81 protein-coding genes and 2 pseudogenes (1 of these 83 cut by a window edge) are annotated in these 83,012 nt (G+C 65.7%); 49 read left to right on the top strand and 34 right to left on the bottom strand.

The window, feature by feature from the left end; translation table 11 throughout:
• The 10 genes from CP958_RS25220 to CP958_RS25265 all read left to right on the top strand — a co-directional run.
• Positions 1–57, top strand: the final stretch of a protein-coding gene (locus tag CP958_RS25220) for an AMP-binding protein (RefSeq protein ID WP_170959112.1). Its footprint begins 1,569 nt before the window's first position; 57 of the gene's 1,626 nt are visible here — the last part of the coding sequence; its start codon lies off the left edge, out of view; the stop codon is at positions 55–57.
• A complete protein-coding gene (locus CP958_RS25225; RefSeq protein WP_096704903.1) occupies positions 57–1,715 on the top strand; it encodes a glycosyltransferase family 2 protein in 1,659 nt (552 codons plus the stop codon). The genes CP958_RS25220 and CP958_RS25225 overlap by 1 nt, the downstream gene beginning before the upstream one ends.
• Positions 1,712–2,122 carry an acyl-CoA thioesterase gene (locus tag CP958_RS25230; protein ID WP_096704904.1) on the top strand — a complete coding sequence of 137 codons (411 nt, stop codon included), beginning with the start codon at positions 1,712–1,714 and terminating at the stop codon, positions 2,120–2,122. Before CP958_RS25225 ends, CP958_RS25230 begins: the two co-directional genes overlap by 4 nt.
• Positions 2,119–2,688 (top strand): LolA-related protein, encoded by a 570-nt coding sequence (locus tag CP958_RS25235; protein ID WP_096704905.1) that lies wholly within the window; start codon positions 2,119–2,121, stop codon positions 2,686–2,688. Before CP958_RS25230 ends, CP958_RS25235 begins: the two co-directional genes overlap by 4 nt.
• The gene (locus CP958_RS26595; RefSeq protein ID WP_096704906.1) at positions 2,685–4,946 is read left to right on the top strand and encodes an MMPL family transporter; all 2,262 of its coding nucleotides are present in this window, start codon (positions 2,685–2,687) and stop codon (positions 4,944–4,946) included. Before CP958_RS25235 ends, CP958_RS26595 begins: the two co-directional genes overlap by 4 nt.
• A 90-nt stretch (positions 4,947–5,036) precedes the next feature.
• Entirely contained in the window at positions 5,037–5,582 is a 546-nt protein-coding gene (locus CP958_RS25245; RefSeq protein WP_170959113.1) for a DUF3261 domain-containing protein, read from the top strand.
• Positions 5,579–6,754, top strand: coding sequence for a beta-ketoacyl-ACP synthase (locus CP958_RS25250; protein ID WP_096704908.1), 1,176 nt, complete (start codon positions 5,579–5,581; stop codon positions 6,752–6,754). The genes CP958_RS25245 and CP958_RS25250 overlap by 4 nt, the downstream gene beginning before the upstream one ends.
• Positions 6,751–7,194 carry a hotdog family protein gene (locus CP958_RS25255; RefSeq protein ID WP_096704909.1) on the top strand — a complete coding sequence of 148 codons (444 nt, stop codon included), beginning with the start codon at positions 6,751–6,753 and terminating at the stop codon, positions 7,192–7,194. Before CP958_RS25250 ends, CP958_RS25255 begins: the two co-directional genes overlap by 4 nt.
• Positions 7,191–7,910 carry a 3-ketoacyl-ACP reductase FabG2 gene (locus CP958_RS25260; protein WP_096704910.1) on the top strand — a complete coding sequence of 240 codons (720 nt, stop codon included), beginning with the start codon at positions 7,191–7,193 and terminating at the stop codon, positions 7,908–7,910. Before CP958_RS25255 ends, CP958_RS25260 begins: the two co-directional genes overlap by 4 nt.
• The gene (locus CP958_RS25265; RefSeq protein ID WP_096704911.1) at positions 7,910–9,139 is read left to right on the top strand and encodes a beta-ketoacyl-ACP synthase; all 1,230 of its coding nucleotides are present in this window, start codon (positions 7,910–7,912) and stop codon (positions 9,137–9,139) included. The genes CP958_RS25260 and CP958_RS25265 overlap by 1 nt, the downstream gene beginning before the upstream one ends.
• On the opposite strand, the gene CP958_RS25270 is transcribed toward CP958_RS25265, so the two are convergent.
• The 5 genes from CP958_RS25270 to CP958_RS27235 form a co-directional block, all read right to left on the bottom strand.
• Positions 9,136–10,323, bottom strand: a complete 1,188-nt coding sequence (locus CP958_RS25270; RefSeq protein WP_096704912.1) for a hypothetical protein — start codon at positions 10,321–10,323, stop codon at positions 9,136–9,138. The two genes, CP958_RS25265 and CP958_RS25270, sit on opposite strands and share 4 nt — an antisense overlap.
• A gap of 5 nt (positions 10,324–10,328) precedes the next feature.
• Positions 10,329–11,483: an HD domain-containing phosphohydrolase gene (locus CP958_RS25275; RefSeq protein ID WP_096704913.1), complete on the bottom strand. Its 1,155-nt coding sequence runs from the start codon at positions 11,481–11,483 to the stop codon at positions 10,329–10,331.
• Positions 11,483–12,694, bottom strand: a complete 1,212-nt coding sequence (locus CP958_RS25280) for a response regulator (RefSeq protein WP_096705053.1) — start codon at positions 12,692–12,694, stop codon at positions 11,483–11,485. The genes CP958_RS25275 and CP958_RS25280 overlap by 1 nt, the downstream gene beginning before the upstream one ends.
• A 5-nt stretch (positions 12,695–12,699) precedes the next feature.
• Positions 12,700–15,765: a PAS domain S-box protein gene (locus CP958_RS25285; protein WP_096704914.1), complete on the bottom strand. Its 3,066-nt coding sequence runs from the start codon at positions 15,763–15,765 to the stop codon at positions 12,700–12,702.
• A 205-nt stretch (positions 15,766–15,970) separates the two neighbouring features.
• The gene (locus CP958_RS27235; protein ID WP_096704915.1) at positions 15,971–19,531 is read right to left on the bottom strand and encodes a PAS-domain containing protein; all 3,561 of its coding nucleotides are present in this window, start codon (positions 19,529–19,531) and stop codon (positions 15,971–15,973) included.
• Between the two features lie 394 nt (positions 19,532–19,925).
• On the opposite strand from CP958_RS27235, the gene CP958_RS25295 reads away from it, so the two are divergent.
• The 16 genes from CP958_RS25295 (at position 19,926) to CP958_RS25370 (ending at position 39,144) form a co-directional block, all read left to right on the top strand.
• Positions 19,926–22,838, top strand: a complete 2,913-nt coding sequence (locus tag CP958_RS25295) for an ATP-binding protein (protein ID WP_242443141.1) — start codon at positions 19,926–19,928, stop codon at positions 22,836–22,838.
• A gap of 50 nt (positions 22,839–22,888) precedes the next feature.
• Positions 22,889–25,363, top strand: coding sequence for an EAL domain-containing protein (locus CP958_RS25300; RefSeq protein ID WP_096704917.1), 2,475 nt, complete (start codon positions 22,889–22,891; stop codon positions 25,361–25,363).
• A gap of 139 nt (positions 25,364–25,502) precedes the next feature.
• Entirely contained in the window at positions 25,503–26,954 is a 1,452-nt protein-coding gene (atpD, locus tag CP958_RS25305; protein ID WP_096704918.1) for a F0F1 ATP synthase subunit beta, read from the top strand.
• Positions 26,951–27,373, top strand: coding sequence for a F0F1 ATP synthase subunit epsilon (locus CP958_RS25310; protein ID WP_096704919.1), 423 nt, complete (start codon positions 26,951–26,953; stop codon positions 27,371–27,373). Before atpD ends, CP958_RS25310 begins: the two co-directional genes overlap by 4 nt.
• Positions 27,370–27,657 (top strand): AtpZ/AtpI family protein, encoded by a 288-nt coding sequence (locus tag CP958_RS25315; protein WP_096704920.1) that lies wholly within the window; start codon positions 27,370–27,372, stop codon positions 27,655–27,657. Before CP958_RS25310 ends, CP958_RS25315 begins: the two co-directional genes overlap by 4 nt.
• Positions 27,654–27,929: an ATP synthase subunit I gene (locus tag CP958_RS25320; RefSeq protein WP_170959114.1), complete on the top strand. Its 276-nt coding sequence runs from the start codon at positions 27,654–27,656 to the stop codon at positions 27,927–27,929. Before CP958_RS25315 ends, CP958_RS25320 begins: the two co-directional genes overlap by 4 nt.
• Positions 27,926–28,579: a F0F1 ATP synthase subunit A gene (gene atpB, locus CP958_RS25325; RefSeq protein WP_096704922.1), complete on the top strand. Its 654-nt coding sequence runs from the start codon at positions 27,926–27,928 to the stop codon at positions 28,577–28,579. The genes CP958_RS25320 and atpB overlap by 4 nt, the downstream gene beginning before the upstream one ends.
• Positions 28,580–28,593: 14 nt before the next feature.
• Positions 28,594–28,839, top strand: a complete 246-nt coding sequence (locus CP958_RS25330) for a F0F1 ATP synthase subunit C (protein WP_096704923.1) — start codon at positions 28,594–28,596, stop codon at positions 28,837–28,839.
• 4 nt (positions 28,840–28,843) lie between these two features.
• Positions 28,844–29,557, top strand: coding sequence for a hypothetical protein (locus tag CP958_RS26705; RefSeq protein WP_096704924.1), 714 nt, complete (start codon positions 28,844–28,846; stop codon positions 29,555–29,557).
• The gene (locus tag CP958_RS25340; RefSeq protein WP_096704925.1) at positions 29,541–31,058 is read left to right on the top strand and encodes a F0F1 ATP synthase subunit alpha; all 1,518 of its coding nucleotides are present in this window, start codon (positions 29,541–29,543) and stop codon (positions 31,056–31,058) included. Before CP958_RS26705 ends, CP958_RS25340 begins: the two co-directional genes overlap by 17 nt.
• 2 nt (positions 31,059–31,060) lie before the next feature.
• A complete protein-coding gene (locus CP958_RS25345) occupies positions 31,061–31,912 on the top strand; it encodes a FoF1 ATP synthase subunit gamma (protein WP_096704926.1) in 852 nt (283 codons plus the stop codon).
• The gene (locus CP958_RS25350) at positions 31,909–32,247 is read left to right on the top strand and encodes an ATPase inhibitor subunit zeta (protein ID WP_096704927.1); all 339 of its coding nucleotides are present in this window, start codon (positions 31,909–31,911) and stop codon (positions 32,245–32,247) included. The genes CP958_RS25345 and CP958_RS25350 overlap by 4 nt, the downstream gene beginning before the upstream one ends.
• A 77-nt stretch (positions 32,248–32,324) precedes the next feature.
• Complete coding sequence (locus CP958_RS25355; protein ID WP_096704928.1) at positions 32,325–32,825, top strand: rubrerythrin family protein; 501 nt, start codon at positions 32,325–32,327, stop codon at positions 32,823–32,825.
• Positions 32,826–32,945: 120 nt separating this feature from the next.
• Positions 32,946–34,751 (top strand): O-acetylhomoserine aminocarboxypropyltransferase, encoded by a 1,806-nt coding sequence (locus CP958_RS25360; RefSeq protein ID WP_096704929.1) that lies wholly within the window; start codon positions 32,946–32,948, stop codon positions 34,749–34,751.
• Between the two features lie 149 nt (positions 34,752–34,900).
• Positions 34,901–36,034 (top strand): efflux RND transporter periplasmic adaptor subunit, encoded by a 1,134-nt coding sequence (locus CP958_RS25365; protein WP_096704930.1) that lies wholly within the window; start codon positions 34,901–34,903, stop codon positions 36,032–36,034.
• Positions 36,031–39,144 (top strand): multidrug efflux RND transporter permease subunit, encoded by a 3,114-nt coding sequence (locus CP958_RS25370; RefSeq protein WP_096704931.1) that lies wholly within the window; start codon positions 36,031–36,033, stop codon positions 39,142–39,144. Before CP958_RS25365 ends, CP958_RS25370 begins: the two co-directional genes overlap by 4 nt.
• A gap of 11 nt (positions 39,145–39,155) precedes the next feature.
• On the opposite strand, the gene CP958_RS25375 is transcribed toward CP958_RS25370, so the two are convergent.
• Positions 39,156–39,335 (bottom strand): hypothetical protein, encoded by a 180-nt coding sequence (locus tag CP958_RS25375; protein WP_096704932.1) that lies wholly within the window; start codon positions 39,333–39,335, stop codon positions 39,156–39,158.
• A gap of 164 nt (positions 39,336–39,499) precedes the next feature.
• Between CP958_RS25375 and CP958_RS25380 the strand changes: the two genes are divergently transcribed.
• Complete coding sequence (locus CP958_RS25380; protein ID WP_096704933.1) at positions 39,500–39,703, top strand: hypothetical protein; 204 nt, start codon at positions 39,500–39,502, stop codon at positions 39,701–39,703.
• A gap of 63 nt (positions 39,704–39,766) precedes the next feature.
• Here the strand turns inward: CP958_RS25380 and CP958_RS25385 are convergent, their stop codons facing one another.
• The 4 genes from CP958_RS25385 to cysE are packed head-to-tail and all read right to left on the bottom strand — an operon-like array spanning position 39,767 to position 43,597.
• Positions 39,767–41,401: a family 2A encapsulin nanocompartment cargo protein cysteine desulfurase gene (locus CP958_RS25385; RefSeq protein ID WP_096704934.1), complete on the bottom strand. Its 1,635-nt coding sequence runs from the start codon at positions 41,399–41,401 to the stop codon at positions 39,767–39,769.
• The gene (locus CP958_RS25390) at positions 41,398–42,351 is read right to left on the bottom strand and encodes a family 2A encapsulin nanocompartment shell protein (RefSeq protein WP_096704935.1); all 954 of its coding nucleotides are present in this window, start codon (positions 42,349–42,351) and stop codon (positions 41,398–41,400) included. The genes CP958_RS25385 and CP958_RS25390 overlap by 4 nt, the downstream gene beginning before the upstream one ends.
• 23 nt (positions 42,352–42,374) lie before the next feature.
• Entirely contained in the window at positions 42,375–42,710 is a 336-nt protein-coding gene (locus tag CP958_RS25395; RefSeq protein ID WP_096704936.1) for a DUF2325 domain-containing protein, read from the bottom strand.
• A 17-nt stretch (positions 42,711–42,727) separates the two neighbouring features.
• Positions 42,728–43,597 carry a serine O-acetyltransferase gene (gene cysE, locus CP958_RS25400; RefSeq protein WP_096704937.1) on the bottom strand — a complete coding sequence of 290 codons (870 nt, stop codon included), beginning with the start codon at positions 43,595–43,597 and terminating at the stop codon, positions 42,728–42,730.
• 233 nt (positions 43,598–43,830) lie between these two features.
• Between cysE and CP958_RS25405 the strand changes: the two genes are divergently transcribed.
• The 8 genes from CP958_RS25405 to CP958_RS25440 all read left to right on the top strand — a co-directional run bounded on the left by CP958_RS25405 (position 43,831) and on the right by CP958_RS25440 (position 52,787).
• Entirely contained in the window at positions 43,831–44,700 is an 870-nt protein-coding gene (locus CP958_RS25405) for an EAL domain-containing protein (RefSeq protein WP_096704938.1), read from the top strand.
• A gap of 320 nt (positions 44,701–45,020) precedes the next feature.
• A complete protein-coding gene (locus CP958_RS25410) occupies positions 45,021–47,057 on the top strand; it encodes a TonB-dependent receptor (RefSeq protein WP_170959115.1) in 2,037 nt (678 codons plus the stop codon).
• 9 nt (positions 47,058–47,066) lie between these two features.
• On the top strand, positions 47,067–47,876 hold the full coding sequence (locus CP958_RS25415; RefSeq protein ID WP_096704940.1) for a TonB family protein: 810 nt from the start codon (positions 47,067–47,069) through the stop codon (positions 47,874–47,876).
• A gap of 19 nt (positions 47,877–47,895) precedes the next feature.
• A complete protein-coding gene (locus CP958_RS25420) occupies positions 47,896–49,167 on the top strand; it encodes an extracellular solute-binding protein (protein WP_096704941.1) in 1,272 nt (423 codons plus the stop codon).
• Positions 49,164–50,507 carry a di-heme oxidoredictase family protein gene (locus tag CP958_RS25425; protein ID WP_096704942.1) on the top strand — a complete coding sequence of 448 codons (1,344 nt, stop codon included), beginning with the start codon at positions 49,164–49,166 and terminating at the stop codon, positions 50,505–50,507. Before CP958_RS25420 ends, CP958_RS25425 begins: the two co-directional genes overlap by 4 nt.
• A gap of 18 nt (positions 50,508–50,525) precedes the next feature.
• Positions 50,526–51,530 carry a putative sulfate exporter family transporter gene (locus CP958_RS25430; protein WP_096704943.1) on the top strand — a complete coding sequence of 335 codons (1,005 nt, stop codon included), beginning with the start codon at positions 50,526–50,528 and terminating at the stop codon, positions 51,528–51,530.
• A gap of 101 nt (positions 51,531–51,631) precedes the next feature.
• Positions 51,632–52,060 carry a LysR family transcriptional regulator gene (locus tag CP958_RS25435; RefSeq protein ID WP_096704944.1) on the top strand — a complete coding sequence of 143 codons (429 nt, stop codon included), beginning with the start codon at positions 51,632–51,634 and terminating at the stop codon, positions 52,058–52,060.
• A gap of 64 nt (positions 52,061–52,124) precedes the next feature.
• Positions 52,125–52,787: a nitrogen fixation protein NifQ gene (locus CP958_RS25440; protein WP_096704945.1), complete on the top strand. Its 663-nt coding sequence runs from the start codon at positions 52,125–52,127 to the stop codon at positions 52,785–52,787.
• Positions 52,788–52,928: 141 nt separating this feature from the next.
• Here the strand turns inward: CP958_RS25440 and CP958_RS25445 are convergent, their stop codons facing one another.
• The 5 genes from CP958_RS25445 to modA are packed head-to-tail and all read right to left on the bottom strand — an operon-like array spanning position 52,929 to position 56,000.
• Positions 52,929–53,411, bottom strand: coding sequence for a GNAT family N-acetyltransferase (locus CP958_RS25445; RefSeq protein ID WP_096704946.1), 483 nt, complete (start codon positions 53,409–53,411; stop codon positions 52,929–52,931).
• The gene (modD, locus tag CP958_RS25450; RefSeq protein ID WP_096704947.1) at positions 53,408–54,253 is read right to left on the bottom strand and encodes a ModD protein; all 846 of its coding nucleotides are present in this window, start codon (positions 54,251–54,253) and stop codon (positions 53,408–53,410) included. Before modD ends, CP958_RS25445 begins: the two co-directional genes overlap by 4 nt.
• On the bottom strand, positions 54,250–54,810 hold the full coding sequence (locus CP958_RS25455; protein ID WP_096704948.1) for a nitrogen fixation protein NifQ: 561 nt from the start codon (positions 54,808–54,810) through the stop codon (positions 54,250–54,252). The genes modD and CP958_RS25455 overlap by 4 nt, the downstream gene beginning before the upstream one ends.
• A gap of 14 nt (positions 54,811–54,824) precedes the next feature.
• Positions 54,825–55,211 (bottom strand): NifB/NifX family molybdenum-iron cluster-binding protein, encoded by a 387-nt coding sequence (locus tag CP958_RS25460; protein ID WP_096704949.1) that lies wholly within the window; start codon positions 55,209–55,211, stop codon positions 54,825–54,827.
• Positions 55,212–55,229: 18 nt separating this feature from the next.
• The gene (gene modA / locus CP958_RS25465; RefSeq protein WP_096704950.1) at positions 55,230–56,000 is read right to left on the bottom strand and encodes a molybdate ABC transporter substrate-binding protein; all 771 of its coding nucleotides are present in this window, start codon (positions 55,998–56,000) and stop codon (positions 55,230–55,232) included.
• 367 nt (positions 56,001–56,367) lie between these two features.
• Between modA and CP958_RS25470 the strand changes: the two genes are divergently transcribed.
• From CP958_RS25470 to CP958_RS25480, 3 genes are all read left to right on the top strand, one after another.
• Positions 56,368–56,571, top strand: a complete 204-nt coding sequence (locus tag CP958_RS25470; RefSeq protein WP_096704951.1) for a TOBE domain-containing protein — start codon at positions 56,368–56,370, stop codon at positions 56,569–56,571.
• Positions 56,572–56,683: 112 nt separating this feature from the next.
• Positions 56,684–57,478: a TOBE domain-containing protein gene (locus tag CP958_RS25475; protein WP_096704952.1), complete on the top strand. Its 795-nt coding sequence runs from the start codon at positions 56,684–56,686 to the stop codon at positions 57,476–57,478.
• A gap of 83 nt (positions 57,479–57,561) precedes the next feature.
• Positions 57,562–58,110, top strand: coding sequence for a DUF2478 domain-containing protein (locus tag CP958_RS25480; protein ID WP_096704953.1), 549 nt, complete (start codon positions 57,562–57,564; stop codon positions 58,108–58,110).
• 31 nt (positions 58,111–58,141) lie between these two features.
• Here the strand turns inward: CP958_RS25480 and CP958_RS25485 are convergent, their stop codons facing one another.
• From CP958_RS25485 to CP958_RS25500, 4 genes are all read right to left on the bottom strand, one after another.
• Entirely contained in the window at positions 58,142–59,044 is a 903-nt protein-coding gene (locus CP958_RS25485; protein ID WP_096704954.1) for a flagellin, read from the bottom strand.
• A gap of 2 nt (positions 59,045–59,046) precedes the next feature.
• The gene (locus CP958_RS25490; RefSeq protein ID WP_096704955.1) at positions 59,047–59,205 is read right to left on the bottom strand and encodes a flagellar basal body rod C-terminal domain-containing protein; all 159 of its coding nucleotides are present in this window, start codon (positions 59,203–59,205) and stop codon (positions 59,047–59,049) included.
• Positions 59,189–59,770, bottom strand: a complete 582-nt coding sequence (locus tag CP958_RS25495) for a hypothetical protein (protein WP_096704956.1) — start codon at positions 59,768–59,770, stop codon at positions 59,189–59,191. The genes CP958_RS25490 and CP958_RS25495 overlap by 17 nt, the downstream gene beginning before the upstream one ends.
• 368 nt (positions 59,771–60,138) lie before the next feature.
• Entirely contained in the window at positions 60,139–60,336 is a 198-nt protein-coding gene (locus tag CP958_RS25500; protein WP_096704957.1) for a hypothetical protein, read from the bottom strand.
• Between the two features lie 579 nt (positions 60,337–60,915).
• On the opposite strand from CP958_RS25500, the pseudogene CP958_RS25505 reads away from it, so the two are divergent.
• Positions 60,916–61,679 (top strand): annotated as a pseudogene (locus CP958_RS25505) (IS5 family transposase).
• Positions 61,680–61,691: 12 nt separating this feature from the next.
• Here CP958_RS25505 and CP958_RS25510 read toward each other — a convergent pair.
• The 7 genes and pseudogenes from CP958_RS25510 to CP958_RS25545 all read right to left on the bottom strand — a co-directional run bounded on the left by CP958_RS25510 (position 61,692) and on the right by CP958_RS25545 (position 69,872).
• Positions 61,692–63,647 (bottom strand): caspase family protein, encoded by a 1,956-nt coding sequence (locus tag CP958_RS25510; protein WP_170959116.1) that lies wholly within the window; start codon positions 63,645–63,647, stop codon positions 61,692–61,694.
• Positions 63,648–64,065: 418 nt separating this feature from the next.
• The gene (locus CP958_RS26170; RefSeq protein WP_141400643.1) at positions 64,066–64,446 is read right to left on the bottom strand and encodes a hypothetical protein; all 381 of its coding nucleotides are present in this window, start codon (positions 64,444–64,446) and stop codon (positions 64,066–64,068) included.
• A gap of 731 nt (positions 64,447–65,177) precedes the next feature.
• A pseudogene (locus CP958_RS27245) lies at positions 65,178–65,393 on the bottom strand (IS1380 family transposase); the annotation flags it as partial.
• Positions 65,394–65,604: 211 nt separating this feature from the next.
• Positions 65,605–66,213 (bottom strand): hypothetical protein, encoded by a 609-nt coding sequence (locus CP958_RS25530; RefSeq protein ID WP_096705054.1) that lies wholly within the window; start codon positions 66,211–66,213, stop codon positions 65,605–65,607.
• 94 nt (positions 66,214–66,307) lie between these two features.
• Entirely contained in the window at positions 66,308–67,510 is a 1,203-nt protein-coding gene (locus CP958_RS25535) for a tetratricopeptide repeat protein (protein ID WP_096704962.1), read from the bottom strand.
• Entirely contained in the window at positions 67,507–68,316 is an 810-nt protein-coding gene (locus CP958_RS25540; protein WP_242443143.1) for a DUF4384 domain-containing protein, read from the bottom strand. The genes CP958_RS25535 and CP958_RS25540 overlap by 4 nt, the downstream gene beginning before the upstream one ends.
• 8 nt (positions 68,317–68,324) lie before the next feature.
• Positions 68,325–69,872, bottom strand: a complete 1,548-nt coding sequence (locus CP958_RS25545; RefSeq protein ID WP_096704964.1) for a serine protease — start codon at positions 69,870–69,872, stop codon at positions 68,325–68,327.
• Between the two features lie 215 nt (positions 69,873–70,087).
• Here CP958_RS25545 and CP958_RS25550 point away from each other — a divergent pair, with 215 nt between their 5' ends.
• The 7 genes from CP958_RS25550 to CP958_RS25570 all read left to right on the top strand — a co-directional run bounded on the left by CP958_RS25550 (position 70,088) and on the right by CP958_RS25570 (position 75,928).
• Complete coding sequence (locus tag CP958_RS25550) at positions 70,088–70,336, top strand: hypothetical protein (protein ID WP_096704965.1); 249 nt, start codon at positions 70,088–70,090, stop codon at positions 70,334–70,336.
• 85 nt (positions 70,337–70,421) lie between these two features.
• The gene (locus tag CP958_RS25555; protein ID WP_096704966.1) at positions 70,422–71,192 is read left to right on the top strand and encodes a formylglycine-generating enzyme family protein; all 771 of its coding nucleotides are present in this window, start codon (positions 70,422–70,424) and stop codon (positions 71,190–71,192) included.
• Between the two features lie 475 nt (positions 71,193–71,667).
• Entirely contained in the window at positions 71,668–73,518 is a 1,851-nt protein-coding gene (locus tag CP958_RS25560; protein ID WP_170959117.1) for a caspase family protein, read from the top strand.
• Positions 73,519–73,540: 22 nt separating this feature from the next.
• Positions 73,541–73,897 (top strand): hypothetical protein, encoded by a 357-nt coding sequence (locus CP958_RS26175; protein WP_141400644.1) that lies wholly within the window; start codon positions 73,541–73,543, stop codon positions 73,895–73,897.
• Between the two features lie 77 nt (positions 73,898–73,974).
• Entirely contained in the window at positions 73,975–74,253 is a 279-nt protein-coding gene (locus CP958_RS25565) for a hypothetical protein (protein WP_096704968.1), read from the top strand.
• A gap of 425 nt (positions 74,254–74,678) precedes the next feature.
• Positions 74,679–75,242, top strand: a complete 564-nt coding sequence (locus CP958_RS26180; protein ID WP_141400645.1) for a hypothetical protein — start codon at positions 74,679–74,681, stop codon at positions 75,240–75,242.
• A gap of 56 nt (positions 75,243–75,298) precedes the next feature.
• The gene (locus CP958_RS25570) at positions 75,299–75,928 is read left to right on the top strand and encodes a hypothetical protein (protein ID WP_096704969.1); all 630 of its coding nucleotides are present in this window, start codon (positions 75,299–75,301) and stop codon (positions 75,926–75,928) included.
• A 159-nt stretch (positions 75,929–76,087) separates the two neighbouring features.
• Here the strand turns inward: CP958_RS25570 and CP958_RS25575 are convergent, their stop codons facing one another.
• The 4 genes from CP958_RS25575 to CP958_RS25590 all read right to left on the bottom strand — a co-directional run bounded on the left by CP958_RS25575 (position 76,088) and on the right by CP958_RS25590 (position 79,942).
• Entirely contained in the window at positions 76,088–76,687 is a 600-nt protein-coding gene (locus CP958_RS25575; RefSeq protein ID WP_096704970.1) for a hypothetical protein, read from the bottom strand.
• A gap of 2 nt (positions 76,688–76,689) precedes the next feature.
• Positions 76,690–77,127: a structural protein gene (locus tag CP958_RS25580; RefSeq protein ID WP_096705055.1), complete on the bottom strand. Its 438-nt coding sequence runs from the start codon at positions 77,125–77,127 to the stop codon at positions 76,690–76,692.
• Between the two features lie 62 nt (positions 77,128–77,189).
• Complete coding sequence (locus tag CP958_RS25585) at positions 77,190–79,517, bottom strand: host specificity factor TipJ family phage tail protein (protein ID WP_096704971.1); 2,328 nt, start codon at positions 79,515–79,517, stop codon at positions 77,190–77,192.
• A complete protein-coding gene (locus CP958_RS25590; RefSeq protein WP_096704972.1) occupies positions 79,514–79,942 on the bottom strand; it encodes an NlpC/P60 family protein in 429 nt (142 codons plus the stop codon). The genes CP958_RS25585 and CP958_RS25590 overlap by 4 nt, the downstream gene beginning before the upstream one ends.
• A 41-nt stretch (positions 79,943–79,983) precedes the next feature.
• On the opposite strand from CP958_RS25590, the gene CP958_RS25595 reads away from it, so the two are divergent.
• Positions 79,984–80,232 (top strand): type II toxin-antitoxin system Phd/YefM family antitoxin, encoded by a 249-nt coding sequence (locus CP958_RS25595; protein WP_096704973.1) that lies wholly within the window; start codon positions 79,984–79,986, stop codon positions 80,230–80,232.
• The gene (locus CP958_RS25600; RefSeq protein WP_096703357.1) at positions 80,229–80,642 is read left to right on the top strand and encodes a type II toxin-antitoxin system VapC family toxin; all 414 of its coding nucleotides are present in this window, start codon (positions 80,229–80,231) and stop codon (positions 80,640–80,642) included. Before CP958_RS25595 ends, CP958_RS25600 begins: the two co-directional genes overlap by 4 nt.
• A 6-nt stretch (positions 80,643–80,648) precedes the next feature.
• On the opposite strand, the gene CP958_RS25605 is transcribed toward CP958_RS25600, so the two are convergent.
• From CP958_RS25605 to CP958_RS25620, 4 genes are read right to left on the bottom strand one after another with little or no spacing between them, the layout of a single operon-like run.
• The gene (locus CP958_RS25605) at positions 80,649–81,179 is read right to left on the bottom strand and encodes a DUF1833 family protein (RefSeq protein ID WP_096704974.1); all 531 of its coding nucleotides are present in this window, start codon (positions 81,177–81,179) and stop codon (positions 80,649–80,651) included.
• Positions 81,172–81,522: a hypothetical protein gene (locus CP958_RS25610; protein WP_096704975.1), complete on the bottom strand. Its 351-nt coding sequence runs from the start codon at positions 81,520–81,522 to the stop codon at positions 81,172–81,174. The genes CP958_RS25605 and CP958_RS25610 overlap by 8 nt, the downstream gene beginning before the upstream one ends.
• Positions 81,523–81,551: 29 nt before the next feature.
• Positions 81,552–81,989, bottom strand: a complete 438-nt coding sequence (locus CP958_RS25615) for a hypothetical protein (protein ID WP_096704976.1) — start codon at positions 81,987–81,989, stop codon at positions 81,552–81,554.
• A 2-nt stretch (positions 81,990–81,991) separates the two neighbouring features.
• Positions 81,992–82,489 (bottom strand): hypothetical protein, encoded by a 498-nt coding sequence (locus CP958_RS25620; protein WP_242443145.1) that lies wholly within the window; start codon positions 82,487–82,489, stop codon positions 81,992–81,994.
• 15 nt (positions 82,490–82,504) lie between these two features.
• Between CP958_RS25620 and CP958_RS27250 the strand changes: the two genes are divergently transcribed.
• Positions 82,505–83,012: transposase (locus CP958_RS27250; RefSeq protein WP_242443147.1), on the top strand; the 508-nt coding region annotated here is incomplete at its 3' end.

The raw sequence follows: 83,012 nt of genomic DNA on the forward strand, positions 1-83,012 counted from the left end.
GCCTTCGAATACCGGCGGGGTGACGATGTCTGCTCGTCGGGAACGGTGTACCTGTGATGAAGGTCTGCGCCATCGTTCCCAGCCACAACCACTGGACCGCCCTGCCCGGCGTGGTCGGGCGGCTGCGGGATTTCGGCCTGCCGGTCTTCATCGTCGACGACGGCAGCGCCGAGCCGGCGCGATCGGCCATCGCCGCCTTGCATGCCCCCGGCGACGGCGTGACCGTCGCCCGCCGCCCGGCCAACGGCGGCAAGGGGGCGGCCGTGCTGGACGGCTTTCGCCTCGCGGCGGCGGCGGGGTTCAGCCATGCGGTGCAGGTGGACGCCGACGGCCAGCACGATCTCGCCGCCCTGCCGCGCCTGCTGGCGGCGGCCGAGGCCCAGCCGGGAGCGGTGGTGAGCGGCAAGCCCCTCTATGACGCCAGCATTCCCCCGGGGCGTAGGATCGGCCGTTGGATCACCCATCTCTGGGTCTTCGTCGAGACCCTGAGCTTTCGCATCGGCGACAGCATGTGCGGCTTTCGCGTCTATCCCCTGGAGCCCTGTCTGGCCCTGGCCGGGTCCGAGACCATCGGGCGCGGCATGGATTTCGACACCGAGATCATGGTGCGGCTGTTCTGGCGTGGTGTTCCTCCGGTTATGGTGCCGGTGCGGGTGACCTATCCCGAGGGCAATACCTCCAATTTCCGCATGCTGGCCGACAATGTCCGCATCAGCCGTATGCACACCCGTCTGGTGCTGAACCTGCTGTGGCGGTTGCCCGAAATTCTGCGCCACCGGCCGCCGGGCGGCGGGCGGCATTGGGCGCAACTGGCCGAGCGCGGCGGCGCCTGGGGACTGGCCTTCGTCGCCGGGGCCTACCGCCTGCTGGGGCGGCGCGGCTGCGCCTGGGTGATGACTCCCATCGTGCTCTATTTCTTCCTGACCGGAACCGAGCAGCGCCGGGCGTCGCGGGCCTATCTCGGCCGGGTGCTGAACCGTCCGCCGACCCTGGCCGAGGGCTTTCGCCATTTCATGGATTTCGCCGGCCGCGCCCTGGATGCCTTCGCCGCCTGGAGCCGGGCCATTCCGCCCCGGATGCTGGAGGCCGACGGTTTCGTCGCCCGGGCCGCCGCCGATCCGCGCGGCGCCCTGCTGGTGGTCAGCCACCACGGCAACGCCGAGCTATCCCATGCCCTGATGGACCCGGCCCTGCGGCGGCGGCTGACCGTGCTGGTCCATACCCGCCACGCCGAGAACTACAACCGTCTGCTGGAGGCCCATCGCGGCGAGGCGGCGGCCCGCATGCTTCAGGTCACCGAGATCGGTCCCGACACCGCCATCTTGCTGCGCGAGCGCATCGAGGCGGGCGAGTGGATCGCCATGGCGGGCGACCGGGTGCCGGTCCTGTCCCGGGGCCGGGTGTGCCGGGCGCCCTTCCTGGGCGAGGCGGCGGAGTTCTCGCAAGGCCCGTGGCTGCTGGCCGCCCTGCTGGACTGTCCCGTTTATCTGCTGTTCTGCCGTCGCAAGGACGATGGCGGCTGGACTTTGGCCCTGGAGCCCTTCGCCGACCGTGTCGATCTGCCGCGCGGCCGGCGCCGGGACGCCATCACCGAACACGTCCGGCGCTATGCGTCCCGCCTGGAGCGGGAATGCCGGGCGGCACCCTTCCAGTGGTACAACTTCTTTGATTTCTGGCCCCCGGAACTTGGGGACAAGGGGGAGAAAGCCCGATGATTTCCGCCGAAATCACCCTGACGGCGCAGTTCTATGACCTGGACCCCATGCAGGTGGTCTGGCACGGCAATTATCCCCGTTTCCTGGAGGAGGCGCGCTGCGCCCTGCTGGACCGCATCGGCTATAACTACCCCCAGATGGAGGAGTCGGGCTACATCTGGCCCATCGTCGACCTGCGGCTGAAATACGTGCGGCCCATCCGGTTCGCCCAGCGTATCCGGGTGGTGGCGCAACTGACCGAGTACGAGAACCGGCTGCGCATCGAGTACCGCATTCTCGACGCGGACAGCGGCGAGGTGCTGACCAAGGCCACCACCACCCAACTGGCGGTGGAGGCCGGCTCGGGCGAGTTGTGCCTGGAATCGCCGGCCATTCTCCTCGACAAGGTGCGGAAGGTGTTGCCGTGAGCCGCCTGATCGCCCTGGTCCTGCTGCTGTTCGCCTGCCCGGCCCTGGCCGAGACCGCCATGCTGAAGGATGGCGACGTGCTGCGCGGCCGCTTCGTGCAGGAGCGTCATATGCAGGGCTTCGCCGCTCCCTTGCGCTCCGAGGGCAGCTTCCTGGTGGCGCCGGGGCGCGGCCTGATCTGGCGGGCCGAGACGCCCTTCGCCATCACCACGGTGGTCACCCCGGCCGGGCTGGTGCAAAGCGTCGACGGCGCCGAGACCACCCGCCTGTCCACCGCCCGGCTGCCGTTTCTGGCCCGGCTCTACGACATGATGGCCGCCGCCCTGGCCGGTGACTGGCGGGCGCTGGACGGCACCTTCGCCATCACGCGCGAGGCGGAGCGTATCCGGCTGCAGCCGCTCCGGCCCGACGATCCCCATGTTCCCGCCATCGCCGCGAGGCTGGGCCGCTTCGTCGAGGAGGTGGAGATCACCAAGCCGGGCGGCGACATGGATCGTCTGGTCTTCACCCGGCAGGAGATCAACGCCCGCCCGCTGGACGCCGCCGAGTCGGCGCTGCTCAAGTGAGGAAAGTTCTCGCCCTGCTGTGGCTGGCCCTGGTGCTGGCCGCCGTCGTCCATGTGGCGAGTCTGTCCCTTCACGGCCTGCCGCGCGAGACGGACATCATGGCCCTGTTGCCGCGCGAGGAGCGCGAGCCGGAGATTCAGGCCGCCAAGGACCGGGTGGCCCGCTCGCTGTCGGGGCGGGTGGTGGTCATGGTCGGCCATGCCGAGCGGGACAAGGCCCGTTCCGCCGCCCAGGACCTGCGGCGGGCCTTGGTGGAGGCGGGGCTGGTGCGGCCCGAGGGCGATGTACCCGACGAGGCGGCGGTCAAGCGGCTGGGCGCCGCCTATTTCGTCCACCGGGCGGGCCTGCTGGCCGAGGGCGACCGCCGGAAGCTGCTGCACGGCGAGGGCGAGGGGCTGGTCAAGCGGGCGCTGTCGCAGATCTACGGCTTCGGCGGAGCGGTGGACTCGCGCCTGCTGGCCCGCGATCCCTTCTTGCTGTTCCCCGCCTTCCTGGGCAGCCTGCCCACCCCGGCCAACCGCATGAGCATGGACGAGGGGCTGCCCACGGTCGTGGAGGGCGGCACCACCTGGGTGCTGCAAAGCCTCCGCATCACCGGCGAGGCCTTCGACCTGGATTTCCAGAAGCGCTTTGTCGCCGCCTTCGAATCCGCCCAGGCGCGGGCGCCCGAGGGAACCCGCATCCTGCGCCTGGGCGCCGTGTTCTTCGCCCAGGCCGGGGCCGAGCAGGCCATGGGCGAATCGGCGCGCATCGGGCTGCTCTCCCTGGCCGGGACGGTGCTGCTGGTGGTGCTGACCTTCCGCTCGCTCCGCCCGCTGCTGCTGTCGCTGGCGGCCATCGGCGCCGGATTGGCCACCGCGCTGTCCGTGTGCCTTTTCCTGTTCGGCTCGCTGCATGTGGCGGCCCAGATGTTCGGCGCCGCCCTGATCGGTATCGCCGTGGATTACGCCCTGCTGTATTTCGGCCAGATATTCACGCCGCGCACCGATCCGGCCCGGCGGCTCGCCCATGTGCTGCCCGGCATCGCCCTGGGGGCGGCCACCACCATCATCGGCTATGGCGCCCTGGCGTTCTCGCCGTTTCCCGGATTGCATCAGGTGGCGGTGTTCTCGGGCGTCGGGCTGGCCGGCTCGTTCCTGTCGGTGGTGCTGTGGTTCCCGTTGCTCGACCGCGCGCCCGCCGCCCGGCTGAATCCGCGGCTGGCGGCCGCGGCCAACCGGCTGTGGCGGTTCTGGGACGAGGCGGGACATGGCCGGGCGCGTCGGCTGGTTTTGGCGGCTCTGGCCCTGGTGGGAGCCTTCGGGCTGTCCCGGCTGCAGGTGGACGACGACATGCGGCGCCAGCAGGGGCTGTCGCCGGTTCTGGCGGCGGAGCAGGCGGAGATTCAGCGTCTGGCCGGTTTCGGTCAGGCCGGGCGCTTCTTCCTGGTGCAGGGCGGCGACGAGCAGCAGGTGCTGGAGCGGGAAGAGGCCCTGGACGAGCGTCTGGCCGGGTTGAGCGGCTGGCAGGCGGCGGCGCGTTTCGTGCCCTCCGCCGAACGTCAGGCCGACAACGCCGCCTTGGCCGAGCGGGCGCTTTACGCCCCCCATCTTGCCGCCTACCGCGCCGGGTTGGGCATGGCTGAGCCGGCGGAGCGGGATGCGCCCGCCCGGCCGCTGTCCCTGGCCCATATCCGGGCCACGGGCGGCCTGCCGTTCCTCGACGCCCTGGTGCTGGACGAGCGGCTGCATGTGGCGATGGTGGACGGTGACGCGCCATCCGCCGCCCTGCGCGCCGCCGCCCAGGGGCTGGACGGCGTGCGCTTCGTCGATCCCACCGGCGATCTCAATCTGCTGCTGCAAAGCTATCGCCACCGCGCTTTGATGCTGGTGGCGGCCTCGACCCTGCTGATGGTGCCGTTGCTGGCCTGGCGCTATGGGGCCAAGGGGGCGGTGCGGGTGATGCTGCCGGCGGCGGGGGCGGTGTTGCTGACTCCGCCGCTGCTGGCCCTGGCCGGTATCGGCTTCTCGTTCTTCGCCGCCATGGCCCTGGTGCTGGTGCTGTCCATCGGCACCGATTACGCCGTGTTCTGCGCCGAGGACGACCGGCGCGATCCGGTGACCCTGGTGTCGGTCAGTCTCGCCATGGTCACCACCTTGCTGTCCTTCGGCCTGCTGGCGGCGAGCGAGGTGGCGGCGGTGCGGGCCTTCGGCGCCACCATGCTGGTGGGAGTGGCGCTGGCCTTCCTGCTGTCGCCGTCGGTGGCGCGGCGGGAATGATCTGCATCCATTGATTTTGTTCAGGCGGCGGCATACAAAACCAGCGGCCGTCATTCCATGATGACGGCCCTTTTTTTCGGACCCCTGTCGATGCGCGCAGCCGTTCTCCTCCTTACCCTCGTCCTCGCCGCCTGCGCCACCGTGCCGCCCGCGTCCGATCAGGTATTGGTAGCGCCGGGCGTCACCCTGGCCCTGCCGGCGCCGGGCGAGCTTGGCCGCCGCGAGGACGCGGTGCAACTGGTGACGGCCCGGCGCGACGGCGAGACGTTCGTATTCGAGTGCCGCCTGTCGGTGGATGGCGAGCGCCTGCTGCTGGCCGGCAGCGATTCCATGGGGCGGCGGGCCATGACCGTGACCTGGAGCCGCGACGGCATCGTGGTGGAGCGGGCCGACTGGCTGCCCGAAACCCTGAAGCCGGAGAATGTCCTGGCCGACATCGTGCTGCTGTACTGGCCGGAGGAGGCGGTGCGGCGGGGCTTGAGCGGCGCGCCCCTGATCCAGACGCCCCAGGGGCGGAGTGTCGGCGATTCCATTGCCGTCTCGTGGCGGGGCGATCCCTGGAACGGTCTGTCCCGGCTGGTCAATCGTCCGTGGGGCTACGAGATCGAGGTCCGCTCGGCCAGGGTGGCGCCGTGAGCCGCCTTTATCTCCCCGCCATGGCGGTCGCCTCCTGCCTCGGCATGGGCAAGGACGCCACCATGGGACCGTTGCTGGCCGGTTCGCGCCGGGGCCTGCGCCATGTGGACGGGTTTCCGGTGCCGCTGGGGGCGCTGCCCGAGGAAATTCCGCCGCTGCCCGCCGCCCTGGGCCGTTGGGAGTGCCGCAACAACCGGCTGCTCGCCGTCCTGGCCGCCGAGGTGGCCGACGAGATCGCCCAGGCGATCCGCCGTTTCGGAGCTCACCGTATCGCCGTGGTGATCGGTACCAGTACCTCGGGCATCGCCGAGGGCGAGGCGGCTTTCGCCCGGCATGCCCGCACGGGCGAATGGCCCGAGGGCTTTGACTACCGGCAGCAGGAGACCGGGAGCGGCGCCCTGTTTCTGGCCGATCTGCTGGGGCTGTCCGGCCCCGCCTATGTGGTGGCCACCGCCTGCTCTTCCGGCGCCAAGGCCCTGGCCTCGGCGCGGCGGCTGATCCGGGCCGGTCTGGCCGACGCGGCCATCGTGGGCGGTGCCGATACCCTCTGCCGCCTGACCGTCACCGGGTTCGGGGCGCTGGAAGCGCTGTCGCCCGGTCCGTGCAATCCGTTCTCCGCCAACCGGGCCGGCATCACCATCGGCGAGGGCGGCGGGCTGTTCCTGCTGAGCCCCGATCCGGCCAAGATCGAGCTGGCCGGGCTGGGCGAGACCTCCGACGCCCACCACGTCAGCGCGCCCGATCCCGAAGGCGCCGGGGCCTTGGCCGCCATGGGCGCCGCCCTGGCCGATGCCGGGCTGTCACCGGCCGGGATCGGCTACGTCAATCTGCATGGCACCGGCACGGCGCTCAACGATTCCATGGAGGCCAAGGCGGTGGCGGCCCTGTTCCCCCAGGGCGTGCCGTGCTCGTCGACCAAAGCCATGACCGGCCATACCCTGGGGGCCGCCGGAGCGGTGGAGGCGGCCTTTCTGTGGCTGATGCTGTCGCTCCGCTGGAACCCGGACGGCCGCCTGCCGCCTCATCTGTGGGACGGCGTGGCCGATCCCTTGTTGCCGCGCCTCGATCTGGCGGGAGAGGGGCACCGGCTGTCGCGGCCGGCGGCCCTGTCCAACTCCTTTGCCTTCGGCGGCAGCAATTGCTGTCTGGCCTTTCGCCGGGGGATGCCATGAGCGCCGGCCTCTGGCCCATCGGGGAATTGCTTCCCCACGCCCGGCCCATGCTGCTGCTGGACGAAGCGCTGTCCTATGATGCCGAGGGCGCCGTGGCGGCGGTGACCATTCGTCCCGACCATCCGTTCGCCGGGCCGGACGGCGTGCCGGCCCATGTGGGTATCGAATTCATGGCCCAGACCTGCGGCGTGTGGGCGGGAGCCGAAGCCCGGCGCGAGGGTGGCGCCGTACGGCTGGGCTTCCTGCTGGGAACCCGGCGCTACAGGGCGGCCCGGCCGTTCTTCCGGTTCGGCGAGCGGCTGGAAATCACCGCCCGGCTGGTGTTCCGCGACCAGGGCATGGGGGTGTTCGACTGCCGCATCGGCGGTGCAGGGGGGGAAATGCTGGCCGAGGCGCAACTGAGCGTCTACCAGCCGGAGGATGTTGGGGGGAATTCATGAGGGCAAGAACCATTCTCGTCACCGGGGCGGGGCGCGGCATCGGCCGGGCCATTGCGCTGAAACTGGCGGCCGACGGCTTTGGGGTGGTGGTTCACTACCATTCCGACGAGGCGGCGGCGCAGGCCACCCTGGACACCATGGGCGGCGCCGGGCGGCTGATCCGCTTCGACACCGCCGACCGTGACGGCTGCCGCGCGGCGCTGGAGGCCGACATGGAGGCCAACGGCCCCTATTGGGGGGCGGTGCTCAACGCCGGCATTGCCCGCGACACTGCCTTTCCAGCCATGGAGGACGAGGATTGGGACAAGGTGCTGGGAACCAATCTGGACGGCTTCTACAACGTGCTGCGGCCGCTGGTCATGCCCATGGTCTCGGCCCGCAAGGGCGGGCGGATCGTGACCCTGTCCTCGGTCTCGGGGTTGGTGGGCAATAGGGGACAGGTCAATTACTCGGCGGCCAAGGCCGGTATCATCGGCGCCACCAAGGCCCTGGCCCTGGAACTGGCCAAGCGTTCCATCACCGTCAATTGCGTGGCACCCGGCCTGATCGAGACGGGGATGATCGCCGGGGTTCCCCTGGACGAGGCCATGAAACTGATCCCCATGCGCCGGCTGGGGCAGCCCGAGGAGGTGGCGGCCGTGGTCGGCTTCCTGTGTTCCGAGGCGGCGGGCTACATCACCCGGCAGGTGATTTCGGTGAATGGGGGCATGGTGTGATGCGCAGGGTGGCTGTTACCGGCATGGGCGGCATCACCGCCCTGGGACACGACTGGCCCACCATCAGCGCCGCCTTGCGCGATGGGCGCACCGCCATCCGCGCCATGAGCCCGGACTGGGACCGCTTCGAGGGGGTCAATACCCGCCTGGCGGCCCCGGTCCTCGACTTCGACCTTCCCGATCATTGGCCGCGCAAGAAGACCCGCACCATGGGGCGGGTCGCCCGCATGGCGGTGGCGGCCAGCGAGACGGCGCTGGCCGATTCCGGCCTGCTGAACGACCCGGTGTTGACCGGCGGACGGGCGGGAGCGGCCTTCGGCTCGTCGTTCGGCAGCCCGGATTCGGTGCTGGGCTTCTACGAACTGAAGATGAGCGGCAAGTCGAGGAACCTCAACGCCACCACCTATATCCAGATGATGAGCCACACCGCCTTGGTGAATATCGGCCTGTTCTTCGGCCTGACCGGGCGGATGATCCCCACCTCCAACGCCTGCGCCTCGGCCAGTCAGGCCATCGGCTTCGCCGCCGAGGCCATCCGCTGGGGCAAGGCCGATGTCATGGTGGCCGGCGGGGCCGAGGAACTGGACATCACCGACGCGGCGGTGTTCGACACCCTGTTCGCCACCTCGACCCGCAACGACACCCCCCATCTCAGCCCGCGGCCGTTCGACGTGGACCGCGACGGCCTGGTGATCGGCGAGGGGGCGGGCGCCCTGATCCTCGAGGATTACGACCGGGCCAGGGCGCGCGGCGCCACCATTCACGCCGAGGTGGCGGGGTTCGGCACCAATGCCGACGGCAATCACGTCACCCAGCCGCAGCCCGGGACCATGGAGCAGGCCCTGCGGCTGGCGCTGGAAGACGCCGGCATCGACGCCGGGGCCATCGGCGTGGTCAACGGCCACGGTACCGCCACCGAGGGCGGCGACATCGCCGAGGCGGCGGCCACCGCGGCGGTGTTCGGGCCGCGCGTGCCGGTCCATTCGCTGAAAAGCTATTTCGGGCATTCCCTGGGGGCCTGCGGCGCCATCGAGGCGTGGCTGGGCATCGAGATGATGCGGGAGGGCTGGTGCTGCCATACCGCCAATCTGGACAAGGTGGACCCGCGCTGCGCCGAGCTGGACTACATCCAGGGCATGCCGCGCCGCATCGACGCGGAATACCTGATGAGCAACAATTTCGCCTTCGGCGGCGTCAACGCCTCGCTGATCCTGCGCCGGGGGAGTTAGGGCAGGGTGGTATCCAGGATCAGTTCGCCGTCCATGTAGTCGATGTCCAGCTTCAGGCAGAGTTCGGCCTGGAACTTGGTGGAGATGCCGTGGATATGGCATTTCATGTTGGCGGCCTTCACCCGGCTGGCGAACTTGCCGATCTTCTGGATGGCGGCATCATCGTCCAGGCTCCGGATATCGGTGCCGATGGAGATGGCGTTGGTGCCCGAGAACGGGGACAGGGTGGCGAAGTCCATGTCCAGGGTGATGGCGATGAACTTGGCATAGGGGCGCAGCCACTGCATGTACTCGGCGATGCGGTTCGAGGGGGTTCCCTCGTCGATGCCGTGGATGTCGAAGATCACCCGCTCCTTGCGGTTGGCCAGCAGGCCGTGGCAGATCTTGAGATACATCTCGCGATATTTCTTCGACGACAGCGTGACGCGGTGAACGGGAAGCAGGACGATCATCTGGCGGTCCGTCGCCTCCTTCAGCCGCTTGGCGCCGTATTCGACGGCCAGCGCATCCAGTTCGGCGAAGAGCAGGGGATCGGCCTCGGCCGGCAGGACGTCGTAGCCGTAATGGCCGACCTCGTCCTCGTCCACCCGCGACGCCAGGCAGGCCCAGGCCGAGGTGGACATGGTGCCCAGGGACAGGACCGGGGACAGGGTGGTGTGGACGTCGCTGATCTTGAATTCGACGATGCTGGAATCCGCCTCGCCCATGATCCGTTCGATGTTGCTGATATGCTCGGCCGGATCGATGCTGGCGAGCGGGGCGATCTTGCCCCGATGGGGGCCGTGGCTGTCGTCCGTGTCGGCGTTGAGGTGAATGATGGCGACCAGTTGCTTGGCGATGCCCTTGCCGGTCAGCCGCGACGAGATCTCGGAACTGATGTCTTCCATCAGCTTGTCGAAGTCGCCGGCCTCGCGGCCGCTGGACATGATGATGTACGAGAACTCGTCGGCGGCGGAATAGACGTCGCCATCGGACAGGAAGCTTTTCAGGGTGGCGGCCACCAGCCCGTGCACCTTGGCCGAAACCCTGGGCCAGTCATGGCCGAAATGCTTGCGGGCGGGGTCGAGCGCCAGGAAGCTCAGCCTGCGGCCCTCGTGGGCCTTGGTGGCGCCGAGCAGTTCATGCAGCCGCCAGGCCAGACCACAGGCAACCGGTTTGGTGTCGTCGGTGTTTGCCGCGCTCATTTCCGTCAAATCCTGACCTTGATGGGTTCAGCGAAGGTGAATATCCGCCGCAGATTGTGCAGACGCTCGATCTGGGCGCCGCTCAACTGGGTGTTGGCGGCGAGGATCAGGTGGCCGTTGGCCAGCTTGACGTCGGACAGCACCACCTGCCCGGTGCGCAGCGAGGCCAGCGGCACCTCCATGGAGGTGGACGGCATCAGGTCGACCACCCGTTCCAGGCAAGTCTTCACCTTGGGCAGCAGGACGGGGTCGTATTGCGAGCGGCGGCGTTCAAGGACGGCGAAGGCCGCCTTGGTCAGCGGTCCGCCCTCGGTCGCCTCGGCCAGATCCTTGAGAATCTTCAGCAGGCGGGCATCCAGCGGAATATCGTTGCCGACCGGTCCGTCGGCGGGGAAGCCGCTGCCGTCGAAGCCGCGATCCTGCAGGTAGACGATCTCCGAGACCTTGGCCAGCCGCGGGATATGGGCGATCAGGTTGCGCGCCGCTTCCGGGTTGCGTTCGAACAGCGACTTTTCCAGGTCGGTCAGGGCTTCGCCCGCCCGCTTCTTGGTGATCAGCTCGGGCGGAATGGCCACCTGGCCGACCGGCACCAGGGTGGCGGCGATTTCCAGCTGCCAGCGCTGGGGCATCTTGAATTCGGTGGTCAGCAGCCGTACCCATTCCCGCAGCCGGGTGGCCAGACCGGCGACCACCGCGTCGTTCATGGAGGCGATATCCACCAGGACCTTGATGGCGCCGGTCAGGGTCTTTTCCAGCAACTCCTTTTCCGCCGTCACCAGCCGGTACTGCTCGCAGGCGGCCTCGAGCCCCTCGCGCAATTGCTCGACCGGATAGGGCTTGGTGTAGAAGCGGAAGATGTTGCCCTGGTTGATGGCCTCGATGGCGGTCTGCTGGTCGGCGTTGCCGGTCAGCATGATCCTGACGGTATCGGGAGCCAGTTCCCTGATCCGCTTCAGGGTCTCGATGCCGTCCATCCCCGGCATGCGCATGTCGCACAGGGCGACGGCGAAGGGGGTTTGGGCCGCCATGGCCGTCTGGACCTCGTTCAGCGCCTCGCCGCCGCCCTGGGCGGTGGTGACGTCGAAGGTGTCGCTGAGTTGGCGGCGCAGGCCCGACAGCAGGTGGTGGTCGTCATCGATGACCAGGATACGTTCCGGCATTACTTGTTCCCCCCGGAAATCTGGAGTGCCAGTTCGCGCCAGCGCGAAATCTGGCCGTCCTTGCGTGCTTCGACAATATAGGCCATGTCCAGGCTGTTTTTGATTTGAATGTCCGCCGGAAACGTTGACGGCAAGGGTGGTCCGAGGGCAATGGCGGCGTGCAGGGCCGTCAGTATGGCGTTGTCATGGCCGAGGCTGCGGGAGGGAGTGCCGGCGAAGGCCACCGCTTCCACCAACGGCGGGCTGAATCCCCATAATCCGAGCAAATAGGCGCCGACCAGGGCGTGATTGGCCCCGAACGCCTGCTCCTCGGCCTGATAGAGGGACAATCCGGCCGTGGGCTGGGACAGTATCCGCTCATAGGCCTCAGGATAGGCGTCCAGCAGGACGAGAATGCCGATCCGCGACAGCATGGCGGCGCAATGGGAGGCCTTGGCGGTGGTCTGATCGGCCCCCATGGAACCGGCGATGGCCTCGGCCAGATTGGCGGTGGTCAGGCAATAGCCGGTCAAGGACTCGAGCAGGGGGGCGACGGAGGGGCTGCCGGAGAACTGGCGGAATATGCCGATCTGCAGAACCAGGGCCTGGATGGTCTCCAGCCCGATGGTACGGACCGCCTGCAAGGTGGTGGTGACGGGGCTCGACACGGAGAAGTAGGCGGAATTGGTCAGCCGCAGCAATTCGGCCGTCATGGCCACGTCCCGGTCGATGAGAGTGGCGATGGATTTGGCCGAGCATTGCGGCGAACGCAGTTCCTCGTCCACCTTGAAGACCACGTCCGGCAGACTCGGCAGGTTGCTCAGTCCGGCCAGCACCGCCCGCAGCGAAGGGGTCGACAGCAGGCGTTTCAGGGCGATGGGCCGCGAGATGGCGCCGTGCAGGGTTTCGGCGTCGCACGGCTTGGCCAGGTAGATATGGGCCGGCCCCACCGTGCGCAGGATCGATTCCACGTCGGCATAGCCGGACAGGATGACCCGGATGGTCTCCGGGTGGCGCTGACGCACGATTCCCAGGAATTCGGCGCCGTCCATGCTGGGCATGCGCATGTCGGAGACGACCACGTCGAAGGCGGCCTCCTGCTGCATCAGGGCCAGGGCCTCCGCTCCGGAGGAACAGAACGTCATGTCCCATTCCTCGCCCATGCTCATCATGGAGCGGCGCAGGCCCCGGAGGATGTGGGCCTCGTCATCGACAAACAGAACGCGCAGCATATCCGTCATTCCTTGGTCCCCGCTTCGCCGGTCCCGCCGATGGGAAGGCGAACGATGAAGGCGGCGCCCCCGCCGTCGTTGTCGGCAACGTCCATGCTGCCGCCATGCTTGGCCACCACCACGTCGCGGCAGATGGCCAGACCCTGTCCGGTCCCCTTGCCCACCTCCTTGGTGGTGAAGAACGGGTCGAAGATGCGTTCCCGGATGGCTTCGGGGACGCCGGTGCCGCTGTCGGCGACGATGATCTCCACGTGATCATCGTGATGCGAGGTGGAAATGGTGATCCGCCCCGGCAGGGGCTTGCCCGAGGTTTCGATGGCGTGCGCGGCATTGACGATCAGGTTGAGGAATACCTGATTCAATTCTCCGGCGTGGCAGAGGACCGGAGGCAGCGAGGTGTCGAAGTGCCGCTCCACCTCGGCGGCATGCTTCCAGACGTTGCGCGACACGGTCAGGGTGCTGTCGAGCGCCCGGTTCATGTCGGTCATGGTCTTGGTGCTGGTGCCGGGATGGGAGAATTCCTTCATGGACAGCACGATGCGGGCGATCTGGGCGACGCCGTCCAGGGATTCGCTCACCGCCGACGGGACCTCGGCCAGCAGGAACGGAATCTTGGCCTGGGAGATGGCGGCGTTGAATTTGTCGACGGATTCGCCCATGGCCGGGTGCGCCACGGCGCTGGCCGCCAGTTCCCGTCCCGCCGACACCGCCGTCGCCAGCTTGCCCAGGGCGTTGTCGAGGAAGCGGAGATTGTCGCCCACATACTGGATGGGCGTGTTGATCTCGTGGGCGATGCCGGCGGCCAACTGGCCGACGCTGGCCAGCCGCGAGGCCTGGACCGCCTCGCGTTGCGCCTTCTTCAGCGTCTCGATGTTGCGGAAGGAGATGATCACGGAGCGCTTGTCCTCGTCCTCGCCCAGGGGCGAGCAGGCATAGGCCACCGACAGAGCCTTGCCCGACGCGGTGACGAAGACGGCATCGTCGTCGCGGAAGGTGGCGTTTTCCTGAATGACGTGGCGGAATGGCGAATCGCCGAAGCCGACATCCGCCGTCGGCATCCTGACCCGCAGCAAAATCTCGAGGGGATAGCCCTCGATATCGCCGCTGCTGTCGTCGCATTCCAGCAATTGCTTGGCCGACGGGTTGGCGAAGGAGATGTAGCCCTCGCGATCGACCACCAGCACGCCCTCGAACAGGCTGTCGGTAATGCCCTTGAGCCGCTCGCGCGAGCCGCGCAGGGCGGTCTCGGTGTGGGCGCGGATATCGATCTCGCGCTGCAGTTCCCTGGTCCGCTCGGCGACCAGATGGGCCAGTTCGCGCTGCTGTTCCTCGAGGCTGCGCTCGAATTGCAGGCGCAGGGTGGCGTCGCGGAAGACCAGCACCGCCCCCGAGGGCTCCTCGTTCTCGATGATCGGCGCGACGAAGTAGTCCACCGGGATGACGCGGTTGTCCGAGTCGCGAAAGACCTCGCCGCTGATCTGGCCGGGAATACCGCTCAGGTAAGCCTCGACTACCGGTGACGCCGCGGCGGGGCAGGGGCCTTCGCAGCGGAGTGGATCGGGATGGACCAGGCAATGGAAGCACTGGCCTACCATCTCCACCGAATTGCGGCCGATGATTTCGCCGGCCATGCGGTTGGCGAAGGTGACCCGGCCGCAGGAATCGAGGCCGACAATGCCCTCGCCGGCCGAGTCCAGGATCAACTCGTAGCGCCGCCGCAGTTTGTCCAGATCCTCCTCGCGGCGCTTCAGGCGGGTGATGTCGGTGCGCACCGCCACCACGCCGCCCTCGCGGGTCGGACATTCCCGGCTCTGCACCCAGCGCCCACCGGAAAGCTTGACGATGAAGGAATGGCCGTCGGCGTTGCGGAAGCGCGCCATGCGGCCGACCAGCCATTCCTCGAAATCCTGGTTGCCGATATCGAAGAAGCTGCGCTCGTTGCCGTTGCGCAGCACGTCCTCGAAGGCGATGCCGGGAAACAGGAATTCGTGGGAGCCGTCCAGGGTATCGGCATAAGCCTGGTTGCAGATCACCAGCTTCTCGTCCTCGTCGTAGACCGCGATGGCGTCGGTGATGCTGTCGATAGCGTCGCGAAGCTGTTCGCGGGCCTGGATCGCCCGTTCCACCGCACTGGCTTCGCGGGTGATGTCGGCGCCGACGCCGCGATAACCGGTGAAGCTGCCGTCGGTCGAGAACATGGGGATGGCGCTAAGGCGGATGACCTTGGCATCCTTGCCGTCGGGCGGGCCGACGGTGAAGACCAGATCGCGGAAGCTGGCATGAGCCCGCAGATCGTTCCAATGGGCGGCGGCCCGTTCGGGCTGATCGTCCAGGCCGATCTCGAACCAGGTGTGCCCCAGGATGGCGGCCGGCTTGACCCCCAGGACGCTGCCGATGCGTTCCGAGACGAAGGTCAGCCGATATTCGGCGTCGCTCTCCCAGAACCAGTCCGAGGCCGAGCCGGCCAGATCGCGGAAGCGGCTTTCGCTTTCCCGCAGTTCCATTTCGGCTTGCCGGCGCAGGGTGATGTCGCGGATGACACCGATGAACTGGCGGTGCCCGCCGGTGGTGACTTCGCCGATGGCGATCTCGGTGGGGAAGATTTCACCGGTCTTGCGCTTGCCCAGCAGTTCGCGCCCGCCCTTGCCCAGGATGCGGGTCCGGCTGTGGCTGTCGGCTTCCGACAGGAATGAATCGTGGACCGAGGCCAGATCGCTGGGCATCAGGAAGGAGATGTTGCGCCCGATGGCTTCGTCGGCGCGGTAGCCGAAGATATTTTCGGCGACCCGGTTGAAGCCTTCGATATGTCCCCGGGCGTCGATGACGATCACCGCCTCGCCCACGTTGTCCATCAGCAGGTTGAAGCGCTGTTCGGCTTCCTCCGCCACCCGGCGGCTCATCTCGTCGACTTCTTCCTGCATGACGTCGAGGGCGCGGTCCTTCAGCCGGCGCTCCCGCTCGGTCTCTTCATAGGCCCGGTCGACCATATCGATGAGACGCGTCAAATCCACCGTACCGTCGGGAGATCCTTCGGCGGCCTTGCGGAGTTGACGGGCCAGCAGCTTGTGCATTCAAGCTCCAAGGAAGTCGCGTGTCCCGGATTTTCACCGGTAAGCATACGTCAATAGGGTTGTGCGTCCATAGACGGTTTCTCTATTGGATCACCTCCCCATCGGCAAGAATGGCGGGGTGTACCGGGGAAGTGTAGCGGTCGAGCGAAAAACGGAATTCAGGGGCTGTGTATCGATTATGTAAATGAGGTTTCGCCTTTCCCGGCTAGTCGGGAAGGGGAATCCTGACGGTGAACATTGTTCCTTGTCCGGCTTCACTTTCGACGAGCAGGCTGCCGCCGTGCTTTATCACCACGACGTCGCGGCAGATGGCCAACCCCTGACCTGTTCCCTTGCCGACTTCCTTGGTGGTGAAGAACGGGTCGAAGATTCGCTCGCGAATGGCCTCGGGAATTCCGGTGCCGTTGTCCGCGACCGAGATTTCCACCGCTCCGTCGCGGACCCTGGTGGTCACGGCGATGCGGCCGGGCAGGGGTTTGCCCGACGCCTCGATGGCCTGGGCGGCGTTGACGATCAGGTTCAGGAACACCTGGTTAAGCTCGCTGGCGAAGCACGGCAGCGACGGCAAATCGGGGGCGAGGGCGGTCTCGACGGTGGCGAACTGCTTCCAGACATTGTGGGAGACGGTCAGCGTGCTTTCGATGGCGCGATTGATGTCGGTGACCACCTTCTCGGTGGTGCCCGGATGGGAAAATTCCTTCATGGACAGGACGATCTTGGCGATCTGCGCCACCCCGTCGAGGGTCTCCTGGACGGCGACCGGCGTCTCGCTCAGCAGGAACGGCAGCTTGACGGCGGCGACCTGGGCCTCGAAGCGGCCGGCCGGCTCCGACGGGCCGGTGGCCGCCGCCAGTTCCTGGCCCGCCTCGGCCAGGGTGATCAGCTTGGCCATGGCGCCGCGAATGAAATTCAGATTATCGCCGATGTATTGGATGGGCGTGTTGATCTCGTGGGCGATGCCGGCCGCCAGCTGGCCGACGCTGGCCAGACGGGAGGCCTGAAGAGCCTCGCGCTGGGCGGCCTTCAGCGCGGCGATGTCGCGGAAGGAGACGATCACCGAGCGCTGGCCGCCCTCGTTGGCGAGGGGGGCGCAGGCATAGGCCACCTCCAGGGCGGTTCCCGTCGCCGTGACGAATACGGCATCGTCGTCGAGGAACGGCGTATCATCCGCCAGCAGCCGCCCAAGCGGCGAGTTGGTGAACGCCATCTCTCCGTTCCGGCCCCGGATGCGCATCACGCTGTCGAGGGGATAGCCTTCGACGTCGCCGGCCTCTTCCCCTATTCCCAGCAATTTCCTGGCCGATGGGTTGATGAAGGCGATCAACCCCTCGGTATTGACCACCAGGACGCCCTCGAACAGGCTGTCGGTGATCCCCTTCAGACGCTCGCGCGATCGCCGCAGCGCCGTTTCGGTCAGGGTCCGGACCCTGACTTCCTTGGACAATTCGTGGGTCCGGGCCTCGACCCGGTCCTCCAACTCGTCATAGGCCCGGCGCAGTTCCAATTCGGCCCGATGCCGGCGGGTGACGTCGGTGTAGGTGGTGACGTAGCCCCCATTGGGCAGCGGCTTGCCCCGGACTTCCAGCACAATCCCGTCCAGGTGCTCGCGCTCGTCGTGGAACGGCAGTCCCTTGTGCAGCCAGGCCAGCCGGGACGCGACCAGTTCCTCGGGGTCGCCGGGACCGTATCCGCCGTGCAGGGCGTTCTGGCGCATGATCTCCGCCAGGGGGGTGCCGTGCGCCACCATGCCGTCGGGAAGAGCCAGCAGTTCCACGAAGCGGCTGTTCCACGCCACCAGCCGGAGATCGGTATCGACCACGGTGACGCCCTGGCCCAGATGGTCGAGGGCATCGGCGAGAATCACCCGTCCCGTTTCGATGGCGGCCGAGGCGTCCTTGAGCATGCCGCGCATGTGGGCCGGATCGATGCCTTCACCGTCGAAGGCGCCGGCGACCACGATCTTGGCCGAGGCATTGCCGATGGTGCCGGCCAGGAGCTTTTCCGCCAGCCCGACGAAGGGATGCGCCGGAGTGGCTTCGGGCGGCAATGGGGTGTCGTGGGCGGAAACATAATCGGCGAAGGCCTGCCTGCTGCGCTCCTCGCCGATGAACCGTCCGACCAGATCTTGAAGGGAGGAGGCGGGAATGGTCAGGGACGACGGTTGCCCGGCTTGCCGGTTTTCCGACGCTCGCCCGGCATCCACCGCCATGCCGATCAGATAGCCCCCGATATTGACCGCCAGGCTCCAGAACAGGGAGTGGGAAATCTCGTTCACCCCGCCGAGGCCGAACAGGGCGCGGGGGATGAGGAGGGGGATTCCGAACAGGCCCCTGTCCAGGAACTCCCGCCCCAGCCAGCCCGATTCGGCGAAGGACGGGAACAGCAGCGTATAGCCCCACATCGCAAAGCCGGCGACCAGCCCCCACAGCGCGCCAAGCCGGCTGGGCCGCGGCAGATACAGCCCGCCCAGCAGGGCCGGGGCGAATTGGGCGGCGGCCACGAAGGAAATCAGCCCCATGCCCACCAGGGTCCGCGAATCCCCGATGGCACGAACATACACATAGGCCAGCATCAGCACCGCGACGATGGAGACCCGGCGGATGGCTTTGATCATGGGGACCGGGTCCCGTTCCGCCGCCATCAGCCGATGCAGGATCAGGGGCATGACCAGATCGTTGGAAATCATGGTCGACAGGGCGGTGACCTCGATCAGCACCATGGCGGTGGCGGCGGACAGGCCGCCGATGAAGACCAGCAGCGCCAGCCACGGCTGCTGTGCCGCGATGGGCAGGGTCAGCACGAAGGTGTCGGCGGGAACCTGCAGATCCCCCAGCACCAGAATGCCCGCCATGGCGATGGGCAGGACGAACAGGTTGATCGCCGCCAGATACAGGGGAAAAATCCAGCCGGCCGAGCGCAGATGGCGCGGGTTGTTGTTCTCGACGACCAGAACCTGGAACTGGCGCGGCAGGCAGACGATCGCCGCCGTCGACGCCAGCACCACCGCCCACCAGTCCAGGCTGCTCAGGGAGGGCAGCAGGTTCGGCAGGGAAGCCGCCCGGGTGCCGGCGGCCTGCGACAGCAGGTCGCCCCATCCATGGAACATTCCCCAGACGACGAAGCCCCCCGCCGCCAGGAAGGCCAGCAGCTTGATCGCCGATTCCAGCACGACCACCGTGACCAGCCCCCGGTGCTGCTCCGTGGCGTCGATGCGGCGGGTTCCGAATGCCACGCAGAAGACGGCCAGGACGAGCGCGATGTGGACCGTCGGGTCCTGCCATACCGGCGGCGGCGCATGCCTGGCGAGGCCGTCCAGGCTGGGATAGTGCTCCAAAATCCGCAGGCTGGTGCCGATGGCCTTCAACTGCAGCGAGATGTAGGGGAGGATGCCGATCACCGCGATGACGGTGACCAGCCGGGCCAGAATGCGGCTGTTGCCATGGCGGGCCGAGATCAGGTCGGCGATGGAGGTGGAGTGGTGAGCCTTCGCCGTCCGGATGATCCGGGCGAGAACGGGCCGGCCGAACACGAACAGCAGGGCCGGCCCCAGATAGACCGCCAGAAACCCCCCGCCGTCGGTGGCGGCCCGGCCGACGCTGCCGTAAAAGGTCCACGAGGTGCAATAGACGGCCAGGGAAAGGGCGTAGATCACGCCGCCGAACCGTTCCGAACCCGCCGGAGCGGCCCGCTTTTCGACCGCCATGGCGAAGCCGAACAGCGTCGCGAAGGAGATGAGGACCGCCAGCAGGATCAGAAGACCGCTCATCCCAGGCTCCTTGAGCGTCCGAAGGAGACAGCATAAATCGGCAGGAGGCCTGATGGCGGAAAATATCTTGTCGCCAGGGGCGGTTCTTTGGTCGGGATGCGCACGTTATGGTATGTTGTATGTGAGTGCCGTCAATCCCTAAGGGTTATACCCTATGGCCGGGGCGTTGTCCATCCTAAAGGCGTGTTAATTATATATCCAATGACCTATTCACCCTATAGGCCAAGGCTTATAGGTAGAATTTTAGATGCGCTTTGTCCTTCTCTGTTGCGGCGCGGTGGAGTCATGATACGAAAGTTCGGGGGAATGAGTTGGGGTTCAAGGTTGTCGTAACTCCGTCTGGAGGCCTGCAATGGTGGTGCAATCCACACCTCCGCCAGGGTCTTGCGAGGGCTTGCCTGCCGTAACGGCTCCGGATTTCCGCGCTCTTTTCGAAGCGGCGCCCGGGCTGTACCTGATTCTCGACCCCTATTTGCGGATCGTGGCGGTCAGCGATGCCTATACCCGGGCGACCAAGACTCTCCGCCAGGAGATTCTCGGCCGTCGGATCTTCGACATTTTTCCCGACAATCCGGACGATGCCGCCGCCGACGGGGTCCGCAACCTGAAGGCTTCGCTGGAACGGGTGCTGGCCACCCGGACCGCCGATACCATGGCTATCCAGAAATACGATATCCGTAAACCCGAGGACGAGGGCGGGGGGTTCGAAACCCGCTACTGGAGCCCGATCAATACGCCGGTTCTGCTGCCGGACGGTTCCCTGGGCCACATCATCCACCGGGTGGAGGACGTGACCGACTTCATCGTGCTTCAGCAGCGCGAGATGGAGCAGGCCCGGGTCGCCGAACACCTGCGGGAACATACCGGGCGGATGGAGGCCGAGGTCTATGCCCGTGCCCGCGAGGTGGCGGACATCAACTTCAGGCTCAAGCAGGCCAACGGGGAGTTGGAGCGGCTGTACGAGAAGACGCGGGAGCTGGACGACCTCAAATCCCAGTTCTTCGCCAATGTCAGCCACGAACTGCGCACGCCGCTGACCCTGATCCTCGGAGTGACCGAACGGCGGCATGCCGACCCGGCCCTCGCCGAGGCGGAGCGGCGTGACCTGGGGGTTATCGGCCGTAACGCCCGGCTGCTCTATCGCCATGTGAACAATCTGCTCGACATTTCCAAGCTGGAGGCGGGGCGGATGGTGCTCCGCCATGCCCAGGTGGACCTGGCCCGCGAGGTTCGCCTGATCGCCTCGCATTTCGATTCCCTGGCCGAGGGGCGGCACATCCGCTACGGGGTGCGGGGGGTAAGCCAATTGCCGGCCCAGGTCGATCAGGAGATGGTCGAGCGCATCCTGCTCAATCTTCTGGCCAACGCTTTCCGCCACACTCCGGATGGCGGCGCCATCACGGTGTCGCTGAAGGAACGGGACGGCATGGCCGTCATGGAGGTCGAGGACAGCGGCCCCGGCATTCCCGTCGCCGAGCGCGAGGTGATCTTCGAGCGGTTCCGCCAGGGAAGCCGCCGGTCGGGCGGTACCGGCCTGGGGCTGGCCATCGTCAGGGAGTTCTGCGCCCTGCACGGCGGAAATGTGACGGTGGCGGAGGCTCCCGGTGGCGGAGCGCTGTTTTCCGTCGCCCTGCCCTGTCTTGCCCCGGCCGGGGCGGAGGTGGCGACGGTGGCGTCGACCTATTTCTCCACCGCCAAGGACTTCGCCCGGGACCTGGACGGCGGCGAGGCGGCTGCACCCGCCCAGGGACCGTCCGGAGGGGCTCTGGTCCTGGTGGTCGAGGACAATGCCGACATGAGGACCTTCGTGGCCGAGGCGCTGGCCTCCCGCTACCGGGTCGAGGTGGCCTTCGACGGGCGGGACGGGTTGGAGAAGGCCATGGCCCTCAACCCGGACCTGATCATCTGCGACGTGATGATGCCCCGGATGAGCGGCGACGAGATGGTTGCCGCCCTGCGCGGCGATTCCCGCATGGACGACGTTCCCATCATCATGCTGACCGCCAAGGCCGATGACGGCTTGCGGGTGAGGCTGCTGCGCGACGCCGTGCAGGACTATGTCCAGAAGCCGTTTTCCCTGGAGGAATTGCTGGCCCGTTCCGGGCGGCTGATCGACGAGCGCCGCCGCAAGCTCGCCACCCTGCGCGAGAGCGAAATCCGCTTCCGCTCGACCTTCGAGCAGGCGGCGGTGGGCATCGCCCATCTGGACCCCGACGGCCGGTTCCTGCGGATCAACGACCGGCTGTGCCAAATCCTGGGCTTTGGCCGCGACGAGATACTGAGCCGCCCGTTGGGAGATTTCATCCTTTCCGATGATCGCGATACGGATTTGGCCCAGGCCCGGGCGCTGGTCGCCGACGAGATACCGACCTACACGGCGGAAAAGCGAGCCGTTACCAGGACCGGGCAGGTCGTCTGGCTCAGCCTGACCATGTCGTCGGTGCGCAACGCGCGGGGCATTCCCGACTATTTCATCGCGGTGGTCGAGGATATTCAGCGCCGCAAGGAGGCCGAGGCGGACGTGCTTCGCCTCAACGCCGGCCTGGAACAGCGGGTGCGCGACCGCACCAGGGAATTGCAGGCCGCCAACGAGGAATTGGAAAGCTTCTCCTACGCGGTGTCCCATGATCTGCGCGCTCCCCTGCGCGCCATGACCGGCTTCAGTCAGGCGCTGGTCGAGGATTACGGCGACCTGCTGGACGGCGAGGCCCGCGAGTATCTCGACCAGATCGTCCGGGGCGGCACCCATATGGGGGCGCTGATCGACGGATTGCTGCAACTGGCCCGCTCGACCCGCGGCGATCTGCGCCGCGACCGGGTGGATCTGTCGGAGATGGCGCGGAGCATCCGCGCCGAGTTGTCCCGTCTCGCCCCCGGGCGCCGGGTGGAGTGGCGCATCGCCGGGGGGCTGGCCGCCCTGGGCGATTCCCGGATGATCGACGTTGTCGTGCGCAATCTCTTGGGCAACGCCTGGAAATACACCTCGGGCAAGGCCGATCCGGTGATTTCCTTCCATGCCGAGGAAGGCGACGACGGTCCGGTCTATTGCGTCGCCGACAACGGTGCCGGCTTCGATCCCAAGCATGCCGAGAAGCTGTTCAAGCCGTTCTCGCGCCTGCATCGCCAGGACGAGTTCCCCGGCATCGGCATCGGCCTGGCCACCGTCCAGCGCATCGTCCGCCGGCACGGCGGCACCATCCGGGCAAATGCGTCACCGGGGCAGGGGGCGGAGTTTCGCTTCACCTTGCCCGCCGGGGTTTTGGAAGAGGAGGAATCGCGCGATGCACGAGACGATTCTGCCGGTTGAGGACAACCGCCTGGGCAAGATGCCGCCCAACGAAACGCCGGTGAAATGAAATGTCCACGGAGACGGCTATCAACATCCTGATCATCGAGGACATCAAGGCCGACGTCCTGATGATCGAACGCCATCTGCGCCGCAACGACATCGCGGCCCGATGCATATGGGCGGCCAGCGCCGCCGAGATTTCCAATGCCCTGGAGCGGGGCGGGCTGGACCTCATCCTGTCCGACTACAATGTGCCGGGCCTGGATTTTCAGGAGAATCTGGCCCGCATCCAGAAGCGCTTCCCCGATCTGCCGGTCATCCTGATCTCGGGCAGTATCGGCGAGGAAGAGGCGGTGGAGATGCTCAAGCTGGGGGCTTGGGACTTCGTCCTCAAGGGCAATCTCGCCCGGCTGGTGTCGTCCATTCAACGCGCCCTGACCGAAGTGTCGGAGCGCCGGGCCCTGCGCCGGGCCGAGGAAGGGCTGCGCCTCAGCGAGGAGCGGTTTCAACTGGCCATGTGCGGCGCCAATGACGGATTGTGGGACTGGGACCTCAAATCCAATCAGGTCTATTTCTCGCCCCGCTGGAAGGCCATGCTCGGCTATGGCGAGGCGGAACTGCAGGCCTCGCCGTTCACCTGGGTCAACCTGCTGCACCCCGATGACCGCCTGCCGACGCAAAAGCGCATGGGAGATTTCCTCAAGGGCGAGGAAGACCGCATCGAGCTTGAATTCCGCATGCGGCACAAGGACGGCAGCGACCGTTGCATCCGGGCGCCGGCCTTCCTGACCCGCGACGCCCAGGGCCGGCCGGAGCGTCTGGTCGGCACCCATGTGGACGTCACGGAATTGCGGCGGAACGAGGCCAGCCTGCGGCAGGCGGCCGCCGTCTTCACGACGACCCTGGAGGCGGTATTCGTCACCGATTCCGCCGGTATCATTCTCGCCGTCAATCCGGCCTTCTCGCTGATTTCCGAGTACCCCGAGGCCGAAATGGTGTCGCAGCCCCTGTCCCTGCTGCAATCGGGCCGTGACGACCCCGCCCTTTATCCCGCCATCTGGCGGGAGGTGGAGGCCAGCGGCGCATGGCAGGGCGAAGTGTCCTGCCGCCGCCGGGGCGGCGACGTGTTTCCCGCCTGGATGAGCATCGCCCTGGTGGGGGCCGCGACCAGCGAAGCGGTGAACTATGTGGGAGTGTTCACCGATCTGTCGCGTCTCAAGCAATCGGAGGCCATGCTCCAGCATCTGGCCCATCACGATCCCCTGACCGACCTTCCCAACCGCACCTTGCTGCATCTGCGGCTGGAGCACGTGCTGGATCGGGCGCGCCGCGACGAAAAGCGCTGCGCCGTCCTGCTTCTCGACCTGGATCATTTCAGGGTGGTCAATGAAAGCCTGGGGCACGGCGCGGGCGACGAGGTGCTGCAGATCGCCGTCAACCGGCTGCGCGACCGGGCGCGGCAGGCCGACACCCTGGCCCGCCACGGCGGCGACGAATTCGTCGTGGTGCTGGAGGACGTCCCCTATGCCGACGACGCCGCCACCGTCGCAGGAAGCATGATCGAGCATCTGGCCGCGCCCTGCCGCCTCAATAACGGTCAGGAAATCTGCATCGGCGCCAGCGTGGGCATCAGCCTGTTTCCCGACGACGGAGACAGCGCCGAGCAACTGATCCAGCATGCCGGTTCCGCCGTGAGCCAGGCCAAGGGCGAGGGGCGCAATACCTATCGCTTCTATACCCGTTCGCTGACCGACGAAGCCCGCCGCCGCCTCGATATGGAGGCCGGGCTGAGGCGAGCCCTGGAGCAGGGCGAGTTCATCCTGCATTACCAGCCCCTGGTCTCGCTGACCGACCTGCGGGTCGAGGGGGTGGAGGCCCTGGTGCGCTGGCAGCCGCCGGGGATGGAGCTTATTCCCCCCTACCAGTTCATTTCGCTGGCCGAGGAAACCGGGTTGATCATTCCCCTGGGCGACTGGGTCCTGCGCGAGGCCTGTGGCCAGATGAAGCGCTGGCTCGACCAGGGGCTGCGGATCGACAAGGTGGCGGTCAATCTGTCGCCGCAGCAATTCCGCCTCGCCAATCTGAAGGAAAGAGTCCGCGATATCCTGCAGGAAAGCGGGCTGCCGCCGCCCTGCCTCGAACTGGAACTGACCGAAAGCACCATCATGGCGCGCGGCGACGCCGCCGAAGGCCAGATGGCCGGCTTGAAGAACCAGGGCATCCAGCTGGCCATCGACGATTTCGGCACCGGCTATTCCTCCTTGGCCAATCTGCGGCGCTTTCCTCTGGACAAGCTCAAGATCGACCAGAGCTTCGTCCGCGACATTCCCGCCGATCCCGCCGCCATGGAAATCACCGCCACCATCATCGCCATGGCCAAGAATCTGCGGCTGGCCGTGCTGGCCGAAGGGGTGGAGACCACGGCCCAGTTGGATTTCCTGACCGGGCGGGGCTGCGATTCCTGCCAGGGCTATCTGTACAGCCGCCCCCTGGCCGCCGATGCCTTCATGGAGTGGATGGGGGGCGGTGTCCGCAAATCGTGATCAGGATGGGGCGGAGGCCTGCGCCCTTGCCTCCGGCCGAGGCCAGGGACGCCGCCGTGCCATGCCGGACTATGGTTTGACGGCGTTGCGGCTTCGGGCCTAACCTCATGGGATGAAGCACGCCTGAAAGGGGACTTTCGTGGCGGAATCCCAGTCGAGCGTATCCGATGGCGCCGCCGTCAAGGCGGCCGGCGCGTCGGGCACCGTCACCAGTGTCGCGGGATCGGTCGTCGACGTCAGGTTCGCCCTCGACGCCCTGCCCGCCGTTTGGAACGCGCTGGAGGTCGAGCGCCCCGGTGCCCAGCCGCTGATCCTGGAAGTACAGCAGCATCTGGGCCGCGATACCGTGCGCACCGTGGCCATGCAGCCGACCAGCGGTCTGGCCCGAGGCGCCAAGGCCGTGGACACCGGCTCTCCCATCCGGGTTCCGGTGGGCGAGGCGGTGCTGGGCCGGCTGATGGACGTGGTGGGTCGTCCGCTGGACCGGAAGCCGGCCCTGCCGGACACGGTCCCGCGCTGGGCCATCCATCGCCCGGCTCCGACGCTGGTCCGCCAGGGCCGCGCCGACGAGGTGATGTGGACCGGCATCAAGGTGATCGACCTGCTGGCGCCGCTGCCCAAGGGCGGCAAGGCCGCCATGTTCGGCGGCGCGGGAGTGGGCAAGACCGTGCTGATCATGGAACTGATCCGCACCATGGTCGAGGCCTATGCCGGCATCTCGGTGTTCGCCGGAATCGGCGAACGCTCCCGCGAGGGGCACGAATTGCTGCTGGAGCTGGAGCAATCGGGAGTCCTGGCCCGCACCGCCCTGGTGTTCGGCCAGATGAACGAGCCGCCCGGCGCCCGCTGGCGGGTGGGCATGAGCGCCATGACCGTCGCCGAATATTTCCGCGACGAGCGGGGCGAGAACGTGCTGCTGCTCATGGACAACGTGTTCCGCTTCGTCCAGGCCGGGGCCGAGGTCTCGGGGCTGCTGGGGCGGCTGCCGTCGCGCATGGGCTACCAGCCGACCCTGGCCTCGGAGATCGCCGAGCTGGAGCAGCGCATCGCCTCGGCGGGCAACGCGGCCATCACCTCCATCCAGGCGGTCTACGTGCCGGCCGACGACTTCACCGATCCGGCGGTGGCCGAGACCTTTTCCCACCTGGACGCCTCCATCGTCCTGTCGCGCGAAATGGCGAGCGAGGGGCTCTACCCGGCCATCGATCCGCTGGTCTCGACCTCGGCCCTGCTCGATCCCCGGCTGATCGGGCCCGAGCACTACGCCACCGCCCAGGACGTCCGGCGGATCATCGCCCATTACCGCGAATTGCAGGAGGTCATCGCCCTGCTGGGCATCGACGAGCTGAGCCGTTCGGACCGGGCGGCCGTGAAGCGGGCGCGGCGGCTGCTGCGCTTCCTCACCCAGCCGTTCCAGGTCACCGAGGCGTTCACCGGCCGGCCCGGACGCACGGTGGGCATCGCCGAAACCCTGGCCGGCTGCCGCGTCATCCTGTCGGGCGAGGTGGACGAGTGGGCCGAAGGCGATTTTTACATGGTCGGCGGCTTCGACGAGGTCCGGGCGCACCACGCGGTGGAGGCGGCGCCATGAGACTGGTGGTGACCACGCCGCGCAACCTGATCCTGGATATCCGCGAAGTCCGCTCGGTGCGGGCCGAGGATGCCAGTGGCGGGTTCGGCATCCTGACCGGTCATGCCGACCTGCTGACCGTGCTGCCGCCCTCCATCCTGTCCTATCGCGACGAAGCGGACGCCGAGCACTATGTGGGGCTGGTCGGCGGGGTGCTGGTGGTCCGGGGCGGCGACGAGGTCCTGGTGGCCTCGCCGGAGGCCATGGTCGGTGACGACCTGGACGTCCTGGAGGCCATGATCATCGAATTCGCCAGCCGGGCGTCGGAGGAGGAGCAGCAGGTCCGGACCGATTCGAGCCGGCTGCACATCGCCGCCATCCGCCACATTCAAAGCTATATCGAGGCGGGCCGCGTCGGCGGCCCCGGAGGGATGCCATGACCGGCGACGGCAACCACAACCACGAACCCCTGCTGAACGGCCTGCGCCGCCGCCGCAAGCGCCAGCGGGACTGGGAGCGGACCGGCGAGCGCTCGCTGCTGCGCAGCCTCGGCGATGTCGGCGCCCTGGGCTGGCTGATCGTGGCGCCCATGCTGGGCGGGCTGGCCTTGGGCCGCTGGCTCGACGGCAAGGTGGGGGCCGGCGTCACCTTCACCGGAGGATTGCTGATGGCCGGCGCGGTCCTGGGCGGCTGGCTGGCATGGAGAAGGATGCATCAGGAATGACCGCCGACCTTCCCACCCTGCTGCCCATCCTTGGCGGCCTGATGGCCGGCGCCGCCTTGGGTGCCGCCTATGTCCGGCTGCTGAGCCTGAACGTGGCACTCTATGCCGGGGAGGGCTCCTGGCGCCGCGGTCTGGCCCTGCATGCCGGCCGGCTGGCGGTGATCGGCGGAGGAATGTGGGTGGCGGCGCAATCGGGAGCGGCGGTGTTGCTGGCGGTGCTCGGCGGCTTTCTGGCCGTCCGCACCCTGATGGTCCGAAAGGGGGCGCCATGATCGATCCCCTCGGTACCTCCGTGCTGTTCCACCTCGGCCCGGTGCCGGTGAGCGAGCCGGTGGTGACCACCTGGGGCATCATGGCGCTGCTGGTCGCGGTCTTCCATCTCGCCCGGCGGTCGGCACGGGGGCGGGATCTGGTCGAGATGCTGGTCGAGACGGTGGCGACCCAGATCGGCGACGCCATCCATGGCGATCCCCGGCCGTTCGTCCCGCTGATCGGCACGCTGTTCCTGTTCCTGCTGGTCGCCAACCTGTCGGGGGAACTACCCGGGGTACACGCCCCCACCGCCCGGCTGGAAACCGCCGCCGCCCTGGCGCTGACCGTGTTTTTCGCCGTTCACGTCTTCGGCGTCAGGCAACGGGGGCTGAGGGGCTATCTCGGCCACTACCTCAAGCCCACCCCATTGATGCTGCCCATGACCATCCTGTCCGAGCTGACCCGCACCCTGTCGCTGACCGTGCGGCTGTTCGGCAACATGATGAGCCACGAACTGATCATCGCCATCCTGCTGTCGCTGTCGGGACTGTTCGTGCCGGTTCCGCTGATGGTCCTGGGCGTGCTGATCGGTGCCATACAGGCCTACATCTTCGCCGTTCTCGCCACCGTGTTCCTGGGCGCCGCCGTGGGAACGGTGGAGGCTGGATAGAAAGGATTACGACCATGACCCTGGAAATGCTCAGCATCATCGGCGCGGTGGTGGCCGTCTGTGTCGGCGCCATCGTTCCGGCCCTGGCCGAGGGCCGCGCGGTCGTCGCCACCATGGAGGCGATCGCCCGTCAGCCCGAGGCCGCCGGCAATCTGTCGCGCACCCTGTTCGTCGGCCTGGCGATGATCGAGACCATGGCCATCTATTGTCTGGTCATCGCCCTGCTGCTGATCTACGCCAACCCCTTCATCCACCATTGATGCCATGCACGTCGACTGGTGGACATTGGGGCTGCAGACCGTCAACTTCCTGGCTCTGGTCTGGCTGCTGCGATACTTCCTCTACCGCCCGGCCATGGCGGCCATCGAGGCGCGCCGCGCCGCGCTGCACCGCGACCGCGAGGCGGCCGGACAGGCCCGTCTCGTCGCCGAGCGGGAGGCGGAGACCCAGCGCGCGCTGACCGCCGAGATCGATGCCGGCCGCCGGGCCATCATCGCCGGGGCCGAGGCCGAGGCCGCCGAGCGAAGCCGGAATCTGATGGCGGAAGCCCGCGGCGACGCCGACCGGATGCTGGAACGTTCCCGCGAGCGGATGGAGGCCGAGCGCCGGGAGGCCGCGCAGACGCTGCGTCGCGAGGCCGCCCGCTTGGCGGTGTCCATGGCCGGCGGCCTGTTGGGCAACGGTCCGAAGCCATCGGCGGAGCCGTTCCTGGAGATACTTGAAGCCGGACTGGGCGAGCCGCGCCGGTCGGCCGAGGTGGAAATCGCCTGCGCGCCGCCCCTCGACCCCGCCGCCGAGGCATCGTGGCGCGCGCGGCTGGAGCGGCGCTTTCCCGGTGCCGCCATGGTCTTTCGCCACGATCCCGCCCTGCTGGCCGGGGCACGGCTGACGGCGGACGGCGTGGAGACGGAGGCCAGTTGGCGGGACGCCCTGGTTCGGGCTGAAAAGGATCTGGTTGATCATGCCCAATCTGGTTGACGATCTCGTCCGGTGGACGGCCGGGCTGCCCGCCCGGCTCGACACGCTGCAGGTGGAGCTTCGCCGCGAGGCGGTGGGGCGGATCATCTCGTTGGGGGACGGGGTGGCGAGCATCGCCGGTCTGCCCGAGGCCGGTCAGGACGAGTTGCTGATACTGGGCGATGGTGTTGCCGGCATGGCCGTCACCCTGGACGAGGATGTGGTCGGCGCCGTGCTGCTGGGCGACTGGGCCGGGCTGTCCGCCGGCGCCCCCGTGCGCGGCACCGGTCAGGTCGTCCGGGTTCCGGTGGGCGAGGCGCTGCTGGGCCGTGTGGTCGATTCCCTGGGGCGCCCGCTGGATGGCGACCGCCCGCTGCCGGTGTCGGAATATTGGCCCATCGAGCGCCCGGCGCCCGGCATCGTCGACCGTGCCCTGATCTCACAGCCGCTGGCCACCGGCATCACGGTGATCGACGCCATGATACCCGTGGGGCGCGGCCAGCGGGAACTGATCATCGGCGATCGCAAGACCGGCAAGACGGCGGTGGCGGTGGACGCCATGGTCAATCAGCGCGACAGCGACGTCATCTGCATCTATGCCGCCATCAGCCAGAAATCCTCGTCGGTCAACCGGGTGGTGGATGCCATCCGGGCCCGCGGCGCCCCCGACCGGACCATCGTGGTGGTCGCCGAGCCGGACCAGCCGCCGGGACTGGCCTGGCTGACCCCTTACGCCGCCTGCACCATGGCCGAGTACTTCGCCGAGCAGGGACGCCACGTGCTGGTGGTCTATGACGACCTGACCAAGCACGCCGCCGTTCATCGCCAATTGTCGCTGCTGCTGCGCCGCCCGCCGGGACGCGAAGCCTATCCCGGCGACGTGTTCTACCTCCACTCACGCCTGCTGGAGCGGGCCGCCAAGCTGTCGGCCGAGCGTGGCGGCGGGTCGCTGACCGCCCTGCCCATCGCCGAGACCCAGGCGGGCAATCTCAGCGCCTATATCCCCACCAATCTGATTTCCATCACCGATGGTCAGATCTACCTGGAGCCCAAGCTGTTCTATGAAGGTCAGCGGCCGGCGGTGAATGTGGGCCTGTCGGTGTCCAGGGTCGGCGGCAAGACCCAGGCTCCGGCGTTGAAGGCGCTGTCCGAGAGCCTGCGGCTGGAATACGCCCAGTTCCTGGAACTGGAGGTGTTCACCCGCTTCGGCGGCATGATCGACGAGCGCACCCGGCGCATCGTCGAGCATGGGCGGCGCATCCGCGCCATGCTGATCCAGCGACCGCTGGAACCCCTGCCGCTGAGCGAGCAGGTGGCGGGGTTGCTGGCCCTGGCCGACGGCCGGCTCGACCCGCTGCCCATGGAGGCGGTGGAACGGTTCAAGGCCGGGCTGGGACCGCGTCTGGCCGCCGACCTGGGGGAACTGACGCTGCGGCTGGACGCGGACGGCGTGCTGTCCGACGACGGCCGCGCCGAGATGCGGACGGTGGTCGAGGGGCTGCTGCGCGACCTGGGGGGCTGATCATGGAGCGGCTGGAGATCGTCCAGGCCCGTCTGCACAGTATCCGGCAATTGCTGGATGTGGTCGGCGCCATGCGGGCCATGGCGGCGGCCCGCATGCAGCAGGCCATGGCGGCCCTGCCCGGGGCGCGGGCCTATGCCGGCATCATGGCCGAGGCCATGGCCGATGCGCTGCTGCTGGCCGACGAGACGCCCAGGCCCGACGACGGCCCGCTGGCGGTTCTGGTGTTCACCACCGAGCATGGCTTCGTCGGCGCCTTCAACGAGGCGTTGCTGGACGAGGCGCGCCGTCGCCGTCCCGCCCATTTGTTCGTGACCGGTGCGCGGGGCGTCCTGGCGGCCGAGGAGGCGGGTGTGCCGCCCGGCTGGTCCCTGCCCATGACCGGGCGGGTCGACGGTACCGTCACGGTGGGGCGCCGTCTGGCGGAACGGCTCTATCCCGCCTTCGTTCGGGGCGACTTCACCCGGCTCGACATGATCCACGGCGGCGTGGCCGAGGGCGGCCGGTGGCGCATCGAGACCGCCACCGTGCTGCCGCTGGACCGCTCGGTCCTGCCCGCCGCCCGCTACCGGCCGTTTTCGCCGCTGCACACCCTGCCGCCGGCCCAGTTGCTGACCGAGCTTTCGGCCCAGCATCTGCTCGCCATCCTGGTCTGCGCCGCCACCGAGGCCCTGGCCGCCGAGAATGCCGCCCGTCTGGCCGCCACCACCGGAGCCCACGACAATATCGAGCGGCGCCTGGACGGGCTTCGCCTCGAAGAACAGCTCTTGCGCCAGGACGCCATAACCACCGAGATTCTGGATGTGATTACCGGAGCCGAGATGCTCCTCCATCCCCGAAGGGCTCACCCATGACCCAATTGGACGAGGATCTGCGCCGCAAGGAAAAGGCGGAGGAAGCCCGGTGGCGCTTCCGGCAGGAAAAGGCCTTCGAGATCATGGCCAAGCGCGACAAGCTGTTCGGCGTGTGGGCGGCGGGTTTGCTGGGATTGGCGGGTGACGGGGCCGCTGCTTACATCCGCGCGGTGATCGAGACGGGGGTTACCTTGGGGGATGACGCCATGCTCGGCAAGGTCGGGGGCGATCTGGCCGCCGCCGGCGTCGCCCAGGATGCCGGGGCGCTGGCCGCCAGACTGGGGGAGTGCGAGGCGGCGGCGCAGGCCATCGTCGCCCAGGGGAATATGCCCTGAGGCCTCGCCGATCCATGTTTTCGCCTGAGTTGGTTTGAGGATAGTATCCCTTCGCATTCTGATGAAGTGGGGAAGACATGAAGACCAACGAAAACCTTGCCGAGGCCTTTGCCGGAGAAAGCCAGGCCAACCGGAAATACCTCGCCTATGCCGAGGCGGCGGCCAAGGACGGCCTGCCCGAAATCGCCAAGCTGTTCCGGGCCGTCGCGGCGGCGGAAACCATCCATGCCCACGCCCACCTCCGCGCCATGGGCGGGATCAAGGCGACGGCCGAGAACCTCCGGGCCGCCATTTCCGGCGAGAAGCACGAGTTCGAGGAGATGTATCCGGCCTTCGTCGCCACCGCCGAGGCCGAGGGCGCCAGGGTCGCGCTGCTGTCCATGCGGCACGCCATGGAGGTGGAAAAGACCCACCACGGCCTGTTCGTCGACGCCCTGGCCGCCATCGAGGCCGGCCATGATCTGGCCGGCGGCAGCATCCATGTCTGCGCCATCTGCGGACATACGGTGATCGGCGAGGTCCCGGACCAGTGCCCGGTTTGCCACGCCAAGGCCGGGAAGTTCTCAGAAATCGCCTGATTTCCCCCTGCCGCCTCCGGGACGTGTCTCGGAGGCGGTCTTGGTGGGGCGGGCGACGGTCGCGCTTGGTCCTGGTGTGCTATCCTGGCCCCTTATCGCACCCGGACAGCGAGGCTTTCCATGACCGACCGCCCCCTTCTCGTCTACAGCGATGCCCTGTTGCGGCGGATTCTGGCCGACACGCGGACCATCGCCATGGTGGGGGCCAGCACCAACTGGAACCGCCCCAGCTACTTCGTCATGAAGTACCTGCAGGCCAAGGGCTATCGGGTGATTCCGGTCAATCCGGCCGCCGCCGGGCAACAGATCCTGGGCGAGACGGTGCGGGCCAGCCTGTCCGAAATCACCGAGCCGGTGGATATGGTCGACGTCTTCCGCCGCGCCGATCAGGTGGGGCCGGTGGTCGATGAAGCCGTCGCCCTGGGCGCCAAGGTGCTGTGGATGCAGTTGGGAGTGCGCAACGACGAGGCCGCCGCCCGTGCCGAGGCGGCCGGGCTCCAGGTGGTGATGGACCGCTGCCCCAAGATCGAGTTCGGCCGGCTGGGCGGCGAGTTGGGGTGGAGCGGCGTCAATACCGGCCTGATCCGCAATCAGGCTCCCGAGGCGCCGCGCGCCCGCGGCCACAAGGAACGGGCCATGCCGCCGCGTAACCAGAGCTATGGCTTCGAGACCAGGGCGATCCATGCCGGCGCGGCGCCCGATCCGGCGACGGGGGCGCGCATCACCCCCATCTACCAGACCTCGTCCTATGTGTTCGAGGATGCCGAGCAGGCGGCGTCGCTGTTCAATCTGCACACCTTCGGCAACATTTATTCGCGGCTGACCAACCCCACCGTCTCGGTGCTGGAGGAGCGGGTGGCGACGCTGGAGGGGGGCCGCGCCGCCGTGGCCGCCGCCTCGGGCCATGCCGGGCAGTTCCTGACCTTCTTCACCCTGCTGGAGCCGGGCGACGAGTTCCTGGCGTCGCGCAATCTCTATGGCGGCTCGCTGACCCAGTTCGGCCTGTCGTTCCGCAAACTGGGCTGGACCTGCCATTTCGTCGACCCCAACGACCCCGATAATTTCAGGAAGGCGCTGACGCCCAGGTGCAAGGCCATCTTCGTGGAAAGCCTGGCCAATCCCGGCGGCATCATCGTGGATATCGAAGCCATCGCGGCAGTGGCGCACGAGGCCGGCATCCCGCTGGTGGTCGACAACACCCTGGCGACGCCCTATCTCTGCCGGCCGTTCGAGTGGGGGGCGGACATCGTCTGCCACTCCACCACCAAGTTCCTGGCCGGCCACGGCAACTCGCTGGGCGGCGTGGTGGTGGAATCGGGACGCTTCGACTGGGCGCAGAACGACAAGTTCCCGTCCATGACCAAGCCCGAGCCGGCCTATCACGGTCTGACCTTCTACGAGACCTTCGGCGATTTCGGCTTCACCACCAAGGCCCGCGCCGTGGCGCTTCGCGATTTCGGCCCCGCCATGGCGCCCATGAACGCCTTCCTGACCATCACCGGCATCGAGACCCTGCCGCTCAGGATGGAGCGCCACGTGGACAATGCCCGCAAGGTGGCCGAGTTCCTGGAAGGCCATCCCAAGGTGGCCTGGGTGTCTTATGCCGGGCTGAAATCCAGCCCCTACCATGCCCTGGCGGCCAAGTACCTGCCCAAGGGCGCCGGCTCGGTCTTCACCTTCGGGGTCAAGGGCGGCTACGAGGCCGGGATCAAGATGGTGGAGGGCGTGCGGCTGTTCTCCCATCTCGCCAATGTGGGCGATACCCGCTCGCTGATCCTCCATCCGGCCTCCACCACCCACCGCCAGCTCAGCGACGAGCAGCGGATGGCGGCGGGCGCCGGGCCCGATGTGGTTCGCCTGTCGGTGGGGCTGGAGACCGCCGATGATATCATTCGCGATCTGGATCAGGCTCTGTGCACGGTTTAAGTGGCCCTGGCTGATCGGCCAGGGGAGCTTTTCGGCATTGATGGCGGAGGTTGTAAGCTGATAACAAAAAGCAGCCCCCGCTTCGTCAGTCGCGGTCCGTCATCAAATCCCGGAACCAGGGGGCCGTCGATCATTACAGGGCGTCGTCCATGTCAGGGAAACATCTTCGCCAGATTTGCATTCTCCTGGCCGTCATCGGTCTGGCCGTGTGGGGTTATCGCAAATACGGTGGAGAGGTCGGCCCCGTCGGCGCGGCCAAGGCGGTGCCGGCGATACCCGTGGCGACCACCGCCGCCATCCTCGAGGACGTGCCGATCTCCCTCGACGGGCTAGGCACGGTTACCGCCGCCAACACGGTTACGGTCCGGACCCAGGTGGACGGGCAACTGCTCCAGGTGCTGTTCCGCGAAGGCCAGGACGTACAGGCGGGCGCCGTACTGGCTCAGATCGACCCGCGCTCCTATCAGGCGCAACTGGATCAGGCCATGGCCAAGAAGGCCCAGAACGAGGCGATGCTGGCCAATGCCCGGCGCGACCTCGGCCGTTACGGGGCCTTGCTGAAGAACGAATACGCCACTCGCCAGCAGGTCGACACCACCCAGGCGCTGGTCAATCAACTGGAAGCGGCGGTGAAGGCCGATCAGGCGGCCATCGAGAATTCCCGCGTGCTGCTGGGCTATACCACCATCCGTTCGCCCATCGACGGCCGGGCCGGCTTCCGCCAGATCGACCAGGGCAACGTCGTTCACGTCAACGACGCCACGCCCATGGTGGTGATCACCCAGATGCATCCGATCAACGTGGTCTTCACGCTGCCGCAAGACGTCCTGCCCGACGTGATCCGCGCCATGGCGGCCGCGCCGCTGGAGGTCACCACGGTCTCGCGCGACGGCCGGCAGGTGCTTGACGTGGGCCGGCTGGAACTGGTCGACAACCAGATCGACCAAAGTACCGGCACCATCCGGCTCAAGGCGGTGATGCCCAATCAGACGGGCCTGCTGTGGCCCGGCCAGTTCGTCAGCGCCCATCTGGTGCTGGGGGTCCGGCGTCAGGCGGTCACCGTGCCGGCGAACGCCATTCTGCGGGGGCAGCAGGGGGCCTATGCCTATGTGGTCGGCGCCGATTCCACCGTCGAGGCCCGGCCGCTGACCCTGGGGCGGGGTGATGAAAGCCGGGTGGTGGTGGTCGCCGGCCTCGCCGCGGGGGAGACCGTCGTTACCGACGGTCAGATGCGGCTGAAGAACGGCGCCAGGATCGAAGTCGGGGCGAGCGCCGCGAAATGAGCGTTTCCGCTCCATTCATCCGCCGCCCCATCGCCACCACCTTGTTGATGGCGGCCTTGCTGCTGGCCGGTCTGGTGGCCTTTCCGCTGCTGCCGGTGGCGCCGCTGCCGCAGGTGGATTTTCCCACCATCATCGTTACCACCAGCCTGCCCGGTGCCGATCCCCAGACCATGGCGTCGTCGGTGACCCAGCCGCTGGAGCGCCAGTTCTCGCAGATTCCCGGCGTGGCCCAGTTGACGTCCACCAGCGTCCTCGGCTCGTCGTCCATCACCTTGCAATTCGACCTGGAGCGCAATATCGACGCCGCCTCCCAGGACGTCCAGGCCGCCATCAACGCCGCCAGCGGCCAGTTGCCCAAGATTCTTCCCGGCCCGCCCACCTATCGCAAGGTCAACCCGGCCGATACCCCCATCCTGATCATCGCCGTCAATTCCGACACCCTGCCGCTGATCACCGTCGACGACTACGCCGATACGGTGCTGGCCCAGCAGATCAGCCGCATATCCGGGGTGGGACAGGTCTCCATCGGCGGCGAGCAGAAGCCGGCCATCCGGGTGCAGATCGATCCCGGCAAGATCGCCGCCCTGGGGATCGGGCTGGAGGAACTGCGCGGCACCATCGCCAGCGTCACCGCCAATTCGCCCAAGGGCAGCCTGGACGGCGAGCGGCGCAACCTGACCATCTACGCCAACGACCAGTTGACCACCGCCGCACCCTGGGGGCGGGTGATCGTCGCCTACAAGAACGGCTCGCCGGTTCGCATCGACGATATCGGCCGGGCGGTCGAAGGGCCGGAGAACGCCCGTCTGGCCGCCTGGGAGAACGGCAAGCGGGCGGTCTATCTGGTGGTCTACAAAATGCCGGGGGCCAACGTCATCGAGACGGTGGACCGGGTCAAGGCGGCGCTGCCGGTGCTGCAGGCGTCGATTCCCCCGGCCGTTCAGGTCAAGGTGGTGATCGACCGCACGACGACCATCCGTGCCTCGGTTCACGAGGTGGAATTCACCCTGGTGCTGACCATCGCCCTGGTGGTGATGGTGATCTTCCTGTTCCTGCGCAATCTGTGGGCCACCATCATTCCCGGCATCACCGTGCCGCTGGCGCTGGCCGGCACGGCCGGGCTGATGTATCTGGCTAATTTCAGCCTCGACAACCTGTCGCTGATGGCGCTCACCATCGCCGTGGGCTTCGTGGTCGACGACGCCATCGTCATGCTGGAAAACATCTACCGCCATCTCGAGGAGGGGATGTCGCCCATGGAGGCGGCCTTCGCCGGCGCCTCGGAGATCGGCTTCACCATCATTTCCATCAGCGTGTCGCTGATCGCGGTGTTCATTCCGCTGCTGCTGATGTCGGGGGTGGTCGGCCGGCTGCTGCGCGAGTTCGCCCTGACCGTGTCCATGGCCATCGTGGTGTCCATCGTGGTGTCGCTGACCTTGACCCCCATGATGTGCGCGCGGGTTCTGCATGACGAGCACACCGCCAGCCATGGCCGCCTCTACTGGCTGTTCGAGCGCGGCTTTGAGGCCCTGATCGGCGCCTATGCCAGGGGGCTGGACTGGGTTCTGCGCCACCAGCGTCTGACCATGGCCAGCTTCTTCGCCACCCTGGTGGCCACCGGCCTGCTGTTCGCGGCCATCCCCAAGGGCTTCTTTCCGCAGCAGGATACCGGGGTGCTGTTCGGCATCTCCGACGCGGCCCAGGATATTTCGTTCGCCGAGATGTCCCGGCGCCAGCAGGCGCTGGGCGCCATTCTGTCGGCCGATCCCGACGTGGCCAACTGGACCGCCAGCATCGGCGCCCTGAGCGGCCAGACCCTGAACAACGGCCGCTTCTTCATGGCGCTGAAGCCGCGCGACCAGCGCACGTCCTCGGCCCAGCAGGTGATCGAGCGCCTGCGCCGCCAGGCGGGCCAGGTCAGCGGCGCCATGCTGTATCTGCAGGCGCCGCAGGACCTCAACGTCGGCGGGCGTCTGGCCCGTACCCAGTACCAGTACACCCTGCAAGATGCCGACCTGGACGAGTTGAACAACTGGGCGCCGCGAATGCTGGCCAAGCTGAGGGCCTTGCCCGAGCTTCAGGACGTGGCCTCGGACCAGCAGACCGACGGCGCCACCCTCAATCTGGTCATCGACCGCGATCAGGCCGCCCGTTTCGGCATCCAACCCCAGGTGATCGACGACACCCTCTACGACGCCTTCGGCCAACGTCAGGTGGCGCAGTACTTCACCCAGCTGAACAGCTATCACGTGGTGATGGAGGTGCTGCCCGAACTGCAGGGCTCGCCCGATACCCTGGACAAGATCTACCTGCGCTCGCCGGTGACCGGCGCGCAGGTGCCGCTGTCGGCCATCGCCCGGTTCGACACCGCCCCGGTCAGCCTGTTGGCGGTCAACCACCAGGGCCAGTTCCCGGCGGTGACCCTGTCGTTCAATCTGCGGCCCGGAGTGGCGCTGGGACAGGCGGTCGAGGCCATCAAGAAGGCCGAGGCGGAGATGGCCAAGCCGCTCACCCTGATCGCCACCTTCCAGGGGACCGCCCAGGTCTTTCAGCAATCCCTGGCGTCACAGCCCTATCTGATCCTCGCGGCGCTGATCTCGGTCTACATCATTCTCGGCATTCTCTACGAAAGCTTCGTCCACCCGCTGACCATCCTGTCGACCCTGCCGTCGGCGGGGGCGGGGGCGCTGCTGTTCCTGATGGCCTTTGGTCACGACATGTCGCTGATCGCCCTGATCGGCATTCTCCTGCTGATCGGTATCGTCAAGAAGAACGGCATCATGATCGTCGACTTCGCCATCGCCGCCCAGCGTGAGCGCGGCGCGACGCCAATGGAGGCCATTCGCGAGGCCTCGCTCAAGCGCTTCCGGCCGATCATGATGACCACCTTCGCCGCCATGCTGGGTGGATTGCCGCTGATGCTCGGGGCGGGAACCGGCTCGGAGCTTCGCCAGCCCCTGGGTGTGGCCATGGTCGGAGGATTGCTGGTCAGCCAGATGCTGACGCTGTTCACCACGCCGGTCATCTATCTGGCGTTCGAGCGGCTGCGCCATGGCAGCGGCGATGGCCGGCGAAGCAAGCCGGAGCCGATCAAGCTGGTCGCCGAATAGGTCCGGCCCGGTCAGCCGCCGTCGATGGCGACGCAATTGGTGCGTCCCTGCATGGCGCAGTCCTGAAGCCGTCCAAGCTCTCTCAGCTTATGGGCCAGCAGCAATCCCGCCACCACCAGGATCGCGGCGATGGCGAGGCCGGTCAGGGCCGAGGCGCGTGACGGGGGCGTATGGTCGTTGTCCGTGGTCATGGCCGGTTTCAATATCCCGAACTCGGGAATATTGCCAGTTCCCGCGTGATCCGCGGCGGCCCCTCTTGCCGCCCAATAAATCTATAAAAATAGTAGAAATAAGATTGATTCCGTGCCCATGGCTGTCTAATATGGTTTCACCCCAAGCGGCGAGGTGACGCACCATGACCCATTCCCTCCGCTCCAAGAAACTCCATGATCCCTGGCGCCACGGCGAGCCCCGGCTGGTCGATGTGATGGAAGACCCCATCATCCATGCCCTGATGGCGCGGGACGGGCTGATTCCCGACGAGGTCTGGCCGCTGATGCTGGAGGCGCGCTCGCGCTTGGGAGTCCGTCTTTGCCGGGTGATGGCCGTGGCGGCGTGATCATCTCGCGGAAAATCCGATCTTTCCCGCCAGTCTATTGATTCGGCGAGGAAGCGGGGAGCCTCAGGCTCCCCGCCCTCCATGTCCCGACTGGAAGCGCCGCAGGGCGTTCACCAGGGCGTCCAGATCCTCGAAGGTGTTGTAGAAGGCCAGTGACGGCCGCACCGTCGCCTCCACGCCGAAGCGGCGCAGGATGGGCTGGGCGCAATGGTGGCCCGAGCGTACGGCGATTCCTTCGGAATTCAGGGCCTTGCCGATATCCTCGGTGCGGCAGCCGTCGATGACGAAGGACAGTACCCCGGCCTTTTCCCTGGCGGTGCCGATCAGGCGCAGGCCGGGAATGGTCAGCAGCCCCTGGGTGCCGTAATCCAGCAATTGGTGCTCCCAGGCGTCGATGATGTGCAGGCCGATGGCTTCCACGTAATCGATGGCCGCTCCCAGCCCCACCGCGTCGGCGATGTTGCCGGTTCCAGCCTCGAAACGGGCCGGGGCGGGCTGGAATACCGTCTTTTCGAAGGTGACGTCGGCGATCATGTTGCCGCCGCCCTGCCAGGGCGGCATCTGGTCCAGCACGGCTTTTCTGCCATACACGGCGCCGATGCCGGTGGGGGCGAACACCTTGTGGCCGGAAAAGACATAGAAGTCGCAGCCCAGCGCCTGGACGTCGACGGCCATGTGCGACACCGCCTGAGCGCCATCCACCAGCACGGTGGCGCCATGGCGATGGGCCATGGCGGTCATCTCGGCGGCCGGCGTAATGGTGCCGAGCGCGTTGGACACCTGGGTCAGCGACACCAGCCGGGTCCTGGGGTTCAAGAGCTTCTCGTATTCCTCCAGGATGATCTGGCCCGAATCGTCCACCGGGGCGACGCGCAGTTTGGCCCCCACCCTGGCGGCCAGTTGTTGCCAGGGAACGATATTGGCGTGGTGCTCCAGCCAGGTGACGACGATCTCGTCACCTTCCCTGACGTTGCGCTCGCCCCAGGCCTTGGCGATCAGATTGATGCCTTCGGTGGCGCCCCGGACGAAGACGATCTCCTCGGTGGAGCCGGCATTGAGAAAGCGCCGGGTCTTTTCGCGGGCCGCCTCGTAGGCGTCGGTGGAGCGGGCCGCCAGGGTATGGGCGGCGCGGTGGATGTTGGAATTCTCGAACTCGTAATAGCGTTTCAGGCGCTCGATCACCTGGCGGGGTTTCTGGGTGGTGGCGGCGTTGTCGAGCCAGATCAGCGGCTTGCCGTGCACCTGCTGGTTCAAGATGGGAAAATCGCGCCTGACCGTGTGAGCGTCGAAGGCGCCGCCATGGGCGCCGGTGCCCCTGAGATCGGGGATCAGCTCCGGGCGCAGTTCGATGGCCAGGAGAGGTGAAGCCGGCAATGAAGGATCGGGGGGCAAGGGCGGCGGAGCCGGTTCCACCCCGTGCTCCGGCGGCACCAGCCGGACGATGCCGCCCAGCAGGTTGGCGACGTTGCCAAAATCCACTTCGGCCGGCGCCTCGACCGGCGGTAGCGAAGGCGGCGCCACGCCGATGGAGGGCTGCGAGTGGCCGGGCTGGGTGTTGAAGAGGGCGTTGGCCATCTGGGCGATCAGCCGGGCGTCGGGCGCGCCGGCGGAGCCTGTCGCCGGCTCGTCCCAGTCCCCGGCGGGCGGCGCCGCCGGGGTGGGAGAAGACGGCAGATCGAGGGAGAGCGGCTGGGTCATGCGAACTTCTTGTCGTAATCGAAGTAGTGGTCGACCTCGACGTCTTCGAGCACCGCCAGCGCGTCCTCGGTGAGCACGGCGGCCGAGCAATAGAGCGAGATCAGGTACGACGCGATGGCCTTGCGGTTGATGCCCATGAAGCGCACCGACAAGGACGGCGCCACCTCGCCGGGAACACCCGGCTGGAACAGGCCGACCACGCCCTGCCTTTTCTCGCCGGTGCGGACCAGCAGGATGTTGGTCTTGCCGTTTTTCTTGCCCTCGGCGGTGATGGTCAGCTTGTCGCTGGGCACCAAAGGCAGGCCGCGCCAGGTGAGGAAATTGGTGCCGAAAAGGCTGACGGTGGGCGGCGGCACGCCGCGCTTGGTGCATTCGCGCCCGAACGCCGCGATGGCCTTGGGGTGGGCCAGGAAGAAGGACGGCTCCTTCCACACCTTGCTGATCAATTCGTCGAGATCGTCGGGGGTGGGGGCGCCCTTGCGGGTCTTGATGCGCTGGCTCTTGGCGGTGTTGGTCAGCAGGCCGTATTCGGCGTTGTTGATCAGTTCGTATTCCTGCTTCTCCTTCACCTTCTCGATCAACAGGCGCAACTGCTCCTGAATCTGATCGATGGGGTGGGAATAGAGGTCCGAGACGCGGGTCTGGACATCCAGCACGGTGGTTACCGCGTTCAGCGAGTACTCGCGCGGGTTTTCTTCGTAGGGAACGAAGCTTTCGGGCAGGTCGGCGTCGTTGCGCGGGCTGCACTTGACGTCGGCGGAGGCCTCGGCGCCGCTTTCCTTGACCCGGTTCAGGCGGTAGATGCCGGCCTCGACCGGCGTCCAGGGCAGGAACGACACCAGCCATCTGGGGGTGATGCCCGACCACTGGGCGCGGGTCTTGGTGGCGTTGGCAAGCTGGCGGGCCGCCTGCTCGTTCAGGGTGCGGCGCACCTCGATATCCTCGGACATGCATTCTTCTCCTTGTTGAAAAATCAGTGGGCGGCGACCGATTCCAGCGCCTGCAGCACGGCGGCGATGCCGGTGCTGCGGAGCGGCCGGAACGGCTTTTGGAAACGGCGGCACAGGCCTTTGACCTTGCTCTGCGCCTGATGGCTGACGCAGCCCACCGGGAACAGCACGGCGTCGGCCCGTTCCAGCTGGTTGGCCAGCTTGGTCATGCTTTGCTCGACACCGCCGTCGTGGTGGACGAAGCCGCCGCCGCGCTCCTCGACCATGCGGCGCAGATGGGCCACGTGCTGGTGGCGGCCGCCCACGTAGAGGATCAGGCGGCCGGAAAGATCGATGGCATCGGTGGCTGGAGTGCTCATGGGTCTGCTCCTCGCGCTCAGATGGAATAGTCGAACGACTCGTAGGACAGCGCCTTCAGGATCTCCTCCTTGGTGCGCAGGGCCTCGGGGTCGTTGGTGGTGCGGATGGTGCGGGCCGGGATGCCGGCCACGGTGGAGTGGGGTTCGACGGCCCGCAGCACCACCGAGCCGGCGGCGATGCGGGAGTAGGCGCCGATCTCGATATTGCCGAGGATCTTGGCTCCGGCGCCGATGATGGCGCCCTGGCGGACCTTGGGGTGACGGTCGCCGCTTTCCTTGCCGGTGCCGCCCAGAGTGACGTTCTGCAACAGCGATACGTCGTCGTCGATCACCGCCGTCTCGCCCACCACCAGTCCGGTGGCGTGATCGAGGAAGATGCCCTTGCCGAAGCGGGCCGCCGGATGGATGTCGGTCTGGAAGACGTCGGACGAGCGGCTTTGCAGATACAGCGCGACGTCGCGCTCGCCATTGCCCCATAGCCAGTGGGCGAGGCGGTGGGTTTGTACCGCGTGGAAGCCCTTGAAGTAGAGGAACGGCTCGATAAACCGCCGGGTGGCCGGGTCGCGGTCCAGCACGGCGGCGATGTCGGCCCTGAGCGCCAGGCCAAGGCCGGGATCGGCCAGGGCGGCGCGGGCGAAGGTCTCGGTCAGCAGGGGCAGCGTCACCACCTCGTTCTTCAGACGTTGCGAGATGCGGAAGAACACCGCCGCCTCGAACGAGGGCTGCTCCAGGATGCAATCGATGAACAGCCGCCGCAGCATGGGGGCGCGGGCCAGGGCCTCTTCCGCTTCCTTGCGCAATTCCGCCCAGACGGTGTCGGCAAAACGGCCCAGATCGCTTTCTTGCCGGGCAATCAAGGCCAGATGGCCGTGGGGAGGTCGCGCCATGGTGTGTGCCCTTTGGTGTGGCTGTGTCCTGTCGAAACTCTTACATCATAAATCTACTAGATCAATAGAAAAATAGAGCGATACGATCCACAAGCCTCGGGTGGCGGCCTGAGGTGGCGATATAAGCATTTTATCTACTAGACTAATAGATAATGCGAGAGGGAGAATGGTTGTCCGGTACCCGTTTTCCGTGACGGTGGCCGGCTGTGTTGCGTTTGAGAGGAGAGACCGGAATGACCTTCGTGCGGCACAAGGATGGCTCTGGCATCAAGGTCGAGCAATTGGTCGCTCACTTCGAGGGGAAGGGCGGCGGCTCGTCGCTTCTGAAGCGGTGCGTCCATTTCGAGGATTGCGGCGCGGTGGGGCGTCATGGCGAACTGCGGCTGCGGTCGGCCTTCCAGCCGCTGTTTCTCGCCGCGACCATGGCGGCGGTGGCGCACGAGGCCTTGTTGCGGGTGCACGATGTCAAGATGCGGGCCGTTTCCCCCGAACAGGCCTTCAAGATCCCGAAGACGCCGGAGCAGATCGTCCATTTCGACCGCCTGTGCCGGACCATCCACGCCATCAATTTCGTGACCCAGGCCCAGCCCGACGCCGTCCTGTATCTGAACGTCGACGGCCGCCATCTCCTGAACGTTCACAACGGCACTCATGGCAGTTTCTTCGAGACCCTGCTGGGCTATTGCGGCCTGCGGCCGACTCAGGTGGTGCTGGAGATTCTGGAATCGCGCATCGGCGATCTGGACCGTCTGGTCGAGGCCATTGCCGCCTATCAGCGGCGTGGCTTCCGCGTCGCCATCGACGATTTCGGCTGCCGGCACTCCAATTTCGACCGGCTGTGGCGCCTGTCACCCGACATCGTCAAGCTGGACCGCAGCCTGATCGTCCAGTCCACCGTCAACCCACGGGCCCGGCAGATCCTGCCCAAGCTGGTGGATATCATCCACGATCTGGGGGCGCGGGTGGTGTGCGAGGGGATCGAAACCGTCGGACAGCATGCGCTGGCCGTGAATTCCGGTGTGGATATGCTGCAAGGTTATCTCTACGCCAAGCCGGCCCCTCACCTGCAATACCGCCCCCAATCCCAGATGGCGGCGTCATGACCGCCTCGACGCTTCGGGGGAGAGGGGGGGGGCTTATCAATATCCATTAAGTGATAGATACTAGGGTGTGGACGGAAGGGCTGGGCCGTGGATTTATGCGGCGCGACGGCCTTTCACATGGGATTTTCCGGCGAGAATATGTGTCGATTTCCCCTTGCCTGGAATGCCGTCTCGCTATATCCAGGCTGTAATCATATTAGATTGAATACAACGCTCTGATCAGAGGCTCGCCCATTCGGGCTTTCGGCGCATCCACCGTTATATAGATTGACACTATAACGGTGGGCGGCGCCGGAGCAGAGGAGCAAATGGAGGAAGAATTGAAGAGCACGTTCGCCGTCCTGGCCGCCTGCACCGCCCTGGTGCCCGTTTCCACCCTGGCTTCCGAGGTGTTCAGCCTGGGACAGGTCAACGCTTCCGCCTCGGCGATGGGCAGTACCGCCATGGGCGGCTCGACCGTCACCCAGGACGACATCCAGCAATTCAACCGTGAATCCCTGGACCGCGCCCTCGATCTGGTTCCCGGCGCCGCCATTTCCTACGGCGGCGTGCGCGGCGAGCGTACCGTCGCCATTCGCGGCTTTGACCGCTGGCGCGTTCCGCTCTACATCGACGGTATCCGTGTCTACCTGCCCGCCGACAACCGCATCGACTACAGTCTGTTCGGCACTGCCGATATCGCCGAAATCCAGGTTTCCAAGGGCTTCACCTCGGTGATCGACGGTCCCGGCGCCATGGGCGGCTCGGTCAATCTGGTCAGCCGCAAGGTGACCCAGCCGACCGAGCTGGACTTGCGTTTCGGCACGATGATGAACAACGGCGGCACCTTCAACGGCTTCCAGGCCGATGCCTTCGGCGGCGCCCGCCTGGGCGACTGGTACGTCCAGGGCTCGGCGTCGGAGAACCTGCGGACCTTCTTCAGCCTGTCCGACGACTATCGGGCCACCACCATGGAGAACGGCGGCAAGCGCGACCATTCCCGCCGCGAGAACATGAAGGTCAACGTCAAGGTGGGCTACGAGCCGTCGCCCTTCGACGAGTACAGCCTGAACATCATCAACCAGACGGGCAGCAAGGAGGTCCCCTTCAACGAGGTTCCCGGCGCCACCGCCCGCAACTGGACCTGGCCCGCCTGGGATAAGCAGAGCATCTACTGGATTTCCAAGACCGGCCTGGATGAGAAGGGCTCCTACATCAAGGTCAAGGCCTTCGCCGACCGCTTCTTCAACGAGATCGACACCTACGACAACGCCGATTTCACGTCGCTGAGCTCCACCAGCGCCAGCCGCAGCTACTACGAGGATTTCGCCACGGGCGCGACGGCCGAGGGCGCCTGGGCCATGTTCGACGGCCAGAACGTCTTCAAGACGGCGCTGCACTATCGCCATGACATCCACACCGAGTGGAACGACTATTTCCGCGGATCGCCTCCCACCGGCGCCACCGAGCCCCACCAGCGGCAACTGGAGGACACCTGGTCGCTGGCGGTCGAGAACACCTTCCATCCCACCAAGGATTGGGACGTGGTCCCCGGGGTCAGCTACGATTACCGCCACCTGATCAAGGCGCAGGATTTCATCCTGGGTAATACCGGCGGCACCAATATGTCCAACCGGCCCTACGCCTATCCGCGCGGCGATGCCCACGCGCTGAACCCGCAACTGGCCGTGGCCTATCGCTACGATGATGCGGGTTCGGTCCATGCCTCGGTGTCGCGCCGTACCCGCTTTCCCACCCTGTTCGAGCGCTTCAGCACCCGGTTCACCACCTTCCAGAACAATCCCACCCTGCGGCCGGAGAAGTCCAACAACCTGGAGGCGGGCGTCACGCAGACCATCGGTCACACCAAGCTGGGCGCCAACGTGTTCCAGAGTTGGCTGGAGGACACCATCACCTCGGTTCCCCTCACGACCTCGCTCAGTCAGAACCAGAACGTCGCCAAGGCCATTCACAAGGGCTTCGAACTGGAGATCAGCCACGCCGTCACCCCGGACCTGGAAATCGGTGCCAATTACGCCAACCTGCTGCGCACCGTTCCCGACAAATCGACCATCCTGGTCGATACCCCCCGCCACAAGGCCTTCGCCTACGCCAACTGGAAGCCGCTGGACGGATTGAGCGTGGTGCCCAGCGTCGAGATCGGCGGCGAGCGGCACCTCCAGAAGGCCAATCCCAGCACCATGTATTTCGACGGCGGCGAATACGTGGTGGCCAACCTCAAGGCGGGCTATCAGTTCACCGAGCAGGTCTACGCCGAGGCCGGCGCCAACAACCTGCTGGACGCCAATTACAAGATTTCCGACGGCTATCACGAGGAAGGGCGCAACTTCTTCGCCAACCTTCGGCTCAAGTTCTAGCCGGCGGTCATGGCGAGGCCGGCGCAATGGCCCGATCGCGAAAATCCCTGGCCGGCCGCGCTCTCGTTCAGCCTGCACGGGGCGGTGTTGGTGGCGGTGCTGGTCCTGGCCGCGCCGTCGCCCGTTCCGTCTCCTCTGCCTCCGGCGGTCATGGTCGAGTTGATCGGCATGGCCGGCGGCGGCGGCGCGGCTTCGCCGGCCGGCCGGTCGGCGGGAGGAGAGGCGGGCGAGGTTCTTTCGCCGGTAATTCCGGCCATGGCGCCCCAGCCGGTGGTACCGGTCGCGGAAGCCGCGGCCGTGCGTCCCGAGCGGACCTCGACCGTTCGACGGCCGAAGCGCCCGCCAGTTCCCCCCTCGCCAACCCAGGAGACGTCTTCCGCCGCCAAATCCGTCGCCTCCGAGGCGACAACGGGTGTCACCCCATCGGTGACGGCGGCGGGGGACGGCCAATCGGACGGGGCCGTGGAAAGTGGAGCCGTGGGAAGCGGCCGGGGCCAGGCTCGGACCGGAGATGGGGCGGGGAGCGCTCCCGATATGGATGCCTATCTGGCGGCCCTGCGCCGGGCTATCCAGCGCGGCCTGGTCTATCCGGCGGTGGCCCGGCGGCTGGGATTGGCCGGGCTGGTCCGGGTGCGCTTCCAGGTGCTGGCCGACGGCGGGGTCGATCCGGGCTCGCTGGTGGTAACCGGCGGCAGCGATGACGATATTCTGCGGCGGGGTGCGCTCGACACCATCCGCCGCCTGTCCACGTTTTCCCCACCGCCGGTGGGGAGCATCGGCGTCGAGGTGCCGGTGAGTTTCACACTGACCCAACGATAATCCATACGGGAGTTCCGTCATGAAGGCCCTTTTGCGCGCCACCCTTGCTCTTGCCCTCGGCGGCCTCGTCCCCTGGAGCGCCGCCCAGGCGGCCGATACGGTCCGCGTCTTCACCAGCTATCCCCAGGAGATGATGGACCGCTACGAGCAGGCCTTCACCAAGGCCAATCCCGACATCAAGCTGGACTTCCAGTGGGGCCACGGCGGTGACGCCATGGCCACCTTGCGCCAGCCCGACCAGGGCGGCGTGGACGTGCTGTGGTCGCCAGCCCTGAAGGCCTTTCCCGCCTTGGCCAAGGGCGGCGCCTTCCGCCCGCTGGGCGATACCGCCAAGGGGATCGCCACCAAGGTGGGCGGCATGCCTCTGACCGACGGCAAGGGGACCTATGCCGCCTTCGAACTGGCCGGCTACGGCTTCGCGGTGCGGCCCGACTACCTGAGGGGGCATGGCCTGCCGGTGCCCCGTGACTGGAGCGATCTGGCCAAGCCCGCCTATGCCGGGCACGTCATCTTGCCGGTACCGTCCTCCACCGGCTTCGCCCCGCCGATGATCGAGGTGATCCTGCAGCATCACGGCTGGGACAAGGGCTGGGCGCTGCTGGCCGAGATCGCCGCCAATGCCGAACTGCTGGATTCGGGCGGCGGTGTCGCCATGGTCAACGAACTGGCCGAGGGTACCAAGGGTATCGGCATGATCATCGATTTCTTCGTGCGCTCGGCCAAGGCCGACGGCAAGCCGGTGACCTTCGTCTATCCCGAGATCACCGCCTATGTCCCCGCCCATGTGGCGATCACCGCCCAGGCCCCCCACGCCAAGGCGGCGGAGACCTTCGTGCGCTTCGTGCTGTCCGACGAGGGCCAGGCCCTGCTGATGACCCCCGAGGTCATGCGCCTGCCGGTGCGGCCGTCGGCCTATGCCAAGGCACCCGCCGATTTCCCCCGGCCCTTCGAGGGCCGGGCGGCCGCCTTCGTGTTCGACCCGGCCAAGGGCACTGCCCGCCAGTTCGCCATGACGGCGCTGTTCGATGCCTTCATCACCACCCGCCATGCCCAGTTGCGCGACGGCTTCGCCGCCATCCGCAAGGCCGAGGCCACCGGGGACAAGGCCCGCGCCGAGGCGGCCCGCCGGCTGCTGACCGGCGTGCCGGCCACCGAAGCCGAAATCGGTGCTCCCACCCTCAATGCCGCCCTGGAGGACATGGAGTCCGAGGGTGCCAAGGCGGTCAAGGCCCGCTGGACCCAGGCGGTCGGCGCCACCACCGCCCAGGCCCTGGCGGCCCTGGCGAAATGAGGCGCTTTCTGCTGGCCGCCGGATTGTTGCTGGCCGCTCCCGCCACGGCGGGGGCGGAGGAGGCGCTGTCCGGCGGCGCCTTTACCGTGTTCGAAAGTGGGCGGGCGGCCTTCACCACCATGGCCCCCGCCTTGCCCGAGGCCCTGGTGCGGGACTTCGCCCGTGGCCGTACGGTGTTCAACCGGCCCTGGCTGGCGGCGCCGGCCCAGGACGAGCGCTTCATCGGGCTGGGGCCGCTGTTCAACCGCCTGTCCTGCGTTGCCTGCCATCCCCGTAATGGTGGCGGCTTCGCTCCCGAGACCGCCGCCGAGCCCATGCGCACCATGCTGGTCCGTCTGTCGGTGCCGGGCGAGGGCGAGCATGGCGGAGTGAGGCCCCATTCCGCCTATGGCGACCAGTTGAATGAGGACGGCATTCCCGGAGTACCGGGCGAGGGACGGGCGGTGATCCGCTGGCGGGAGCATGATGAGGTGCTGCCGGGCGGCGAGGCGGTGCGGCTGCGGCGTCCCCTGATTTCCTTCACGGGCCTGGCCTATGGCCCGCTGGGCAAGGATGCTTTGATCTCTCCCCGCATTGCCCCGCCGGTATTCGGTCTGGGCCTGCTGGCGGCGGTTCCCGAGGCCGACATCCTGGCCATCGCCGCCGAGAACGGCGGCCGCCCCAACCGGGTGTGGGATGCGGGCAACGGCCGGACGGTGCTGGGCCGCTTCGGCTGGAAGGCCAACCAGCCTTCGGTGCTGCAGCAACTGGCCGGGGCCATGCTGGGCGATCTCGGTGTCACCTCGCCGCTGTTCACCGGGCAGAATTGCACCGAGGCCCAGCCGGAGTGCCGGGCGGCCTTCGTGGCACCGCAGCCGGAACTGACCGCCGGGCAGTTGCTGGCGCTGGAAACCTATCACCTGGGCCTGGGCGTGCCGGCCCGGCGCGGCGTCGATGATCCCTCGGTCCGCCGTGGCGAGGCGCTGTTTGTCGCCGCCGGCTGCGCCTCCTGCCATCGCCCGACCCTGACGACCGGTTCCCACCCGTCGCTGGAGGACCTGGGCGGACAGGTGATCCATCCCTATACCGACCTGCTGCTCCACGACATGGGGGCGGATCTGGCCGATGGCCGCCCCGACTTCCTGGCGACGGGAAGCGAGTGGCGCACGCCACCCTTGTGGGGGCTGGGGCTGCGCCGGCTGGTTGACCCGCGCGCCGGTTTGCTGCATGACGGCCGGGCGCGTTCGCCGCTGGAGGCGGTTCTGTGGCATGGTGGCGCCGCCCGAGAGGCGGCGGCGGCCGTGCGCCGTCTGCCTTCCGACGACCGGCGGGCGCTGTTGCGGTTCCTCGACAGCCTGTAATCCCGGAGATAGCCGAGCATGTTCGATATTCAGGCGGTAAGGCAAAAGCTCGGTACCGCCTTTCCCGGGGTATTGGCGGCGGTGACGGTGGGAATCGCCGCCTCGTTCCTGTCGGACCATTACGGCGGCCCGACCATGCTGTACGCCTTGCTGCTGGGCATGGCCTTTCACTTCCTGTCCCAGGAGGGGCGCTGCGTCGAGGGGATCGGCATCGCGTCCCGCTCGGTCCTGAGGGTCGGGGTGGCCCTGCTGGGCATGCGCATCACCCTGGGCCAGATCGCCGAACTGGGGGGCGAAACCCCGGCCCTGATGGTCGGCGCGGTGGCGTTCACCACCCTGGTGGGTCTGCTGGCGGCCCGGCTGATGCGGCTTTCCGGGGCGTTCGGCGTGCTGACCGGCGGCGCGGTGGCGGTGTGCGGCGCCTCGGCGGCCCTGGCCATCGCAGCGGTGCTGCCCCGCCACGAGCATTCCGAGCGTGATACCATCTTCACGGTGATCGGGGTGACCACGCTCAGCACCCTGGCGATGATCGTCTATCCCCTGGTGGTCGGCGCCTTCGGCCTGGGCGAGACCGAGGCGGGCATCTTTCTGGGCGGCACCATCCACGATGTGGCGCAGGTGGTGGGGGCCGGCTACAGCGTCTCGGTCAAGACCGGCGACACGGCGACCTTCGTCAAGCTGTTGCGGGTGGCGCTGCTGCTGCCGGTGGTCATGGCGGTGTCGCTGGCCTTCGGGGGGCGCGGCGCCCAGGGGGAGAAGCCGCCGCTGTTGCCGCCGTTCCTGGTGGTTTTCGCCGTTCTGGTCGGCGTCAACAGCACCGGACTGGTGCCGCACGTCGCCACGGCGGCGATCAACGACCTGTCGCGCTGGTGCCTGGTCACCGCCATCGCCGGCCTGGGCATGAAGACCTCGCTCAAGGCCATGACCGAGCTGGGGCCGAAGCCGGTGCTTCTGCTGTTGGCGGAAACCGTGCTGATGGCGGCCCTGGTGATGGGGGTGCTGTTGGCTCAACGGGCGCTATAGCCCTGGACAACATAGCGAAAAATCAATAACTTATCCATCGTTCCCATTGACCTTTCCGGGGCGGGGGGCTACGCCATCAGGATGATCAACGAGGCGAGCTCATGGCGGACAAACCCGATCTTCGCGTCCAGGTACGCATTGTTCCCCTGATTGGCCCCGGCAAGATGGAATTGCTGGAGGCCATCGATCATCACGGCTCCATCTCGGCGGCGGCCCGGGTGCTGGGCATGGCCTATCCCAACGCCTGGAAGATGGTGGACAGCCTGAACCGCCATTTCCGCGAGCCCCTGGTCATCCGTGTCATGGGCGGGCGGCGGGGCGGCGGCGCCTCGCTGACCGAGACCGGGCGGGCGGTGTTGGGCATCTACCGTTCGGTGGAGGCCAAGGCGAAGATCATGTTCGCCGGCGATCTCGACGCGCTGAGCCACCTGCTGGCCCTGGATTCCGACTGGGACGCCTGTCCCGGTCTCGAGGACGGCATGGACTCGCCGGCCTGTCGCTCCAGGAAGCGCAAGCCCGCGCCCACTTGACGAAAATCATACCGGTGCCGTCGTCCAGCCCGTAATATCCGCCCGGCAATAGCGGGAGGGTGGCATGGCGGTCATTTGCCAGACCGGGCTCAATTGGGGAAGCGAGTGGCTGCTGCGGTATTCCGTCGGCCGCGACGATCCCGACATTCGCGCCCTGGCCTGCATCCTGACCCACCGCTGCTCTTGCGCCGAGACTCCCTATCGCCGCGCCCTGGGCCTTGATCCCGAGGAGATCGAGGCCATAACCACCCGCTATTTCCCGGCGGCCGAGGCGGCGGGGTGGCCCATGGGCGGCTGCTGGCGGCGGCATACCTCCGAGTTCAGTCCTCCGGGCGGCTTTTGCCGCGACATGGGGGGCGATGACGATCCGGCCCACGGCCGCTTCAGCCGCTCGCTGCTGGAGCAGGAGGAGCAGGATCTCTGCCGCCTGTTCCTCAACCACGCCACGGGAAAGGGTCTGTGGCCGGTGGTGTTCGCCCGCCTGATCGCACGGGCCTGCATGGAGCCCGAGCATCTGTGGATGAGCCTGGGCCTGGAGAACCGGGACCAGTTGACCGGCATCCTCGGGCGCCATTTCCCCGCGCTGATGGCCAAGAACGACCGCGACATGCGCTGGAAGAAGTTCTTCTACAAACTGCTGTGCGATATCGAGAAGGTGTGGACCTGCACCGCGTCCTCCTGCGAGATCTGCCCCCACCATTCGGAATGCTACGCGCCCGAGGTTTAGAGCTTTTCGCGCTTAAGTTGAATCTGAAAGTCGAAAAGCTCTTAAGCCCGAGCGGCGCTTGAGCCCTGAAAAGGCAAAGCTTTTTCGTATACACAGAATCCTGGAGTGCTTCAGCTTGAAGCTGATGCACTCCAGGCCGGGCTATTGTTCCGCGAGGTGTTTCAGGCGGGCGGCGTCGAGGCGGTGGATGCGCCAGTCCTCCTGCGGGACGAAGCCCAGGGCGCCGTAGAACCTGCGGGCCTGTCCGTTCCAGCTCAACACGTTGACGTCCAGGCGGCAGCAGCCCCGCGCCACGGCCAGCTTCGCCGCCTCGGCCAGCAACCGGCGGCCCAGTCCCTGGCCGCGCGCCGTTTCATCGACGAAAAGATCATGGACGATCATGGCCGGTGCCCCGGCCCAACTGGAATAGGTGTCCAGCAGGGTGACGATGCCGCAGGGCACTTGGCCGCAGACGGCCAGCAGCACATGCAGGCGGGGGTGGGGGCCGAAGCAGTCGCGGCGTACCGCCGCCTCGCTTAGGGAGACGACCGCCGAAGCATCCTCGAACCCGGCCAGACGCATGATCAGCCCGACGATGGTGGCGGCATCATCGGGGGCGGCCGGGCGAATGATGGTTCCGGTCATGCCGTCGCCGGCATGATGGTCACCTTTACGTCCACGGGCGGGGCGGAATAGGGGGCTGAGGTCACCAGGATGGAGGCTCCCGCCTCGGCATAGGCGCCGGCGTTGGCGGCGTTGATCCCACCGGCGGCGGCGATGGGGATGCCGCCGGGGCCGCCGAGGCGCTTTACCGCCGCCGCCGTCTGGGCGGGGGAGAACTTCTCCAACTGGATGACGTCGGCGCCGGCCTGGGCGGCGGCTTCCGCCTCGTCCGCGGAGGTGACCTCGACCACCACCTTTTTCTCCGGGCAGGTTGATTTGAGGCGGCGGACGGCTTCGGCCATGGAGCCTTCGCCCAGCAGGGTGCGATGCTCGGGGAACAGCAGCACCGAATCCGACAGGCCCAGGCGGTGAGGTATGGCGCCACCGGCGATGACCGCCTTGATGGCCACGGCCTTGGTGCCGGGGAAGGTCTTGCGGGTGCAGGCGACGATGACGTCGGGACGCATCGTGCGGGCGGCGTCGACGATGCGGGCGGCGGCGCTGGCGATACCCGAGGCGTATTCCACCAGGGTCTGGGCCACCTTCCAGCCGGCCAGCACTGCGTCCGCCGGGCCGGTGGCCGACAGCAGCAGGTCCCCGGCGGCGGCGCGGGTGCCGCTGGTCGCGGCGAGCGTCACGGTACAGCCCAGCCGGGTCAGGAGGCGCGCCGCTTCCTCGGTGGAGGAGGCGACCAGGGCGCCGCCCGCCCGGAACACCATGGTTGCGGCCCCGGCCCCCAGCCCCAGCGAGCGGGTGGTGAGGTCGCCATAGGGCAGGTCGTCGTGCACGAAGCGGTCAAGCTCTTCGTCGGTGATCCGGATCATCCCTTCTCTTCCGTTCCGTAGCATTCGCCGAAATCGGGGCAGGTGTCGCAGACCGGCGACTTGCAGACATAGACCCCCTCGGCCTGGCACATCTCGCGGTAAAAGAACTTCTTCCAGCGCATGCCCCGGACGTTGCGCGCCGCCACCGCCGGAAAATGGCGGAACAGCATGTCGGACAATTCCCTTCGATTTCTGAGGCCCAGGCTGACCCACAGATGCTCGGGCCGGAGCGAGCGCCGCGCCACGACATGGGCCAGCCAGTCCTCGGTCTCCGTCCCCCTGGCGCGGCCGTCCAGCAACAGGGCACGGTAATCGGGCTCCTCGATAGCATCCTCACCGGCGGTGGCGTCCGTCCCCACCAGATCATCCACGGCACAGGCGCCGGGGAAGGCCGCTTCCAGCAGGCGGTGGAGGGTGGGGCGGTCGAGCCCCAGGGCTTCGGTCAGCGGGGCCTCGCCCTCGGCCCGAGCGGCGGCGATGACCGAGGCCAGCACGTGGCGGTCGAGCGGGTCGAGGCTGCTTGCCGTCGCCATCAGGCGGTCATAGGTTTCAGTCATGTTTCCTTCGGCAATCACCCGTCGATGTTCTCTCGCCGATACTTCTGTTCGGCTTGGCGCAGCCAGGGCGGCACCTGACCCCGCATTCCATCACGTAGTGATTCCAAAGCCAACGCCACAGGTTCTCCCGCGAATTTTCGGATGGGAGTCACCTTGATCCGCGCCAGACCGAACTCGCCGTCGGAGCCGATTTCGGCCGCGAACAGCAACTGACATCCTTCCATGGCGGCGAGGCGGCAGGCCAGCTTGGAGTGATCGCCGTCCTGCCTGCCGGATGGGAAGGATACCAGATCGAGATAGCGGTACCCCTCCTCGTCGACTTCGTAGAGCATCAGGTGTCGCGCCCAGCCGAGATGGGCGTCGACACGGGTCAGATCCTGGGTGGCGATGGCGACCTTCATGACAGGCCCCTCCGCGTCCTAGTTGATCTTGAAGCCGTACTTGACGAACACGCCCTTGGCCTCGGGACCCTTGATGTAGTCCAGCAGCGCCTTGGCCGCCGGGGTCTCCTTGCCGGCGATCAGGGCGAAGGGATAGACGATGGGATCGTGCATGGTGTCGGGGAACACGCCGACCACCTTGACCTTCTTGGAAACCGCCGCGTCGGTGGCGTAGACCACGCCCAGCGGCACCTCGCCGCGCTCGACGAAGGCCAGGGCGGAGCGCACCGAATCGGTGGCGGCGATCTTGGTTTCAAGAGCCTTCCACTGTCCGGCCCGCTCCATGGCCTGCTTGAAATACAGGCCGACCGGAACGCTGTCGGGATTGCCGGTGGCGATGCGGCCGGCTCCCGCCAGGGCGGCGATGTCGGTCTTGGGCGTCAGCTCGACCTTGCCCTGCTTGGCATCGGCGGGGGCGACCAGCACCAGGGTGTTGCCCAGCAGGTTGAAGCGCGAGTCCAGGTTGATCAGCTTCTTGTCGGCCAGATAATCCATCCACTTCAAATCGGCGGAGGCGAAGACCTGGCCGGGGCCGCCCTGCTCCACCTGCTTGGCCAGGGCCGACGAGGCGGCATAGGAGGGAACCATCTTGTGGCCGGTCTTGGCGGTGAACTGGTCGCCGATCTCGTTGAGCGCGTTGGTCAGCGAGGCGGCGGCGAACACCACCACGTCCTCGGCATGGGCCTGAGCGGCGACGGCAACGGAAAGGGCGAGGCCGGCGACGGCCCCCAACAGGCGCTTCATCAGCATCGGTTCACTCCTGCATCGAATCGAAATGTAGGATTGGTATATAACGCTAAAGCCCTTCCGGCAACCCGGAATGGGCGGCGCGGATGATTTCCCGATGGCCGGGTCTGCAGGAAAAGTGGGATTCGGAATGCGTGGATCGAGGGGTTGCATAAATTGCATGGGAATGGTGCCGGTATTTACGAAGGCAATATAACGGCATTATATGGTGTTGTTGATGTTGAGTTAATGTGTGCGTTTCGTATCTAGACTTTATAGCGCCTGTTGTCGTCTTTATTCCTTATGGTAGTGTTGACGTGTTTCTTGTGATAAATAATGTGTTGGATGGATCGATGCTTTGTCGATCGTGAATTCAGTCGGAGATTTTTCCATGAAGCTCAGCGCGCGCAACAATCTGAAGGGCAAGGTCGTCGCCATCGACAAGGGCCAGATCGTCGCCAAGATCAAGGTCGACATCGGCGGCCAGACCATCACCTCCCTGGTCTCCAACGAAGCGGTGGACGACCTCGCCCTCAAGGTCGGCGACGATGTCCACGCGATCATCAAATCGTCGGAAGTGATCATCGGGAAGTAAGCCATCGCATCATTGGCTGGATCGGGCCCCGGCATGCCGGGGCCTTCGCTTTTTTGGCTGACGGCGGCGGTCCTTCGTCATATAGTTATAATACATGACGAGGGGTGATTTCGTGACGGACAGCAAGGTCGAAGCCATTTTGGCGCTCAGGGGCGGCAGCCGTTCGCCCGTCGGGCGCGACCGTATCGCGCTGCTGGAGGCGGTGGACAGCCAGGGCAGCATCACCAAGGCGGCCCAGGCGGTGGGGCTCAGCTACAAGGCGGCGTGGGATGCGCTCAACGCCGTCAACAATCTGCTGCCGCGCCCGGCCGTGGCGGCCCAGACCGGCGGCCGCAACGGCGGCGGCGCCGTGGTCACCGAGGACGGCAAGGCGCTGATCGCCGCCTTCCACCTGCTCGAGGAACGCCTGTCGCGCGCCGCCGCCCTGTTCGGCGAGGGCAGTACCCCCGTCGACCCGATCATCCTGCTCCGGAGTCTCGGCATGAAGACCAGCGCCCGCAACGCCTTTCGCTGCACCGTCACCGAAATCCGCCAGGGCAGCGTCAACGCCGAGGTGATCCTTCACCTGACCGACGCGCTGACCCTGGCCGCCACGGTGACCGAGGAAAGCCTGCGCGACCTCGGCATCGTCAAGGGGCAGGCCGTCACCGCCCTGGTGAAGGCGTCCTTCGTGATGTTGGCCACCGGCAAGGAAACGCCGACGGTGTCGGCGCGCAATCGCATCCCCGGCACCGTTGCCCATCGCGAGGACGGGCCGGTCAGCAGCGAGATCACCCTGGATATCGGCGGTGGCAAGGTCCTGACCGCCATGGTGACCCGTGATGGGGCCGACGAATTGGGGCTGCGGCCCGGCGCGGCGGCCTGGGCCCTGTTCAAGGCCTCCCACGTCATCCTGGCGGTGGAATAGACGGGGCGTGCCGCACCAGTACGGATTTCAGCGATCAACCACAAGAAAACATCGGGGAGCGAGCATCAGACGGGGATCTGGACATGGATTCAAATAGCGCTTCCGGTTTGTGCGGGGCCGTCGTCTACGGCGACGGCATCAATGCCAACGCCGTTCTTGAGTGTTTCGCCCGTGAGCAGGCGGCGCTTGGCTATCGCGTTCTCGGCCTGGTCCAGCGCCGGGCATCCGAGGACCGGCCGTGTGCCGGCGACGTCATCCTTTATGATCTTGCCGGCGACGAGAGCTATCTGGTCTCCCAGCGCCTGGGCGAGGGCTCGAGCTGCTGCAGCGTCGATCCCTCGGGCGTCGCCGAGGCCAGCATCGTGCTGCGCCGCGCCCTGGAAGCACCGCTGGACCTGCTGGTGGTCAACAAGTTCGGCAAGCTGGAGGCCGATGGCGGCGGTTTCCTGGCGGAAATCACGGTTGCCATCGCCGCCGGCGTTCCGGTTCTGACCTCCGTCCATCACCGTCATGCCGACCGATGGGCCGACTATACCGGCGAGTTTGGAACGGCGATCGCCCCGACCCCCAGGGCGATATCCCTGTGGTGGCGTCAGGTTCGCGGCGTCGATGCCTGGAGGATGATCAGTTGACGCCGCCTCGGGGGTGCGGCGGTGAAAAGCCCTAGAAATCGGTCAGCGACAGCGATGAAACCTTCGACAGCGCCGAATAGGACGCCTCGAGAATCGATTGGAGCTGGGAGATTTCCACCGTGACGGCGGCGACGTCCACCGACTTGACATCGGAGATGCGGTCGCTCAGCAGGCTGAGGGTGGTGTCCTGGCGTTCGCCGAAGGCCTCGAGGCGGCTGGCGTTGACCGACAGCCGTCCCTGGGTGGCCAGCAACTCGTCCAGCGCCTCGGTGGCCAGATCGTAGGCCTCGGTCACGGCATCCTTGTCCAGATCGGAGGTGTCGGTGTTGGCCAGGATGTTGGCGGCGCGCAGGATCTTCTCGAAGCCCGATTGGCCGGCCGTCACCCCGTAATCGATGGATGATTGGTCCGAGACTCCCACCGACTGCGTCACGTCGTCGCCCAGATAGTAGCCGTCGTCGGCGGTGGACGGCGTGGCGGGCACGGCCAGCAGCGAGGTGTCGACCGGGGCGGCGGTAGTGCGGCTGCCGCCGAACAGGTAGCGGCCGTCCATCTGCAGGTTCATCAGATCGGCAAGGTCGCTCAGCAGCCCTTGCCCCACCGCGTTGTAATCCACGGTGTCGTCGGTCTGGGACAGCAACTGGCTGAGCGTGGTGCGCAAGTCGCCGGCCAGATCGACCATGGAGCCCACGGCGGTATGCATGGACTCGACCCGGTCCAGGGCGGTCTGGGTGTTGTCCGAGCGGGTCTGCAGCCGGGTCAGCGTGGTTTCCATGGAAATCAGCCTGGCCGAGTCCGACGACAGGTCGGCATAGCTCTGGCCCTTGAGGCCCGAGGCGCTGGCGGTCTGCCTTTCCGCCAGCCGGGCCTGGGTGGCCATGGTCGAGCGCAGCAGGGCCTGGCTCAGGCCCCAGGAGGAAACCCGTTCCATCATGGCTACCTCACCGCTTCCAGCAGGGAATCGAACATATCTTTTACCGTGGACAGCACCTGGGCCGAGGCGGCGTAGGCGTTCTCCAGCTCCGAGATGCGGGCGGTTTCCTCGTCGATGTTGACGCCGTATTGCGACGAGAAGGAATCAGTCAGCGAGGTCATCCTCCCGTATGGGGGTCAGCAGGAAGGTGACCTGCAGCAGATTGGCTATCAATTGCCCGATGTCGCGGAATCTTGCGCCCAGCACCATGGCGGCGGTTCCCAGCCAGGCCACGTTGGCCAGCAGCAGTATCGACGCGGCCAACTGCAGGGCGGCGGAGAGCTGGCCGAGAAGAAGGTATTGCGGCAAAAGGAAAAAGCCCATGTTGAGGGCGAGGACCGGCAGGTGACGCAGGAACACCGATAGGGCGATTGTCGACAGCGAAATGCTGGAATGGCGCAGAATGGGCATCCAGCGGGCAAAGGCGATGGAACTCTCGCCGACCACCGCCGACAGGAACGCCCATAGGACGAGCCCGGCCGTGAGTTGCCGGATATAGGCGTCGAAACTTACCAGCTGACGCCGCAGGATGGTGCCGAACAACAGGCCCACCGAGGCCACGGCGAAGGCGATGCCGATGGTGTTCCACAGCGGTCCCAGACCCGACGGCCGGAAGGCGCGGGTCAGTGCCAGACGGCTGAGAAGCAGGGCGAGCGGCCAATTGCGGGTATTTTCGGTGGGGGGCACTTTGGGATGTCCGGGTCGGAGGGTGAATGGGGCACAGGGTAGGGCTCCGAGGTCGGTCCGACAACCCTCCGAATCCTCCAAGGGCGGGGCACTCGCCTGTTCAGCTCATTGGCCTTTCCCTCGCCGGAGGGGGCCTCCGCGCCCTTGGCCGGCTGCGTCTCGGCGAGTTTCTTCGCTGTTGGCTGTCCAAGGTCGAGCGGACGCTCAACCATCCCATCATGATTGCCGCGACGCGGCGGATGGAGGTCCGGCCAGGGATGGTCTTGAGAGGTTTTCTTCGACAAATGGTACCTGGCCCGCGCCCGTTGGCTACAGCCGGCTCTCGCGTCCCGCGACGACGGGACGCGGCTGGGCCGGGAGGGCAAGAGCTACTTCTTTTCTTCCTTGGGAGGCAGCTTCTCTTCCTTGGGGGGCTGCGCCGGCATGGGCTGGGATGTTCCCTGGACGGTGGAGCCGGTCACCTGTGACGACGTGGTCGGAGCGACCACCGTGGCAGGCGCTTGGGCCCAGGCGCCGATGGCGGAAAACATCAGGACGGAGGCGACTAGGGCGAAGGTGTTGCGCATGAAAATTCTCCAAACCCTACCGGAAGGAGTCCGGTTATTGCTGAAAGCCGACTGTATGGTAAGGGGATTTTCCTGGTGTCGATCATTTGGCGATTATCGCGATCGATCACCGGAGGCATCATTTCCAGACAGCCCAGAACTTGAGGCAGGCATTGGAAATATTCCACAGGATTTGGCGGACGTGGCTCTTCCGGTGCATTCCGTCGGGAAGAGCTTTTCGCCGAGAGCGGCGTGACTGCAGGTTCCGGAGGCCGCGCCCACGCGATACCCGCCGTCAGCAGCATGGCGGCCATAAGCAGGGAGCGTTTTACGTATGGCTCTTCTTCAATTTGGAACATATAATAAGACATTTTTCTATTATTGGAAACTAGTAAACGCAAAGCATTAGTAGCGGGTAATTGAACCTTCCGCTTGCCTGATCCCGCTAAAGTGGGCACAGTCCGCCGGCTTTCGAGCGGTTGGGCGTTATCATGGCCTGGGTGCGGGTAATTATTGTCAATTAGGCCGTAAACTCATAAACAGGCTTCCCCTTCGTCGCGCGTCGTGATTCAACGATTCCCTCTGGCACGGAGGGCATTGATGGCACGGCGGCGGTACGAGTTGACGGATCACGAATGGTCGATCATCGAGCCCTTGCTTCCGAACAAGCCTCGCGGCGTGCCTCGGGTTGATGACCGTCGGGTCCTGAACGGTATCCTGTGGCGGTTCCGCACGGGCTCGCCTTGGGCGGAAGTTCCCGAGCGCTACGGCCCATCGACCACCTGCTACAACCGGTTCGTCCGCTGGCGCAAGGCGGGCGTCTGGGACCGGCTTCTGGAGGAAATCTCCAAGGCTTACGATGGCGACATCATCATGATCGACTCGACCTGTGTCCGCGTTCACCAACACGGGGCCACGGGAAAAAAGGGGCTCTCGACGATGGCAGCATGGGACGTTCCCGTGGGGGGCTCACCAGCAAAATCCACGCGCTCGTCGATGCGGAAGGCCGTCCCGTCACCCTGCGCCTGACCGCCGGGCAGGTCCACGACAGCGTCGAGGCCGAAGCCTTGCTCGATGGAGCCTTGGGCGACGGCTCAACCCTGCTGGCCGACAAGGGCTATGACAGCAACGCCATTCGGGCCTTGGCCGAGAAGAACAAGACCTGGGCCAACATCCCGGTCAGGTCCAACCGCAAGGGCACCTTCGCCTTTTCCGCCTGGGTCTATCGCCAGCGCAATCTGGTCGAACGCTTCTTCAACAAGATCAAACACTTCCGGGGGATCGCCACCCGCTATGACAAAGACCCACGGAATTTCCTCGCCGCCGTAAAGCTCGTCGCCCTGCGCATTTGGTGCGCCGCGTAATGAGTCTACGGCCTACCACCGCATCACCACCTTCTCCCCATCGCCCACCAGCACCGGCGATTGGTCGCGGCCCAGGCGGGCGGCTTCGCGGCGGGTGTTGCGTTGGACGAAGGTGGATAGTTCGGCCAGGGTCAGGACGTGGTCGCCGTCGGCATCGGCGTCGCCCATCAGGCCGCGCATCAGGAAATAGCTGTAAAGGCCATGCCGCGCAGCGCCGTAGGACGACGACAGCTGGTCGTTGCCGGCGGCAGCCAGCAGATTGGCGGTGGGCGGCAGTCCCTGGTCCTTGGGCACGATCATCAGCGGGCGAGCGTCGGCGATCAGGGAATTGCCGCCGCGGGTGCCGCCGGAATAGCAGGTGTCGAGGAACAGGGTGACGTTGGCGGCGCCGTGACCCAGGATGCCGGCGATCAGGCGGTCGCGGTCGATGGCGCTGCGCTTCAGGATGGCGCGGTCGCCGTCATGGGGGATCAGGTACAGGTCCCGCCCATCGGGCGAGGCCAGGCCGTGCCCGGCGAAAAACACATAGATTTCGGTGGCGCCCGACTGGATTTCCGCCTTCAGCCAGGTGTCGATGGCCTTTTCGATGTCCAGCAGCCGCGCCTCGGACCCGGTCAGCACCTTGACCCTGGCCGGTTCCATCCCCAGGGCGTTGGTGGCGAATTCGCCGAAGGCGCGGGCGTCGCGCCCGGCGAACTGGGCCATGGGCAGGGTCAGATAATCCTCGACGCCGATGATCAGGGCGGCGGCATTGGGCTTGGGCTTTCCCTTCAGGCGGGTGGCATCGAGCGGCGGCGGCGGTTCGGCCTGGGCGGCCAGCGCGGTCAGGCTTTCGTCACGCATTTCCGGCACCGCCGCGAAGCGTGTCGCCTGGGTCTGGGCCGAACGCAGGTCGTCGCCTTTCAGGCGCGTCGCCAGGGAGTCGCGCAAGGCCACCGCCCGGCGGCGCGGGTCGTCGCGCAATTGCGCCGCCGCCAGCGAGGCCCAGACATAGGCCTCGGCGCCCTGCCCCATGCCCTCGGCCAGGGCCAGTTGCGCCGAGGCGTGCCCCTGGCGGGCGGCGCGTTCGGTCCAGTGGCGGGCGTCCCGTTGGTTCTGCGGCACGCCCTGGCCGTCGCGGTACATCTCAGCCAGCAGGTATTGCGCCTCGGGGGCACCCAGTTCGGCGGCCAGACGGAACCGCGTGGCCGCTTGCGGATAATCGCCGCCCGAACGGGCTTGGCGCCCCTTCTCGGCGGCATAATTGGCGGTCAGGCGGCGCAGGGCGGCGAAATCGGCCCCGGCCAGGATGATGGGGGTTTCCACCTTCTTGCCCCCGGCCTCGGCCCACAGGCGCAATGACAGGCTTTCGCGATCCAACAATTGGGCGGCGGTGTCGATGGCATCATACAGGTCGAACACCGCCTCGCCGTCGGCATCGTTCTGGCGGTGGCGCGGCGGCCCTTCCTCGATGGACAGAGACACGGTCAGCCCCGGCCAGGGCCGGCGGGTCACCCCTTGTCTGCCCAGAGGCTTACCGTCGGCGCTGATGCGACCGGTGGAGACGTTTTCGTTGCGCTCCTGCTCCTTCGGTCGGTAAACCTCGTCGGTCAAAAAACGCCGGGCCGAGGCGTCCAGGGGGGAAAGCGCGACGGCAAAGGGCAGCAGGATCGTCTCGGAAATCGGGCTGCGATGATTTTCCTTCACCGTGATGCTGGCCTCATCATAGGTGTCGAAGGCCCGTAATTCGCCCGAAATTTCCTTGGCGACCCCGACCGTCAGCGCCCCAGTGGCGGCATTGAACCGCGCGGCCAGCACCGGCCGCACACTGGCCTGGGCATCCTCGGCCACCATCTCGACGGTGCGGACGTTGCGCCGCTCGGTCAGCGTGCGGGTCTGCGTCCCCTCGCAGGCGGCGAGGGCGAGGAGCAGAGCGGCGGATAGCGATATGTCACGCCAAACACATCTGATATTTGTGCCTCTCCCCATGTTCATTTCCCGGCCTGAATGTCTTTTCGACTCGTTTCAGAAAAACAGATGCCTTCTCAGCACCAGGGTCTTGAGAATGGACATGATATTGATCCGACAGCGTTGAACGATGCTGCTGCCCCCCTTTATAGCCCAGTCCTTCTCTAAATACGTTGAAGAAGGGATATTGCTATGACCGATGACGCATATGTTGAATTTTAACCAGAACTTCCCGGCTACCATCTACATCGCCGCAACGCTCTGCTAAAGGTTATGAGTCCCAGCCTTAACTGCAGCAATGGCAACCACCCAGGTATGCCATCGCTGCGCGCTCGGCCGCGACTGACTTCCGCGCCGTCATGGTGAATGACTGGATTTCCAGGCGCACAATTGTGCGCCTGGAAATCTGTCGGATAAGGAGCGTGGAGTCTGTGGAGATCTACCGAACCTCACCAAGAATATCAGCAACATAAAACTTGAAGTCATCGGGAGCGGCCTTGCCATTCCACTTCATCATCTGGACGTAAAATACGGTCACCTTTAATTCGCCGATGGCCTTTTTTTGTGTTCCTAGAGTCTTAAAAACAGGTGAGTGCTCTTTTTTTATTGGGATGCACTCCTTCCTATTCACAAACTCCTGGACTGGGGCGGTGTTTCCGAGGCCAAAATTCATAGCCGCTTGCACTGCTCGATCCGAGTCAAAGCACCCTATAATTACATCCACTCCTTTTGGTATGCTATAGGGTTGCGCAGCTAATACCTCTGTCGGCTGAATGGCCATTGACAACGCCGCCCCCAGAATCAATACGGCATTTCTCATTGCGAATACTCCATCTTGTTTGTTATCAGATTAATGCCTGTTCAATTCATCAATCAATTGCATAGATATTCGGCTGCCCGAGACACATCCCAATCATGTCGGCATGTACTAGCTTTCCCTGCTCGGTTTGCGCATAATACTGGGTAATCCTGCCAGAGCAAAAATCCCCAGGCGCCATTCTTGCATCGAACATCGTAACGCTTTCCATCTCTCTTTACGATATCTACCCCTCCATTAGACATTTGGAGGTCATTCGCAGTGCCACTGCCATGCACATCATACAAAACCGTAGCAATCATCTTGTTGTATTCATCGGCATTAGAGAATTTTCCGGAAAAAACGTTTTCGGGTGATTTGTCGTATATTTCCCCTGATTTCGCTATTTTTCCACACCAATATTTACCAGATATGTCCAATCCAGATATTGACCCCAAATAATGGCACTTGATGTCGTCGCTTGGTAGGGATTGATACATCCCCATTAACTTTTCGGAGCATTTATAATTTATTATCGAGCCTCTATTTTCCTTTGTTACTACGTTTACGCCAAAATATGTATTTTTTGAAAGATCAAGGAAAAACTTTGATCCGCCAACCTCTTCTCCATGGATATAATTATATCCATTGCAGCCACCGCCAGTGGCGGGGTGTGAATACATAATAAATGTGAATGCCAAAAGTGCTAATGAAATACTTGTTGGTATATTGCGCGCACAATATTTATGCATAGCCTTCGCCACCATTTTTTGCTGTGAGGCTTTACCGATCCGGCAGTCGGCCAGTACCTGTCCGGCCACCTCGGTCAAGCCGAGGGCATTGTCGAGTTCCCGGAAGGCGAGCAGCCCAGCATCGGAGGTTACCGTTGGGCCGCAGAACTCCAACTTCAGGCGGCGGTCGAGAACACCCCGAAGATCCCCCAATTCTGTTTTACCCACCACCACCTCCATTTCTCGCAGCCCACCGCTCCATCATCGCATTGGTTTCTATGCTATATTCGCATTCATACATAACGAAACGGCAAGGTAACCTGGGAAATCAGAGTTAATTTCATAATATGCCAGCGGGCTACCAGCCATATTTGCAATGGCGATTCCAAGAAAAATACTAATAGTCTTTTAGTTTTTCCGTATTCTTGCAATATTTCATTTTCAATGAAAACTATTTCGCGTTTTTTCCATTCAATCCCAAATCGGCTTCCAGCTCCTGGAACGCCTTCGACGCCCGCAGCCTGCCCTGAAGCGCGGCATCCTTGCCAACCTGTTCTACCAGAAGGCGGTTTGCCTTGCCCAGGGGGTATTGAAGCAGCACATAGGCGCGGTATTGCCCCCCGCTGGGGATGAATTTCTGTTCCTTCACGGCATAGCCGGTCAGGGTGACTTCCGAGATCAGGTTGGTGGTGGTGCGTTCGCTTTCGCTGGTGACCGGGGCGCCTTCGGCAGCGCCCGATTCGGCGACGAATTCCTTGATCTTGGCGGAAAGCTTGCTGTTCAGCCGGTCGGCCAGTGAGCGCTTGGCCGCCAGCACCGCCTTGTCCAGGGCGAATTGCAAATCGGTGGAGGCAGCGGTGCCCGGCGCAAGGATGGCGTATTCGTCATCGGCGGGGGCGCTGTACCAGGACGGGATTTCATCCACCGCGCCCTTTACCGCAGCGGCGCGGGCCTCGTCCTTCTTCTGCGCCTGTTGCGCCGTCCAGGCGGGCGAGCCGGGATCGGGAGAGCAAGCGGCCAATAAAGCCAGGGCGGCCAGAGCGAGCGGCAAGCGGGTCATGATGTCCTCCGGCCCCATGGGGCAAGGGTGGTTTTGTCGGTTAGACGGCGGGGCGCGGAATTTTTCCCGAGGGAACGTGAATTTTCCCCTCTGTTCATGATGCCCCCCGCCCCCAACGGGTAAGGGCGGTTTCGATGGTGGTGACGCGGGGATCGGACAGGCGACGCAACTGGCCCAGGGCGCGCTCAGTGCGGGCCGGGTCGCCCGATTTGAGATAGGCCAGGGCGGCGGCATAGAAGGCGTCGGCGGACTCGGCCGGTTCGCCGGTTTCGGCCAGCAGCACGGCGGAATTGTACCAGGCGAAGCCGTTGGCGGAGGCGGCGTCGATGGCCATGCGATAGGCGGCCAGAGCGCGGGGCGCGTCGCCCCGGTCGGCGGCCAGGGCGCCCAGGGCGTTGAGGATGCGGGGGTTGTTCCGGTCCAGGGCGGCGGCCTTGACGATGGCCTTTTCGGCGGCCATTCCGTCGCCGTCCAGCATCAGCACGCGGCCTTTCAGGAACCACGCCTCGGCATTGCCGCCATCGGCGGCGATGGCCTGCTCGGCGGCGGCCAGTGCCGCCTTGTGGTCGCCGGCCGCCAGGGCACGTTGGGCCTCGGCCAGCGGGTCGGTGACAGCAACCGCGACAGGGGACGTTTCGCCGGGATCATCCAAGGCCAGGCTGGCGGTATCGGGGATGGTGGAAACCAGACGGCGGGCCAGATCGTCGGTGACCCGCAGCACCTGTTCGTCGCGGATATTGTCGATGGCGCCGTAAATCCCCATGGCTAGGCCGACCGGGTCCAGCGGCAGACCGCCGTCGCGATTCGCCGCCACATGGCGGCCCTGCCACAACACGGCGCCATCGGCGGCGCGGATCAGGCGCAAATCGGCACCGACGGTGACGCTTGAATAAAGGCCCAGAAAGGTGATGCCGTATTCGGTGACGGTGCCTTCCATCAACGCGGCACAGTTCAGGCGTCGGCCCAGGGTGTTGCGGTCGCCGCCCACCTCGGCCAGCACCTTGTCCACCCGCTCGGGCCGGATGCCGCGCTTGGCCTGGGTCAGCAGATGGGCATACAGCGACAGCCGCACCCGCGCGGCGTCGGCGACGGTGGCGCGGGGTTCGCCGGTTTCGGCCACCGCCAGCGGCAGGATGGCCACGCAATCGGGCGGCGCCGCGCCGAAGGCCGGATGCACCTGGAACAGCACCGGGTTGAGGTCCAGCGCCCCGGCCCGCTCGGCCTTGCCCTGGTCCACATAGGCGGGGGTCGAGCAGGCGGCCAGCAATAGCGGCAGGATCAGGGTGATATGTCTCATGGCGCCCCCCGCACGATGTTGTAGGCCCGGCGCACCACCCGGCTGTGGGCGCGGGGCAATTCGGCCATCAGGCGGCGGAAATCGTCCAGGCTGTAGCTGTCGCGGAGCGGCAGCGGCGTGCGCGTCGCCACCACCATCAGGTATTCATCCACCATCTTGCGGCCGGGCGGCTGGCCCTCGGGGAATTCCACTCGCACGTCATAGCGCCGCGCGCCTGCATTGGTGGGAATGGTGGCAAGGCCATCCATGCGGGAATTGCTGTCATAGGCGTTGGGGAACAACCGCACCACCGCCTGATCGCCGCTGCGATAGGGCAGCCATTGGAACACCTGCACATACATGGGCTGGGACGTCGACAGGGTGACGACCAGGGGTTCGCCATGACGCAGCACCGGCTGGCTGAGCGACACGCCCAGGTCGAAGGCGGGATCGGGCCGCCCCTCGGCCGCCGCCACGTCGGCGGAAAACCCGACCACGCATTCGCGGTGACCGGCGGCACTGGGGCGGAGCTGGATCGTCTTGTCTCCGGTGCGCCGCACATAACCCTGCATGCTGGACCACAGGGCGGAATTGCGGGCGCATTGGGCCTCGTCACCCTGTTCGGTGCAACGCTGCACGTCCTCGGCGGCGATGGTCTCGCCGGTCACCTGCCGCACCGCCTCGGCTCTGGCCCGTTCCTCGGCGTAACCGCAGGCTTCGGATTCGGCCATGGTCGGCGGGAACAGATAGCTGCCGCGCGCCTCGACCCATTCGGCCAGGGCCGGAGCGGGCAACAGCAACAGCAGGGCAAGCAGGCGGGGGGGCATGGCGGGCCTCATTTGCGCCCCGCCACCAGAACGGCACGGGGCAGCATCTGTTGGTACAGGTCTTCCAATCCCATCTCGGCGGCGCTCCCCTCTTCCTTGGCTGGCTGTGTCCCCAGGAAGGCCAGCAGGCGCCCCGCCTTGATGGCGAAGTTGATGTCCTCGGGCATTGGGCCGCCCTTGGCGACGATGTCGGCGCTGTCCATCTTGCCCACCGCGATGCCGATCAGGCGGCCCTGGCGATCGAACACCGGGCCGCCGGAATTGCCCTTGTTCAACTTGGCTGTCATCTGGAAGGTGTTGGGATCGTTGGCGAGGCCCGCTGTTTTGGCAACGATGCCCTCGGTCAACGCCGGTTGCTCGTCGCCCAGGATGCCGATCAGCGGATAGCCCAGCACCACCGCCGCCCGACCCGGCGCCGGATCGGCCATGCGGGCCAGCGGAAAGGCCGGACTGTCGGGGAATGGCGTGTCGATCTCCAACAGCGCCAGATCGTCGTCGGGCGCGGTCTTGACCACCTTGGCCATGCGCACATGGCCGCTGCCGTTGCGCACGGCGATTTCGCGCTGACCGTCGATGACATGGCGGTTGGTGACGATGCGCCGCCCGCCTTCCAGTACGATGCCGCTGCCGGTCATGATGGGCGAGCCGGGCGGAAACGGCAGCGGTTCGGGCTGGGCCAGCACGGTGGCCTGCACCAGCTTTTGCGCCGGACGGGGCGGCGGCGGGGGCAGAGGCGCCGCCTCGACGCGGGGACGGGCGGGCGGCGGGGATGGCGGTGGCGGTTCGACTGGTTTTACCTTTTCCACCGGGCCGATGCTGGCCAGCCACATGTCGATGGCCTCGACCCGCCCCTGCCGTCCCTGTTCGGCGTAAACGGCGCGGGCGGTCTTGCGCGCCTCCACCGCTTCGGCCTTGCGGCCCATGCCCCAGGCATACAGGCCGATGCGGTCCCAGGCATCGGCGGCACGGGGATGGCTGGCGACGAAGCCGCGCAACGCGTCCAAAGCGTCGGCGGGGCCGCCATTCTGGGCGCGAAAGCGGGCAAAGACCAAGGCGGCGTCCTCGGAATCGGGACGTTCGCTACTAAGTTTACGCAGACGGGCGAATGCCGCTTCCGAGCGCCCCAGACGCTGATCCACCATCGCCAGCACCAGATGGGCGCCGACCATGTCGGGGGCGGATTTCAACGCCGCCTCGGCGGCCTTGCGGGCTCCGCCCAGATCGCCCAGACCCAGCCTGCTTTCCGCCAGCCCCAGCCGGGCAGCGGCCTCGGCGTCCAAAGACGAAAATTCCGCCTGTTCGAAGAATTCCGCCGCCTTGCCCGGTTTGCCCAGACCCAGATAGATGCGGCCCAGCATCAGGGCGGTGTCCGAGGACGAAATCTCACCTTTGGCGTCCAGATCCTTCAATAGGGGAATGGCCCTATCGAACTGTTCCGCCGCCAACAGCGATTCGATCGTGTCCAGCGCCGGCCCCGCGTCTTTGGCCCCCGCCGGTGGGACGGATACCGCCAGACATCCCGCCAACAAAGCCATGCGTGCCGACCGAAAGGCCATCGACTCTTCCCCCCAATAAAGCCCCCAGGCCGACGATACACGCGTCAAGTGCCCTCGTCTCGTTAGACGGCAGTGGGGGAGTTTTTTACCCGCAGATGATTTCTTCAAATATCCGCGGGGCAAAACCGTTGCCGCTGCCGTCTAAGGGTGGTGGTATCGACTGCCATCGGCATTTTCGCCGGGTGGGGGGATACGGCCATGATGGAGGTATCGGGATGAAAAAGTCTGTGTTTGCTGCCGTGTTGATCGGCGGATTGATGACTGGCGCGGGCCTTGCCCAGGCCGGCGAGTATTCGTGCAAGGTCTATTGCGTCGGCCCGTCCGGCACCACCACCGTCACCGTGCGGGCCAGTTCGGCGTCGGAAGCGGCGTCCATCGTCGACAAGCAGGGCCACCAGGTCTGCCAGGCCGCTGGCCATCGGGGGGCGAGCACGCAGACCATGGGGACGTCGCAATGCCGCTGAGCGCGGCGTGACAAGGCCGCCCGGGACGGGTATCGTCCCGGGCGGTTGCCTTGCCGAGAGTGTTCTCAATCAAACGGGGGATTGGATGCGTTCGATCATTATCGCGGCTTTGACCGTTGTTTTCACCGCCGGGATCGCCCAGGCCCAAACGCCGGACAGTTCCTTTCGCGACTGTGACGACTGCCCCGAGATGGTGGTCATCCCGGCAGGCAGCTTCATGATGGGGGCTGACAAGAATTTAGAGGACGCCAGTGACTTCGAGACGCCCCGTCACCGCGTCACCATTGCCCGCCCCTTCGCCATCGGCAAATATGAGGTAACCCAGGCGGAATGGATGGCGGTGATGGGCGGTAACCCCAGCAAATTTAGGGGCCGCTTGCGCCCGGTGGAGCAGGTCAGTTGGGATGACGCCCAGGACTTCATCCGTCGCCTGAACGCCAAAACCGGCAAAACCTATCGCCTGCCCACCGAGGCGGAATGGGAATATGCGGCGCGGGCTGGAACGACGACCGCCTATTCCTTTGGCGACGACAGGAGCAAGCTGGGCCAATACGCTTGGTTCGCCGGCAATTCGGGCAAGGAAACTCATCCTGTCGGTCAGTTGCAGGCCAATCGGTTCGGCCTCTACGACATGGATGGCAATGTCTTGGAATGGGTCGAGGATTGCTGGCACGATAACTATACTGGTGCGCCCACGGATGGCAGCGCGTGGCAAGGAAGATCCTGCCTCCGCGTCAACCGGGGCGGCTCTTGGTACTACATCCCAAGTGTCTTCCGCTCCGCCAACCGCTACAGGGACAACTCAGGCACCCGGGGCAACGATCTGGGTTTCCGTCTCGCCAGAACGCTCCCGTGACATGAACGTGCAACAGGGGGAATCCATACGATCACTTGGCAAGGATTGGGCATTCTGGTCGTCCTACCGGTTTGATGATGGTGGCGGTGGACGGCGGCACCGGAGCGTTGAGCTTGGTGTAACCATCGCGAAAGCCGAATCCCAAGGCAAGCAGCACCACGGTGACTGTACCGCCAGGGACGAGTATCGTTCCTGGCGCACCTTCGATCCCTATCGCGGGCTTAGTCGCAGATCCGGTGGCTCATATAGAGATAGCGATGACGCAGTAAATGCCATGCCTTTTCAGATCGCTATCGCCTTCGCAAATACTTGCATGGGCGCCTAATTTGCGCTAACAACACCACTCTCTGAGAAAAACATGTATACACGCAGACATTTTTGTCGTTGCCTCGCCTTGCGAGCAGTGCTTGCGTCTATTATCATGTGTCAGACTTCTTTTATTCTTTCTGCTTGCGATGGTACTCGGAGCCGTACATTGACTGAGCGGCGCAATGTCCGCACTTTCGAGCGAGTGGCCGAGGATGCCCAGGCCAACGTGCGGCCTGTTTCGACCGCCCGCTTCAACGCCATCACCGGGACCTTGACTGTCACTATCGTGAAGGAGGTCTCGGGCGAGGTTCGGGAATACGAAGTTTTCGACGAAGCGGTAACGACGGTAACGGAACGTCCCCCGGACATTGGCCGCAGTGTTATTTCATTGCCATTTGATGTCGTCCTGGCCCCCTTCGACAAATCGGCCCAGCGTGAATTGCCGACCCTGTTCCAGTACCGGGAATTGGAACGTAGCCAGAGAGTTCACACTGATCGCATCAGCGCCGACGGTAAGCCTCTGGGCAGACAAGGGGTGACCCGCCGGCCCTGGCCGGGGCTGAGTGTGTCTCTGTCCATCGAGGAAGGGCCGCCGCGCCAACGCCAGAACGATGCCGACGGCGAGGCGGTGTTCGACCTGTACGATGCCATCGACACCGCCGGCCAATTGCTGGACCATGATTATCTTTCGCTAAAGGTGTGGGCCGAGGTCGGGGGCAAGAAGGTGGAAACACCCATCATCCTGGCCGGGGCCGATTTCGCCGCCCTGCGCCGCCTGACCGCCAATTATGCCGCCGAGAAGGGGCGCCAAGCCCGTTCGAGCGGCGATCATTCCGACGCGGCCAAGCGCTTTCGTCTGGCCGCCGAACTGGGTGCCCCCGAGGCGCAATACCTGCTGGCTGAGATGTACCGCGACGGCCAGGGCGTGCCGCAGAACCAACGGGACGCCCGCCACTGGACCGAACGCGCCGCCCGTCAGGGGCACGCCTCGGCGCAACTGGCCCTGGCCGAGGGCATGGGGCAGGGCGCCGAGGCCTATGTCTGGGCCTCGCTGGCGGCGGCGCAATTGCGCGACGACCAGCGCCGCCGGGCGGTGGCCTTGCGCGACTCCCTGGCGACGCGCCTGAAGGCCGAGGATTTGCGTGCCGCCCAAGCCCAGGCGACACGCTTCGCGGCGGTGCCGGAAATGCGTGACGAAAGCCTGACCGCGCTGGCCGCCCAGGCCGAACCGCCGCCGCCGCTCGATGCCACCCGCCTGAAGGGAAAGCCCAAGCCCAATGCAGCCGCCCTGATCATCGGCATCGAGGATTACCTGACGCTGCCCATGGCCCAGTTCGCCGGGCGCGACGCCCGCGCCTTCGGCGAATTCGCCACCAACGCCCTGGGGATGGAACCGGCCAGGGTCAAGGTACTGACCGGAGCCGAGGCGCGGCTGCTGGATATCGAGAAAGCCATCGACACTTGGCTGAAGGCGGAAATCCAGTCGGGCGCCACCGAAATCTATGTCTTCTTTGCCGGGCACGGCCTGGCTTCGCCCGATGGGCGCGAACTATACCTGATCCCTCATGACGGCGACCGCGCCATCCTGAAGCGCAGCGCCATCGACCGCGACCGCCTGATCGCCGGTATCCTGGGTCACGGCGCGGCTAACGTCACCCTGTTCCTCGACACCTGCTATTCCGGCGGCACCCGCAACGGCGCCAGCCTGATCGCCGATGCCCGACCGCTGATGATCGTGCCCAAGGACCAGGGACTGCCCCCCGCCGCCAATTTGCTGGCCGCCGCCGGCAATGACCAATTGTCGTCGTCCTACGGCCCGGCGCGGCATGGCCTGTACAGCTATTTCCTGATGCGCGGCCTGATGGGCGACGCCGATGCCGATGGCGACCGCGTCCTGACCCTGGCCGAGTTGTCCACCTTCGTCCAACGCAACACCCGCCGCGAAGCCGCCCGCCTGGGCAGGGATCAATCGCCGGTGCTGGCAGGGGACGGGGAAAAGGTGGTGATGCGGTGGTAATTCAACAGTGAAGGGGGAAATCATGCTTAGCAAAATATTTGTGTCGGCCATCTCTGTGATGGTGATTATGTCGCTATCGGCGAACGCGAAAGAAAAAACCAAGGCAGTATGGCGTTCTGAGGCCGAGGTTTGCAAGAATAACAACTATCCTGCTGGCTGCTTTAGCAGCGTAACATCGAAAGGAACCCTCGTAACTTGGGGTGGAAAGATGGTGAATCTTGAGTTTATCGGCGACGGCTTCACAGGAAACGCCGACGTCAAAATCACTTGGGTGAGCCCAGGTACGGATTACAAGTGCGGGCAAATTGTCAGGTTTAATTACTACAACGAACTCAAAGACATGACCGCAAGGTCCCTGGCCATGAGGCCATGTAATTAACGCAAATGTGCGATCAAGAGCTCGCCACTGCTAGAAACTTCTACGTTAATTTTTACTTAAAAAACGGAGATGTAACCATGAAGCGCTTTCTTACCATCAGCACTGCGATCGCTGTTGCCACATTTTCGGCCCTTCCTGCGCTGGCTGGCGACTTCGGCAGCGGCGGCGTCCGGGAAATTCGCAAGGCTGATTACCTGTCGGGCGTCCAGTTCGTCCGCATCACCTGCAATAGCGGTGGCTCCAGGGTCATCGGCCAGCGTTCGGACGGCTATTGGGTGGATTCGGGTTTCAGCAACATGGGGGACCGTTTCCGCAACATGTCAGCGAACGAGGTGGCCGAGAAGGGGTGCCGCTGACGCAGATGCTCACCAGCATTCCGAGTCTGCGGGGCTCTGTCCAAAGGAACCCCGTAGACACAATCCGCTTGGGCTGCGGCCAATCACCGGGCCGAGGAAGCAACTGGTTTAAGGGACGTTGCAAGTGCGATATCCACATAGTGCGGAATGGTAATTGGTACAGCGATGTCTGGAGCATCTGCTCCGCAAGTCGCGGCGAGAAGGCTACCAGTGTAAAAATTGCAAATGTCGGCTTTCCCATCGCCCGCGGTCTCCCTTAACGGGGACCACTGATGCCCCTCCAACGCCGACAGAATGATACAAGATTGCAGAAGGGAGCCGTGAAAAATTGAATGGTTGACACGTGTATAATTATTATAGGTAGCAAGCTTAAGGTTGTAATAATGCCGTAAATTACAGGCTTTTGATAGAAGGGATCTCGCATCATGACCATGCATCGATTCTGCAAGCGTGCAATGCTTGTGCTTATGTTTTTTTTATCCTCGGCTGCGGCTGCGAGTGGACCAACGTACGAGGAGACAGTCGATTTTATTAAGAAGAAAATCGATAATAATAATTATAAGGGGGATTACGGATCTGCTTGGCGGGAGTCCTTTAATGAAATAAGCAGATGCACATTTGAGATTAGATCTTATGTTTATTATCCTGGCCGCGAAGAGAGTGGTGACCTAACGTCTTATGTTGTTGACTTTAAAGATCTTGACCCAGGCCGAACATCTATTGGTTCCGTGGAGGGAAATCCCCCATGGGTCACCACAATAACAAAAGAAAACAAGGAAAGTATCAAACGCACAAGCTACGATAGACCATCTGAAAGCGACTTCTCTAAGAAATATGCAAGCATGAAAGACCGGCCTGGAAATAGGCGATATGTAGATGATGTGAGGCTGTACTCACTTAACTCTCCTCGAGAAGAAAATGCTGGTCGCATAAAAAATGCTGTCAATCACTTGATCGGCATGTGTGGCGGAAGCGCTGAACTGTTCTAGGAACAACCTCGGAGGGCGTAGAACATTAAGGCGACGAATGCGAATAGGCTATTTGAATGATGCATGACCTTCTGAAACCTCCCACTACCCCTGCCCCGGAATCCTGGCGCAGCGCATTGCGCCAGGACATCCACGCCATCGCCTTTCGCTTCCGCTACGAGTTGGACACGCCCCATTACGGCCCCCGCGCCGGGTCGTGGGTGCGTGAGGCGCGGGAGGCCGCCGACGCCATCCTTGACGCTGCCGAGGCTGAGAGCTGGGGCACGTTCTGCGCCCAGGTGATCGCGGGGCTTGAGGCGCAAAGCGATCGCTGGCGCGGCAGCGAGTTTTCCGATCCCGACGGTTTCGGCGGCTCGGCGCTGGGGCGGTTCGGTTCGGCGGTGGAGGCGGTGAAGGACCAGGATTTCGCCACCGCCTGCGGTACGATGAAGGCGGCGGTCGAGGCGCGCGAGGCCAAGCCCATTCCCCGCCACGACGTCTATCCCATGCCGCCGGAATGGTCGGCACCAAAGCCGCAGCCCATAACCCTCCCCCCCTGTTTTCTCAATTCTAGCGATATGGTGGCGGGGCATGTTCGGATGACGGGATGGCCGCTCTCCGCCCCCGCGACGGAACGTGACCGCCGCCCGCCTTCCGCGCCTCCGCCCGCCACGATACCCGCATGGGAAAAGTCGGCTTCAGGATGATGCCTGCACGCTGCCTGGGGGCTGCTGCCCGTGTTTGGAATTCTTTCTGTCGGTTCAGGGCTCGAAGACGAAACAGCCACGCTACATTGGCCCGAAGCAACGAAAGCGGCCGACCAGGGTTCCCCCCGGTCGGCCGCGTCGAGCGAAATCCGATCTGTTCTATTTGCCGATAGACGGCGCCTGCGCCAGCAGGGTGCGAGTCTGCTCGGAATCCGCTGATCCACCGAACTCGAAGTCGAAGGCGGTGGCGAACTTGCCCGCCAGCAGCGTCACCACCGAGATGATGCAGCCACCGACGGCGGTGTTGCCGTCCACATGGCCAAACACCATGAAGCCGATACCGCCGACAATGCCGAGGCCGGCGGTGACCAGCAGGACGTTGGCGCGGGTATTGCTGCGCCCGGCTTTGATGAACTCGCTGTCTCTGGCACGGGCGTTTTGACGGTCGGCCAGGGTGGCGGTCAGCGTGGTAATGGCCCCGGTCATCTGCTGCATGCGTTCGGCATGGGCGAATCCTTGCGCCTGGGAGCGAAGCTGGAACACCAGATTGGGGTCCGCCAGCACCTCGCGGGCCTTGCCGGGATCGTCGGTGCCGGTGATGGTGCGGACGGTGTCGGCCAGTTTGCCGACGGCCTTCTCGGCATCGTCGCCGAACAGGCTGGCGATGTCCGGTGCCACGTCCAGCGCCACCTTGGCCAGACCAGCGATGGGATTGGCGGCGATGGCGGCGGCATCGCCGAGGAGATCGAGCAGATTCATGGTCAGGCGCTCCCCAGCCCCATGCCAACCCCGGCCATGATCACCTCTCTGGCGTAGGGCTGCTGGCCATTTTCATGGCGGATGATGGCTTCGACCAGTTCAGCCATGGTGTCGGCATTGGTCAGGTCGATGGCCTGATCGGGCTTGACGCCCAGACGGGCGGCAACATGGGCGATATAGGAGCCGGTGTCGTTCTCACAGCCCGGCGCCCAGCGATTAATGATTCCGGCGACGGTGTTGAGGCCATAGCGGCGTTGATAGCCGAGCAGGATGCGGGCTAGGGCACGAATACCGGCCTCGGGGCTAATGAACTCCTCGAACACCGGATCGTCATCGGTGGCGCGCTCGCCCTGCCACTGGGTCTTGTCGCCAGGGGATTCCTTGATGTTGCCGGGATTGTTGAGGCGAATGCCACGAGGAATGGTGCAGGACTGGGTCATGATCATTCTCCAATACAAAAAGCCGCCCGAAGGCGGCTGTGGGGACGGGAAATGGAAGATGGCTAATTGACGTGGACGCGGGCATCCTCGGCGACGGCGGTGATCTCCACCTGTTCGGCGCGGGGGCGGATGGCGAGGATGCGGGCGGATTGGGCCCAGGCCTGGCCGGGGCCGAAGGAAAAATACGTCCGCTCCTCCGAGCCGCCGGTATAGGGGGTGACGGTCAGCGGCTCGGCGAGACGCACCATGGTGGGCGCATCGGCCACCGGCTCGACCCGGAACGGCCCCGCCAGACTTCCGTCGCGGCGGCGCAGCGCCAGATAATGGCTGGCGCCCTCGGTCCAGGTCAGCGGCTCGGATAGCACCAGTACCGCCCCAACCCAAGGCGGCTTGGTAGATTCGGCCCGCCAGTCGACCACCTCGCCGCCCTGGCCCCAGCGGGGCATATCGTGGGTGATGGCGACCAGATCGCCGTAGGTGGGGATCATGCCCTCCAGCTCGGTGCGGAAGGTGACCAGGCGGCGGCGATAGCGGTTGTTGGCGGCAATGTAGAGACCTTCCCGCTGGGCATGGTCCTTGGCGGTGCAGCCGAACAGGTTGACCTTGGCGGGATTGTCGCCCTGGCTGTCGGGCAGCTTGGCGGTGGTCTCGTCGGGCTTCCAGGTGCGCGACGAGAAATACTCCACCGTCACCGCGTCGGCGGTGTCGTCGCCGGGCATGACGTATTTGATCTTGAACGAGCCCTTAACGATGTTGCGCGACCCGAACATGGCCACCGGCATGGTCTGGGGCGCATCACGGATGATGCGGACGATGCCACCCTGCTGGATGGGCACGGCGCGGCCGCAGCGGGCGATACGGGTCAACGCTTCCCACACCGTCATGCTGGTGTCGAACACCGCGTCGAAGGAATCGCCACGGGCAGCCCAAACGGCATCCAAGGTGGCCAGCGTCTTGAGATCGATCCTGGAATCGGACAGCTTCGCCCCATACTCGGCCTTGCAGGCATCTGCGAAGGCCCAGGCGATGGACCGGGTTGGCTGCGGCGCCGACCAGCCACCGGTCGCCGACCACACCCGCAGCTTGCGGGTGGCGATGACATTGATCATGCGGCTGGAGCGCTGGCTGAGGTTGTCGGTGGCCCGCATCTTGACCGCCAACAGGGTGACGGAGCCGAAATCGGGCTGGCCGGTCAGATAGGCACGCAGAGCGCCCCAGCGGATTTCATGGCCGGCGCGTTCGGCGGTGTCCTTGGTGTCAAGACGCTTGAGGCGGACCTCGTAACGACCGGGACTGACCGAATAGCGGAAGGACAGACGGATGGTGCTGTTGGTGGCGGCGGTATGCGACGGCTGCGCCAGAACCGCCCAGCCACCAATGGCTCCCCCCTCGGCATCGATGGCCCGCGCCTCGACCTGCCACTGGACGGTGCGGCTGTCGAGGCTGCCGCCGTCATTGGCGTAATAGAGGCCACGCGGCATTACCACGTCGATGCCCAGCGCCCCCGCCGAGGTGTCCACCGGGTTGGCGGTGAACGGGCCGATATATCCGTCGTCGCCCGATTGCACCAGATTGGGCGCCACCAGTTCCTGACCGGCCACCTCGGCGGCGGTGACCACGTCGGGCTCGAACAGGGTTACCGGGGAACCGGGCGGGACGGTTTCGGTCTGGACCTCCTCGAACGAGGAGATGGGGGTGTCCTCGATGCGGATCTGCTCGACCGCGTACTCGCCCTGGCCGATGACGTGGAGCTGATACAGGTACTGCTCGCCGCCGACGTAATCCTGGTAGGGCTCGGAGGCGAGGTCGGGATAGATCAGGTGGCGGCCATAGATCACCGGGATCGGCTGGCCCAATCGGCCCTGGTTGCCCTGAGCCTGGATTGAATAGGTCGGGCTGGGGGCCGGCGCGCTGCCGCTGCCGCCCCAGTTGAGCGACGGCATGGAGGGCTTGGGGGCCGGGATCACCGTATTGATCAGCATCGAACCGGCCAGGGCGATGCCAGCGGTAGCCATGGCGGCGGCACTGCCGGCGGCGGTATAGCCCATGGCCACCGCCGCCATGGGACCCAGATAGATGGCGGCCACCATCACCGCGATGGTGAGCACGATCCGCATGGGGTTCTTGCCACCCCCACCACCGCCTCCGCCGCCCTGGGGCCAGCGAATGACGGTGACGACCTCGCCGTCGCCGATGGCCCGGACGGTATAGATGCCGACCGGCACCGCCATGCCACCGATCAGGATTTCCGGTCCATCGGGCCAGCAATCCTCGGCGATGCCACAAGCCTGCAACAGGCCGCCCAGCGTGATCCCTGCTTCCACAGCATGAACCGAGCGGCTGGCCACCGGTTCGAACGGATTGGTGACGATGATGATGGAGGCGGTCATGGCAAGAACCGATAGAAGCCTTCGACGGCCCAGCCGTTGAGTTGAAGAGCATCCGAGCGCTGAAACACCACCCCGGCGCCCTCGGCGCAATGCAGAACGCCGCCACCATCAACATCGAGCCAGATGCCCACATGGATGGGATGGCGGGATCGGCGCAGCAGCACGCAATCGCCTTCCGCAGGCGGATCGACCTTGGCCCAGCGCCGACGCTCGGGGTGGTCGCGGAAGGTGCGGCCCATGACCAGCATGTCTTCGGGATTGCTGATCTCGGGCAGCAGGCGGCCGAAATGGCGGGCCTGCACCATGCGGACGAATTCCCAGCAATTGAACATGCTCGGCCCGCTGCCGTGGACAGACCACGGCAAACCGATCAAGGCGATGCCCCAATGGGGGCCGCAAACCGGCGACTGGCATTCGCGGGTCATTGTCGCTATCCTCATCTGGTCAGAATGGTCAGGAGACGCCCATGCACGCGTGGCAGGTTCAGGATGCCAAGGCCCGGTTCAGCGAGCTGCTGCGCAGCGCTGCCAGCGAAGGCCCGCAGGCGATCACCGTTCGCGGCCGCACCACGGCGGTGGTGATGTCCCAGGACGAGTACGAACGGCTGAAGGGACGCAAGCCGTCGCTGGTGGAATTCCTGCGGGCTTCGCCGCTGTCTGGCGTGGACCTCGACGTCGAACGCGACCGCTCGCCGTCGCGGGACATCGAGTTGTGAGCTATCTGGTCGATACCTGCGCCCTGTCCGAGCTGATCCGGCCCGTCCCGGCGCCGCAGGTGGTGGAGTGGTTCGAGACGGTGCCGCAGGAAGCCTTGTTCATCAGCGCCCTGACCCTGGGCGAAATCCGCCGGGGTGCCGAGAAACTGGCGGATGGGCGGCGGCGCGGCCGGATCATCGCTTGGCTGGAAATCGAGCTGCCCGACTGGTTCGAGAGTCGCGTGCTGCCGGTCGATGCCGCGGTGGCCGACGAATGGGGCCGCCTGACCGCACGGATCAAACAGCCCCTGCCGGCCATCGACAGCCTGATCGCCGCCACCGCCCTGAAGCACCGGCTCACCGTGGTGACCCGCAACGTCGCCGACTTCGCGGCGGCCGGCGTCGATATCCTCAATCCCTGGGAAACCTGATCCCCGTCACCGCGCCAGGCCGGGAAAGCGCCGAGCGGTATAGGTGATGGAAGGGAAGGACTTGTTGCCGGCGTCCAGCATGCGGGCGCGCCCGGTGACCCTCATGGTGTCGGCTTCGACATCGGTCAGGGTCAGGGTCATGGTGATGGGCGGGTCCATATGGGGGCCGTTGAGATCGGTGGAGAGATAGGGCCGCCAGGTGATCTCGATCACCTGCTGGCTGACGGCGGCCCCTTCCAGAGCGTCGGTGATGTCGCTGCCGACATTGTCGAGGGTGACGGTGATTTCCGGCACCGGAGCGGTATCCACCGGCGGCGGGGAGAACTCGAAGGCCAGCGCGGCGAAGGTCACCCGCTTGCCGCCGTCACGGGGAGCACCAGCCTCCAGCCGGGCGGTGAGATCGGCATGGTCGCGGACCACCCGGATCGGCTCGTTGAAGGTTGGATGCCAGATTTCCAACGTATCAAGGACCACCGTTCCGGCCGGGGCTGATGCAAACGCCTCCTTCAGCGCCTGCGATAACGTCGGATCAGGCATGGTCGTCCTTGCCGGGAACGCACATGGGTGACGGGAACGGGCACAGCGTCCTGGTCTCCAGCAGCATCCGGATCTGATGGACAACCTCGCTCAGTCCCTCGACCGCCGAGCGCAGGGCCTCTGTCTGGCGGGCCTGTTCCTCGACCACATGGGCGAAGGCTTCGACGGGAACACCGGATGCATCCGGCGCCCCCTGCTTCCTCGACCATGCCCAGGCGATGATGGCGATGATGATCACCGTGGCGGCGATGGCGGCGATCTGGACCATGGGGGCGGCCTGACCCCAGGCGCCCACATACTGGGTGGCGACTCCGGCCCAGATTTCCGGGGATTGTTCGGTCATGGCATTGAATTCCGGGTCGGGGGAAGGGGCTACCAGGAGAAGGCCAGGATCTCTTCCTGGGAGGCGAGTTTGGCGATGGCGGCTTCGGCCTGGTTGCTCGCCAGCCGAATGACCTCACGCTCGGCATAGACCTCCTGGAGGGTCTTGGTGCCGTTCAGGGCATCCCGCTCACGGGCGCGTTCGACCTTCCAGTCGAGAGTGGCGATGCGCTGCGCCGCTTCGGATTTCACCCGTCGAACCAGTGCGGTTCTGGCCGCCTGGAGTTCCTCGGCCTGCCGCTCGACGACGCGCTCGGCATCAATCTCGCGGACCCGATCGTCGGTGACGCCGTCATAGCGGTCGACGACCTCGCCGTCGACGAGATGGAACCGGTGCCCCAAGGTCGAGTCCACCGGCAGATCGTGGTCGCCCTCGGGACCGATGACGCCCCAATCATTGCCATGGGGGAAGCTGATTTTGCCGGCCATGATCAGATGCCTCCGATGATCGGGACGATGTAGGGGTAGTTGGTCGAGTGATAGGCGCTGTCGAAGATGTAGACGTTGAAGCCCGGCACCTTGGAGCTCATGTCGCCCTTGTCGGCGACGGCCTGGAACACCGTGCGGGTGTCGATGTGCGACATATAGATGCCGTAGCCGCTGTCGGAATTCGGGCTGTAGGACACCATGAAGTCGCTGTCGCGGATGGGCGCGAACGACCGGCCATAGCTGGAATCCTGGTATTGCAGGAAGGCGTACTTCCCGTCCGACACCCGGATCAGGAACACCTCGGCCCCGGCCCCATAGTAGTAATAGGGCTGGTAGCAGATGACGTATTTGCCGTCGTTGGAGATCTGGAAGCGGATGCCGTTGCGGTCGGCGGATTCCATGCCGTAGGTCGTGGTGGTGCTCAGGGTGTGGGTGGCTTCCTTGGTGTAGCTGACCTGCCTTGGAAATCTTCCTCCAGTTTGAAGTAGAGTCCGGCCCATCAGAGGACGGACGACATGAAGCGCAGCAGGTTCAGTGAAGAACAAATCATCGGCATCCTGAAGGAGCAGGAGGCCGGGGCGGGGACGGCGGATGTGTGCCGCCGGCACGGCATTTCGAGCGCCACTTTCTACAAATGGAAGGCCAAGTATGGCGGCCTGGAGGTGTCGGAGGCGCGGCGGCTGAAGGCGCTTGAGGATGAGACCCGAAGGGCAGCGCAGCAAACGCCCKTACGGATACGGCGGAACAGGGAATCCGTGGACATGGGCTTGACCAGGAATTCGTTCACGCCGGCGCCCCGGGCCTGGAACACCACCTCGGTGGCGGATTCGGCGCTCATCATGATGATGGCCACGTCGTCGCAGGACACCATATCCCCGGCCGGACGAAGCGGGTGGAAGTCGATGCCGGTCCATGGGAGCCATGTCGTGGTCGACGATGACCAGATGCACCGGCTGCTTNGCCAGGATCTCGACGTCCGGTGGGCCGTCTCCCGCCTCGAGGATGGTCTTGATGCCGAAGGAT

Source organism: Magnetospirillum sp. 15-1 (assembly GCF_900184795.1).
Taxonomy (GTDB): Bacteria; Pseudomonadota; Alphaproteobacteria; order Rhodospirillales; family Magnetospirillaceae; genus Phaeospirillum.

Excerpts from the sequence above, each read along its gene's own strand:
- CP958_RS25370 (WP_096704931.1), top strand. The coding sequence starts at position 36,031 with ATGAGCGTTTCCGCTCCATTCATCCGCCGCCCCATCGCCACCACCTTG.
- CP958_RS25425 (WP_096704942.1), top strand. The coding sequence starts at position 49,164 with ATGAGGCGCTTTCTGCTGGCCGCCGGATTGTTGCTGGCCGCTCCCGCC.
- CP958_RS25435 (WP_096704944.1), top strand. The coding sequence starts at position 51,632 with ATGGCGGACAAACCCGATCTTCGCGTCCAGGTACGCATTGTTCCCCTG.
- CP958_RS25385 (WP_096704934.1), bottom strand. The coding sequence starts at position 41,401 with ATGACCCAGCCGCTCTCCCTCGATCTGCCGTCTTCTCCCACCCCGGCG.
- CP958_RS25270 (WP_096704912.1), bottom strand. The coding sequence starts at position 10,323 with ATGAGCGCGGCAAACACCGACGACACCAAACCGGTTGCCTGTGGTCTG.
- CP958_RS25430 (WP_096704943.1), top strand. The coding sequence starts at position 50,526 with ATGTTCGATATTCAGGCGGTAAGGCAAAAGCTCGGTACCGCCTTTCCC.
- CP958_RS25245 (WP_170959113.1), top strand. The coding sequence starts at position 5,037 with ATGCGCGCAGCCGTTCTCCTCCTTACCCTCGTCCTCGCCGCCTGCGCC.
- CP958_RS25470 (WP_096704951.1), top strand. The coding sequence starts at position 56,368 with ATGAAGCTCAGCGCGCGCAACAATCTGAAGGGCAAGGTCGTCGCCATC.
- CP958_RS25455 (WP_096704948.1), bottom strand. The coding sequence starts at position 54,810 with ATGACTGAAACCTATGACCGCCTGATGGCGACGGCAAGCAGCCTCGAC.
- CP958_RS25575 (WP_096704970.1), bottom strand. The coding sequence starts at position 76,687 with ATGAATCTGCTCGATCTCCTCGGCGATGCCGCCGCCATCGCCGCCAAT.
- CP958_RS25340 (WP_096704925.1), top strand. The coding sequence starts at position 29,541 with ATGCCCAATCTGGTTGACGATCTCGTCCGGTGGACGGCCGGGCTGCCC.
- CP958_RS25230 (WP_096704904.1), top strand. The coding sequence starts at position 1,712 with ATGATTTCCGCCGAAATCACCCTGACGGCGCAGTTCTATGACCTGGAC.
- CP958_RS25460 (WP_096704949.1), bottom strand. The coding sequence starts at position 55,211 with ATGAAGGTCGCCATCGCCACCCAGGATCTGACCCGTGTCGACGCCCAT.
- CP958_RS25480 (WP_096704953.1), top strand. The coding sequence starts at position 57,562 with ATGGATTCAAATAGCGCTTCCGGTTTGTGCGGGGCCGTCGTCTACGGC.
- CP958_RS25310 (WP_096704919.1), top strand. The coding sequence starts at position 26,951 with ATGAGACTGGTGGTGACCACGCCGCGCAACCTGATCCTGGATATCCGC.
- CP958_RS25315 (WP_096704920.1), top strand. The coding sequence starts at position 27,370 with ATGACCGGCGACGGCAACCACAACCACGAACCCCTGCTGAACGGCCTG.
- CP958_RS25585 (WP_096704971.1), bottom strand. The coding sequence starts at position 79,517 with ATGACCGCCTCCATCATCATCGTCACCAATCCGTTCGAACCGGTGGCC.
- CP958_RS25415 (WP_096704940.1), top strand. The coding sequence starts at position 47,067 with ATGGCGAGGCCGGCGCAATGGCCCGATCGCGAAAATCCCTGGCCGGCC.
- CP958_RS25375 (WP_096704932.1), bottom strand. The coding sequence starts at position 39,335 with ATGACCACGGACAACGACCATACGCCCCCGTCACGCGCCTCGGCCCTG.
- CP958_RS25540 (WP_242443143.1), bottom strand. The coding sequence starts at position 68,316 with ATGCCCCCCCGCCTGCTTGCCCTGCTGTTGCTGTTGCCCGCTCCGGCC.
- CP958_RS27235 (WP_096704915.1), bottom strand. The coding sequence starts at position 19,531 with ATGAGCGGTCTTCTGATCCTGCTGGCGGTCCTCATCTCCTTCGCGACG.
- CP958_RS25535 (WP_096704962.1), bottom strand. The coding sequence starts at position 67,510 with ATGAGACATATCACCCTGATCCTGCCGCTATTGCTGGCCGCCTGCTCG.
- CP958_RS26175 (WP_141400644.1), top strand. The coding sequence starts at position 73,541 with ATGCTTAGCAAAATATTTGTGTCGGCCATCTCTGTGATGGTGATTATG.
- CP958_RS25280 (WP_096705053.1), bottom strand. The coding sequence starts at position 12,694 with ATGCTGCGCGTTCTGTTTGTCGATGACGAGGCCCACATCCTCCGGGGC.
- CP958_RS25320 (WP_170959114.1), top strand. The coding sequence starts at position 27,654 with ATGACCGCCGACCTTCCCACCCTGCTGCCCATCCTTGGCGGCCTGATG.
- cysE (WP_096704937.1), bottom strand. The coding sequence starts at position 43,597 with ATGGCGCGACCTCCCCACGGCCATCTGGCCTTGATTGCCCGGCAAGAA.
- CP958_RS25275 (WP_096704913.1), bottom strand. The coding sequence starts at position 11,483 with ATGCCGGAACGTATCCTGGTCATCGATGACGACCACCACCTGCTGTCG.
- CP958_RS25620 (WP_242443145.1), bottom strand. The coding sequence starts at position 82,489 with ATGGGCCGGACTCTACTTCAAACTGGAGGAAGATTTCCAAGGCAGGTC.
- CP958_RS25350 (WP_096704927.1), top strand. The coding sequence starts at position 31,909 with ATGACCCAATTGGACGAGGATCTGCGCCGCAAGGAAAAGGCGGAGGAA.
- CP958_RS25360 (WP_096704929.1), top strand. The coding sequence starts at position 32,946 with ATGACCGACCGCCCCCTTCTCGTCTACAGCGATGCCCTGTTGCGGCGG.
- CP958_RS25445 (WP_096704946.1), bottom strand. The coding sequence starts at position 53,411 with ATGACCGGAACCATCATTCGCCCGGCCGCCCCCGATGATGCCGCCACC.
- CP958_RS25570 (WP_096704969.1), top strand. The coding sequence starts at position 75,299 with ATGATGCATGACCTTCTGAAACCTCCCACTACCCCTGCCCCGGAATCC.
- CP958_RS25265 (WP_096704911.1), top strand. The coding sequence starts at position 7,910 with ATGCGCAGGGTGGCTGTTACCGGCATGGGCGGCATCACCGCCCTGGGA.
- atpB (WP_096704922.1), top strand. The coding sequence starts at position 27,926 with ATGATCGATCCCCTCGGTACCTCCGTGCTGTTCCACCTCGGCCCGGTG.
- CP958_RS25485 (WP_096704954.1), bottom strand. The coding sequence starts at position 59,044 with ATGATGGAACGGGTTTCCTCCTGGGGCCTGAGCCAGGCCCTGCTGCGC.
- CP958_RS25555 (WP_096704966.1), top strand. The coding sequence starts at position 70,422 with ATGCGTTCGATCATTATCGCGGCTTTGACCGTTGTTTTCACCGCCGGG.
- CP958_RS26705 (WP_096704924.1), top strand. The coding sequence starts at position 28,844 with ATGCACGTCGACTGGTGGACATTGGGGCTGCAGACCGTCAACTTCCTG.
- CP958_RS25545 (WP_096704964.1), bottom strand. The coding sequence starts at position 69,872 with ATGGCCTTTCGGTCGGCACGCATGGCTTTGTTGGCGGGATGTCTGGCG.
- CP958_RS25255 (WP_096704909.1), top strand. The coding sequence starts at position 6,751 with ATGAGCGCCGGCCTCTGGCCCATCGGGGAATTGCTTCCCCACGCCCGG.
- CP958_RS25580 (WP_096705055.1), bottom strand. The coding sequence starts at position 77,127 with ATGACCCAGTCCTGCACCATTCCTCGTGGCATTCGCCTCAACAATCCC.
- CP958_RS25610 (WP_096704975.1), bottom strand. The coding sequence starts at position 81,522 with ATGACCGAACAATCCCCGGAAATCTGGGCCGGAGTCGCCACCCAGTAT.
- CP958_RS25615 (WP_096704976.1), bottom strand. The coding sequence starts at position 81,989 with ATGGCCGGCAAAATCAGCTTCCCCCATGGCAATGATTGGGGCGTCATC.
- CP958_RS25260 (WP_096704910.1), top strand. The coding sequence starts at position 7,191 with ATGAGGGCAAGAACCATTCTCGTCACCGGGGCGGGGCGCGGCATCGGC.
- CP958_RS25490 (WP_096704955.1), bottom strand. The coding sequence starts at position 59,205 with ATGACCTCGCTGACTGATTCCTTCTCGTCGCAATACGGCGTCAACATC.
- CP958_RS25510 (WP_170959116.1), bottom strand. The coding sequence starts at position 63,647 with ATGGGGAGAGGCACAAATATCAGATGTGTTTGGCGTGACATATCGCTA.
- CP958_RS25395 (WP_096704936.1), bottom strand. The coding sequence starts at position 42,710 with ATGAGCACTCCAGCCACCGATGCCATCGATCTTTCCGGCCGCCTGATC.
- CP958_RS25300 (WP_096704917.1), top strand. The coding sequence starts at position 22,889 with ATGTCCACGGAGACGGCTATCAACATCCTGATCATCGAGGACATCAAG.
- CP958_RS25285 (WP_096704914.1), bottom strand. The coding sequence starts at position 15,765 with ATGCACAAGCTGCTGGCCCGTCAACTCCGCAAGGCCGCCGAAGGATCT.
- CP958_RS25565 (WP_096704968.1), top strand. The coding sequence starts at position 73,975 with ATGAAGCGCTTTCTTACCATCAGCACTGCGATCGCTGTTGCCACATTT.
- CP958_RS25440 (WP_096704945.1), top strand. The coding sequence starts at position 52,125 with ATGGCGGTCATTTGCCAGACCGGGCTCAATTGGGGAAGCGAGTGGCTG.
- CP958_RS26170 (WP_141400643.1), bottom strand. The coding sequence starts at position 64,446 with ATGAGAAATGCCGTATTGATTCTGGGGGCGGCGTTGTCAATGGCCATT.
- CP958_RS25225 (WP_096704903.1), top strand. The coding sequence starts at position 57 with ATGAAGGTCTGCGCCATCGTTCCCAGCCACAACCACTGGACCGCCCTG.
- CP958_RS25590 (WP_096704972.1), bottom strand. The coding sequence starts at position 79,942 with ATGACCCGCGAATGCCAGTCGCCGGTTTGCGGCCCCCATTGGGGCATC.
- CP958_RS25390 (WP_096704935.1), bottom strand. The coding sequence starts at position 42,351 with ATGTCCGAGGATATCGAGGTGCGCCGCACCCTGAACGAGCAGGCGGCC.
- CP958_RS25345 (WP_096704926.1), top strand. The coding sequence starts at position 31,061 with ATGGAGCGGCTGGAGATCGTCCAGGCCCGTCTGCACAGTATCCGGCAA.
- CP958_RS25500 (WP_096704957.1), bottom strand. The coding sequence starts at position 60,336 with ATGCGCAACACCTTCGCCCTAGTCGCCTCCGTCCTGATGTTTTCCGCC.
- CP958_RS25550 (WP_096704965.1), top strand. The coding sequence starts at position 70,088 with ATGAAAAAGTCTGTGTTTGCTGCCGTGTTGATCGGCGGATTGATGACT.
- CP958_RS25420 (WP_096704941.1), top strand. The coding sequence starts at position 47,896 with ATGAAGGCCCTTTTGCGCGCCACCCTTGCTCTTGCCCTCGGCGGCCTC.
- CP958_RS25330 (WP_096704923.1), top strand. The coding sequence starts at position 28,594 with ATGACCCTGGAAATGCTCAGCATCATCGGCGCGGTGGTGGCCGTCTGT.
- CP958_RS25365 (WP_096704930.1), top strand. The coding sequence starts at position 34,901 with ATGTCAGGGAAACATCTTCGCCAGATTTGCATTCTCCTGGCCGTCATC.
- CP958_RS25355 (WP_096704928.1), top strand. The coding sequence starts at position 32,325 with ATGAAGACCAACGAAAACCTTGCCGAGGCCTTTGCCGGAGAAAGCCAG.
- CP958_RS25595 (WP_096704973.1), top strand. The coding sequence starts at position 79,984 with ATGCACGCGTGGCAGGTTCAGGATGCCAAGGCCCGGTTCAGCGAGCTG.
- CP958_RS25405 (WP_096704938.1), top strand. The coding sequence starts at position 43,831 with ATGACCTTCGTGCGGCACAAGGATGGCTCTGGCATCAAGGTCGAGCAA.
- CP958_RS25380 (WP_096704933.1), top strand. The coding sequence starts at position 39,500 with ATGACCCATTCCCTCCGCTCCAAGAAACTCCATGATCCCTGGCGCCAC.
- CP958_RS25530 (WP_096705054.1), bottom strand. The coding sequence starts at position 66,213 with ATGACCCGCTTGCCGCTCGCTCTGGCCGCCCTGGCTTTATTGGCCGCT.
- CP958_RS26180 (WP_141400645.1), top strand. The coding sequence starts at position 74,679 with ATGACCATGCATCGATTCTGCAAGCGTGCAATGCTTGTGCTTATGTTT.
- modD (WP_096704947.1), bottom strand. The coding sequence starts at position 54,253 with ATGATCCGGATCACCGACGAAGAGCTTGACCGCTTCGTGCACGACGAC.
- modA (WP_096704950.1), bottom strand. The coding sequence starts at position 56,000 with ATGCTGATGAAGCGCCTGTTGGGGGCCGTCGCCGGCCTCGCCCTTTCC.
- CP958_RS25605 (WP_096704974.1), bottom strand. The coding sequence starts at position 81,179 with ATGCCTGATCCGACGTTATCGCAGGCGCTGAAGGAGGCGTTTGCATCA.